84 protein-coding genes, 1 tRNA gene, 4 pseudogenes and 1 riboswitch (2 of these 90 only partly in view) are annotated in these 115,343 nt (G+C 61.0%); of the genes and pseudogenes, 51 read left to right on the top strand and 38 right to left on the bottom strand.

The annotated features are described in order from the left end of the window. The 9 genes from CX511_RS10540 to CX511_RS10500 form a co-directional block, all read left to right on the top strand. Positions 1 to 2,253: the 3' portion of a type VI secretion protein IcmF/TssM N-terminal domain-containing protein gene (locus CX511_RS10540; RefSeq protein WP_045183958.1), read on the top strand. The gene continues 1,563 nt to the left of window position 1, outside the view; only the last 2,253 of its 3,816 coding nucleotides appear in the window; its start codon lies off the left edge, out of view; its stop codon occupies positions 2,251 to 2,253. Then, complete coding sequence (gene tagF, locus CX511_RS10535) at positions 2,250 to 3,161, top strand: type VI secretion system-associated protein TagF (protein WP_045183960.1); 912 nt, start codon at positions 2,250 to 2,252, stop codon at positions 3,159 to 3,161. Before CX511_RS10540 ends, tagF begins: the two co-directional genes overlap by 4 nt. Next, entirely contained in the window at positions 3,158 to 5,653 is a 2,496-nt protein-coding gene (gene tssM / locus CX511_RS10530) for a type VI secretion system membrane subunit TssM (RefSeq protein WP_045183962.1), read from the top strand. The genes tagF and tssM overlap by 4 nt, the downstream gene beginning before the upstream one ends. 159 nt (positions 5,654 to 5,812) lie before the next feature. After that, positions 5,813 to 6,331, top strand: a complete 519-nt coding sequence (locus tag CX511_RS10525; RefSeq protein ID WP_045183963.1) for an Hcp family type VI secretion system effector — start codon at positions 5,813 to 5,815, stop codon at positions 6,329 to 6,331. Between the two features lie 93 nt (positions 6,332 to 6,424). Then, entirely contained in the window at positions 6,425 to 7,522 is a 1,098-nt protein-coding gene (gene tssA, locus CX511_RS10520; RefSeq protein ID WP_045183965.1) for a type VI secretion system protein TssA, read from the top strand. A 132-nt stretch (positions 7,523 to 7,654) separates the two neighbouring features. Next, positions 7,655 to 8,212 carry a GNAT family N-acetyltransferase gene (locus CX511_RS10515; protein WP_101292571.1) on the top strand — a complete coding sequence of 186 codons (558 nt, stop codon included), beginning with the start codon at positions 7,655 to 7,657 and terminating at the stop codon, positions 8,210 to 8,212. A gap of 40 nt (positions 8,213 to 8,252) precedes the next feature. After that, positions 8,253 to 8,459, top strand: a riboswitch (cobalamin riboswitch). A gap of 106 nt (positions 8,460 to 8,565) precedes the next feature. Next, positions 8,566 to 10,707 (top strand): TonB-dependent receptor, encoded by a 2,142-nt coding sequence (locus tag CX511_RS10510; protein ID WP_101292573.1) that lies wholly within the window; start codon positions 8,566 to 8,568, stop codon positions 10,705 to 10,707. 250 nt (positions 10,708 to 10,957) lie between these two features. After that, positions 10,958 to 12,634, top strand: a complete 1,677-nt coding sequence (locus tag CX511_RS10505) for an MFS transporter (RefSeq protein ID WP_045183969.1) — start codon at positions 10,958 to 10,960, stop codon at positions 12,632 to 12,634. A gap of 68 nt (positions 12,635 to 12,702) precedes the next feature. Beyond that, positions 12,703 to 13,134: an MAPEG family protein gene (locus tag CX511_RS10500; RefSeq protein WP_045183971.1), complete on the top strand. Its 432-nt coding sequence runs from the start codon at positions 12,703 to 12,705 to the stop codon at positions 13,132 to 13,134. 120 nt (positions 13,135 to 13,254) lie between these two features. Here the strand turns inward: CX511_RS10500 and CX511_RS10495 are convergent, their stop codons facing one another. The 6 genes from CX511_RS10495 to CX511_RS10470 all read right to left on the bottom strand — a co-directional run bounded on the left by CX511_RS10495 (position 13,255) and on the right by CX511_RS10470 (position 19,507). After that, positions 13,255 to 14,490, bottom strand: coding sequence for a saccharopine dehydrogenase family protein (locus CX511_RS10495; protein WP_045183974.1), 1,236 nt, complete (start codon positions 14,488 to 14,490; stop codon positions 13,255 to 13,257). 27 nt (positions 14,491 to 14,517) lie between these two features. Then, on the bottom strand, positions 14,518 to 15,615 hold the full coding sequence (locus CX511_RS10490) for a carboxynorspermidine decarboxylase (RefSeq protein WP_101292622.1): 1,098 nt from the start codon (positions 15,613 to 15,615) through the stop codon (positions 14,518 to 14,520). Positions 15,616 to 15,863: 248 nt separating this feature from the next. After that, positions 15,864 to 17,072 (bottom strand): sodium/glutamate symporter, encoded by a 1,209-nt coding sequence (gltS, locus tag CX511_RS10485; RefSeq protein WP_045183976.1) that lies wholly within the window; start codon positions 17,070 to 17,072, stop codon positions 15,864 to 15,866. 46 nt (positions 17,073 to 17,118) lie between these two features. Next, positions 17,119 to 18,057, bottom strand: a complete 939-nt coding sequence (hutG, locus tag CX511_RS10480) for a formimidoylglutamase (RefSeq protein ID WP_045183978.1) — start codon at positions 18,055 to 18,057, stop codon at positions 17,119 to 17,121. A gap of 20 nt (positions 18,058 to 18,077) precedes the next feature. Next, entirely contained in the window at positions 18,078 to 18,803 is a 726-nt protein-coding gene (locus CX511_RS10475) for an IclR family transcriptional regulator (protein ID WP_045183980.1), read from the bottom strand. Positions 18,804 to 18,943: 140 nt separating this feature from the next. Continuing rightward, positions 18,944 to 19,507, bottom strand: coding sequence for a hypothetical protein (locus CX511_RS10470; RefSeq protein ID WP_045183982.1), 564 nt, complete (start codon positions 19,505 to 19,507; stop codon positions 18,944 to 18,946). Between the two features lie 154 nt (positions 19,508 to 19,661). On the opposite strand from CX511_RS10470, the gene CX511_RS10465 reads away from it, so the two are divergent. Continuing rightward, positions 19,662 to 20,669 (top strand): GlxA family transcriptional regulator, encoded by a 1,008-nt coding sequence (locus CX511_RS10465; RefSeq protein ID WP_045183984.1) that lies wholly within the window; start codon positions 19,662 to 19,664, stop codon positions 20,667 to 20,669. A gap of 161 nt (positions 20,670 to 20,830) precedes the next feature. Here the strand turns inward: CX511_RS10465 and CX511_RS10460 are convergent, their stop codons facing one another. Continuing rightward, positions 20,831 to 21,307: a hypothetical protein gene (locus tag CX511_RS10460; protein ID WP_045183986.1), complete on the bottom strand. Its 477-nt coding sequence runs from the start codon at positions 21,305 to 21,307 to the stop codon at positions 20,831 to 20,833. Positions 21,308 to 21,514: 207 nt separating this feature from the next. On the opposite strand from CX511_RS10460, the gene CX511_RS10455 reads away from it, so the two are divergent. The 3 genes from CX511_RS10455 (at position 21,515) to CX511_RS10445 (ending at position 24,414) form a co-directional block, all read left to right on the top strand. After that, on the top strand, positions 21,515 to 22,495 hold the full coding sequence (locus tag CX511_RS10455; RefSeq protein ID WP_045183988.1) for an aliphatic sulfonate ABC transporter substrate-binding protein: 981 nt from the start codon (positions 21,515 to 21,517) through the stop codon (positions 22,493 to 22,495). A 184-nt stretch (positions 22,496 to 22,679) separates the two neighbouring features. Next, entirely contained in the window at positions 22,680 to 23,516 is an 837-nt protein-coding gene (locus tag CX511_RS10450) for a bifunctional allantoicase/(S)-ureidoglycine aminohydrolase (protein ID WP_028944847.1), read from the top strand. A 262-nt stretch (positions 23,517 to 23,778) separates the two neighbouring features. Further along, positions 23,779 to 24,414 carry an START domain-containing protein gene (locus tag CX511_RS10445; RefSeq protein ID WP_101292575.1) on the top strand — a complete coding sequence of 212 codons (636 nt, stop codon included), beginning with the start codon at positions 23,779 to 23,781 and terminating at the stop codon, positions 24,412 to 24,414. On the opposite strand, the gene CX511_RS10440 is transcribed toward CX511_RS10445, so the two are convergent. Continuing rightward, on the bottom strand, positions 24,415 to 25,296 hold the full coding sequence (locus tag CX511_RS10440; RefSeq protein ID WP_045183996.1) for a LysR substrate-binding domain-containing protein: 882 nt from the start codon (positions 25,294 to 25,296) through the stop codon (positions 24,415 to 24,417). 78 nt (positions 25,297 to 25,374) lie between these two features. Here CX511_RS10440 and CX511_RS10435 point away from each other — a divergent pair, with 78 nt between their 5' ends. Further along, positions 25,375 to 26,046, top strand: a complete 672-nt coding sequence (locus CX511_RS10435) for an ankyrin repeat domain-containing protein (protein ID WP_045183999.1) — start codon at positions 25,375 to 25,377, stop codon at positions 26,044 to 26,046. A 13-nt stretch (positions 26,047 to 26,059) separates the two neighbouring features. Here CX511_RS10435 and tatA read toward each other — a convergent pair whose 3' ends face one another. Continuing rightward, positions 26,060 to 26,257 (bottom strand): twin-arginine translocase TatA/TatE family subunit, encoded by a 198-nt coding sequence (gene tatA, locus CX511_RS10430; RefSeq protein ID WP_045184002.1) that lies wholly within the window; start codon positions 26,255 to 26,257, stop codon positions 26,060 to 26,062. Positions 26,258 to 26,273: 16 nt separating this feature from the next. Beyond that, positions 26,274 to 27,461, bottom strand: a complete 1,188-nt coding sequence (gene pobA, locus CX511_RS10425) for a 4-hydroxybenzoate 3-monooxygenase (RefSeq protein WP_045184004.1) — start codon at positions 27,459 to 27,461, stop codon at positions 26,274 to 26,276. A 183-nt stretch (positions 27,462 to 27,644) separates the two neighbouring features. Here pobA and CX511_RS10420 point away from each other — a divergent pair, with 183 nt between their 5' ends. The 5 genes and pseudogenes from CX511_RS10420 (at position 27,645) to CX511_RS10400 (ending at position 33,488) form a co-directional block, all read left to right on the top strand. Next, complete coding sequence (locus CX511_RS10420) at positions 27,645 to 28,556, top strand: helix-turn-helix domain-containing protein (protein WP_045184006.1); 912 nt, start codon at positions 27,645 to 27,647, stop codon at positions 28,554 to 28,556. A 323-nt stretch (positions 28,557 to 28,879) separates the two neighbouring features. Then, positions 28,880 to 29,200, top strand: a pseudogene (locus tag CX511_RS25480) (transporter); the annotation flags it as partial. Between the two features lie 55 nt (positions 29,201 to 29,255). Then, positions 29,256 to 29,531, top strand: coding sequence for a transporter (locus CX511_RS25410; protein ID WP_045184011.1), 276 nt, complete (start codon positions 29,256 to 29,258; stop codon positions 29,529 to 29,531). Between the two features lie 157 nt (positions 29,532 to 29,688). Beyond that, positions 29,689 to 31,401 (top strand): diguanylate cyclase, encoded by a 1,713-nt coding sequence (locus CX511_RS10405; RefSeq protein ID WP_158239997.1) that lies wholly within the window; start codon positions 29,689 to 29,691, stop codon positions 31,399 to 31,401. A gap of 104 nt (positions 31,402 to 31,505) precedes the next feature. Further along, positions 31,506 to 33,488: an alkyl/aryl-sulfatase gene (locus tag CX511_RS10400; RefSeq protein ID WP_101292579.1), complete on the top strand. Its 1,983-nt coding sequence runs from the start codon at positions 31,506 to 31,508 to the stop codon at positions 33,486 to 33,488. An 81-nt stretch (positions 33,489 to 33,569) separates the two neighbouring features. Here the strand turns inward: CX511_RS10400 and CX511_RS10395 are convergent, their stop codons facing one another. From CX511_RS10395 to CX511_RS10385, 3 genes are all read right to left on the bottom strand, one after another. Then, on the bottom strand, positions 33,570 to 34,907 hold the full coding sequence (locus CX511_RS10395; protein WP_101292581.1) for a DUF1329 domain-containing protein: 1,338 nt from the start codon (positions 34,905 to 34,907) through the stop codon (positions 33,570 to 33,572). A gap of 14 nt (positions 34,908 to 34,921) precedes the next feature. Then, positions 34,922 to 36,739 (bottom strand): DUF1302 domain-containing protein, encoded by a 1,818-nt coding sequence (locus CX511_RS10390; RefSeq protein ID WP_101292583.1) that lies wholly within the window; start codon positions 36,737 to 36,739, stop codon positions 34,922 to 34,924. Positions 36,740 to 36,849: 110 nt separating this feature from the next. Next, a complete protein-coding gene (locus CX511_RS10385; protein ID WP_045184027.1) occupies positions 36,850 to 37,698 on the bottom strand; it encodes an AraC family transcriptional regulator in 849 nt (282 codons plus the stop codon). A 97-nt stretch (positions 37,699 to 37,795) separates the two neighbouring features. Here CX511_RS10385 and CX511_RS10380 point away from each other — a divergent pair, with 97 nt between their 5' ends. Both CX511_RS10380 and CX511_RS10375 read left to right on the top strand, forming a co-directional pair. Beyond that, positions 37,796 to 38,713 (top strand): LysR family transcriptional regulator, encoded by a 918-nt coding sequence (locus CX511_RS10380; RefSeq protein WP_101292585.1) that lies wholly within the window; start codon positions 37,796 to 37,798, stop codon positions 38,711 to 38,713. Next, positions 38,713 to 39,732, top strand: coding sequence for an AraC family transcriptional regulator (locus CX511_RS10375; protein ID WP_045184033.1), 1,020 nt, complete (start codon positions 38,713 to 38,715; stop codon positions 39,730 to 39,732). The genes CX511_RS10380 and CX511_RS10375 overlap by 1 nt, the downstream gene beginning before the upstream one ends. Before the next feature lie 6 nt (positions 39,733 to 39,738). Here the strand turns inward: CX511_RS10375 and CX511_RS10370 are convergent. The 5 genes and pseudogenes from CX511_RS10370 to CX511_RS10350 form a co-directional block, all read right to left on the bottom strand. Continuing rightward, a pseudogene (locus tag CX511_RS10370) lies at positions 39,739 to 39,945 on the bottom strand (acetyl-CoA C-acyltransferase); the annotation flags it as partial. 10 nt (positions 39,946 to 39,955) lie between these two features. Further along, positions 39,956 to 40,384 carry an acyl-CoA thioesterase gene (locus CX511_RS10365; RefSeq protein WP_101292587.1) on the bottom strand — a complete coding sequence of 143 codons (429 nt, stop codon included), beginning with the start codon at positions 40,382 to 40,384 and terminating at the stop codon, positions 39,956 to 39,958. A 1-nt stretch (position 40,385) separates the two neighbouring features. After that, positions 40,386 to 41,549 (bottom strand): iron-containing alcohol dehydrogenase, encoded by a 1,164-nt coding sequence (locus CX511_RS10360; RefSeq protein ID WP_101292589.1) that lies wholly within the window; start codon positions 41,547 to 41,549, stop codon positions 40,386 to 40,388. Between the two features lie 40 nt (positions 41,550 to 41,589). After that, positions 41,590 to 43,353 carry an acyl-CoA dehydrogenase C-terminal domain-containing protein gene (locus tag CX511_RS10355; protein WP_045184041.1) on the bottom strand — a complete coding sequence of 588 codons (1,764 nt, stop codon included), beginning with the start codon at positions 43,351 to 43,353 and terminating at the stop codon, positions 41,590 to 41,592. Continuing rightward, the gene (locus tag CX511_RS10350; RefSeq protein WP_101292591.1) at positions 43,350 to 44,588 is read right to left on the bottom strand and encodes a 3-hydroxyacyl-CoA dehydrogenase; all 1,239 of its coding nucleotides are present in this window, start codon (positions 44,586 to 44,588) and stop codon (positions 43,350 to 43,352) included. The genes CX511_RS10355 and CX511_RS10350 overlap by 4 nt, the downstream gene beginning before the upstream one ends. 96 nt (positions 44,589 to 44,684) lie before the next feature. Between CX511_RS10350 and CX511_RS10345 the strand changes: the two genes are divergently transcribed. Continuing rightward, positions 44,685 to 45,584, top strand: coding sequence for a LysR family transcriptional regulator (locus tag CX511_RS10345; RefSeq protein ID WP_101292593.1), 900 nt, complete (start codon positions 44,685 to 44,687; stop codon positions 45,582 to 45,584). Positions 45,585 to 45,635: 51 nt separating this feature from the next. On the opposite strand, the gene CX511_RS10340 is transcribed toward CX511_RS10345, so the two are convergent. The 4 genes from CX511_RS10340 to CX511_RS10325 are packed head-to-tail and all read right to left on the bottom strand — an operon-like array spanning position 45,636 to position 53,936. After that, positions 45,636 to 50,237 (bottom strand): NEL-type E3 ubiquitin ligase domain-containing protein, encoded by a 4,602-nt coding sequence (locus CX511_RS10340; protein WP_158239998.1) that lies wholly within the window; start codon positions 50,235 to 50,237, stop codon positions 45,636 to 45,638. A gap of 59 nt (positions 50,238 to 50,296) precedes the next feature. Then, positions 50,297 to 51,364 carry a histone deacetylase family protein gene (locus CX511_RS10335; protein ID WP_045184047.1) on the bottom strand — a complete coding sequence of 356 codons (1,068 nt, stop codon included), beginning with the start codon at positions 51,362 to 51,364 and terminating at the stop codon, positions 50,297 to 50,299. A gap of 10 nt (positions 51,365 to 51,374) precedes the next feature. Then, positions 51,375 to 52,604, bottom strand: coding sequence for a Zn-dependent hydrolase (locus CX511_RS10330; protein WP_101292597.1), 1,230 nt, complete (start codon positions 52,602 to 52,604; stop codon positions 51,375 to 51,377). Positions 52,605 to 52,631: 27 nt separating this feature from the next. After that, positions 52,632 to 53,936, bottom strand: coding sequence for an MFS transporter (locus CX511_RS10325; protein WP_101292599.1), 1,305 nt, complete (start codon positions 53,934 to 53,936; stop codon positions 52,632 to 52,634). 169 nt (positions 53,937 to 54,105) lie between these two features. Between CX511_RS10325 and CX511_RS10320 the strand changes: the two genes are divergently transcribed. Then, positions 54,106 to 55,071 carry a LysR family transcriptional regulator gene (locus tag CX511_RS10320; protein ID WP_045184055.1) on the top strand — a complete coding sequence of 322 codons (966 nt, stop codon included), beginning with the start codon at positions 54,106 to 54,108 and terminating at the stop codon, positions 55,069 to 55,071. Between the two features lie 2 nt (positions 55,072 to 55,073). Here CX511_RS10320 and CX511_RS10315 read toward each other — a convergent pair whose 3' ends face one another. Both CX511_RS10315 and CX511_RS10310 read right to left on the bottom strand, forming a co-directional pair. Then, positions 55,074 to 56,564 carry a hypothetical protein gene (locus CX511_RS10315; protein WP_101292601.1) on the bottom strand — a complete coding sequence of 497 codons (1,491 nt, stop codon included), beginning with the start codon at positions 56,562 to 56,564 and terminating at the stop codon, positions 55,074 to 55,076. After that, entirely contained in the window at positions 56,561 to 58,243 is a 1,683-nt protein-coding gene (locus tag CX511_RS10310; RefSeq protein ID WP_045184056.1) for a hypothetical protein, read from the bottom strand. Before CX511_RS10310 ends, CX511_RS10315 begins: the two co-directional genes overlap by 4 nt. A 440-nt stretch (positions 58,244 to 58,683) precedes the next feature. Between CX511_RS10310 and CX511_RS10305 the strand changes: the two genes are divergently transcribed. The 3 genes and pseudogenes from CX511_RS10305 (at position 58,684) to CX511_RS25625 (ending at position 62,237) form a co-directional block, all read left to right on the top strand. Next, a complete protein-coding gene (locus tag CX511_RS10305; RefSeq protein ID WP_101292603.1) occupies positions 58,684 to 60,036 on the top strand; it encodes an APC family permease in 1,353 nt (450 codons plus the stop codon). Between the two features lie 74 nt (positions 60,037 to 60,110). Continuing rightward, positions 60,111 to 61,379: pseudogene (locus tag CX511_RS25630) on the top strand (methyl-accepting chemotaxis protein); the annotation flags it as partial. A 102-nt stretch (positions 61,380 to 61,481) separates the two neighbouring features. Beyond that, positions 61,482 to 62,237, top strand: a complete 756-nt coding sequence (locus CX511_RS25625) for a methyl-accepting chemotaxis protein (protein WP_373432766.1) — start codon at positions 61,482 to 61,484, stop codon at positions 62,235 to 62,237. A 3-nt stretch (positions 62,238 to 62,240) separates the two neighbouring features. Here CX511_RS25625 and CX511_RS10295 read toward each other — a convergent pair whose 3' ends face one another. The 3 genes from CX511_RS10295 to gnd all read right to left on the bottom strand — a co-directional run bounded on the left by CX511_RS10295 (position 62,241) and on the right by gnd (position 70,808). Continuing rightward, positions 62,241 to 68,042 (bottom strand): CHAT domain-containing protein, encoded by a 5,802-nt coding sequence (locus tag CX511_RS10295; protein WP_158239999.1) that lies wholly within the window; start codon positions 68,040 to 68,042, stop codon positions 62,241 to 62,243. 283 nt (positions 68,043 to 68,325) lie between these two features. After that, the gene (gene zwf / locus CX511_RS10290) at positions 68,326 to 69,828 is read right to left on the bottom strand and encodes a glucose-6-phosphate dehydrogenase (RefSeq protein ID WP_045184064.1); all 1,503 of its coding nucleotides are present in this window, start codon (positions 69,826 to 69,828) and stop codon (positions 68,326 to 68,328) included. Beyond that, entirely contained in the window at positions 69,825 to 70,808 is a 984-nt protein-coding gene (gene gnd, locus CX511_RS10285; RefSeq protein WP_045184066.1) for a phosphogluconate dehydrogenase (NAD(+)-dependent, decarboxylating), read from the bottom strand. Before gnd ends, zwf begins: the two co-directional genes overlap by 4 nt. Positions 70,809 to 71,006: 198 nt before the next feature. On the opposite strand from gnd, the gene CX511_RS10280 reads away from it, so the two are divergent. From CX511_RS10280 to CX511_RS10240, 9 genes are all read left to right on the top strand, one after another. Continuing rightward, positions 71,007 to 71,174: a DUF6026 family protein gene (locus CX511_RS10280; protein WP_177327780.1), complete on the top strand. Its 168-nt coding sequence runs from the start codon at positions 71,007 to 71,009 to the stop codon at positions 71,172 to 71,174. A 433-nt stretch (positions 71,175 to 71,607) separates the two neighbouring features. After that, on the top strand, positions 71,608 to 73,167 hold the full coding sequence (gene glgA, locus CX511_RS10275; protein WP_045184069.1) for a glycogen synthase GlgA: 1,560 nt from the start codon (positions 71,608 to 71,610) through the stop codon (positions 73,165 to 73,167). Between the two features lie 16 nt (positions 73,168 to 73,183). Then, positions 73,184 to 74,959, top strand: coding sequence for a malto-oligosyltrehalose trehalohydrolase (gene treZ / locus CX511_RS10270; RefSeq protein WP_231353400.1), 1,776 nt, complete (start codon positions 73,184 to 73,186; stop codon positions 74,957 to 74,959). Further along, positions 74,956 to 77,025, top strand: a complete 2,070-nt coding sequence (gene malQ, locus CX511_RS10265) for a 4-alpha-glucanotransferase (protein ID WP_101292610.1) — start codon at positions 74,956 to 74,958, stop codon at positions 77,023 to 77,025. The genes treZ and malQ overlap by 4 nt, the downstream gene beginning before the upstream one ends. Continuing rightward, complete coding sequence (locus CX511_RS10260; protein WP_101292612.1) at positions 77,022 to 79,790, top strand: malto-oligosyltrehalose synthase; 2,769 nt, start codon at positions 77,022 to 77,024, stop codon at positions 79,788 to 79,790. The genes malQ and CX511_RS10260 overlap by 4 nt, the downstream gene beginning before the upstream one ends. Positions 79,791 to 79,808: 18 nt before the next feature. Then, a complete protein-coding gene (locus CX511_RS10255) occupies positions 79,809 to 80,054 on the top strand; it encodes a DUF2934 domain-containing protein (protein ID WP_045184080.1) in 246 nt (81 codons plus the stop codon). 146 nt (positions 80,055 to 80,200) lie between these two features. Then, positions 80,201 to 82,351, top strand: a complete 2,151-nt coding sequence (gene glgX, locus CX511_RS10250) for a glycogen debranching protein GlgX (RefSeq protein WP_045184082.1) — start codon at positions 80,201 to 80,203, stop codon at positions 82,349 to 82,351. A gap of 64 nt (positions 82,352 to 82,415) precedes the next feature. Next, entirely contained in the window at positions 82,416 to 83,210 is a 795-nt protein-coding gene (locus tag CX511_RS10245; protein WP_045184085.1) for an endonuclease/exonuclease/phosphatase family protein, read from the top strand. Positions 83,211 to 83,514: 304 nt separating this feature from the next. Continuing rightward, entirely contained in the window at positions 83,515 to 84,597 is a 1,083-nt protein-coding gene (locus tag CX511_RS10240; protein ID WP_045184087.1) for an autotransporter outer membrane beta-barrel domain-containing protein, read from the top strand. A gap of 78 nt (positions 84,598 to 84,675) precedes the next feature. On the opposite strand, the gene CX511_RS10235 is transcribed toward CX511_RS10240, so the two are convergent. Next, positions 84,676 to 86,499, bottom strand: a complete 1,824-nt coding sequence (locus tag CX511_RS10235) for a S8 family peptidase (protein WP_231353398.1) — start codon at positions 86,497 to 86,499, stop codon at positions 84,676 to 84,678. A 155-nt stretch (positions 86,500 to 86,654) separates the two neighbouring features. On the opposite strand from CX511_RS10235, the gene CX511_RS10230 reads away from it, so the two are divergent. Together CX511_RS10230 and CX511_RS10225 are read left to right on the top strand one after the other, a co-directional pair. Then, positions 86,655 to 86,867: a hypothetical protein gene (locus CX511_RS10230; RefSeq protein ID WP_101292616.1), complete on the top strand. Its 213-nt coding sequence runs from the start codon at positions 86,655 to 86,657 to the stop codon at positions 86,865 to 86,867. A 135-nt stretch (positions 86,868 to 87,002) separates the two neighbouring features. After that, complete coding sequence (locus tag CX511_RS10225; RefSeq protein ID WP_101292618.1) at positions 87,003 to 87,236, top strand: hypothetical protein; 234 nt, start codon at positions 87,003 to 87,005, stop codon at positions 87,234 to 87,236. 127 nt (positions 87,237 to 87,363) lie between these two features. Here the strand turns inward: CX511_RS10225 and CX511_RS10220 are convergent, their stop codons facing one another. Together CX511_RS10220 and CX511_RS10215 are read right to left on the bottom strand one after the other, a co-directional pair. Continuing rightward, the gene (locus tag CX511_RS10220) at positions 87,364 to 87,894 is read right to left on the bottom strand and encodes an autotransporter domain-containing protein (RefSeq protein ID WP_422222398.1); all 531 of its coding nucleotides are present in this window, start codon (positions 87,892 to 87,894) and stop codon (positions 87,364 to 87,366) included. 121 nt (positions 87,895 to 88,015) lie between these two features. Then, a complete protein-coding gene (locus tag CX511_RS10215; RefSeq protein ID WP_101292620.1) occupies positions 88,016 to 92,512 on the bottom strand; it encodes an NEL-type E3 ubiquitin ligase domain-containing protein in 4,497 nt (1,498 codons plus the stop codon). Between the two features lie 218 nt (positions 92,513 to 92,730). Here CX511_RS10215 and CX511_RS10210 point away from each other — a divergent pair, with 218 nt between their 5' ends. Continuing rightward, positions 92,731 to 92,985: a hypothetical protein gene (locus CX511_RS10210; protein ID WP_177327775.1), complete on the top strand. Its 255-nt coding sequence runs from the start codon at positions 92,731 to 92,733 to the stop codon at positions 92,983 to 92,985. Beyond that, positions 92,951 to 93,069 (top strand): annotated as a pseudogene (locus CX511_RS10205) (IS3 family transposase); the annotation flags it as partial. The gene CX511_RS10210 and the pseudogene CX511_RS10205, both read left to right, overlap by 35 nt. Positions 93,070 to 93,318: 249 nt before the next feature. Here CX511_RS10205 and CX511_RS10200 read toward each other — a convergent pair. From CX511_RS10200 to CX511_RS10180, 5 genes are all read right to left on the bottom strand, one after another. Next, a tRNA-Gly gene (locus tag CX511_RS10200) sits at positions 93,319 to 93,394 on the bottom strand. 62 nt (positions 93,395 to 93,456) lie between these two features. Next, positions 93,457 to 94,017 carry a CDP-diacylglycerol--glycerol-3-phosphate 3-phosphatidyltransferase gene (pgsA, locus tag CX511_RS10195; RefSeq protein ID WP_045184097.1) on the bottom strand — a complete coding sequence of 187 codons (561 nt, stop codon included), beginning with the start codon at positions 94,015 to 94,017 and terminating at the stop codon, positions 93,457 to 93,459. 32 nt (positions 94,018 to 94,049) lie between these two features. Further along, a complete protein-coding gene (gene uvrC / locus CX511_RS10190) occupies positions 94,050 to 95,873 on the bottom strand; it encodes an excinuclease ABC subunit UvrC (protein ID WP_101292893.1) in 1,824 nt (607 codons plus the stop codon). A 4-nt stretch (positions 95,874 to 95,877) separates the two neighbouring features. Next, entirely contained in the window at positions 95,878 to 96,516 is a 639-nt protein-coding gene (gene gacA, locus CX511_RS10185; protein ID WP_010221877.1) for a response regulator transcription factor GacA, read from the bottom strand. 78 nt (positions 96,517 to 96,594) lie between these two features. After that, positions 96,595 to 97,002 carry a helix-turn-helix domain-containing protein gene (locus CX511_RS10180; protein ID WP_082071333.1) on the bottom strand — a complete coding sequence of 136 codons (408 nt, stop codon included), beginning with the start codon at positions 97,000 to 97,002 and terminating at the stop codon, positions 96,595 to 96,597. Positions 97,003 to 97,644: 642 nt separating this feature from the next. Here CX511_RS10180 and CX511_RS10175 point away from each other — a divergent pair. From CX511_RS10175 to CX511_RS10125, 11 genes are all read left to right on the top strand, one after another. Next, positions 97,645 to 98,952: a nucleotide sugar dehydrogenase gene (locus CX511_RS10175; protein ID WP_045184101.1), complete on the top strand. Its 1,308-nt coding sequence runs from the start codon at positions 97,645 to 97,647 to the stop codon at positions 98,950 to 98,952. 155 nt (positions 98,953 to 99,107) lie between these two features. Next, a complete protein-coding gene (locus CX511_RS10170; RefSeq protein WP_082071334.1) occupies positions 99,108 to 100,631 on the top strand; it encodes a glycosyltransferase in 1,524 nt (507 codons plus the stop codon). Positions 100,632 to 100,646: 15 nt separating this feature from the next. Further along, a complete protein-coding gene (locus CX511_RS10165; protein WP_101292892.1) occupies positions 100,647 to 101,810 on the top strand; it encodes a PilZ domain-containing protein in 1,164 nt (387 codons plus the stop codon). A gap of 20 nt (positions 101,811 to 101,830) precedes the next feature. Then, positions 101,831 to 103,282: a tetratricopeptide repeat protein gene (locus tag CX511_RS10160; protein WP_101292891.1), complete on the top strand. Its 1,452-nt coding sequence runs from the start codon at positions 101,831 to 101,833 to the stop codon at positions 103,280 to 103,282. Beyond that, entirely contained in the window at positions 103,279 to 104,736 is a 1,458-nt protein-coding gene (locus tag CX511_RS10155) for an alginate export family protein (protein ID WP_045184109.1), read from the top strand. The genes CX511_RS10160 and CX511_RS10155 overlap by 4 nt, the downstream gene beginning before the upstream one ends. Before the next feature lie 14 nt (positions 104,737 to 104,750). After that, positions 104,751 to 106,178: an MBOAT family O-acyltransferase gene (locus CX511_RS10150; RefSeq protein WP_045184112.1), complete on the top strand. Its 1,428-nt coding sequence runs from the start codon at positions 104,751 to 104,753 to the stop codon at positions 106,176 to 106,178. Positions 106,179 to 106,187: 9 nt separating this feature from the next. Then, the gene (locus CX511_RS10145) at positions 106,188 to 107,282 is read left to right on the top strand and encodes an alginate O-acetyltransferase (protein ID WP_101292890.1); all 1,095 of its coding nucleotides are present in this window, start codon (positions 106,188 to 106,190) and stop codon (positions 107,280 to 107,282) included. A gap of 19 nt (positions 107,283 to 107,301) precedes the next feature. Continuing rightward, positions 107,302 to 107,946, top strand: a complete 645-nt coding sequence (locus CX511_RS10140; RefSeq protein ID WP_045184118.1) for an alginate O-acetyltransferase AlgF — start codon at positions 107,302 to 107,304, stop codon at positions 107,944 to 107,946. 8 nt (positions 107,947 to 107,954) lie between these two features. Continuing rightward, on the top strand, positions 107,955 to 109,352 hold the full coding sequence (locus tag CX511_RS10135) for an alginate O-acetyltransferase AlgX-related protein (protein ID WP_101292889.1): 1,398 nt from the start codon (positions 107,955 to 107,957) through the stop codon (positions 109,350 to 109,352). Next, a complete protein-coding gene (locus CX511_RS10130) occupies positions 109,343 to 110,458 on the top strand; it encodes a polysaccharide lyase (protein ID WP_045184123.1) in 1,116 nt (371 codons plus the stop codon). The genes CX511_RS10135 and CX511_RS10130 overlap by 10 nt, the downstream gene beginning before the upstream one ends. A 17-nt stretch (positions 110,459 to 110,475) precedes the next feature. After that, positions 110,476 to 111,975 (top strand): right-handed parallel beta-helix repeat-containing protein, encoded by a 1,500-nt coding sequence (locus CX511_RS10125; RefSeq protein WP_101292888.1) that lies wholly within the window; start codon positions 110,476 to 110,478, stop codon positions 111,973 to 111,975. Here CX511_RS10125 and CX511_RS10120 read toward each other — a convergent pair. Both CX511_RS10120 and CX511_RS10115 read right to left on the bottom strand, forming a co-directional pair. Then, positions 111,965 to 112,396: a GNAT family N-acetyltransferase gene (locus CX511_RS10120; RefSeq protein ID WP_101292887.1), complete on the bottom strand. Its 432-nt coding sequence runs from the start codon at positions 112,394 to 112,396 to the stop codon at positions 111,965 to 111,967. The two genes, CX511_RS10125 and CX511_RS10120, sit on opposite strands and share 11 nt — an antisense overlap. A 140-nt stretch (positions 112,397 to 112,536) precedes the next feature. Continuing rightward, on the bottom strand, positions 112,537 to 112,920 hold the full coding sequence (locus CX511_RS10115; RefSeq protein ID WP_045184131.1) for a DUF488 domain-containing protein: 384 nt from the start codon (positions 112,918 to 112,920) through the stop codon (positions 112,537 to 112,539). Positions 112,921 to 113,033: 113 nt separating this feature from the next. Here CX511_RS10115 and CX511_RS10110 point away from each other — a divergent pair, with 113 nt between their 5' ends. Beyond that, the gene (locus CX511_RS10110; RefSeq protein ID WP_101292886.1) at positions 113,034 to 114,650 is read left to right on the top strand and encodes an inorganic phosphate transporter; all 1,617 of its coding nucleotides are present in this window, start codon (positions 113,034 to 113,036) and stop codon (positions 114,648 to 114,650) included. A 14-nt stretch (positions 114,651 to 114,664) separates the two neighbouring features. On the opposite strand, the gene CX511_RS10105 is transcribed toward CX511_RS10110, so the two are convergent. Further along, positions 114,665 to 115,343, bottom strand: the 3' portion of a protein-coding gene (locus tag CX511_RS10105; RefSeq protein WP_101292885.1) for an amidohydrolase. The gene runs 1,286 nt beyond the window's last position; 679 of the gene's 1,965 nt are visible here — the last part of the coding sequence; its start codon lies beyond the right edge, outside the window; it ends in the stop codon at positions 114,665 to 114,667.

The raw sequence follows: 115,343 nt of genomic DNA, 5'->3' as shown, positions 1-115,343 counted from the left end.
GGTGAGGCGGTTTACGCTGTCACGCAAAATGCCTACCTGCAGCACCTGCGCAGCCAGGCGCTGGAGCCGATCACCCTGCGCTTGCAGGTGCAGATGCGCGCCTTCAACAGCTTTGCCCAAAGCATGAACCAACCGTTGGATTTTGCGCCGACCGCGACGGGCAAAAGTACCGCCGCCAGCAAACTCAAAACCCAAGTGAACGCCAAGGCCAAGCAGGCCTTGGACAAGACGCGGGCTGCCGCCTACGTCGCCCCGTTGAACAAGGCAACCGCCAGCGATGCGGCGGAGCTGTCCGCTACCACCGGCGGCTTGTCACTGTCTGAGGAAATGCTCGGACGCCTGGATGAACAGCAAGTGGCGTCGATCATCGACGCTTACAACACCCTGAAGCTGTACCTGATGCTGACCGAACCGAAAACCCATCCGGAACCGGTATTCGTCGCCTCGACGCTGCCTCAGGCCTGGACCGCATCGACCCACGGCAGCGCAGCCGTCAGCAGCGACGTCATCGAACAGAACGCAGCGGTGTACGTGCACTTGCTCAAGCAAGGCCAGGCGCCGTCCCTGCCACGCAACGAGCAACTGATCAGTGAAACCCGCCAAAGCCTGAAGTCGTTCATGATTTCCAGCTCGCTGGTCGACCGTGAATACCTGCGCCTGCAACTGGAGTCGAGCCGCCAGTTCCCGGCCTTGACCCTCAACGACCTGGTGCCGATGCCTGGCCGCTCCTTGCTGTATGCCTCCGAAGCCGTACCGGCGATCTTCACCCGCCAGGGCTGGGAGTCGTTCGTCAAACCTGAGCTGATCAAGCTGGTGGCCGGCAACCTGCGTAACGAATCGGACTGGGTCCTCGATGGCGAAGGCGGTGACAGCATCGTGCAGAAGGCCAACTTCATTCGTGATTTCATGGCGCGCTACAAGCGCGACTACACCCAGGCCTGGTACACCCTGGTCGGCAGCGTCGGCGTGCGTCATTTCGCTGACCTGGCCAATGCCACCCAGCAACTGTCACTGCTCAGCGATGTACAGAACTCGCCCGTGAAGGTCCTGCTCAGCGCGGTCAACGACAACACCCAATGGGACCTCCCTGCCCCTCGGCAAACAACGCAAGCGGGCACCGAGAGCAAGGACGGGTCGTGGAGCAAGCTCACCGGCTTGTTCGGTGACAACACCCCCTTGCCCGAAACCCTCACTGCGGCGCTGCCTGCGGTGGACGACGGTAGCCTGGCCAAGCGCTTTGAGCCGGTGGCGCGGGTGTTCGCCGAGCACAATGCCGAAGGCGCCGACAGCACCATCATGGACCGCTACCTGGCCGCCCTGCGCAAGCTCAAGGTACGGATGAACAATATCCAGCGCTCGCAGGACGTCGGCAAGAGCAGCAAGCAGCTGATCAGCGAGACCCTCGAAGGCCAGCCGAGCGAAGTGACCAACGTGCGCAACTATGTCGAGACCAGCGTCGACACCAGCCAGGGTGGCTTGTCGCGCTCGCTGCAGGGGTTGTTCAGCCTGCCGATCCAGTTCGCCTGGGAAACCCTGCGTGACCCGGCAGGCGCGCAGATCGCCAAGGCCTGGGCGCAGCAGATCGCCAAGCCCTGGGAGCAGGTCATGGCCCACCGCTATCCGATCTCTACCGCCAGCCGCAATGAAGCCTCGATCAAAGACCTGCAGCGCTTCGTCGACCCCGAGTCGGGGCTGCTGCCAACCTTCAAGCGCAACGAAATCGGCAACCTGTCAGGCGGTGAAGGCCTGGGCATGAGCAGCGGCGCCAAAAGCAGTGCGCTGGTCAACCCGAACATGATCAACAGCATCGACAAAGCCAGCTCCGTGGGCCAGGTGATTGCCAGCCTGTCGGACCGCGACAACGGCTTCGAGATCATGCTTGAGCCTTCAGCGCAGTTCACCGACATTGTCTTTACCCTCGACGGCCAACAGCAGCACTACCGTAACGGCCGCAGCAGCTGGAGCCGCTTCTCCTGGCCAATGACCACCGCCACACCAGGCGCACGCCTGGACGTCGTCACCCTGACCGGCGCGCGCATCACCGTGTTCGACTTCCCCGGTCGCTGGGGCCTGTTGCGCATGAACGAAAGTGCCCGCGTCGCCGACCTCGATGGCATCCAGCAGCGCTTTAGCTGGAATACCGCCAGCGGCCCGGTGAGCCTGGTGGTACGTAACTTCGGCGGGGTGAAACTGACTGACCTGGGCGACGTCAAGGCACTCAGCGCGCTCAACGCTGGCAGGACGGCGCAGTGATCGGTTGCTTCGGCAAGCTCCCGGCGAGCGCGGACTTCGTCAGCCTGCATGGTGCGGCGGATGAGGTCTGCGAGTTCGACGCCTGGTTGCAGGCCGCGCTGGCGGCCATGCGTCATCGCGACGACTGGCCGACGCTGTTCGAGCACCTGCCGGTGTGTTTCTTCAGCTACCGTGCGCGTAACGGCAATTGCTTGCTGGGCGGTTTGATCAGTTCGAAAGATGCCAGCGAGCGGCGTTATCCGTTCTTCATCTTCCAACTGCTCAAGCCCCAGGATGGAGAGCCGCTGGTCAACCCCTTTACCCTCGGTGAGCTGTTCTGCGCGCAGATCAAACCGCTGCTGCACCTGGCTGTGCAAGGCAGCAGTAGCGCGGCGTTGTTCGAACGCATCAAGGCCCTGCGGCCGCTGCAAGGACAGGACGTCGACCTGTTCCGCCGGGTGCATGCCAAGTTTTTGCAGGACTTCAGCCTGCGTGACATCGCCACGGCACTGAGCGGCGCCTACCCGACCTTCGACAGCCACCAGGCACTGGCCCGAATACAGGCCCTGGCACCGTTGCTGCACGCCGACTGCGAGGCCGGCATCGGTTTGCCGTTGCCCGCCGAACGCGGCCTGAAAAACCCCACTGCCGACCTTTGGCTGACCTGGCTGACCCGCCTCAATGGCGGCCATTTGCCGCCCGTCAGTGTGCTTGCCGACGACTTTCTGCGCCCAAAGCTGTACTGCTTTCCTTCACGCCACAGCACCACCGCCTACCGCGTGTTGACCGGGACCTGTGAGGCCGCGCAGCACCATGACCTGTTGCCACCTGGCGAGCGGCACGCCAGCGCGCAGCTCGCCGATATAGACCGCCCCCTTGATCACGTTATCGACCGTTGTGTCGACGCGCTGGATGCCACGTTTGTATGAACAAGATCAAATACTACTGCTTGCGCTACCAACCCTACCTGCTGGGGGTATGCTTTTTCCTGGCGATCTTTGTCGTCTGGGCCATTGGCCGGGGCCTGGGCTTCGGCTCGCTGCACAGCCTGCTGGTGGGTATCGGTCTGTTCCTGCTGCTGTCGGCAGGCTATGTCCTGTTGCTGTACCGCGGCGTATCGCAGCACCACAACCTTGAAGGGCTGCTGCGTGACGACGCCGACCAGGCGGTGCTCAATGCCAACCCTGCCGACCGCGAAGAGGTCAGCCTGCTACGCGAACGCCTGCTGCAAAGCCTGGAGCGCCTGCACAGCAACAAGCCGCGCGCAACCCCGGCCAAAGACGCACTGTACGCCCTGCCCTGGTACCTGGTAATTGGGCAACCGGCCGCCGGCAAGAGCACGATGATCTACCAGTCGGGGCTCAACTTCCCGTATGCCGAGCGCGAAGGCGCACGGGTGGCCGGTTTGGGCGGGACGCGCAACTGTGATTGGTTCTTCAGCTCCGAAGCGGTGCTGCTGGACACCGCCGGACGCTACATGAACAACCCGGAAGAAGCCGGCAAGTGGCGTGCCTTCCTGCAACTGCTGCGTCAGCACCGTCAGCGGCGGCCGCTCAATGGCCTGATTGTCAGCGTCAGCATCGACGACATCCTCAAGGCCTCGCCAGAGGATCAGGAGCGCCTGGCCAAGCGCCTGCGCGAACGTATCCAGGAAAGCTGTGCGTTGCTCGAGGTACGCCTGCCGATCTACCTGGTGTTCACCAAGTGCGACCTGATTCCCGGTTTTGCGCCGTTCTATCGCCAGCTCGATGACAGCGCGCGCGGTGAAGTGATGGGCAAGACCTTTTCACACAAGGGCTATGAGCAGGCTGACTGGGGGCAACGCTTTGGCCAGGCGATGGACGAGCTGGTCGGTTACTGGCAACAGGTTGCCCGCCAGCAACTGACCTTGCAGGACATCCAGGTCACCCGTGAGAACAATGCGGCCTATCGCTTCCCCCTGGAACTGGCAGCACTCAAGCCACGCCTGCAGCAATTTGTCGACAGCCTGCTGCGCGCCAACCCTTACCAAAACGCCGAACTGCTGCGTGGTTTCTACTTCACCAGCGCGCTGGATGCCGACCAGGCGCAACTGGGCGGCCATAGCCAGTGGGTGACCGAGCGCTTCGCCCTGCAAAACGGCGCGCAGGCCGCCAGTGGCCAGAGCCGGCCGGGGCCGCTGTTCATCAATAGCCTGTTCCGCAAGGTGATCATTCCTGACCAGCACCTGGTGGCGCTGTACACCAGCAACCATCGTCAACGCCGGCGCACGGCCGCCTGGGTCGGCGGTGCCAGCCTGGCCGCGGTACTGCTGTGCAGCCTGTGGGGCTGGTCGTACTACAACAACAGCAGCACCCTCGCGCAGATCTCCGCCGAGCTCAGCGAGGCGGCAGCGCAAGACGCCAGCACCAGCGGCCAATACACCGCTTGGCACAGCCTGGATCGCCTGCGTTTCTGGAGCGCTCATTACTACCAGCAGCACCACGATCAGGGCGTGCCGCTGCGCCTTCGTCTGGGCCTGTACCAAGGGCATGACGTCGAACCACTGCTGCGCGGCCGGTACTTCAGCTGGCTGCAAAGCGTGATGCTCAAACCGACTGCCGACAACCTGACCCGCACGCTGTACCTGCTGACCACGCTCAAGGTCTATCAGCGCAACAGCCGCGACTTGATGCCGGTGACCGGTGTTGACAGCGTCGAGCCCGAAGCACTGCCTCACGATAATCGCGCGCAGTCCATCGCCGACTTTGGCAAGGCGACGCTGGACACCTACGTCATGCTGTCGCCCGGCCAACGGAAAAAAGCCGATCCGGTGTTCCTCAAGGCGAAAATTCCCGACTACTGGTACCCGGCAATAGCCCGTAAAACCGGCAAAACCATGACTGCTGTCGACAATCAGGCCAGTGCCAGCCAGGACTACTTGTTCGCCAGCCGTCAGATCGACTTCTACAGCGATCAGATCCGTGAACCGGATGTGCCTCGGATCCTCGACAACGCCTTCCTGACATCCAGCTCGCGTAATTACATCAACAGCCTGCTGACGCAGTCATTGCGCTCGATCGAGACCATTACCCTGGAGTCGGACACCTTGTTCGCCTTCGCCCGCGCCGATTTCCAGAGCCTCAAGAGCGAAGGCCAGCGTCAGTTGAGCGCTATCGCCAGCAAGCTGTTGAACACCCCCAACATCGGCAAAATCATCATTTCCGGGCACGCCGACCAACTCGGCGACCCACAAAGCAACCTGCAGGTGTCGCGGCAACGGGCGCAGACCATCCGCACCTACCTGGTCGGCAAGGGGGTACCTGGCGAGCTGGTGGACGCCCTCGGCGAAGGCAGCCGCAAGCCGCTGGTCAAGTGCGACATGCACATGTCCAGGGCGCAGCTGATCCAATGCCTGGAGCCCAATCGACGGGTCGAAATCGAAGTGCGCGGGCTCAACTGAGGCCGCGTCAGTAAAGAACCGGCTGCCCGGGCCTCACAGGAGGAGGCATGGGCGGCGGCAAGCTACCTCTGTTGAGCTGTCAACGAGGTTAAACGAAGGGCCGAGAGCGACGCACCCGTGCAGCGCGGCCCTTTAAATGTAGGAAAGGAGAGTTTAAAAATGGCATTTGACGCATATATCCAAATCGACGGCATCCCGGGTGAAGTACTGGACGACAAGCACAAGGACTGGATCGAAGTGCTGGGTTACGAGTACGGCGCTACCCAAGCCACCTCGGCCACTGCCAGCTCTTCGGGCGGTGCTTCCTCCGAGCGTGTTGCCCTGAGCGACTTCAGCATCCGCAAGGCCGTGGACAAGGCTTCAGCCAAGCTGTTCGAAGCCTGCTGCAAAGGCACCCACATCGCCAAGATCCAGTTGAACGTCAACCGCGCCGGCGGCGACAAGGTCACCTACCTGACCATCAACCTGGAAGAAGTCGTGGTGTCTTCGGTCAAAGCCGTTGCCGGCGGTAACCAGGGCGGTGAAGACAAGGCCGTCAGCGACCTGCCGATCGAAGAAATCAGCTTCAACTTCGCCCGCATCAAGACCACTTACACTCAGCAGAGCCGTGCCGACGGCCAGGGCGGCGGCAACGTCACCGGCGGTTGGGACCGCACTGCCAACAAAGTGTTCGCTTAAGGCTGTAGCGCTAGCGGGCCGCGCAAGCGGCCCGTGTTCGGCACCGCGCTCCCCCGTGGAGGCGGTGCTCCTTTACCCTGATCAGAGTGTTTTATGCCTGAATTTCTCAACGACTTTTCGCTGGCCGAACTGACAGCGCCCATCGCAGACGGGAGCGGCGAAGACTTGAGCTTTTCCACCTTGTTCGACCAGATCAAGGAGGCCCGCCGGGCAGACCCGGACTACCTGACCCTGGGCGACTGGCAAACCGACCTCAAATCCGCCGATTGGGACCTGACTATCAGCCTCTCGGCCCAAGGCCTGGCCCAACAGAGCAAGGACCTGATGCTGGTGGCCTGGCTCAACGAAGGGCTGGCGCAGCGCTATCATTTCGAAGGCATCACCTTCGGCCTGAACCTGGCCGAGCAGATCCTGCAATCCTACTGGGACACCCTCTACCCCTCCCTTGAAGAAGGCCTGGATGAACGCGGCGCGCGCCTGTCCTGGCTCAAGACCTCACTCACCGACATCGTCGGGGGGTTGCCCATTACCCAAGGGCAACATTTCGGTGTGCTTCGCTATGACGAATCACGCCACGTGGAAAACCTCGCCCTGCAGAATCCCAAGGCTATGCAGGTGGCGTTGGACGAAGGCAAGATCAACGCCGAAATCTTCCAGCGTTCCGTGGTACTGAGCGACTCCGATCACCTGCGCCAAAAGGCCCAGCAGATCGCCGACAGCCTCAATGCCTGTCGCCAGTTGCAAGCGACCATCGACCGTTTGTTCGGTGCCGAGGCGCCAAGCTTCGCCACCCTCGTCGACATCTTGTCGCGGGCCAGCCAATTGGCGGAGAAGTTGTTGAAAGACCGTGGAATCGAACTCAACCCACCCGCGCCGGCAACGCCAGAAGTGGCCGCCGAGTCCTCCCCTTCTCACGCGCCAGGTGCCTCGATGACCAACCTTGTCCAGGACGCGCCCGCAGCGCCGATGCGCACCACGCCGCTGACCCGCGACGAAGCCTTCACCATGCTCGCCGGCATTGCCCAGTTCTTCAAACAGAGCGAGCCGCAGAGCCCGGTACCGTACCTGATCGAACGCGCCATCAAGTGGGGCAACATGCCGCTCGAAGGGTGGTTGAGCGACGTGATCAAGGACAGCAACGTGGTCGACACCATTCGCGATGTACTTGGCACCCGCGAACCGCGTGGTTGATCCGACTACATTGGCCTGAGGGGGTACCGTGGGCAAGGTCGACAGCTAGACACGTGCGTGCCGGCCTGCACAAACAGTTGCATGCCGACAGCAACGCTTTCAGACTCGCGGTTCACCTTGCTAGGAATCGCCATGATCCACATCCGCCCCATGACCGCCGCCGACTTCGACCTCTTCTGGCCGACCTTCCAGGCCATTGTCGGCGCTCGCGAAACCTACGCCTTCGACCCGGCCATGAGCCAGGAACAGGCACGTCAGCTGTGGCTGGAATCTCCCCTGTACACCTGGGTGGTAGAGGAGGATGGGCAACTGCTGGGCTCCTACTACCTCAAGGCCAATGCCGCCGGCCCTGGCAATCATGTCAGCAACTGCGGCTATATGGTCAGCGAGGCTGCACGAGGGCGTGGCGTGGCCCGGCTGATGTGCGAGCACTCGCAACGGCTGGCCCGTGATCAAGGCTTTCTGGCCATGCAGTTCAACTCGGTGGTGTCGAGTAACGAGGCGGCGGTGGCGTTGTGGCAGAAACTGGGGTTCGAAAGCGTCGGGCGTTTGCCGCGGGCGTATCGACATGCTCAGCTGGGGCTGGTGGATTGCCTGGTGATGTACAAGTGGCTGGAGCAACCCCAGCAACCGATGCTGATCGGGCGCAAGAACATCGAAGCGGTGGTGTCGCGCAAGCGCGGGCGTTGATCTCACTGTAACGCATTGACTGCAAAGGCTTTCAATGGTCAGATGCGCACCAGTTTCAGGTGTCCTGCGCCGCCGTGCGCAGGGTGAAACGGGAAGCCGGTGCGTCACTCAAGGTGACTAGTCCGGCGCTGCCCCCGCAACGGTAAGCGAGCGAAGCCTTCGAAACACCACTGTGCTCCGGCATGGGAAGGTGAAGGCCTTCATGACCCTCGCAAGCCCGGAGACCGGCCTGAAACTTCGTTTGGCAACCCCGCGGTGGGCGGGCGCAGGCCGGTTTGCGGGCGCCTGCGCGCGCACTTCCTCCATGCGTTGTTCCCTCCGGGATTCATTCTTCCAGTAGATTGTGGAACGACATGTCCCGTTACTCCAAGCTTCACACCCTGGCGGCCAATGCCCTGGCCCCTTGCCTGGCATTCTCCTTGCCAGCCTTCGCCACTGAAACCGACAGTAAAGCCCTGGCCCTGCCCTCAACGGCGATCACCAGCAGCAGCGACAATGAGCCAATCAGCCTGGCCACCCCACTGCCAGCCGGATCACGCCTGAACCTCAGTGCCATGGACACCCCGGCCAGCACCAGCAGCCTCAGTGCCGAGGTTATTGGCGGGCGCAACAACCGCAGCGTGCAGGACGCCGTCACCCGCTCGCCGGGAATCACCTCTGTGGCGACCCCAGGCAATGGCAACACTGCCCTCTCGGCCCGTGGCTTTGAAGGCCACGGTTCAGTAATGACCCTGTTCGACGGTTCGCGGATGTACACCGGCGCCGGCACCCAGACCTTTCCGGTCGATCCATGGATGGTCGAGCGCATCGATATCATCCGTGGTCCGGCCTCGGTGCTTTATGGTGAAGGCGCGACCGGCGCGGTGATCAACGTGATTCCGAAAAAGCCCTTCGCCGGTGACATTCAGAACCACCTGCGCCTGGGCTATGGCTCGTATGACCGTCAACAGCTGGGCCTGGACAGCGGCGGCTCGTTGAGCGAGCGCCTGAGCTACCAGCTTACCCTCAACCAACAGGCAAGCAACGGCTGGGTCGATCGTGGCGACTCGAAAAACCTGGCCATGAGCGCCGCCCTGCGCTTCGATGCCAGCGACGACCTGAGTTTTACCCTGGCCCATGAACGTGGTGATGCCGAGCCGATGAACTACTTCGGCACACCGTTGATCGACGGCCACTACCGCGACAGCCTGCGCAAGAAGAACTACAACGTTGAGAATGATGTGCAGCGTTACCACGACGAGTGGACCCGTCTGAACACCGACTGGGCGATCAGCGATTCGATCAGCGCCAGCAACCAGCTCTACTACATCAAGAGCCGCCGCCACTGGCGCAACGCAGAGGACTACACCTGGGACAGCAGCCTGGGGCAGTTGCAGCGCGGCAGCTACCTGGAGATCAAGCATGATCAGGAACAGGTCGGCGACCGCCAGAGCTTTACCTTCGATCACAGCCTGTTCGGCCTGGCCAGCAAGACTGTGGTCGGTGCCGAGTACAACCGCATTCGTTTCGGCATCAACAGCAACTCGCCGTACAACGACATCGGCGGCGACTACATCGACCCCTGGCACCCGGCACCCGGCGACTTCCACAGCCTGGACCCGACCCGGCCACAGTCGCACAGCACCACCCGCACCTTTGCGTTGTTCGCCGAAAACCGCACCCAGCTGTCTGATCGCTGGTCGTTAGTGACCGGTATTCGCCGTGACCAGAACCACATCGACCGTGACAACCTGATCGACAACAGCCGCACCGACCGCAGCCTCAACGGCGGCAACTGGCGAGCAGGCCTGGTGTTTGCCGTGACCGATGAACTGTCGCTGTATGGCCAGTACTCCACCAGCGAAGATGGCGTCAGCGACCTGGTCACGCTCAGCCCCAGCCAGCAAAACTTCGACCTCACCGAAGCCAAGCAGACCGAATTCGGCCTCAAGCAACTGTTCTGGGACGGCCGTGGCGAATGGACCCTGGCGGCCTATCACATCGTCAAAAAGAAACTGCTGGTCGATGACCCGATCACTCACCAGAAACAGCAAGCCGGACAGCAGACCTCCGACGGCCTGGAGGCCACCCTGGAACTGGCTCTGGCCAACCAGTGGCATGTCTCGGCCAATGCGTCGGTGGTGCGCGCCCAATATGACGACTTTGACCAGACGGTTGGCGGCCAGTCCGTTTCGCGTGCCGGCAACCGCCCCAGCAATGTACCGCGACGCACTGCCAACCTGTGGGTGAACAAAGGATTTGGTTACGGCGTAGCGGCCGGCATGGGTCTGCGTTATGTCGATGAGCGTTACGCCAATACCGCCAACACGCAGACGGTGCCGGGGTTTACCGTGGTCGACGCCAACCTGGGCTGGCACGTGCTGCCCGATGTGCGTCTGGGCCTGCAGTTGAACAACCTGCTAGACCGACGCTACGCCGCAACCGCCCACAGTGGCGAGCAGTGGTTGATGGGTGAGCCGCGCTCGTATTTCGCTACGGTGGACTACAGCTTCTGAGGTGGTGGGAACTGGCCTTGCCAGCGATGCAGGCACCGCGCAACAACTGACAGCGTGCCGATCTCATCGCCAGCAAGGCTGGCCCACAATAAAGCAACATCTCCGTCGCCACAGGGTCCAAGTGGATATCCAGAAAAAGGTGATTATGCTTCAAGAAGTCTTGCACCAATGCGCAACCGCCACCCCCAGGGCCAGGGTGCGGTAACGACAGTGGCTACTCCGGCCTATAAGAACAAGACGGAGAACACTCATGGCAGCAATCGACAACACCTCCACCGGCACCACACCCAAACGCGGAATCACCAAGGAGGAGCGCAAGGTCATCTTCGCCTCGTCCTTGGGTACTGTTTTCGAGTGGTACGATTTCTACCTCTACGGCTCCCTGGCGGCGATCATCGCCAAGCACTTTTTCGCCGGGGTCAACGAGACAACCTCATTCATCTTCGCCCTCCTCGCCTTTGCCGCAGGCTTTGCCGTGCGGCCGTTCGGCGCCATTGTGTTCGGGCGCCTGGGCGATATGATCGGGCGCAAGTACACCTTCCTGATCACCATTGTGATCATGGGGGTCTCCACTGCCGTGGTTGGCTTTCTACCCGGTTACGCCACCATCGGCGTGGCCGCACCGATCATCCTGATTACCCTGCGCCTGCTACAAGGCCTGGCCTTGGGTGGCGAATACGGTGGTGCGGCAACCTATGTGGCCGAGCATGCCCCGAAAGGCAAACGCGGGTACTTCACCTCATGGATTCAGACCACCGCGACCCTGGGCTTGTTTCTGTCGCTGCTGGTGATCCTCGCCTGCCGCACGATCCTCGGCACCGAAGCCTTCGAGGCCTGGGGTTGGCGGATTCCGTTCCTGCTGTCGATTCTGTTGCTGATCGTCTCGGTGTACATCCGCCTGCAATTGAGCGAGTCGCCGGTATTTCAGAAAATGAAGGCCGAAGGCAAGGCGTCCAAGGCGCCGCTGACCGAATCCTTCGCCCGTTGGGACAACCTAAAGGTGGTGATCATGGCCCTGCTGGGCGGCACGGCCGGTCAGGCCGTGGTGTGGTACACCGGACAGTTCTACGCGCTGTTCTTCCTGTTGCAGACGCTGAAGATCGACCCGCAAACCGCCAACCTGCTGATTGCCGGTTCCTTGCTGATCGGTACGCCGTTCTTCATTCTGTTCGGCAGCCTTTCCGACCGTATCGGTCGCAAGGGCATCATCATGGCCGGCTGCATCATCGCGGCGTTGACCTACTTCCCGATCTTCCATGCCTTGACGCAGTACGGTAATCCCGACGTATTCATCGCCCAGGAGAAAAACCCGGTCACGGTAGTCGCCGACCCCAGCCAGTGCTCGTTCCAATTCGACCCGGTAGGCAAGGCCAAATTCACCAGTTCCTGTGACCTGGCCAAGAGCGTGTTGGCCAAACGCGCCATTCCTTACCAGAACGAGAAGGCCGTGCCAGGTGCGGTAGCGCAGATTCGCATCGGTGACAAAGTGCTGCAGAGCTTCGAGGGCACCGGCATGCCGGCTGCCGACTTCAAGGCCCAGAACGATGCCTTCGTCGCCACCCTCGGCGGTGCCCTCAAGGACGCGGGTTATCCGGAGAAGGCTGATCCGAACAAGACCAACTACCCGATGGTGTTGCTCCTGCTGACCATTCTGGTGATCTACGTGACCATGGTCTACGGACCGATTGCCGCCTGGCTCGTGGAGCTGTTCCCGGCGCGTATTCGCTACACCTCGATGTCGCTGCCCTACCACATCGGCAACGGCTGGTTCGGCGGTTTCCTGCCAACGGTGGCCTTTGCCATGGTCGCGGCCACTGGCGATATCTACTACGGGCTGTGGTACCCGATCGTCATCGCAGTGATGACGGCGATCCTGGGCATCCTGTTCCTGCCAGAAACCAAGGATCGCGACATCAGTCACACCTGAAACTGAGACTGTACGTAGCACAGCGGGTTGGGCGATGATCACGCCCCCCCGCTTTCAATGGAATGAATATGCCAGACTTAATGGCCATCTTTTCTTTGTGTGTTGTCGTACTGTTTTTGAAGATGCTGGCCATCTCCTGCTATCAGGGCTTCTATCGCATCAGCCGCCAGACCTTCAAGAATGCCGAAGACGCCGCGTTTGTCGGTCGCCCAGCAAGCCCACAGGAGTTACCGCAGGTCAGCCGCGCAGCTCAAGCCTGGACCAATGACCTTCAGAACATTCCGGTGTTTTTTTTCCTCGGCGCGCTGTGCCAGCTTTATTACCCGCCGGGGCAGCTCAGCGCCGGCTTGATGGTCGTGTTCACCGCCGCACGCCTGGTGCATACGGTGGCCTATCTGGCGCGCTGGCAGCCGTGGCGCACGATCGCCTATGTCGTTGGGATCATCTGCCTCTTGGGCTTGGCCGGCATCGTGGTGATGGGTGCCGTGCGCCATTTGTAAGAAGGCTGACTGTTGCCCGGGGTCAACACGTGCACCGTGTGACGGGCCAGTAAAACCAAAAGCGGGATTGACGCCGATGCGTCAATCCCGCTCTGTGACAGCCTGAGAACCTTAGTTCAATCAGTTCCAGGGACGGTCGCCGTTCTCGTCTTTGATGCGGGTCGGCAGGCCCATCTCGTCCAGCGCCTTGAGGAACGGCTCAGCCGGGAGCTCCTCGACGTTGGCCATGCGCTGCACATCCCACTGACCACGGGCAACCAGCAAGGCCGCAGCCACAGGTGGCACGCCGGCGGTGTAGGAAATGCCCTGGCTGTCGGTTTCGGCGTAAGCCTCTTCATGATCCGCCACGTTATAGATGAAGACCTCACGTGGCTGGCCATCCTTGGTACCTTTGACCAGGTCACCAATGCAGGTTTTACCGGTGTAACCCGGTGCCAGCGACGAGGGGTCAGGCAGCACGGCCTTAACCACTTTGAGCGGCACCACTTCCAGGCCTTCAGCGGTCTTGACCGGCTGCTCGGAGAGCAGGCCAAGGTTTTTGAGCACGGTGAAGACGTTGATGTAGTGCTCACCGAAACTCATCCAGAAACGCACGTTCGGCACGTCGAGGTTCTTCGACAGCGAGTGCACTTCATCGTGGCCGGTCAGGTACAGGTTCTGCGAACCTACCACGGGCAGGTCGTCGGTACGCTTGACCTCGAACATGGTGTTGCTGGTCCACTGGCTGTTCTGCCAGCTCCACACCTGTCCGGTGAATTCGCGGAAGTTGATTTCCGGGTCAAAATTGGTGGCAAAGTATTTGCCATGTGAGCCGGCATTGACATCGAGAATGTCGATCGAATCAATGCGGTCGAAATACTGTTGTTGCGCCAGCGCCGCATAAGCGTTGACCACACCTGGGTCGAAGCCTACGCCTAGAATGGCGGTAATGTTCTTCTGCTGGCATTCCTCGAGGTGTTTCCACTCGTAGTTGCCGTACCAGGGCGGTGTTTCGCAGATTTTGCCCGGTTCTTCGTGAATGGCGGTGTCCAGATAGGCCACGCCGGTATCGATGCAGGCACGCAGCACCGACATGTTGAGGAACGCGGAACCGACGTTGATGACGATTTGCGATTCGGTTTCGCGGATCAGCGCCTTGGTCGCTTCGACGTCCAGAGCGTTCAGCGCAAAAGCCTTGATTTCAGCGGGCTGCTTGAGGCTGCCCTTGGCCTTGACGCTGTCGATGATGGCCTGGCATTTGGAGATGTTGCGCGACGCGATAGCAATACGACCGAGTTCGTCGTTGTGCTGCGCGCACTTGTGGGCCACCACCTTGGCGACACCTCCTGCACCAATGATAAGAACGTTCTTCTTCAATTTCTCTTTCTCTCCTTTACTGCCAGCTTACGACAGGCTGGACAAGTAGTCTTCGAAACCAAACTCGCGAACCACCTCGACAGTACCGTCGAGTTGTTTCACTACGATGGACGGCATTTTCAGGCCGTTGAACCAGTTTTTCTTGACCATGGTGTAACCCGCTGCGTCAACAAACGACAGCCGATCGCCGATGGCCAGCGGACGATCAAATGAGTATTCGCCGAAAATGTCGCCAGCCAGGCAGGATTTGCCGCAGACCATGTAGGTGTGGTCGCCGGTGCTCGGCGCCAGCTTGGCGTTGAGGCGGTAGATCAGCAGGTCGAGCATGTGCGCTTCGATGGAGCTGTCGACCACGGCCAGGTGCTTGCCGTTGTAGAGGGTGTCGAGCACGGTGACTTCCAGCGAGGCGCTCTGGGTGATCGCCGCTTCGCCTGGCTCCAGGTAGACCTGCACGCCGTACTTCTCGGAGAACGCCTTCAGGCGTGCGCAGAACGCGTCCAGTGCATAGCCTTCACCAGTGAAGTGGATACCGCCGCCCAGGCTCACCCACTCGACCTTGTGCAGCAGGTGACCGAAGCGGTCTTCGATGGTGCACAGCATCTGGTCGAACAGGCCGAAGTCGCCGTTCTCGCAGTTGTTGTGGAACATGAAGCCGGAGATCTGCTCGATCACCGCTTCGACTTTGACCGGATCCCACTCGCCCAGGCGGCTGAACGGGCGCGCCGGATCGGCCAGCAGGTAGTCGGAGCTGCTCACTTGCGGGTTGACGCGCAGGCCACGGACCTTGCCGTCGGAGGCGTCAGCAAAGCGTTGCAGCTGGCCGATGGAGTTGAAGATGATCTTGTCGCAGTTATCGAGCATTTCCTCGATTTCATCGTCGGCCCAGGCCACGCTGTAGGCGTGGGTCTCGCCGGCGAACTTCTGGCGACCCAACTTGAGCTCGTAGAGCGACGACGAGGTGGTGCCGTCCATGTACTGCTGCATCAGGTCGAACACCGACCAGGTGGCGAAGCACTTGAGTGCCAGCAGGGCCTTGGCGCCGGAGTTTTCACGCACGTAGGCGATCTTCTCCATGTTGCGCAGCAGCTTGGTTTTGTCGATGAGGTAGTACGGCGTTTTGATCATTTCGAGGCCCCCGGCAAGGCCGGCCAAAAAAAGGACACGCATTGTGCCCTCCCTTGCCCCAAGTCGAAAGAGCGAAAAGCGCTTTTCCCTCAGTCAATGGTCAGTTTGCCAGCAAAACCCCCACATTTCTGTGAGAGCTGGCCTTGCCAGCGATGCAGACACCGCGCAATCGCTGACACTGCGCCGATTTCATCGCCGGCAAGGCCGGCTCTCACAAAAAAACCAGCAGGATAACTGTCCCTACAACGTCAGCTAAATGCGTTGATAAACCAGGTAATCAACGGCAAGGCGACGATATCGATCAGCACCGCACCACACAGCGGCACGATGATGAAAGCCTTGTAGGAAAACACTTTGTAGTGGTCACAAATGGCGCCCATGTTCGCCACCGCATTGGGCGTAGCGCCCAAGCCGTGGCCCATGTAGCCGGCGCAGAGCACGGCGGCATCGTAATTGCCGCCGAACAGGCGGAACAGCACGAAGATGCACAGCAATACCATGATCACCACCTGCACCACCAGGATGACCAACAACGGCAGGCCCAGGTGCTCCAGCTCCCAGAACTTCAGGCTCATCATGGCCATGGTCAGGAACATCCCCAGGCTGATATCGCCCACGGTGCTGACAGCATTGTCGGGCAGTTCGATCACACGCGCACGGTCATTGAAGTTGCGCAGAATGATGGCGACGAACATCGCACCGACGTACACCGGTAGCACGATACCCAGGTGTTCGTTCAGGGCGTTACCCATCCAGAAGCCCAGCACCATGATCACCAGGATGCAGGTCAACAGCCGCAGCAGCACCGCCGCGTCCAAGGGCACGCTCGGGGCTTCGTTGGCCTTTTCCAGCGCTTGCAGGGTGTCAACCCGGTCGGCCTTGACCGCGAGTTTTTTGCGGTCGATCAGGTAGCGGGCTACCGGGCTGCCGAGCAAGCCGCCAGCGACCATGCCGAAGGTTGCCGACGCCAGCGCCGCCGTCGTGGCACCGCTGGTACCCAGGCTTTCGGCAATCGGTCCGAACGCCGCCGCCGCACCAAAGCCACCTTCGAGTGACACCGCTCCGGCCATGATCCCCAATAACGGGTCAATGCCCAGCGCTTTAGCCATGCCGACACCCACCAGGTTCTGCAGCAAGGCCAGGCCCCAACAGGCGCCCAGGTAGACGAAGAGGATCTTGCCACCCTGACGCAGCAAGCCAAGGCTGCCGCCCAGGCCAACCGTGGTGAAGAACACCACCATCAACGGGGTTTGCATGGCGGTGTCGAGCTTGATGTCCAGCCATTGCTGGTTACGCAGCAGCCATACCACCAAGGCAAAGCCAAAGCCGCCGATCACAGGAGCCGGTACACAAAGCTGGCGCAGCCAGTAACTGTGCTTTTTCAGTTGCGCGCCCATCGCCAGCAGCACAAGCGCCAGGGCGACGGTGGTCAATGCATCGAGTTGCAGAGTCAGCATGGGTTAACACTCTTGTTTTTATACTTGGATTTATGGGGTCAAGGGCTCAGTCAACCAGGCTGGCCAGTAGCCTGGCGCCAATACGCGCGGTGCGCTGGTCCTGATCAAGTCCGGGGTTGAGTTCGGCGATGTCAGCCATGCGCAACTTGCCGCTGGCCTTGGCCTGGCGGACCAGGTGCTCGACCACCATCAGGTCGACGCCATGGGCCGATGGCGCACTCACACCGGGGGCCTGGCTGGCGGGCAGCACATCCAGGCACACGGTCATGTAGAGGTGATCGATGCCACTCAGAAATGCCTCGACATAGTCTTCGATGGCCGGGACATTCCATGGCTGCATCTGCCGGTCAAGGCGATAGCGCACGTTCAGGCGCTGGGCCTGCTCGAACAGGGCCTGGGTGTTGTTCAGCTCGCTCACGCCCAGGCAGCAGTAGTCAAAGGCCATGCCGGCTGCTTGGCAGTATTCGGCGATCTGCCGAAACGGCGTGCCGGAGCTGCTTTGTGCGGCGTGGCGCAGGTCAAAATGGGCATCGAAATTGAGAATGCCGATACGTGGGCACGGCTCGTGCTGGCGCAGGTGTTCGGCCAGCCCGAGGAAGCTGGCATAGGCAATTTCATGGCCGCCGCCCAGGCCCAAGGGCAAGTGGCCCTGGTCGAGCAATTGGCTGACCTGTTTGGCGTAAGCCTGTTGCGCACCTTCCAGGTCGCTGCCGACACATTCGATGTCACCGCTGTCGTAGAGCCCACGCTCGCCGCGCCAGGCCAGGTTGGCCAGTGCCTTGCGCAGCGCTGAAGGGCCTTGACGGGCGCCCGTGCGGCCCTGGTTACGGCTGACGCCTTCGTCGCAGGCCAGGCCCACCAGGGCGGTGCCAGGTGTTTGCTCACGGCTAAAGGGCTGCACCCATTGGTGCCAGCGCAGCGCCGACGCGCCTTCGCCAGCGTCGATACGGCCTTGCCACAGGGCCATGGTGAGATGTGCGGTCATGCGGGGTACTCCAGGTAGATTCAATCCAGCCGCGCACCTACGCGCAGGGCGACCTCACGGGTCCAGCGGGTCAGACGCTCGCTGTTCTGCTGTGCGCGAAAGGCCGGGGCCATCAGGCTGATAGCGCCGTGCAGGCGGTTGCGGCTGTCGAGCACCGGGGCGCTGACGCCCCAGATGCCGTCATCAATTTCGCCCAGGCTGACGGCGTAGCCCTGAGCGCGAATGGGGATGAAGCTTTGCTGATAAACCACGATGCCTTCGGCGTCCACGCCTTGCTCGTGAAGGATCGCCTCACTGCGTTCAGGCGCCATGTGGGCCAGCAGTACCCGCGCCGAGGCACCGACCAACAGCGGCTGGGCCAAGCCCTTCTGATAGCAGCAACGCAGTGGCTGCGGGCTGTCGATCAGCTCGATACAAATCGCCTGGCCATTGCTCGGCACCATCAGCGCGACGCTTTCACGGCTCAGTTCAGCCAGGCGTTTAAGCTCCGGCAAGGCTTGCGACACCAGCAGCGCTTCGCGGTCGAACTTGTTTGCCAGCTGCAGGCAAGCCGGTCCCGGCAGGTAGCGGCCATGACCATTGTCTTCGGCCAACCCCCAACGCAGCAGGGTTTTCAAATGCCGGTAAGTGCTGCTCAAAGGCTGTGCCAATTGAAGGCTCAGCTCCTTGGCCGACAGCGCTTCATCGGCTTGGCCTAAGGCGACGAGAATCTGCAACAAGCGATCAGTGGGCGTGGTGTAGTTCATGTGTGCTCCTTGCGAACATGGTGCACAGGGTTTTCCCAAAGGGTGAAACAGGATTCCCACTAAGTGGGAAATATCGCTATTAAAAGCGACGAGGGGCATGTAACGGGCAGATCAAAGGTGCCTCAGGCAGGGCTCAAGGGTCAGGCAGCAACGGATTTAGCGCAGCGTCCGAACACCACCACCTCTGCTGCAGTCGCAATCACCAGGCTCAAGCCGGTGTAGGAGAAGCCGAACGCCCTCACCTCCAGCTCTACTCCGAGCTTGTGGAACAGGGCCGGTCGGTTGTAGCGCGCGCCGTGCAGCCACGAACCCGGTTCAACCAGCAACAGATGCTGTTCGGGCCAGGCCAAGATGATGTCTTCGATCATCCAGCCATCAGCGGTAGCCAGCGGCAGGCCGCCGCCATTGATCCCGGCCATGCGAACCACCTGATCGTGCAATGGGCCAATGCCGCGGGTTTCCAGATGGCGGTCGCTGCCCAGGTTATCGGTGCGGTCGCGGGCGACTTTTGCCCCTGTTTGACAATCGATCACACTGCGCCCCGAGCTGGAGGCAACCAGCATCAGTTCGCCGTCGCGCTCAAAGCCGACTTCCAGCAGGCCGGCGATGGTCAATCGCGTCTTCAGTTGCCACGGCTCAGGCGCTGGCGCGACCGGAAGCTGTTCGATCACCCGGCGCAGCGGGTCAAGATGGGATGAGGGCATGTCACGACTCTGCGGTATGGGTCAGTGGCCAACTAGGCACCCTACAGGCAGGCGGGTACTTTTGCTATGCAGACGCTCTCAATCGGTGTTCACCACTGGCAATAAACTTCTGGGTACACTCGCCAGGTAAACCCCTTGCCCTGCGGAGCACACATTGCCCACCCCACGTCAGTTCAGCCGTAAATCCAGCACAACCAACATGCTGAACTTAAACCATCCGCAAACGGCTTCCACCCCTGCCTATAGGGTCGGTTTTGTGCTGCTGGAGAACTTCTCCATGGCCAGCTTCACCGTGGCCATGGATGTACTGGTTACCGCCAACTTGCTGCAGAACAACCTGTTCAGGATCACGCCTCTGTCATTGGGCAGTGATCGGGTGATGAGCGACTTGGGGTTGGAGATCTTTGCGGCAGGTCTGGAGCGAACCGCCCTGAACCAGTACGACATGCTGGTAGTGTGCGGCGGCTTGCGCACGCCGCTCAAGTACCCGGAGCTGGACCGGTTGCTGGCCGAGGCTGCCAACCATGGCCTGGCCCTCGGCGGCTTGTGGAACGGCGCGTACTTTCTCGGTCGTGCCGGGGTGCTTAGCGATTACCGCTGCACCATTCACCCCGAGCAACGGGCAAGCCTGGCCGAGCGCAGTGGGCAGAGCACAATTACCCCGGCAAGCTATGTTGTCGATCGCGACCGTTTGACGGCGGCCAGCCCCAATGGCGCACTGGAAATGATGCTGGCACTGCTGAAGTTACATCAGGGCGAAGCGCTGGCGGCTGGGGTCGAGGAGATCCTGGCGTTCTCCGGTGCGCGTTTTCGCCGGGTCGACAGCAGCTCGAAAAAATCGATGAGCGCACCGTTGCGCACCATCGTCGAATTGATGGAAAACAACCTGGAAGAAACGCTGAGCCTGGATCAACTGGCCACCTACAGCGGTCGTTCGCGACGCCAGATCGACCGCTTGTTCCAGGCGCAACTGGGCACCTCCCCCAGCCGCTATTACATGGAGCTACGCATTACCAAGAGCCGGCGCCTGCTGCAATACGCCGACCTGCCACTGATGGACGTGGCGATTGCCTGTGGCTTTGTCTCGGTTTCGCACTTCAGCAAGTGCTACAGCGCCTACTTCGGCTACCCGCCTTCACGCGAGCAGCGCTTGGGCGAGTGAGACAGCTAAAGGCGACCTGGCATGTGCCCATCGTCGTGGCTGAATAAACATCCAGCGCCCATGGCAAGCACATACTTACTGTGGGAGCCGGCCTTGCCGGCGATAGGGTCAGCGCGTAAACCCGCTGTTGCCCAAGGCCTGCTCCCACAAAAGCGAGCACCCTATTGGCCAGTGTGCGCTAGCGCTTCCAACGCCTCACGCAGCGCCTCGGCACTGGCGTATTCGTTCTGCGCCACCACACGGCCCTGCTCCAGTTGCAGCCACAGTACCTTGTCCTCAGCCCCCGGATAGCGCGCCACGACCTTGCCGTCGCGGTCGAGCATGACCCGGTAGCTGTAATCACGCATCGCCGGAACCGCAAACAGCTTGCTGATCAGCGCCGGCATACGCTGGATATCGGCAACGAACACCGCATTGCGCGCTTCGAGGTAGCCCTTGGGACGATCGGCCAGCGCCGCCTTGACCAGCTTGGCACCGTCCATGTTGCGCGCCACCAGCAAAGTGCGGGTCTGGTCGTTGAGGCTGTAGGCCTGATCATGCTGGTCAAGCAGGGTCCACGGCGCTAGACGCTCACCGACTTCAACGGCCTGGGCCAACAGCGGGGACAGACTCAGGAGCAGGGCAATTAGATACTTCACAAGGGACCTCGGCAGGTAGGGAGTGTGGTCGCAGTATTCATGGTTTTGCCCTGACGATCACCCCTCAGGCAGGCAAAACACAGAACAAACAAAAGGATATAAAAATAACAAAACAATCTAACAAAACGGAATAAACAAATTGAAGCGCTCATGGCGGCTCTTTATATTTTTGGACACCACCTACCCTTGCACCTCTGGAGTCCGCCCATGCCGCAACAGCCTCTTTCCCCGCTGCGTCGCCTGTTGACCGGCAGCTTGCTCGCCGTGTTCGCTGCACTCTTGCTCCCTGGCCAGAGCGCCGCTGCCGAGCCTGCCAAAACCTTGCGTATCGGCTACCAGAAATTCAACAGCATCAACATCCTCAAAGGCAGCGGCGCGCTGGAAAAAGCCCTGGCCCCCCAAGGGGTGACCGTCAGCTGGTACGAATTTGCTGCGGGCCCGCAACTGCTCGAAGCCTTGAGCACCGGCGCCATTGACCTGGGCCATGCGGCCGATGCGCCGTCGGTGTTTGCCCAGGCGGCCGGCAAACCCGTGGTTTATCTCGCGGCCGAACAACCCTACCCTCGGGGTATTGGTCTGGTCGTACGGAAGCAGGACAACATCGCCAACATCCAGGCGCTCAAAGGCCAACGTGTGGCCACCGGTCGTGGCTGGAACGCTCAATACCTGTTGGCCGTCGCCTTGGAGGATGCCGGCCTGAGCTACAAAGACATCACCCCGGCCTACGTCAACAACGCCGCCGACGCGGTGGCCGCGTTGCAGTCGGGCAGCGTGCAGGCCGTGACCCTGTGGGACCCGTTCCTGGCAGCGGCAGAAAAACAGCCGGGCCTGAAAAACCTGCGTGACGGCAGCGGGCTGTCCAACAACCGTACCTTTTACCTGTCATCGGCCAGCTTTGCTGACCACAACCGGGCGCTGCTCAAGACCTTCTTCAGCGAGCTGGCCAAGGTCAGTGACTGGGCCAACCACAAACCCGATGAAGTCGCCGCCCTGCTCGCCCCGCAACTGGGCATTGGCGCCGATGTGCTGCAAGTGGCCAGCGAACGGCGCAACTACAACGCCGTGCCGATCGACAGCACCATCACCGCCGAGCAACAAAAACTGGCCGACACCTTCCAGGGCCTGGGCCTGATTCCCAAGCCGCTACGAGTGGCTGATGCGGTGTACCCGGTGTCGGTGTTGCCCTGACCCGTTTGAGCGCGAATGCCGAGCCACGGGCTAGCCCTGCCCGGCATTCAGTAATCGAATACCGGGTATTTCAACATTTAATTTGTGGATAGCACGGCCTTGTCTATATCGTGTCAATGCCTCCCCACGCAGCGCCGGCCGGCGCTGCCAGGCACGGGGACACAACAACAAGTCGAGACTGTCCATGTCGAAATCTTCTTACTACGCCCCTCACGGTGGGCACCCGGCTCAGACCGAGCTGCTGACAGACCGTGCCATGTTTACCGAAGCTTATGCCGTGATCCCCAAGGGCGTGATGCGTGACATCGTCACCAGCCACCTGCCGTTCTGGGACAAGATGCGCATGTGGGTCATCGCCCGTCCGCTGACCGGTTTCTCGGAAACCTTCTCGCAGTACATCGTCGAGCTGGCCCCAGAAGGTGGTAGCGAGCGTCCTGAACTGGACAAGAACGCCGAAGCGGTGTTGTTCGTGGTGGAAGGCGAAGTCGACATCACCCTGCAGGGCAAGCCCTACACCCTCAAGGAAGGCGGCTACGCCTTCATTCCGCCGGCAGCTGACTGGAGCCTGCGTAACACCAGCGGCAAGAACGTCACCTTCCACTGGATCCGCAAGCACTATCAGGTCGTTGAAGGCCTGGCCCTGCCGGAAGCGTTCGTCACCAACGAAAAAGACATCGAGCCGATCCCGATGCCAGGCACCGACGGCGCCTGGGTCACCACCCGCTTCGTCGACATGGCCGACATGCGCCACGACATGCACGTCAATATCGTGACCTTCCAGCCAGGCGGTGTGATTCCGTTTGCTGAAACCCATGTGATGGAACACGGCCTGTATGTGCTGGAAGGTAAAGCGGTGTACCGCTTGAACCAGGACTGGGTCGAGGTTGAAGCCGGTGACTTCATGTGGCTGCGCGCGTTCTGCCCGCAAGCATGCTACTCCGGCGGCCCAGGTCCGTTCCGCTACCTGCTGTACAAGGATGTAAACCGTCATATGAATCTGGTGCTGAACCCTCAGCGTTAAGCCCAGGCTCGATGCACGAAAAGCCCGCCGTTACTGGCGGGCTTTTTTTTGGTGCTTCACAGATTGACGGGGGACGATGGTCTTGGCCTTGTTGCTGAGGTGCTTGGAGCGTGAGCTTATCCACTGTGGGAGCCGGTCTTGCCGGCGATGGCATCGACCGGGTGTCAGTTAGTGCGCAGAGTCTGCATCGCTGGCAAGACCAGCTCCCACAAACCCACACCTGACCTATGCTTTTCTCGACCAGCCCCGCGGTGGAGCCGACATGAATCCCAGACCCCTGTGCACTGCGCTGCTGGTCCTGCTGCTGGGTAACGGCGCCCACGCCGACACCTGGCAGTTAGCCAAGGACGAAGATGGCATACAGGTGTACCTGGATGAATCCGCCCACTCAACGTACCAGCGCTTTCGCGGCGTGGCGCTGATCAAGGCCAGTGTCAGCACCTTGAACGATTTGCTGGAAAACCTGCGGGTGGCCTGCAAATGGCTGTATGGCTGCGCGTCAATGCGCCTGGTAGGTGTCGAGGGCGACAGCACCTGGGTCTACCTCACCACCGACCTGCCCTGGCCCGCCAGCCCGCGCGACATGGTCATCAGGGTGAAGACCGAACGCACCGACGAGGGTGCCCTGATCCGTCACCTCAGCGCTGACGCGAGTAAACTGGAAACAGCGCCAGGGCTGATTCGCGTCACTGAGCTCAGTGGTCTGTGGAGCCTGGTGCCCAAAGGTGAACGCCTGACCGAAGTGACCTACCAACTGGAGGCCGAACCTGCCGGTGACATTCCGTCGTGGTTGGCCAACCAGTTCGTCATCGATGCCCCGATGGTGTCACTGCGCACCCTGCGTGCAGTGGCCGAGCGCCAAGGATTGCACTCCCCGCCCGAGACACCCGACGAATAACTAGACCTCATGGGCCTCAAGCAAACTGGCCAATACCCCGGCCAACTCCTTGACCATCGGGTCGGCCGTCGGTCGATGAACAATGACAATCTCGTAGCTGTCGATTACCGGCAGGCCATTGTCCTCGCCCAACACCGCATGGTCGCGGGTCGCCGCACGCGGCGGCAGCAAGCTGATGCCCATGCCATCGGCCACCGCCGCTTGAATACCGCTCAGGCTCGAACTGGTAAAGCTGATGCGCCAGCGCCGCCCCATGCCTTCGATGGCGTTGATCATGTCATCACGGTAAAGGCCCCGCGGAGGAAAGGTCACCAACGGGATCGGGTCCAGATCAATCGACGGCGTGCTGGCGCTGTCGATCCACTGCAGCTCTTCCGGCCAGCAGGCGACCCCTTCGCGGCTGTTGCGCCGCTGCTTGAGCAGCACCAGATCCAGTTCACCGTTGTCATAGCTCTGGCTCAGGTCGCGGCACAAGCCGCTGGTGACTTCCAGCTTGACCTGCTGGTATTTGCGATTGAACGCTGACAATGCATTGGTGGTGCGGCCGCCGACGAAATCTTCCGGCACCCCCAGGCGCACCGTCACACCAACGGTGGCGCCCGCCAGCGCTTCGAGCATCTGGTCATTGAGGGCCAGCATGTGCCGGGCGTAACCGAGCAGGGTCTGACCGGCATCGGTAGGCAGCACATCACGATTGCCGCGCACCAAAAGGCGATGGCCAACCATGTCTTCCAGGCGTCGCACCTTCTGGCTCACCGTTGACTGGGTGGAATGCAGGCGCGCCGCCGCGGTGGTAAAGCTGCCACAGTCAGCCACCACGACGATGGCCCGAAGCAGGTCCAGATCGAACAAGGACCTATTCGGTTTTACACTGATATCCATGTGAATATTTAACTTCTAAATGGGAAGCACGATTTCTATCATGCGCCCACTCACAGGACAACACACGGAGACAAGCGGATGCGCCTGGAACACTTGAACGTCTTTCTCGCCTTCCTATTGGCCATGATGACCTCAATCACCGCCAGCGCCGAAGGCGGCGTGCTGGAAAGCCAACTGCGCGAGGCTGCTGACAACGGTAACGCCGAGCGCGTACGGAGCTTGCTCGACCAAGGTGCCAACCGCGAGGCCCGTGACAAGCTCGGCCGCACCCCACTGCTGCTGGCCACCCATCGTAATCAGTTAGACGCCGCGCGGGTGCTGATCGAAGCCGGGGCTGACGTCAATGCCAAGGACAACATCGACGACAGCCCTTACCTGTATGCCGGCGCACGTGGTTTCAACCAGATCCTGCGCCTGACTCTGGCCCACGGCGCCGATCTCAAGAGCACCAACCGGTATGGCGGTACCGCATTGATTCCGGCAGCCGAGCGCGGGCATGTCGACACCGTGCGCACCTTGATTGACGCCGGGGTCGACGTAAACCACCTCAATCGCCTGCACTGGACCGCATTGATGGAAGCCATTGTCCTCAGCGACGGCGGACCGCGCCACGTCGAAATTGTCGAGTTGCTGGTGAACGCCGGCGCGGATGTGAACATTGCCGACAAGGACGGGGTAACGCCGCTAGCCCATGCCCGAGAGCGAGGCTATACGGCGATGGTGAAGATATTGGAGACGGCCAGCCGCTAGGCCCCCGGGGGCCTCAAGCCTTGTCCAGGGTACTCGGTTGACGCTCCACAGCCACTGCGGGCTTGACCTCTTCATCGGCGTTGACCGAGCGCCGAAAGCCCTTGATCGACTCCCCCAGGTCGCTGCCCAGGGTCTTGAGCCGCTTGCTGCCAAACACCAGGACCACCACAACCAGCAGCACCACCCAGTGTTTCCAGTCGAACACGCCCATGAATCACCCTCCTCGCTTACTCGATGTCTTCGAACGGCAAGCCGACGTAGTTCTCGGCGATGTTGACCAGCCCGGCGTGAGAGGTAAGAAAGTACTCACGGTCAGCCTGCTGCATCTTGTGATCCCAGGCATCCTGGTGTTCGCCAAAGTCATGCAGCAGGTTGGTCATGAACCAGCTGAAACGCTCGCCCTTCCACACCCGGCGCAGGGCTATTTCTGAGTACTTCTCGAGCAGGTCGGTGCGCCCTTCGCGGTAGACCTTGAGTAAGATCCGGTACAGGTAGCACACATCCGAGGCGGCCAGGTTCAGGCCCTTGGCACCCGTGGGTGGCACGATGTGCGCAGCGTCGCCGAGCAGGAACAGTTTGCCGTACTGCATCGGCTCAACCACGTAGCTGCGCAGTGGCGCGATACTTTTTTCCAGCGACGGCCCGGTGACCAGGCGCGCGCCAACCTCTTCGGGCAGACGGGCCTTGAGTTCATTCCAGAAGCGCTCATCAGACCAGTCATCGACGTGGTCGGTCAGCGGCACCTGCAGGTAGTAACGACTGCGGGTCAGCGAGCGCTGGCTGCATAACACGAAACCGCGATCATGGTGGGCGTAGATCAATTCGTGGTTGACCGGTGGTGTGTCGGACAACAGGCCCAGCCAGCCGAAGGGGTAGACGCGCTCGTAATGCTTGAGCACTGACTCGGGAATACTCTTGCGCGCCACACCATGGAAGCCATCGCAGCCAGCGATGTAGTCGCAGTCGATGCGATGGGTCTGGCCGTCTTTCTGGTAGGTGATGTAGGGCTGCTGCCCCTTCATCTCGTGGGGCTGAACGTTGTCGGCCGAATAAATGATCGTCGCACCGCAGGCTTCGCGGGCTTGCATCAGGTCGCGGGTTACTTCGGTCTGACCGTACACCATGACCGTCTTGCCACCGGTCAGGGTTTTAAGATCAACGCGGATGCGCTTGCCACCCACCAGCAGCTCGACGCCATCGTGCACCAGGCCTTCAGCGTCCATACGTTCGGACACACCGGCTTCACGCAGCAAGTCGACGGTGCCTTGTTCAAGCACACCGGCACGGATGCGGCCGAGTACATATTCGGGGGTCTGACGTTCGACGATCACGGTGTCGATACCGGCGTTGTGCAACAGCTGACCAAGTAACAGTCCGGAGGGACCAGCGCCAATAATGGCTACCTGAGTTTTCATTATTTTTGTCTCGCATCAGGGTTCCAGGCAGTTCAACGGCAGTACCCGGAAAATATTGTTGTTGTGTACCCCTGCATTTTTGCTGACAAAAACTGTAAAAAAAGGTGATATTCCTCCAGTAAATTGCACTTTTACATATTTCGTTCGATTATCGAACGCATTACCTCCGGCAGGTTGTCCACAATGACAAGATCCAACCTCCCCCGCATTCCGGTGTTCAAGCTGTACGGCGAGAATCAGGCCTGGCCGACGCCTGACCTGTTGCACTGCGAGTCCATCCCCAAGCGCAGCAGCCTGCACCACTGGGAGATCAAGGCGCACCGCCATGCTGACCTGTTTCAATTGCTGTATGTGCGCCGCGGCCGGGCGCTGATCGAGATTGAAGGCAAGCGCAGCGAAGTGCGCGATGCGGCGATCCAGGTCATCCCGCCCATGACCGTGCACGGCTTTCAGTTTTCTGAAGACATCGATGGCTACGTACTGACGCTCGGCGCGCCGTTGGTGGCGCAACTGGAAGCGCAATTACACGCGCCGCTGACGGTCCTGGCATCGGTGGGCTGCTATCACCTGGGGCGTGATCGCAGCGCACTTCACACCTTGATCCGGGTGCTGCACCAGGAGTACGAAGGCAGCGCACCGGCGCGTGATTTGTTGCTGCATTCTCTGGTCACCAGCCTGATGGTGTGGATCAGCCGCCACAGCCAGCAGAAGCCGGCACCGGGCAACCGCGACGAGCGCAATCAGCAACTGCTGGGACGCTACATCAAACTGGTGGAGCAACACTACCGTGAACACCTGTCGGTTGAGCAATTTGCGCATCGCCTCGGGGTCTCCAGCGTGCACCTGAACATCCTCTGCCGCGAGCTCGCCGAACAGACCGCGCTGCAGATCATTCACCAGCGCTTGCTGCTCGAAGCCAAGCGCAACCTGATTTACACCAACATGAGCATTAGCCAGCTGTCCGACGGCCTGGGGTTCAGCGACCCGACCTATTTCTCGCGGTTTTTCCGCCGGCTGTGCGGGCAGACGCCCAATGCGTTTCGTCAGGCCGGGGCGAACCCTGCAGGTGCCGCTAACTTGACGGGCTTCGTGTAGCCGCTGCCGGGAGGCTGCGATCGGTCGTGAAACGACCGCAAAACCTGACGACTGCGATTCGTCAGGCCCACTGAGATGGCCGAGTTGCGACTGCGCTGCAGTCGATCGCAGCCTCGTTCCTCGGCAGCGGCTACAGCAAATTACGCACCCTGCTGAAAAGTCTTAACAGATTCCAACGAAGCCTTCGGCAATTCAATCAGGCAATAAAAACTAACTTATTGATAAACAAGAAAATAAACACAAAAACAAACCTGGCACGGTAGTTGAGAGGGACCGAGTGAGCGTCGCGACGCATCACTCATAACAATAAGGTTAACCCTCTCATGTTCAAACGCACCTCGCAGCACCTGACTGCCGGCCTGCTGCTGGCCACTTCTGCCTTGCACGCCCACGCCACCGAAGGCGGCATCTCCTCCTGGCCCATGGGCATCGAACTTTACGGCATGGGCATCTTGCCGCCGGCGGGCACCTACGGCCAGTTGTTCGCCGGCAACTACCTGGCTGACAGCCTGCGCGACAACAGCGGCGCCAAGGCCGCCGATATCGACCTGCGCGTCACCACCCTGGCCCCACGCTTTGTCTGGGTCACCGAGCAGAAAGTATTCGGTGGCGACCTGGGCTTTCATGCCTTGCTGCCCCTCAACGACATGCGCCTGAATGTCAAAGGCGGGCCTCACGACCACAAGCGCGGCCTCGGCGATGCCCACCGCCAGCGAGTACTACTACACCGTGCAGGCGGTGCTGGCGATGACCTACCTGGACCCCAACGGCCTGAATGCCGACATTCGCCTGATGCACGACTACAACTTCGAAAACTCGGGCATGGGCTCCTACCATGGCCAGGAAGGCTTTCGCACCTTGTCGCATGGCAAGGCGGTGCTCAAGCGCCAGCGTTGGTTCCCCACCCAGTTGTTTTACCCGCCCTACGGCCGCTGGGTGCAGCGTCTGGCTATACACTTCTACCTAGGCAAGTAGCCGCTGCCGCCAGGCTGCGATCGGCTGCGAAGCAGTCGCCAATCAGTCACCGCGATGCGCCTGAATGGCGGCAGCGGTCACGGATCGCAAGCACCGATTAATGTGGGGTAGTGACTTGGATCTATACTCACAGCTTTCTTCGCAGTGGGTATGCTCGATGCCGCAACAGCCCCCGTCCGCGGCGCCATCGCGCCTGTTACTACCCTTTGCCTGCGCCCGCCCACGGCGCACCGTGGTGTTGTGTTTTCTCGCTGCCTTCGCCATTACCCTGGTGCTCGCCGGGCGCCAGTATTATCAACTGCAACAGCACGAACTGGAGGTCCGCGAGCACAACCTGCAGTTACAGGCGCTGGCGATCGAGACGCTGATTTTCAGCGGCAAGAGCCAACTGCAGTTTCTGCGCCATCTTGCCGAGCGGGTGCTGATCGAAGGCCATAGCCAGCCCTCGATGCGCCAAAATGACGCCATCGCCGCCGCCATGCGCAACAGCCAGCAACCGCTCTGGGGGCTGCCGGTGCCCAAGTCCGATGCCCCCGTTCGGGCACTTGGCGACGCGTTGGTTGCGAGTATCCCAGGCCTGAGTCGCGAGCCGCAGCAACTGGTGGAAGATCTGCACCTGTCTCGGGCCATGAGCCAGGTGTTGCCGGCGCAGTTTCAGGGTGAAACCAACCTGTCGCGCATCCTGTTCCTGACCACTTCCGGTATCGTCATCGCCTACCCGGCGGTGCGTGATGCGCAACTGGAGCCAATCCTGCGCAAGCTTGCCAGTTCGCCGTTGATGCAGCTCAACCGTGCCAATATCGAAGACCTCGACATCGTCTTCTTTCCGCTGCCCGGCAGTAACCTGGGCAGCATGCCGCACTTGCTGCTCAGCACCCCGGTGTACCTCAATGCCGTCATGCGTGGTGCGGTGATTTACGACGTGCCACAGACCAAACTGCAGAATTACCTGTACCAGACTACCGAAAGCGATGAGCTGCATACCCTGATAGACGAAGACGGCAGTCTGGTCGCCTCCAGTGACCAGTCCTTCAAGCCGTTCCAGGGCAACTGGCTGAACACCCTGCCAACTGCGCGCAAACGCTTGTCAGTGCCGATGTTGTTCCAGCGTGACCACGGCACGCTGAATCTCGAGCAGGGCTACCTGCAGTTTCGCGAGTTACAAGGGATCGACCTGATCCTGACCAATTACATCAGCGCCAGCGACCTGCGCGCGGCGGTCAATGCGCAGATCGACTTCCTGTTTCTCGGCGTCTGGGCATTGCTGGGGCTGCTGATGTTTCTCACCCTGTACATCGTCGACCGGCTATTCAAAGGTCAGCTGCGCCTGAACCGACAATTGCGCGAGATGGGCTTGGTCGACGGCCTCACCCAACTGGCTAACCGGCGGCGCCTGCAGTCCGACTTCGGCGGCTTGCTCCAGCGCCTGCGCGAAGATCAACCACTGGCCCTGTGGATGCTCGACATTGACCATTTCAAAAGCATCAACGACAACTGGGGGCACAGCGCTGGCGACGAGGTTATCAAACACCTGGCCACCCTGTGCCGGGCCCTGGTCAGGCCCCAGGACCTGGTGGTGCGCTATGGCGGTGAAGAGTTCTGCGTGCTGATGCCCGACACGTCACTTGCTGACGCCCTGCACATGGCTGAACAGGTGCGCGCGGCCACTGCGAAGTCGGTGTGCGTACCCGACGCCGGGACCCTGCTGGCCGGCGCACCGTCGCTGGAAATCCGCCTGACGGTATCGATCGGTGTGGCGGAATTGCGTGTTGATGGCTGCGAGGAGCTGGAAGACCTGGTGGCGACCGCCGACCGGCGCCTGTATGCCGCGAAGAAAAGTGGTCGCAACCAAGTGGTCAATCACGACTGAATGGGTCGGTTGCATGTTTTTTGTCGTCCGCGGCTTGCTGACGCGGCAAACCCGAGCCTTAAGCTCGGCCGGGTGTGCCATAACGACAATAAAACGGAGACACCATGCGCCTTCCCACCCTGCATCCACGGGCTCGTCTGGCAAGCCTGATCGCCCTCGCCTGCCTGAGCCAGAACCTGTATGCCGAACCGGCGAGCACCGCCTCAGCGGCCAGTGCCCAGACCCGCAGCAGCAATGCTGCAGTGCTCCAGCAACGTCCATTCAGCAACGATGCCGACTACGCCGCCGTCACCCGTGGGCTGATCGCGCCGTTCAAAGGCCAGGTGCTCGACGCCGCCGGCAAGCCGGTGTGGAACCTGGCCAGCTATGACTTTCTGAACAAGAAGGACAGCCCCGCCACCGTCAACCCGAGCCTGTGGCGCCTGGCCCAGCTCAACAACCATGCCGGATTGTTCGAGGTGGTGCCTGGCCTGTATCAGGTACGCGGCATGGACCTGGCCAACATGACCATCATCGAGGGCGACGACGGGCTGATCATCATCGACCCGCTGACCGCCGCCGAAACCGCCCGTGCGGCGCTCGACCTGTACTACCAGAATCGGCCGCACAAGCCGGTGGTAGCGGTGATCTACAGCCACACCCATACCGACCATTTCGGTGGTGTCCGCGGCGTGATCGACGAGGCCGACGTCAAGGCCGGCAAGGTCCAGGTGCTAGCACCGTCCGGGTTCATGGAACACGTCATGAGCGAGAACGTCTACGCCGGCAATGCCATGAGCCGCCGTGCCCAGTATCAGTTCGGCCTGTACCTGCCGCGTGGTGAGCAAGGGCAAGTCGACGCGGCCATCGGCAAGGCGGTGGCCATCAGCGGCACCATCACCCTGATCCCACCGACCGACCTGATCAGCCAGCCTTATGAAACCCGTCGTATTGCCGGTATCGATGTCGAATTCCAGCTCACCCCTGGCACTGAGGCGCCATCGGAAATGAACCTTTACCTGCCCAAGTTCAAGGCCCTGGGTATCGCCGAAAACGCCTCGCAAACCATGCACAACATTCTCACCCCGCGCGGTGCCCAGGTGCGCGATGCCAAGGCCTGGTCGCACTACCTGGACGCCAGCCTGAATCGTTATGGCGACAAGACCGAAGTATTGTTTGGCCAGCACAACTGGCCAACCTGGGGCCCGGAGCCCGTGCGTACGCTGCTGGCCGACCAGCGCGACATGTACGCTTTCCTCAACGACCGCACCCTGCACCTGCTCAACCAGGGCCTGACGCCGATGGAAATCGCCCAGAACATGGAAAAGCTGCCGGGCGAGCTGCAGAACAAGTGGTACACCCAGGGCTACTACGGTTCGCTCAGTCACAACTCACGCGCCGTGTACCAGCGCTACATGGGTTTCTACGATGGCAACCCGGCCAACCTCAACCCGCTGCCGCCGGTTGAAAGCGCGCGCATGACCGTCGAGGCCATGGGCGGCGGCGAGGCGGTGCTGGGTAAAGTGCAAGCCGCGTTGGACAAGGGTCAATACCGTTGGGCTGCGCAGCTGGGCAACCAACTGCTGTTCGCTGAACCCGACAATGCCAAGGCCCGCGCGGCCCAGGCCGAAGCACTGGAGCAGTTGGGTTACCAAAGTGAAAACGCCAACTGGCGCAACATCTACCTGACCGGTGCCATGGAACTGCGCGGTGGTATACCGAGCAACCCGGGCAGTTCGGTGTCTGCCGACATGGTGCGGGCGTTGACGCCACAGATGTTCTTCGACTTCATGGCTGTGCGCGTGGATGTCGACAAAGCGCTGGGCCATGACATGAACCTCAACTGGCGTTTCAGCGAGCCGGACCAGGCGTTCAACCTGACCTTGCGCAATGGCGTACTCACCCACCGAGAAGGCCTGAATCCCAAGGCTGATGCCGGGCTGACCATGAGCAAGGCGACCCTGGAGCAGATCAGCCTCAAGCAGCTGGATTTTCCTACGGCAATGCAAAAAGGCTTGATCAAGATCGAAGGCAACGGCAAGAAGTTCGCCGAATTGCTCGGCGCACTCGATACCTTCAGCCCGCAGTTCAATATCGTTACCCCGTGAACCGCAGTTAACCTGCACCGGCTCCCACAGGGTCCTTTGTGGGAGCTGGCCTTGCCGGCGATCGAGCCTGACGAGTTCGTGTTACTTGGCCCAGCGGCGCAACTCGGACGGTGTGTAATCATCCGTCTTGGCGCTGAAGCCTACACGCATCGGCGTCTTTTCTTCGTTACTCAAACCACCGGCGTAATAGCGACCCGAAATCAGGTCATACGATGTTTCCAGCACGTTATACGTGAAGTCATGATCGTAGTGCTGGATCGCATGCAACGCTGAGCTGCGCCACAACTCGCCACGGCTGTCGTACTGATCGACCTGGGCAATCTGCCAACTGTCCTCATCCACATAGAAACGTCGCTTGCTGTAAAGATGCCGCGCCCCCGGCTTTAGCGTCGCTTCAACCACCCACACCCGGTGCTTTTCATAGCGGGTATAGGCCGGGTTGATATGGTTGGGCTTGACCAGTTCGTCAAGCTTCAGCGCCCGGCTGCCCAGACGGTAACTGTTGTAGGGGATGTACAGTTCCTGCTTGCCGATCAGCATCCAGTCGAAACGGTCTGGCGCACCATTGAAGCCGTCGATGTTGTCGGCGGTGATCAAGCCGTTGCTGTAACGGGCACTGTTGTCATAGGCCAGCATCGGCGCGCGGCGCACCCGGCGCTGGGCCGGCAGGTACTGCCAGGCCGAACGCGGCTCGGCCACCTGATCGAGCGGTTCATGCACCAGTACGGTCTCGCCCGCCAGGCGTGCCGGTTCCAGCACCCGGCTCTTGAACATGAACAGCACGTTAGCGTTTGGCTCAAGACCGCTGACCGCCTCGGCAAAACTGACCAGTGACTGCGCGCGAATGTAGCTGACCGCGCCGTTCTCACGCACCAGGGCAATGCTGCTCAAGCGCTCATAGCTACCGCCGCGCCAACGGCTCATGTGGTTCCACATCACCTCCATGCCTTGCGTCGGCAACAGAAACGGGATGCCGCGACTGTAGTCATGCAGGCCATTGCCGCCATCGACCAAGGTCGTCTTGCTGGCGTTGTTGCGGCTGTCAGCCAGGATCGCCGCCGGCAAGCGCGCACTTCGATGGCTGGGGTAAACCGGCATCTGGTAGGTGGCGGGAAAGCGCTTGAACATCGCCACCTGACCCGGGCTCAGTGCGCCCTGGTACTGCGCAAAGTTCTGCGCAGTGATCGTGAACAGCGGCTTTTCGCTGGCAAACGGGTCGCTGTAACCGCCGTTGCCATCGACGCTACCGGCGCGCTTGTCGAGGCCGCCGGTCCAGGCCGGGATGCTGCCATCGGCATTGCCGGCGCGTTCCGAACCCATGGGGGTGAGTGTCGTGTCCAACGGACCAAGGTCATTGCTCTTGGCCATAACCGTTGCGCTGACACAGGTCAGGGCCAGCAACAGAGGATGAATACGCATTTTTATTGTTCTCCTTAGAAATCAACCTTGAAACTGACCGAGGCGAAGTCGCGGTCATCCAGGGTGCTGTAGTCGTTGGAGCCGAAGAAGGCGTTGTAGGCCAGCTCCACGCTGTAGTCATTGAGGTAGTTGGCAGTCAGGCTCAGGCCAAGCGCCTGCTGACCTTCCTGGAATGGCCCGGCCGGGTCGTAGGAATAGCCCTCGACGTCATGGCGCCAATTGACGGCCGGGATCAGGTTGATCCCCGGCAACACGTCGCTGTACTCGAGGCTGGCGCGCAGGCGGTAGCCCCAGGACCAGTCAGTGGCAAAGCCCTCATCGGTGCAGTAACGGTTGGTCACCCCGGAGGCCACGGTGTTGCAGGCCGTGCCGTTGCGCGGCGCACTGCGGCCAAAGGCTGCGTTGCGCCCCAGGCGCTCATCACCGAGGCTGTCGATGTGCACCACACCCACTTCGCCAAACAGGCTCAGGCGCGTGGCGCCAAGGACGTTGTCGATAGCCTGGGTCGCCGAGCCCGTCCATTGCCACACGCCCATACGTTGCCAGGCGTCGAAGCGGTCGCCATTGCGCGTATTGAACCCTTCAGGCAAGTCGACCCAAGAACTGCCGACAGCGCCGGACACCACCGCGGTGGTGGCATCAGGTGTGTTGTAGGCCAGCGGCATGTTGGGCCGGTAGCTCAACTCAGTGGCCAAAGAAATGCCGCTGTATGGCTCCACCCCGGTCAGGCTCATGCCATACAAGCGAATATCTTCGGGGAATGCCGCAGCATAGGACGGCCCCTGTATGCCGCCAGGGAAACTGCCCGGCAAGCGGGTGTTACGTGCATCCAGGGTCAGGTACGGCAGGCGCGAGTGGTAGTTGATGAAATACAACGCCGCCTCGGCGTCATTGAGCGCCGGCAGCATCTGACGCAACGCGAAGCCAAACTGACCGCTGTCCGACGGCGATTCGTTGCCCCGTGAACGGGCATACAGCCCGCTGGCTTGCATCTGTTGATCAGTCAGTACCTGGCTCAGGTACAACGGACCGCAACCCGGCTGAATCACATCACTGCTGGCAAAAAAGGTGCCGCAGCCATCAAGCACGCTGGGGCGCCAGTTATACTGGTAGAAGCCTTCCAGGTTAAGGGTGTCGGAGATACCGAAACTGAACGACACCATCTCCACCGGCAACTGGCCTTCCTTGATCTCGACCCCGGGGCGATTGAAGGCGGTGATGTCCAGCGGGTTGATGACGTTGATGCCGTTCTGAATCAGCAGCGCTTCGCCCCAGGACAACACCTGCTTGCCAAGCTTGACGTTGAGCGGATGGCCGGCCAGTTCCAGGTCCTTCCACAGGTAGGCGTCTAGCGCCTCGAAGCCTTGGAATTTGGCCAGGTCATCCCAGCCACTGTCGTCGAAATCCTTGAAGTGCCCATCACGAGTTTCATAGGCATGGTCGTACCAGTATTTGAACCGCAGGAACGCGCCCTGACCCTGGCCATCGAGGCTGAAGTCGGTCAGGCCCTTGAAGGTTTGCGAGATCGGATCGCCCTTCTTGAAATTGAGGCGGTTGTCATCGGCACTGACGCTGCTGCCATCGGCAGTAACGCCCTGCGCCTGCAAGGCGTTGGCGCGGGTCATCAGGTGCCGGTCGGGGCTCTGTGTCGACCAACTGCTGCCCAGGCTCAAGGTACTGCGCGTGGTGAAGCTCCAGTCCTCATTGATGTCGAAGGTGGTGGCCTGGGCAGGCGCGGCAACAGACGCCAGTAGCGCCAGCAGCCATGGCGATCGAGCACCGCCGTCAAAACGCAGGCGCAGGCACGCCGGGGTTGAGCTTGTTGTTGTCATTATCGAGCTCCAGTTGGATTACGCAGCTCGATAAAGATGCCCAAGCACCTGTCGCCACGCGCAAGCGGCGCACGACAAAAAACGATCATCAGCAAGCAACGGCATAAGCCTTACGCCGATTGCAAAGCGCTCAAGCGAAATTGCTTGGGTGTCACCCCAAATTGTTTGCGAAAGGCGCGGATGAAGTTGCTCGGTTGCCGATAACCCAGGCGCGTGGCGATGCGCTCGATCGGCTGGTCACCGGCGGCCAGCCAGTGCCGGGCCAATTGCAGGCTGCCCTGGCGGTCTGCATCACCGACAGCGCCCTGCCATTGGCGCAGCATGCTCTGGTGCAGGAAGGCATTGGCTCCTGGCAAAGCCAGTGCCAATGCCCCTGGGGCCAATTGCAGGCTGAGCCATTGCCCTTCAGCTGTCGGCACGCCCCACTCCTGCAACCAGGGCCACGCGGCCTGCTGCGCCAACAGAGTCACCTGGGTAAACACGCTGGCAGGCGGCTTGCCGGCACGCCGGGCAATGTTACGCACCAGGCTTAACACCGCAGCATCGAGCATGTAGTAATGCGGTTGATGTTGATAGCGGCGCACGTGCAACAGTGTTTGGCCTGCGTCTTCTTCCAGGCTGACCCGTACACAGTTGGTGACCAACGGCAGGTAGCGGATAAAGCATTCCAGGCTGGCTCGCACGGTAGCCGCCGAGTCGAGAAGAATATTCAGGCCCTGCAGCGAATGGGTGGCCATGCCCGGCACCAATTCACAGCCAAACTCACGCCCGGCACCGGCTGCCTCGCATTCGGCCAGTAGTTGCTCGACCCGCAACGCCGGGACTCTGTGATGCCCATCGAGCCACGCAGAATCAATACCGGCGTGCGCCAACAAGCGCTCGACTGGCAGGCCACAGCCCTGCGCATGCGCGACTAAGGTACGGGTGAAGGCACTGGAAACAAAGGCTTCAGCAAGCATGGCGAGTCACAAGAAAAGGACAGGACTCGTGTTATGCCAGTCGCTACACTATCGATCAAATGCATAAAAAGTATCGCTAACATGCAGGGAGCGCATAATGGACCTTCGACAACTTCGCCACTTCGTGGCCCTGGCCGATTGCCGCGGCTTCGTTCGTGCCGCTGACGCAGTGAACCTCAGCCAGCCTGCCTTCAGCCGCAGTATCCAGACCCTGGAGCGCGACCTCGATTGCGCCCTGGTCGAACGCGGCAGCCGAGAGTTTCGCCTCACCGGCCAAGGCCAACTGGTGCTGCAACACGCCCGGCGGTTGCTTGCCAGCAGCCAGACCCTGCACAACGAACTGCTGCAGTACAACGGCCTGGAAGGTGGCGAGCTGCACTTTGGCAGCGGGCCCTATCCAGCACAGCTACTGGTGCCGGAGGCCTTGGCGCGCTTCATCCATGACCATCCGTTAGTCCTGGCGCGTTTTCACCTGGCTGACTGGGAGCAACTGGGCGTCTGGCTCAAGGAACAGCAGATCGAATTTTTCGTCGCCGACTCGCGCTACTTCAAAGATGATCCGCGCTTTCACGTGCAAGTACTGCGTCCGCGCCGGGGCCGCTTCTTCTGTCGTGCCGGCCATCCGCTGCTCGGCCGTGGGCCGCTCAAGCTCGCCGACCTGCTCGACTACCCGATCAGCGGCACGCGAATCCCGCCGATGATCCGCAAGATCCTTGCCCGTATCCAGGGCGAGGAGGACTTCATCACCAGCGTCGAGTGCGCGCAGTTTGATGCCATCCGCCGGGTGGTCATGCGCTCTGACGCCGTGGGTCTGGCCACTGAGGAAGCCCTGAGCGAATGGGTTACGTGCGGCGAAATTGCGCTGCTGAGCTTTGTCGATATCGACACCGGCGACCCCGAGCTGCAACTGCGCTATGGCATTGTCAGTCGCGCTGGGGCTACCCTGACTCCGGCGGCGCAGGCGATGATCGAGACAATCCTGAGTGTTGATCAGCAGCTGCTGGAGAAGCCTTGATGAGCACGTTGCCCTGCCCACCTGCAAACGCCTTCTATGCCCCGACCCTGCTGCCCGCCATTGAAGAACTGCAGGCACGGGGTGTTGACCTGGCGCTGATCGAAGCGGTGTTTCGCCGCAGCCTGTTCGAGTTGCGCACGCCTTTTTTGCGCGTGCCGCTGATGCTCTCGCGGCGCTTCTGGACCCTGGCCCTGGCAGAAACCTGCGACCCGCTGATTGGCCTGGCCGCCGGCCGGCGTTTCGTGTCCACCGCCACTAACGGCCTGACCTACCTGTTTGATGTGGCCGCTTCGCTGGACAGCGCCTGCGCGTTTTTCGTCGAATACTTTCCGTTTTTCAACGGCCATTTTCGCGCCCGCATCGAGCGTAACGAACGGCAAGTCACCTTGCGCCTGGAGGATTGCGGCAGCCTTAAGGCCACGGCACCGATCACCGACTACATGCTCACCAGCATCAGTAGCCTGCTGCGCCGCAAGCTACTGGCCAGCGGCCTGGAGCAGGATCCGATCCTGGCCATCGAACTGGCCCATCCAGCGCCAGCCGATACCACTGCGCACCCCCAGGCCTGGCGCACCCCAGTCAGTTGGGGGCATGCCGAACACGGCATCCACCTTAACCCGCAGTTGTTCACCCAGCCACTCACACCCGGCAATCAGGCCTTGGAGCAGATGCTCGTGAGCCTGTTGCAACAGACCCAACGCAACAGCCAACCGACCCTGCTGGAGCTGGCCAGCGACCACCTGGCCGTGCACCTGGCCGATAGCGAACGCTGGCCGCTGTTTTACCAGGGGCAGCACCTGCTCGAACGCACGGCGGCACGGCGTTTGAGGGCCTTGGGCTGGAGTTTCTCGCAATTGCTCGACGAGTACCGCCGCTACCGCGCCGAAGACTTACTGCACGGCAGCGCACTGGAGCTGGTACAGATCGCCGACCAGCTCGGCTACAGCGACGTGCAAAGCTTCCATCGCGCCAGCTTGCGCTGGTTCGACTGCGCGCCCGGTGCCTACCGCGCGCGCTGAGCAACCTCAGAGCACCTTGAACAAACCCGCCGCGCCCATGCCGCCACCGACGCACATGCTCACTACCACGTACTTCACCCCACGGCGTTTACCTTCGAGCAAGGCATGGCCGACCCTGCGCGCGCCGCTCATGCCATAGGGGTGGCCAATGGCATGAGCACCGCCGTTGACGATGAGCCGTGTCGGGCCGATACCCAGGGGCTGCGCGCAGTAGGCCTCCAGGTCAGTCACAGAGCAAACGGCTCAATGCCGCTCGCAGGGGTTCAGGGATAGGCTGCGAGCGGTTGCTGGCGCGCTCGACGAAGACGTGGACAAAGCGTCCCGCCGCACACGCCTGCTGCTCGCCGGCCTTGAAAATACCCAGTGTGTAATGCACTGAGCTGTTACCCAGTTTGCTCACCGACAGGCCGACCTCAATGCGCTCGGGGAAGGCAATGGAGGCAAAATAGTCACAGCTGGAATTGACCACAAAAGCGACCACCTCACCCTGGTGAATATCCAGCCCGCCCTGCTCGATCAGGTAGGTGTTCACCGCACTGTCGAAAAAGCTGTAGTAGACGACGTTGTTGACGTGGCCATAGAGGTCGTTGTCGTGCCAGCGCGTGGTGATCGAATGGAAATGGCGAAAGGCGTCGCGTAACGGTTGTTCCATTTCAGTACGCCTGCCGATAGATCATCAGTGCATCAGCCTCGCTGACCTCACGCGGATTGTTCACCAGCAAGCGCTGCTGGAGCATGGCGTCACGGGCCAGTTGTGCAAGGCTGCTCTCTGGCACCCCGGCATCGCGCAAGCGCGTCGGCAAGCCGCAACGCGGGCTGAGCTCGGCCAGCTCGCTGACGAACTGTTCACTCAGGCTACGTGTATCACCAGGTCGCAAGCGCTCACCGAGCAACAGCGGTGCGAGCTGGGCATACAAAGGCGCCGCTACCTCGGCGTTGAAACGCAGTACATGGGGCAGCACCAGTGCATTGGACAGCCCATGGGGAATATGAAAGTGCCCGCCCAACGGATAGGCCAACGCATGCACCGCGGCGACTGGCGCATTGGCAAAGGCCTGACCGGCCAGGCACGCACCGAGCAACATGGCCTGACGTGCCTCGCGGTTACTGCCGATGTGCACCGCCTGATCGAGGTTGCTGGCGAGCATGTGCAAGGCTTCGCGGGCCAACAGGTTGGACAGCGGGTTACGCTTGAGCTTGCTGGTGTAGGCTTCGATGGCGTGGACCATGGCATCGATACCGGTGGCAGCGGTGACCGCTGGCGGCAAGCCAACGGTCAGGTCGGCATCAAGCAGCGCCAGGTCCGGCAACAACAGGGTTGAGACCACGCCCATCTTGGTGTGCTCGCCGGTAGTAACAATGGCGATTGGCGTCACCTCCGAGCCAGTGCCGGCGGTGGTCGGCACTTGAATCAGCGGCAGGCGCCGGCCCTTGGCCTGGTCGACACCGTAAAGATCGCTCAGCGCTTGCTGGCAGTGCGGGTGCGCCAGCAAGGCCACCAGCTTGGCAACATCCATGGAGCTGCCGCCGCCGAAGCCGACGATGGCATCGGCCTGCATCGCCCGCGCCAGTTGCACCCCTTCCAGCACACAGGCTTGTGGCGGATCCGCCAGCACCTGGTCAAACACCTGCACCGCCAGCCCCTGCTCGGCAAAGCCTGGCAGCGACGGTTCGAGCAAGCCCAGGCGAGCGAGGCCCGGATCGGTGACGATCAATACCGAGCGTGCCCCGCGCTCGCGGCACAGGCGGGCAAGGTGCACAGCGGCACCTGCTTCGCAGAGAATCTGCGCGGTGCTCGCAAAACTGAATGACTGCATGCGGCGTCCCTCATTGTTGTTGTGATGTCCGCAGAAATGATCAGAACGCGAAGTCGGCCTCCGACAAGCGCATCAGGCACCCGGCACCGGCCAGCAAAGCCTGGCGATGGGCAGCAGCCCGTGGCAATACCCGGCGCAGGTAAAAGTCGGCCGCGTGCAGTTTGGCCTGATAAAACGCCGCTTCGTCAGTGCCCGCCGCCAGGGCTTGGCTGGCGCATTCAGCCGCTTGCAACCAGAGTGCGGCCAACACCGTGTAGGCCGAGTAGGCGAGAAAATCCACCGACATGGCGCCAATCTCTTCAGGGTCATGCGCACAGGCCTGCAGCACCGACTCGGCCAATGCTCGCCACTGCTGCAACTGCTGGCCGACCTGCTCGGCCATTTGCATCTGCGCGGTTGCCTGCGCCGTTTCGGTGAGCAGCTCATCGATCAGTGCGTTGAGCTCAAGACCGCCGTCACCGAGCAGTTTGCGTCGAATCAAATCCAGCGCCTGGATGCCGTTGGTGCCCTCGTAGAGCTGGGTGATGCGGCTGTCGCGCATCAACTGTTCCATGCCCCACTCGCGAATGAAGCCGTGCCCGCCGTACAGCTGCACACCAAGGCTGGCGACCTCCTGACCGCAATCGGTAAAGAAGGCTTTGACGATCGGAATCAATAATGCCGCACGCCGTTTGGCAGCGCTGCAGCGGTGTTCGAGATCAAGCTGGCGGGCGGTATAGGCAGCCAGCATACGGCAGCCTTCGCTGAGGGTTTTCTGGGTCAGCAACATGCGTCGCACATCGGGGTGGACGATGATCGGATCGGCGGGCTTTTCCGGGGCCTGCGGGCCGCTGAGTGAGCGCGACTGCAAGCGCTCGCGGGCATATGCCAGCCCCCCCTGGAACGCCGCTTCAGCAATGCCCAGGCCCTGCAGCCCAACCTGAAAGCGCGCATCGTTCATCATGGTGAACATGCACGCCAGCCCTTGGTTCGCCTCCCCCACCAACCATCCCCTGGCGGCGTCGAAATTCATCACACAGGTAGAGGCCCCCTTGATGCCCATCTTGTGCTCCAGCGCACCGCAACTGAGCGTATTGCGCTCAGCCAGCGAACCGTCGACATTGACCAACCGCTTGGGTACCAGAAACAAGCTGATGCCCTTGACCCCCGGTGGCGCGTCGGGCAAACGTGCGAGCACCAGGTGGATGATGTTGTCGCTCAGGTCCTGCTCGCCACCGCTGATGAATATTTTGCTGCCGCTCAGCTGATAGCTGCCATCAGCGTGCGGCTGAGCGCGAGTGCGCAGCAGCGCCAGGTCAGTGCCGGCCTGAGGTTCGGTCAGGCACATGGTGCCGGTCCACTCGCCGCTGACCAACTGCGCCAGGTAGCGCTGCTTGAGCTCGGCACTGCCATGGCGATCCAGTGCCAACACCGTGCCTTCGGTGAGCCCTGAGTAAACGCGAAACGACAGCGAGGCGCCCATCAGCATCTCGTGGAAACTGGCCGCGAGCATCTGCGGCAAGCCCTGGCCGCCGAACGCTACAGGCCCGGTCATGCTCGCCCAGCCCTGTTCAACGTAACGCTTATAGGCCTGAGGGAAACCGTCCGGGGTGGTCACATGGCCGTCCTGCAAGCGACAGCCCTGTTCATCGCTGTTGCGGTTGAGCGGTGCCACCACTTCGGCGGCAAACCGCGCCGCCTCCTCCAGCACACCGTCGATGGTTTCGCGGTCCAGGCCGATGTCCAGTTGCTGACAATGCCCGCTCAGGTCGAACAGTTCATGCAAGACAAAACGCATATCACGCAGCGGCGCCCGATAGTTCATACCCGGCCCTCCTGCACAGCGGCGAAACCCTTGCCTGCGGCCACCAGACGGGCAATCAGTGGCGCCGGTTGCCAATGGGCACCGTGAGTGCCCTGCAAACGCTGCAGACGCGCCTGAATCGATGCCAGGCCCTGGCCATCGGCCCAGCTCAGTGGCCCGCCAACGGCAGCCGGGAAGCCATAGCCGTTGAGATAGACCCGATCGACGTCATGACTGTTGGCGGCGATGTTTTCCTCGAGGATCTTGGCCCCTTCGTTGACCAGTGCCAGCAGGCTGCGCTCAACAATTTCCTCATCGCTGAGGGTGCGCCGCTGATAGCCCAGGCCTTCAGCGATTTGCACGATGAGCCGATCGACGTCTGGGTCATGCACGGCTTCGCGGCTGCCCTCGGCATACTGGTAATAGCCACGCCCGGCCTTCTGGCCAAAACGGCCCAGTTCGCACAAGGCGTTGTCGACCTGCACCAGCGGGCTGTGCATACCCTGCCCGGCTAACTGACGGGCGCGCCATTCGAGGTCGACACCGACCACGTCGTACATGCGAAACGGGCCCATGGCAAAACCGAAGGCCTGCAAGGCAACGTCGACCTGCTGCGCCAGCGCGCCTTCGAGGAGCATCTTGCGTGCCTCATTGGCGTAGGTTTTGAGCATACGGTTGCCAATGAAACCACGGCAGTTACCGGCCACCACAGCCACCTTGCCCAGGCGCTCGCCCAGTTGCCTGGCAGTCTCCAGAACTGCGGGCGAAGTCTGTTTGGCCCGCACGATTTCCAGCAGTTTCATGATGTGCGCCGGGCTGAAGAAGTGCAGGCCTAACACCTGCTGCGGGCGACGGGTAACGGCGGCAATGGCGTCGACATCCAGCGCCGAGGTATTGCTGGCCAGAATCGCGCGGGGTTTGAGGGCGTTGTCCAGGGTGCGGAAAATCTCCTGCTTGAGCTCAAGGTTCTCATACACCGCCTCGATCACCAGGTCGACATCGGCAAGTTCCGCGTAGCTGTCCACCGCTCGGATCCGCGCCAGGTTCTGCTCGGCCTGCGCTTCGCTGATACGCCCCTTGACCACCTGGTGGGCCCAGGTGTCGGCGGCCATTTTCAGGCCCGCCGTGACCATCGGTGCGCTGGCATCAAGCCACAACACCGGAATGCCGGCACTGGCCAGACTGATGACAATCCCACGGCCCATGGTCCCTGCGCCTACCACCGCAGCCTGCTGCACATCGAATCCATTGCTCACAGCGACACTCCCCAAGCGAAAAGAAGGATTGCCGACACCCTAAGCAGCTGCCTACTATTTGAGAAATTTCATTTTCATATGCGTGATATTTGCAGAATGAATATAAGCAATTTTGACCTCAATCTACTGCGCGTCCTCGACGTGCTGCTGCGCGAACAAAACGTGTCGCGTGCTGCCGAACGCCTGGCCCTCAGTCAACCGACGGTGAGCAATGCCCTGGCGCGCCTGCGTGAGCTGCTCGACGACCCGTTGCTGGTACGCATCGGTCGGCGCATGCAACCTACGCCCAAGGCACTGGCGCTGGAGGGCCCGATCCGCTCGGCCTTGCAGCAGATCGAGCAGACCCTCAACGTCGGCGACAGTTTTGACCCGCACCACAGCCGCCAAACCTTTCGCATCGCCATGACCGACTTCGTCGAACAACTGTGCATGCCCACCTTGCTGCCCCGCCTGCAGGACAGCGCACCCCACCTGCGCCTGGACATTGCCCCACTGGCGCCAAGCTTGCCGGTCGACGCCCTGGACCGTGGCCAGCTCGATCTGGTTTTGGGCCGTTTCGACGAGATTCCTGCGCGTTTCACCCGACGCTTGTGGCGCCGCGAAACCTTGCACGTCGCCCTGCGCAACGACCATCCGCTACTCAGTGGGGCACTGGACCTGGACAGTTTTCTGCGCCTGCGTCACCTCTGGGTACACGGTGGCCAGACCCGCGGCATGGTCGATCAATGGCTAGGCGAACAAGGCCTGGCACGGCAGATCGTCTACACCACGCCCAATTACTTGCAGGCGGCCCATCTGGTGGCGGCTTCGGACCTGTGCGTGGTGCTGCCGACGCAACTGGCACGGCACTTCGCCTCCTTGCTACCGCTGCAACTGCATGAGTTACCGTTCGCCCTGGAGGCCTTCGAGCTGGAACTGGTGTACCTGGCTCAACGTGGGCAAGACCGGGCGCTGAACTGGTTGGTAGGGGAAATACTGGGCGTTACTCAGGGCTGACACACGCCTGCCATTGCAGCAGGCATGTGGTTCAAACAAGGCGCCAGGGCGTCATGAACGCGTCGACGGCCCGGGGCGCGGCCCCTCCTCACCAGGTGCCCGACTCTCGATGGGCAACTGCAATGTCTGGTAGGTCAATGTTCGAGTCAGGGCCGCTACCGCCCTGTCCCATTCCTCTTTGATCTGCTCCTGCGCAGCCTTGTATTCGTCATCGCGCATCGGCGCAGTGTCCGCCGCCTCCATTAGCTCAGTCGAGCGCATCTGGAAGGGTTCACTGACCGCGCTGAAGCGCGAGGCATAGGCACGCTTGAGGTGGGCCAGCCAGAAGTCCCGCGTCAGCAGTGATTCGGCCAGGCGTTCATTGTTCTCCCGGGCCAGAATCTGCTGACCCAAACGCTGGGTCTGCTGAGCATCCAGGCCGGCGATTGCGCGAAAGCCCATGTCACCGGGTTGGCCTGGCAGGTTGAGCAGTTGGCGTAACTCCAGGCGATAGGCCAAGCCTACTTCGATCTGATCCGGATCATGTCCTGCTGCCTGGCGCGCCTGAATATCCGCCAAGGCTGCCTGGTCCACCTGGTCCAGGCGCCACATCTGGCGCCCCAGTTCGACCAGTGCGCTTTGTTCACGGCCCGGCCCGGCCTCATAACAGGCACGCCAGACCAACAGGCGTAACTCCAGGGTGCTCAGGTGCAGGGCCGCACTGTCTTGGCAGGTCAACTCCAGATTATTCATCACGCCGAACAGTTCTTCACGCAGCCCGCTGTACTGACCCATGGCCTCAAGCAAGGTGAACACCCGATCAGCCAGCACAAACGGTCGGTGCTGAAAGTCGACGGTGCCCAGCAAGCGCTCCAGCAATTGAAAAAACGCTTGCGAACCCTCGGTGCCCTGCATTTGGTCCCAGGTGTAGGATCGCTGCGCAAGCGCATCAGCGCCCACCGCGTTCAACCAGCGGTCACGCACCACATGGGGGGCAGGTGCCGGTATGTCTAACCAACCTGGGGCGATGTGCCAACCATTGGCGAGCATATACTCGCGCAGGCGTTGCACCGTGCCCTGATTCAGAGGATTCCACTCCAGCAGAATGGCACTGCTCAACCGCTGCGGGAGCCGGTAAAACTGCTCAGGGACATCAGTGATTGCGTTATTGCGCAGGTCCGCCACATTCAACTCCTGACGACTGAGTAAGTCCGGCGGGAACTGTGAGATGCCGGTGCGCTGCACGTGCAGTCTGCGCAAGCGGATCATCCGGGCGAGCGAAAAGGTGCGGCCCAAGGGGTTGGACGACAGGTTGATGACTTCCAGGCTTTCGCAGTCGCTGAGCGTCTGCGCTTGCGTCTGATCAAGAACGATACTGTTGTCGCAGAGGTCCAGCTCGCGCAACAAGCGCAATAGCGGCAAGTTCGGCGGCAGCTGGGTCACACGATTGTTGGGTAATTCCAGATGGGTCACATTAGGGAAAGCCCTGAGAAAGTCGGCAGGAAGGTCTCGCAACCCCATATCCCGCAACGAGAGCTGTCGAACATGCTCAAAGCTGACACTCTCGGGTAAGGCTGGCAAGTTATCCAGGCGCAGCCCCCAGATCATCAAGCGATAGCCCTCAAACTCGCCGGTTGCCGAGTACATGTGGGTGCCTCGGGTATGCTGCCAACAACCGATCAGCGCCTGGCTCAAGCTTTGTCGCGGCGTACGCTGCGACGACGTCGCGGGAAGACTTTCACACCATCGCCCCAACTCAACCTGCAACCTGGACAGTTCGCGTTCCAAGCGCACGATCTCCCGATCGGGGTCTTGCCCTGAGCGTCTTACCGCCTCCAGCCAACGCTCGATCTGGGCATCGTCAAACGCGGGATACAACAACCGCAAGCGTCGAGGCAAAGCTGCCGGTCGGCGTAAATGACCAGGGCTGCGACCCGACAAGGGATACCCCAGGCGCCCATCCTCCAGACGTTGCGGTGGGCGAAACCACCCTATGCGCTCAGCCGGTCCAATAAACTGCCCGACCTCCTGGCGTTGGACTTTGGCCTGCGCAGCCAACAGCACCCGCAGGTTGTGCGCAAAGGGTTCGCTTACGTCCATGGCATCACGCTCGGCATCATCAAAGCCTGCGGCCATAACGCTAAAGAACTCACCCGGCCCGGCCAGCGAGCGGCCTTGATCATCAAACAGCTGGAAGTCGCCCGCGTGGTGCAGCATATCCAGGCACCGGTCACCTTCACCCTCGCCCACTGCCAGCAGCGCCGGGCCCTGCAAGGTTACGTCGAACAAGCGCCAACGCTGCCCGGCGGGGGCTCCCGGCAATTTGCCGCACAGCTTCAGGCACACACGGGCCAGATCAAGCGATTGCGGCGTGTGCAGGTACAGCGCCTCATACACCCGCGCCACGCGGATCTGCCTTACCGCCGTGCGCGCGGCCTCAGCCATCGGTAGCGGCACACGACCGCTCTCGAGCAAGCGCTCTCGCTGAGCGGTTCCTGCGGCCTCGAGCACAGCGATCGCCGCTCGCGCATGCAAACCAGGAAAGTCCCGACGCAACAAGGCCGTTTCATCGGAATGACCAGCAAGGTTGGCGTCGTAGAGCTGCTGGAACAATGATCGTCGTTGCCGCATGACCAGACTGACCAACAGCGGCTCAGACAACCCCTCAGCACCTGGCAGCACCCTGATCGCGTCGAGCACCTGTTGATCCTCTACCTCGTGCTCTTGACTCAGTTGAAGGATCGCAACACGGATACGCTGGTCGAGGGCAAATCGCTCGCAGGTGTCGACGAAACAAGCATCCGGCGCCCGCGCATAGGCATGCAGTGCCCGTAGCTGATCAGGTTTCAGGTTGGTGGCGGTGAGAATTTCATCTATCTGCTGGTCGTTGAACGTCTGGTAAAAGCGGCCCAGGCGACGAAACAGCCGGTAGGGATCCTCCCACTCGGCAGGCTGCTCGCTCCACAGTCGCCACGCCCCCGCACCATTGTGCACAAGCCCGGGCGCATGCCCATTACGCGAACTCAAGCACCATGTGCCATTGCGTTGGCGCACGGCGTAGTAGTAACCGTCCATTTCGATCCAGGCTTGGCTACCCAGGTGAAACAGCCCCTCAGGGTCTTGCACCGCCGCGGCCGGAGGGATTTCACTGCGGTAGGCACTCAGGTCCTGATTCCACAACCGCTGGCTGCCGTCATTCAGCTGCGCCGGAATCAGGCTATCGACCACCGTCGAGCGTTGCCAGGCGCCGCGCACCGCGTGAATGCCCGCCGCCGTTGCAGCAATGACGGCCAGATCAATGGCGACATTCAAGACGTGATCGAGGGCTTCATGGGTGTCACCCTCGCGCCAGGCCTGCACCCCGTGATAGACCCCACGCAGCAGGTCCCAGGCGGCCATGGCAAGCAGTAACGCACCCAGCACCGGCACAAACAGACCTGCCAGGTTGAGCAAGGTCCAGCCTTCAGCCGCCAGACGCTCATCGTGCTCACGCTGAACCTCACGATCGACGGCGGACGTTGGCACCGCAATCATCGCCGCATCATCTTTGATGCGCTGAATGCTCGCGTGGGCCAGGCTGTCAAACAGGCGCCCGTCAAAGGCCAGCATACGCTCGTGCAAATCGATGTTGGCAAGGTCCGAGACATCGGCATAGCCACTGACAACGCGGCTGAAAAAGCGCTGACTGTCGCGGCGTCGAACGAATCGACGAAAGAAGTTTTGATAGCTGCCGATGCGTAGGCGACGGCCCAGGTCATTGGCAAAATGACGCAACGAGGGGTAGGCACGCCACGGTGTCAAGGGGTCGCCGGGGATATAGACCAGCACCCGATTGCTGGAGGTGTAGAGCGGGCTGAAGGTTTCATCGCGCACATCGAGAACAACAATGCCTTCCAGCCAACAGCCAAGCAGACTCAACTGCTTGGGTATCACAGGGTCATCGTTGAGATTGATCGGACTCTGGAGGCCACACAGCTTGACCAGCAACTGATGTTCATCGGCGTGCAATTGCCCTTTGATCCAGGCGATATGGGCATCTACCAGCATACTGTAACGCTGCATACGGGCGATCAACGAGGCCACGCGCCTGCGCCCCTCACCGGGTTGCTCGTCTACACCCTCGGCAGGCGACAGCACCGAATCAAGGTGCTGCTGGTAGCGCTTGCCGAGGTCCAGTTGCCGGCACGCTCGGGCGAACACATCTGGCGTGGGTAGTTCGGTCTGCGCGTCATGCGGATCGAGCAACCGATTGCCCGCCAGATAGCCACCCGGTCGAGTCTCCTCTTCGTTAAAGTTTCGCAGCGCCGCTTCCAGCAGGGGGATGTTGGCATACACCGCGGCCGTCACCGGGGACCCAATGGGTTGCGAAGTGATCACCGGCTCTTTACGCCCCATCACGAACTGCAAACGCTGCGCGTCCAAGCGTGGACCGAGCGCTTGTTGCAGCAACGGCAGGGTGAAACTGTCGATACTCTGCAGCCCCGCCAGCGCACTGCGGGTGCGCTGATTGAAGTACAGGCTCAGGACCATTGCTTCCTTGAGCGCAGTGAGTTGCTCAACCCTGGCCGTGCGCAGCCAGGCCGGCAAGGCATGGCCAATGAAGCCGTCCTGGTAAGCCTCAAAGCTGATTTGCAGTGGCGTTTTTGTTGTGCCGTCGTCGTTGCTCGCAGGCATACCCTTCAACCTCCTGTTGAGAAACGCACAGGTTAGGTTGGCGGGTGCGGGGTAATGCGCTAGATATCTATGGCCACGCCTTGACCCCATTGAAGTGGACGCGGCAAGTGCCAATCTTGTGCATCGGCAAAAAATGCCCGGGCGTTGTCCTCCAGGCTTTCCAAGTGATACCCACCTTCCTGCACGATCAGGCACGGTACACCCAGGCTGCGGATCCGCTCGCCCAATATGGCAAAACCTTCACCCGTTACGGCGACTTTGCTCTGCGGGTCCAGTTCATAGATATCGAAACCAAGTGACAGTACCAGCACCTCAGCGCCGAAGTCGCGCACCGCCGCCAGGGCTATTTCCAGTTGCGCGAGGAAGTCTGCTTCACTGGCACCATGGGCCATCGGCAGGTTGAGGTTGTAGCCCTCGCCTACGCCGCTGCCACATTCGTCGGCAAAGCCAGCGACACCTGGGTAAAAGTTGGTGGGGTCACCGTGCACCGACACGTACAGGACGTCGTCACGTTCGTAGAAGATTTCCTGGATACCCTGACCATGGTGCATGTCGGTGTCGAGCACGGCTACACGGCTAAAGCGCTCGCGTAGCGCCTGGGCAGCAATCGCGGCGTTGTTGAGGTAACAGAAGCCGCCCGCGGCTTCGACGCGGGCGTGGTGCCCGGGTGGTCGGCACAGGGCATACGCGGCAGGTTCGCCATTGAGCAATGCCTTGGCAGCCGCCACCGCACTCTGTGCTGACCAGTAGGCCGAACGCCAGGTCAGCTCGCCCACCGGGCAACTGCCGTCCGCCAGATAGCGTGCGGCCTGGGCCAGGATACCGCGCAAGGCATTGGGCTCACGGACGAAGATGTTCGACATCACTTCATCGCCCCAGTCTTCGGGAATTTCCTTCCAACGCGGGTGCGCCTCCTCCAGAAAGGTCAGGTACGGCGCGCCATGCACCGCCAGCAGGGGCTGCAAGCCGGCATCCTCTGGCTGGGTGATGTCGAAGCCCAGCTGCTGCGCCGCCTGCAATAGATGGCGGGCGCGCTCGGGGACTTCCTGCGGGGTGCGCATCTGGCCGCGGGAGTAGTAGCTGCGTGGATGGTGCAGGAGTTGTTCGGGGTGGAAATAGCAACGCATTGGCTTCTCCTTATTCGCTGCGACCGGCACGAGCCAGCACGGCATTGAGCAATACATCGGCGCCCTGGCGTACGTCCTCGGGCAATACGTCTTCGGCCTCGTTGTGGCTCAAACCGCCCACGCAGGGGATGAACACCATGGCGGTCGGGCAGTAACGCGCCAACAGAATTGCATCGTGGCCGGCACCGCTGACAATCGATTGTTGCGCGTAGCCAAGTTCATCCACGGCAGCCTGCACAGCGGCCACGCACTCGGCATCGAATGGTGTTGCTGGGCTGACCCAGTGACGGCTGATGCTGACGTTAAGGCCGCGTTGAGCGGCAATGGCTTGTAGGCGCTTGGTGACCTGTTGTTCCATCTCATCAATGGCGCTGTCGAGGGGATGACGCAGGTCGACGGTGAAGCGCAGCAGCCCGGGAATCGTGTTGCGCGAGGACTTGGCGATACTCAGTTCACCCACCGTAGTCAGGCCCTGAGGGGCGAAGTCACAGGCCAGCTGTTCAATCTCCTGGATCATCGGCGCAGCGCCATAGAGGGCGTCCTTGCGCAGCGGCATCGGTGTGGTACCGGCATGCGCGGCCATGCCTTCGACCTGCACGTCGAGCCAGCGAATGGCCTGGCCACCGCTGACCACACCGATGCTCTTGGCGTTGTCCTCAAGGATCGGGCCTTGCTCGATATGCGCCTCAAAGTAGGCGTCCACCGCACCGCCCAAGGGCCGCGTGCCAGCGTAGCCGGTACGCTGCAATGCCTGCGCGACGCTGACGCCATCGGCATCGCGCACCGCCAGGGCATCCTCCAGTTTCATGCTGCCGGTGAACACCGCCGAGCCGAACATCGCCGGGGTGAAGCGTGCGCCTTCTTCATTGGTCCACACCGCGATGTCCAGCGGCTTGCGGGTGTGGATGTGCAGGTCGTTGAGCCTGCGCACCACCTCAAGCCCGGCCAGCACGCCGTACACACCGTCAAATCGGCCACCTTCGGGCTGAGTATCGAGGTGGCTGCCGATCATCACCGGTGCGGCATCGGGATCGCTACCTGGGCGACGGGCAAAGAGGTTGCCGATAGGGTCGACACTCAAGGTCATGCCCGCCTCTCGGCACCAATGGGCGAACAACTCGCGCCCGGCCTGATCGTCTTCACTCAAGGCCAAGCGGCAGCTGCCACCGCGGGTGGTCGCACCGATTTCAGCCATGGCCATCAGGCTCGCCCACAGGCGTTCACCGTTGGATTTCAACATTGCAGGTTCTCCAGAACGCTTCACTAATCAGGCCATTTCCAGGCGATGGGCGGCGGCATGGCGGCGCGCCAGGGCCAGTACGCAGAGCAACGAAACCGCTGCGATCACGCTGTAGAACAGCGCCATCGGCCACCACTGGCCAGCAAACGTGTGCGCCAGCCAAGTGCCCACCAGCGGTGTCAGACCACCGGCGATAGCGCCGCACACCTGGTAGGCCATGGAGATCGCGGTGTAGCGCACGCGGGTCTCGAACATGCCGCTGACGTAGCCGGCGATCACCGCATAGAACGACGCCATGCACACCACCGCCAGGGCAATACCGACAATGATCAGCGGCGCCTGGCCGGAGCTGACCAGGACGAACATCGGATACGGCGAGGCCATGGCCAGCAGCGACACCAGGCAAAGGAACCGCGTAGCGCCTATTTTTTCCGCCACCCAGGCGGCCATCGGCTGAATACAGAACTGAATGATCGCCACCACAAACAGGCACTCGAGAATCAACGAGCGCGGCAACCCCAGTTGCTGGGTGCTGTAGGCAATCATGAAGGTGTTGGTGAAGTACACCCCGGCGATGCCCAGGGTATTGGCACCGATGCACAGCAGTAGCGGTCGCCAGGCGGTGCGCAGCACCTCCATCACCGGTGCTTGCTCCTTGCCCTTGGTTTTACTGGCTTGCTCGCGGCTGGCGAGAAACGCCGGTGATTCATTGACCCCCAGACGAATCGCCAGGCCCACCAGCAGCAACAGCGCGCTGGCCAGGAACGGCAAGCGCCAGCCCCAGCTCATGAGGTCCTCTTCCGGCAAACGGGTCACGGCGCTAAAGGCCAACAACGACAGGATCAAACCGGCCGGGCTGCCCAGCTGGGCGAACGAGGCAAAGAAGTTCCGCCGCCCTTTGGGGGCGTGCTCCCCAGCCATTAACACCGCTCCGCCCCACTCCCCGCCCACGGCAATGCCCTGGACGATACGCAGCAGGATCAGCAACACCGGTGCGGCGGCACCGATCTGACTGTAGGTGGGCAACAAACCAATGCACACCGTGACCACGCCCATCATTACCAACGTGATCACCAACGACTTCTTGCGGCCGATGCGGTCACCGATATGACCAAACACCACACCGCCCAGCGGCCTGGCGAAAAAACCCACGGCGAAGGTGCCGAAGGCGGCCATGGTGCTGAACAGTGTGTCGTCTGAGGGGAAAAACAAGGCGCCGAACACCAACGCCGCAGCCGTGGCGTAGATGTAAAAGTCGTACCACTCGATCATGGTGCCGATAAAGGCGGCAGCCGCAGCCCGGCGGGGCTGGGGCGAAGCGGATGGCTGCATGGATCAGGCTCCTTTGATTATTTTTCTGGCAGGAGAGAACAAGCTGTTCGGGCGCTCTAGGTGGCGCCTGTGTCGGGCGATTTTTCGTCTCGGGGCTATGATTAGTCAATTTTCTATTTATTATCTGCACTATTAGCACCACTTATATTGATGCCATCGAGGCCTGCCCATGCCTGACCGCCTGCTTAACGACCGCCTGGACTGGAACCTGCTGCGCACCTTCCGGGTGATCGGCCAGGAGCTGAGCATCAGCCGCGCCGCCGCGCGCCTGCACCTGACCCAGCCCGCCGTCAGCCAGGCGCTCAAGCGCCTGGAAGAACAATTGGGCCGCCAGTTGATTGCCCGCCGCGGCCCGCGTTTTGCCCTGACCGAAGTGGGTGAACAGATCTTCCACCTGGCCGGGGAAATCTACGGGCAAATGTCGCAGGTCAGCGGCGTGCTGGAGCAACCCGCCGACGAAGTGATTGGCAAAGTGCGGCTGCTGATGATCAGCCGGATCGCCTCCGAGCGCTTTGACGAATTTCTGGCCGACTTCCATCGCCAGCACCCGCGAGTGGAGCTGGAAATCGACGTCATGCGCAGCTCCGACATCGTCAGTGCCCTGCAGGAGAAAACCGCGACCCTGGGCCTGAGCCTCAACCGCCGGCCGCAGCCGCGCCTGGAACAGCAATTGTTCTTGCGCCAGCGCTATGCCTTTTACTGTGGCAAGCACCACGCCTTGTTCGGCCAGCGCAACGTGGCCGAGGGCGACCTGCACAAAGAGAACTTCGTCAGCTTCACCAGCGACCAGATTGGCGGCATGCTCTCGCCGTTGACCATCTTCCGTGACCAGCAAGGCTTTAGCGGGCGCATCGTCGCCTCATCACCGAGCCTGGAGGAAGTGCGGCGGTTGGTGATCGCCGGGTTTGGCATTGGCTGCTTGCCGGCGCACGTGGTAGCGGAAGATGTCGACGCAGGGTTGTTATGGCCGCTGCCGCCCTATGCCGGGATTGCCGATGTCGACATTCACCTGCTGTGGAACCGCGAACAGCGCATGAGCCGGGCGGAGTCGGTGTTTCTCGAGGCCTGTAGAAGCGGGCTTGAGCCCAATAAGGCCTGGCCAGCACCCTCTACAGGCGTTCTGAAGGGGCTTTAAGCTCAGGCCGCCAGCATCCGTCGGTACTCGGCCTCCAGGTAACCGTCCACCGCCTCGATATCCAAGTCACCCTGGCGATACCAGACCTTGAGCTCTTTGAGCGCCAATGTGCCGAAGCGCGCCCAGGCCACCAGGTTGCTGCGCAGCATGAACTGGATCATGTCACCACCAGAGCGTAGCGCCGCATCGGTGCCGTCCACCAGGCACAAGGCACCGTGGCCGATCAGCAGCATGCGCCGCAGTTCCGGGTTGGCCGCCGAGGGGATGCACGCGGCCCAGGGTTGTTGATGGTAGAAACGTTGCTTGACCGTCCACATCAAGCGGGTCAGCAGTTCGGTCACCAGCACCGGGATCGCCAATGCCATGCCATGACGCAAATCGTAACCGCGTTCAAATACCTGGACAGCGACGGTGGCAAAGGTCTGGCGGTGTTGGCCGAATTCACCAACGTCAATGAACTGCAACAACGAGTAAAACGGCATCGGAATACCCGAGCCACGCCCCGTCGCCCCGGAGGAGCCGGCCATGTCGGAAAACAGGTGGCCAAGCCAGTTGGCAAAGGCGGCAAACAGCTTGGTCACCAGGTTCGAGCCCCTGAGCTCAAAGGTCTTGGTGTCGACGCTGATCAACTTGCCGCCGTCGACAAAATGCGCGGTGCTGGTGAACTGGTCAAGGATCGAGAAAAACAAGCCCACAAGGTCCGGCGAATGGGCCAGGCTTTTGATGTGGTGGTTCTTGGTACTCATCTTGAACAGATGATCGACGTCCCCGCCGTGGCGGTGGTCGTAGTTAACCTTGTAGCGTCGCTCCAGAAAGCCGATGGCACTGGCGGTAGGGTCTTTGCCTTCGTTGGGCCCGGTCCAGCCGTTCCAGGCGGCAAACTTCTGCACGGCCTTGTCGGTCATGTCGTCGCTGAACTGCGTCAGCGGCCCCTGCCCCGGCAAGCCAACGAAAAACACATCGATCAGACCACCGATCAAGCCACAGGTGGCTGCGATCATGTAGTCGTACTTATCGCAGTTTGCCCCTTTGAGGGAAAACTCGTCTTTGATGCGCTTTTCCAGGGCGATGCGCTGGCTGGTGCTCATCAGGTGCTGGAAAGGATCCTCAGCGACGGCAAGTTCATGCCGTGCGGCATAGGCCGTCACCTCATCGAGGTAATCCTGCCAGTCGCGTGCAGCGCCGCGGTCGACGCTGTCGAGCAAGGCAATCGGCTCATGCACCAGCGTCACCTCATCAACCTGCACGTAAAAGCTGCTGTCGATCAGCAACGCCTCGTCCGCGTCCATCTCAAAGACGATGTGGTTTTCACTGGCCATGGCTTGCGCCTGGGCCAGCATGCGCTCCAGCTGCAACTGATTCTGCCGTTGCCCGGCGAGCATCTGCTCCAAGGCGCCGTCAAGACGCCCGAGCTGGGCCTGGCCGGCATCGAGCTGGTGGTTCTGCACGAGCATCGCCAGGGCCTGATCGTGCAGCGGCTGCTTATTGCTCACGAGAACAGACCGGTGAGTTTGTCTTTGGCCTTGCCGGCCACATCGGCCGCCGTACTTTTGAGAACATCGCCGACGTTGAAATACCCGATCGCCTCAAAGGCCTTCGCCAGGTTTTCCAGTTCCTGCAGTGATGCGCCAGGTTTGACGGCAAGTTTGGTGACCTCGGTTTTCTGACCGTCTTTCTCCAAGGTAAAGGCACGTTCCTCGTAGAAGCCGCGAATGAAGGCAAAGAGTTCTGCCTTGGTCGGCTCGGCAGTCAGCACGCGCAACTTGCCTTCATCCAGGAACGGCGCGCACCGCAGTTTGGTGGCGCTGCTCTGGGTAGCGCTGGCCTTGTTGTTGAGAACGGTGCCGGCACTGGTCATCTGACTCAGGTGGCTCATCAGCTTTTTGATCTGCGCATCCTGATCGCCGTGCGCGGTAATCGCCTGGTTAAGGCGCACGGTGATGTAGTTGATGTCTTCGATGAGCAGGGAAATCGTCGCCTGGGTCTGCTTGATAACTTCGTTGAGCATCAGTTCGCGGCGCTTGGAGCGGGTCAGTTCGTTGGCCCCGGTGAGCTTGCGGATGCCGGTGTAGGCACCCACGCCGATCAGCACCGCGACACCGATGCCGGTGGCCATGCTCGACAGCCCGAGCATGCCGCCCATGCCCAGGGTGGCCAGCCCCGAGGTCAGGCCTGCGGCGGACATGCCCACCACCGAACCCGACAGGTACACCGCCGCCAATGGCGTGCCCACCGCTGCGGCCTTGGCTGAAAGCACCTTCATGGCCTTGGCGAACTGGTCGTCGGTGACATCGTCCTTGAGCATGTTGTGGTCATGCACAATGGCCGCGACCGCAAGATCAATCTCGCCATCGGTTACCTGCAACAGGCCACGGTACTTTTGCAGAAAAGCGAACTGTTCGATTGACGTGCCGCCGGTGCAGAAGAACAGGTTGATCAAGTCCTTGGTCAGGGAAATATGCACGGACTTGATCTGCCCGGCCGGGCATTGGCTATCGATCAGGCTCAGCAAGTCCTCAAGGGGTGTCACCTCGCCGCTTGCCGTCATGTAGGCACGCAGGCTCAAGCGTGACTCGCTACTCAGGTTCAGGCGCGTCATCAGCAAGAGGATTTCGGCGAACTCCTTCTCATCGATGACGGCATCGTTGTCATAGGCCATGTTGATGATCGCCTTGACGTAGGCGACCTTGACCGCTTCCTGCATCTCATCGATGGGGATCAGCTGCTTCTCTTCCTGAAAGTCGTCAAAGTCGCTGACAACCCCCTGCAACACTGTGGCCAGCACCTCATAGTTGCAGTCGAGCAGGTCCTTGATCACCACCTGACTGCCATCCTCGCGCACGACCAGGAGGGACTGCTCAAGTTTGTCCTTCTTGCTCCCCACCCAGGTTTCCACCCGTTGCACCGAGGCGATGGCGGCAAAACTGATGGCTACGGGGTCGGAGAAACTGGCCCGGTAGATCAGCTGCTCGCCGGTAAACAGCAGGCCATCCTTGCCGCTGCCGAACAGGGTGTTATCGAACAAGGCGACGACATTGGCGGGGTTGTCGCTGTAACCGAACGCCTTGACGGCGTTGTTGAGTTTCTTGTCGTCGATGCCCGGCGCGATCGCGATGTTCTTGGCGGAGACGGCTGCGAGCTGCTCACGCAGGTAGATGTTGACGCTGGCCATGAAAAATCCTTGTAGGGGAGCGCTGCTCAAATGTGTCGATCCTAACGACACTAAAGGCATATTGCCACCACTGAAGATTGAGCTTCTACAGAAGTGTTTATCGATAAAAATCGACTACCGGTCATCGATAACGGACACGACGTCGATTTTATTAGACATCGACCAAAACACACATATCGACCAGAAGCTGCGAAATAGAGCCGTCTAACTGAAAACGCTTGAAACACCGCTGAAACAATTTGTCAGAATTTAATTGACACACCTCAGGCGCCTTCTTATTTTTCCACGGCCTCACCTCTGCAAAGAAAAATAATTCCAAACAAAATACGGGCAAGTGCCATCCATGATGTCAGTCTCTTCACGCGCACCCTACCAGCAGAACAAAGGACCCGTTCTCACCGCTACACCCCGCTCCTTCGGACGCCAGGAGCGCAGCCAGCATGTCCGCTAACCACGCCGCAGTACCCGACGCACACTTCAAAAAGACCCTGAAACTCTGGCAAGTGGTGATCATCGGCCTGGCCTACATCGCGCCGATGACCGTGTTCGACACCTTTGGCATCGTCTCCGGGATCACCGACGGGCACGTGCCCAGCGCCTATGTGCTGGCCCTGCTTGGCATCCTCTTTACCGCCGTGAGCTACGGCGTACTGGTCCGTCGTTTCCCCGAGTCCGGCTCGGCTTACACCTACACCCGTCGGGCGATCAACCCGCATGTCGGCTTTCTGGTCGGCTGGTCGTCACTGCTCGACTACCTGCTGCTGCCGATGGTCAACGCCCTGCTGGCCAAACTCTACCTCTCGGTGATGTTCCCGGAAGTACCGGCCTGGGCCTGGGTGGTCGGCTTCGTGACGATCATGAGCCTGATCAACATCCGTAGCATCAACCTGGTGGCCAACTTCAACACCCTGTTCGTGGCCATCCAGGCGGTTATTATCGGCGTGTTCATCTACCTGACCGTACGCGGCCTGCACAGCGGCGAAGGCTTGGGCACGACCTGGAGCCTGCTGCCGTTTGCCGGTGCAGACACCCACTTCAACGCCCTGGTCGCTGGCGCCACCATTCTGTGCTTCTCGTTCCTGGGCTTCGACGCGGTCACCACTCTGTCGGAGGAAACCGAGAATGCCGAGAAGGTCATCCCGCGGGCGATCTTCCTCATCGCGCTGATCGGCGGCCTGGTGTTCATCATCGTGTCGTTCTACATCCAGTCGTTTTTCCCGACCATGGACCGCTTCCAGGATCACGAAGCCGCCCTGCCGGAAATTGCTCTGTATGTCGGTGGCAAGCTGTTCCAATCGATCTTTATCTGCTGCACCTTCATCAACACCCTGGCCTCGGGCCTGGCTTCGCAAGCCAGTGTCTCGCGCCTGCTGTACGTGATGGGCCGCGATAATGTCATCCCGCGCCGCTACTTCGGCCGCCTGCATGGCAAGTGGAAAACCCCAGCGATCAACATCGTCATCGTCGGTTTCATTTCGCTGTCGGCGATCTTCTTCGACCTGGTAACCGCCACCTCGGTGATCAACTTCGGCGCCTTGGTCGCGTTCAGCTTTGTGAACCTCTCGGTGATCGTGCACTGCTACCTGCGTGAAGGCCGGAGCAAGACCCTGGTGGACAAGATCAAGTACCTGGTGGTGCCCACCCTCGGCTTTTGCATCATCGCCATTCTGTGGCTGGACCTCGATGAACACTCGCTGCTGTTCGGCGGCGTGTGGGCCGCGCTGGGTGTGTTATATCTGGCGTATCTGACCAAAGCCTTCAAGGTTGCGCCACCGAGCTTCATTGCCGAGTAGTGCTTCAAAGCGAAACAGCCCGTCGATCATGACGGGCTTTTGCGTTCAATACCTCCAACAATAAGGACGTCCCCATGTTGCTGCGCCGCCTCCTCATTCAATGGAAGATCACCCTGCTGGCCGGCCTCTGCCTGCTGGCCATCGTGGTGCTGCTAATGGGGGCCGCGCTGTTTCAGTCCAGCCGCAGTGCCGCGCTGGTCAACAGCGCTAACACGCAAATGCTCGACCAAAATGCCCGCCTGCGCTTGCACACCTATGCCCAGTTGCAGGCCGTGCGCATCCAGCGCTATTTCAAGGATGCCTACTTGTATGGCAACGGCATTGCCCACCTGATGACAGTGCTCAAGGCCCAAGGTGCCGACAACCTGCGCCAGACACTGACCGCGCAGGCGAAAACGGCACTGGGTGATAACCCTGAGTTGCTGGGCCTGTACGTGGTGTTCCTGCCCGACGCGCTCGATGGCAAGGACAGCGCATTCGTCGATCACACGGACGTGGGCAGCAACGAAACCGGGCGTTTTTCCTTGTACTGGTCGCAACCGCAACCGGGTCAACTTGATTCAGAGGCGATGCCCGAATCGATGCTCGCCGACACCAGCCCCGGCGCTAACGGCTTTGCCTACAACCGTTGGCTGACCTGCCCGTTGGAGACCGGTGAAACCTGCGTGATCGATCCCTACTTCGACACCGTCGGCGACCGTACGCCGCTGATGACCAGCATCGCCATCCCGCTCAAACAGGACGGCAAGGTGATTGGCGTCATGGGCCTGGACATCAGCCTCGACAACCTGCAGCAACTGAGCCTCGAGGGACGTCAGGAACTGTTTGACGGCAACGGCCAGGTCAGCATCGTCAGCCCCGCTGGCCTGCTGGCCGGGCACAGCCGTGACGGTAGCCAGCTGAGCAAGACAATCGAAGCGGTTTTCGGTGCGCAAGGCACCGCCTTGAGTGCCCAGATGCGGGCCGGCAAGGCGGCGGAGTTCAATGACAACGGCATGCTGCAGGTCAGTCAGTCGTTCGCCCCGGTGCCCGGCGCACGGCCGTGGAGCGTGTTGCTGGAAGTGCCCGAGCAGGTCTTGCAAGCCCCGGCTGTCGAACTCAATGCACGCCTGGATGCCCACAACAACAGCGCCAACTTGACCAGCCTGCTCATGGCGCTGGGCGCTGCGGTACTGGGCCTGCTGGTGATCTGGATGACTGCCCGTGGCGTGACCCGACCGATCCTCAAGGTCGCTGCGATGCTCAAAGACATCGCCAGCGGTGAAGGCGACCTGACCCGCCGCCTGGACTACTCGCGCGAAGATGAACTGGGTGAGCTGACGGGCTGGTTCAACCGCTTCCTCGACAAGCTGCAACCGGTGATTGCCGACGTCAAAGCCTCGGTCCAGGATGCCCGTGGCACCGCCGACCAGTCGGCAGCCATCGCCAGCCAGACCAGCGCGGGCATGCAACAGCAGTACCGCGAAGTCGACCAGGTGGCCACGGCCTCGCAAGAAATGAGCGCCACTGCCCAGGATGTCGCGCGCAATGCCGCGCAGGCGGCCGAGGCTGCTCGCGGTGCAGACGTGGCCACTCGCGAAGGCCTGGAACTGATCCGCACCACCACCCGTGCCATTGAGCAACTGGCTTGTGAAATGACCGCGGGCATGGAAGAAGTGCAACAGCTGGCCAACCGTAGCGAACAGATCGGCTCGGTGCTTGAAGTGATTCGCTCGATCGCTGAGCAGACCAACCTGCTGGCCTTGAACGCCGCCATTGAAGCGGCGCGTGCCGGCGAGGCCGGTCGCGGTTTTGCCGTGGTCGCCGATGAAGTGCGTAACCTGGCCAAACGCACTCAAGACTCGGTCGATGAGATCCGCGTGGTCATTGAAGGCTTGCAACACGGTACGCGCGAGGTGGTGGGCTCGATGCACAGCAGCCACCGCCAGGCGCAGGGCAGTGTCGCCCAGGCCGAGCAGGCAGTGCCGGCCTTGCAGCGGATTGGCGATGCGGTGGCGGTGATCACCGACATGAACCTGCAGATCGCTTCAGCCGCTGAAGAGCAAAGTGCGGTGGCAGAAGAGGTGAATCGCAACGTCGCCAGCATTCGCGATGTGACCGAATCGCTGTCCGGGCAGGCGCAAGAGTCGGCGCAGATCAGCCAGGCACTGAACCGTCTGGCCAATCATCAACAGGGGCTGATGGCGACGTTCAAGGTCTAGTCGTCATCCTCGTCGTCTCAGTAGCACTCGGGCGATGTTCTCCGGCACATTGGCCTCAATGATTCTGCCAGTCCAGGTCAGCCAGCTTGCGATCATCTGCAGCTGGCGCACGACCGAGTCGAACTGGCGTGCCGAAATGCGCTGGCCGGCCAGCGCATCGTCGTAGCTGTCATTGAGCTCCCTCTCCGTGTAGAGCCTCGTCCCTGTAGTCCCTCCTGTGACCACGATCAGCCAACGGGTCAGCAACACATCGGCTTTCATGACCGCATCGAATACGCCAAACGACCGTTTGTAGCGGGCCTGCGCCTCCGCTTCGCAGCGATCCAGATCGCTGATCGATTGCTGACCTGACTGACACATCACTTCCAGCTGAATGCGATTGAGCATGGCATAGGGGTTCCAGTCCGCTGCCGTTGTACCTTGCCCCACGGCATAGGCCAGTCTGGCGTCATCAAGATGCTTTTGTATGCGCTTATCGAGCACCTTGGATTTCACTTGCGTGGCGCTGTACAGCAGCGTGATATGCGCTTTTCGCTTGAGGGCTCGACCACGCATGACCTGGCGACGGGCCAACACCCCTCCAGGGCTTGCTTCACAGGCATCGCTCAAGTGATTCGCGCGGGTTATGGCTGCCTCAATCAGCTGATTGGCTTTTTTGAAATTCGCACGGGCGGCACTGGCGGCAGGGACCGCCACCAGGTAGGCCTGACGCACCTCCACATCGATCAGTTTTTCCACCGCGGTCATCGGTACGCACCCTCGACCATTGAAGCAGGCTACGGCCCGCAGCAATGCCTCGCGGGCACGGGCCAACGCTTGGGCTTCACTCCACTCGCTGTACAACAGCCCTAAGCCATATTGGACCTCGGCTTGATTGATCCAGTTTTCCGGCAATGCCTTCAGCCTTTTATCGACGTGGTCCCTTAATTGCTCAAAACCGCCTCTGGCTGTTGAGGGATTCGGGTTTGCCGCCATCAGCCGCAGTTCCTCAAGCCAGTCGAGCAATTCCGGAGAGCCGCGCAGACAGCTACTATTTCCATCACCTGAAGGTAACAGCCGCAGTTGGAATAACGGATCACCATAAGCCTGGTAAGCCCCCCAGGTGTTACAGCTGGGGTATTGCTCCAGGGTCTCCAGGCGCGCGCAGGCAATGGCTTCGGCAAAAGGGTCGCCGTGAATGGCCAGGCGACTGAAGAAGCTTTCAGAGAAACAACAGGCCGCATTGTCCTCGACCTCCCAGCCTGCGGCCACGACACACCGCACGCCCATGTTGATCAGCTCTTGCGCCAAACCGGCTGCCAGGCGGTTGCCGCCTGGCTCAAAGCCCGACACCTTGCCAAGGTGGCAACAGCTCAAGAACACCAAATCCGGCACGATCTCCATCCGATCAATTTCAGCGGCCGTCAGCAGCAAACCATCAGACAGCACCACGCCGCTACGCGACTGCCCGTTGCTGTCTTTACTCTGGTACACACCATGGGCACAGATCACCAGCACCCGGTAAGGCCTGGCGAACAATTGGTCAAATACTTCAACGGCACTGGCATCGCTGAACAGGCTCCAGGTGGCGTACCCGGCACCGTCGAGCACGCGGCCGACCGCCTCACTTTCGCGTTGGGCGCCAGGCAGGTCCGCCAGCCAATCCGATGAGTGCTGCTGCCCCTTTATCCCGAACTGCGTGAAGTAGCCTCGCGTAGAGGGGTTGCCAATCACACAGGCATTCATGATGTCGGTGCGCACCACTTCGCGCCGGTACCGCTGGGTAATGAACTGACGCACCAGGCGAGTGCGTTTAATCAACGGAACACCATCGCTCTCAAGCATCTCCCACGGCAGATTGGCGCTGCTGTCATCCAGCACCAGGATCAGATTGTCCGATTTGCGCACCGCGCTTTTGAAGCCGAGCGGGAGCATCAACTGGAACAGACTGTTGCCGAAAAACGCCGAGGAATCGTAGCGGGTGCTGTTCTGCCCGCGCAGGGCACTGTCGACCATTTTCTCCAACAACCCAGGCTGACGTTGATCGACCAGCGCCTCGACCCTGGCACGCTGCCCCATGTACAGGTAATTGAAACGTTGCGCGGGCTTGCTGCCACTGTCGTTGCTAGTTTCAGGATCGCTGCTACCTCTCCCCCCGTCAGCATTACTGACCTGCAACCGCGGCCAGTAATCACTTGGCGACGTTACGCTCAAGCGCGGTCTGGCGCCTTCACCGAACTGCACGGCCTGAGCCAGCTCCAGTTGGCTGTTCAGCCGTGAAAGCTCGCCCGACAGTTCGTGATCGAGAGTCGCCACCGCGTAGCCGGCGCAGATTGCCGCATCAACAAACATCTCGACAATATCCAGTCGAGTCACCGATGCAGCACGCCCTGTGGCGCCCGTACAAACGGCGGCATATTGGCGATTTGCCTGCAACACCCCCAGGGTGATGGCACGGATCGACTCATCAACCGTCAATTGGGCACTGGAGTTGGTACCCAGAAGCAAACTGGCGATATGCAGATGCAACGGGGCGTCGGGCTTGCTGGGGTCGTCCAGGCGCTTTGCCTGTGCGTATTGGTCCACGGCGTTCAGTAGGTAACGCAACACACCGCTGCGCACCGCCTGGGTCACGACTTCAGCGGTCAGTTCGCTCATTTCGCCGAGGCCTACAATCAGCGCACCACGCCCTGTTTCACGGTGTACCTCCTCGGCCGTACGAGGCACCAGCACCACCGTGGCGTTACCCAGCTCGCCGGAGTGCAAGCCCAGACGCTGGCGCTGGGACAGCGCGCCGTTTACCAACGTCTGATCGATGGTGGCTTCGGCGCCGGAAATCGAATCACTCCGGTAGTGACCGCAGATAAGCGGTACCTGGATGCAGCTCAGGTTCATTGCCAGGACATTGATTTGCAGTGTTGTCAGCTCAGGCTTGGGCTCCAGGCGGTTGGCGCTGCCAAGCACCTGTCCGAACAATTGGGCATCGGTCGGATAGGCCACCGGCCCACCACGAAAACTCACCAAAACGCTGGAGCGCTCGCCTGCGCGACTCGTGGGCAGGCGCTGCAGACGCTTGGGTGTGCGTTTGAGCAACAAGCATTCAATCTCGGAAAAATAGTCTTTGCTCGACGCAAGCTCGCCGTGCTTCACCGGCATGTACCAATAGCGGTTGTCTGGCAAGTTGGCCAGTTGACCGGAGCGCCAGGTCACGGTGCCGTCGCCCTGCGCAGTGCCCCTCAGCATCAGCTGCTCGCCGCTGATATCCAGCCCACAGGGCGTATTCTTACCTTGACCATAGATATAGCTGACCCGCTCTGGCGCGAAATCGATCCATTGATTGTCTGCAAGTGCTCGCCAGTACGCCTTCACCTGCGTCAGTACGGTAGCGCCAGGACGTGCGCCCAGTTCGTCGCCGAACCAGAAGTCATTATTCTTCAGGGCCAATTGGCTCCAACTGGCCGCCGCGAAGAAATCCACCGGGCTATTCCCGCCGACGTCCTCGAATCCGGGGGCAGGCAACAAATGCAAGGCGCCCGGGAATGCCGCAACAATCTGCAGAATCGTCGGCAATTTGTTATTCACGTCGACCCGGGCCAGCATACGAATGGTGTCAGACTGACCGAGCAGGGTCTCAACCATGGAGTAGGCGCCATGATTCGGAGTCCCCAGCATCACCACCAGCCCATCGGCATGGGTTACCAGATCCGCCCATAACGTGGTGTCTTGCGCGAAGGCTGCGCGAACGACCAGCCCACCCATGCTGTGGGCCAATAAACGAATGCTCTTTTTCGGCTGCTGGGCAAGTTGCTCGCGCAACGCCAAGGCGAGTTCGCGGCCAAGTTGCTGCAATGGCTGTCGCCAGTCGTAGTCATAGTCGATGACGTCAGAATGGGTGGCACTGAGATAGTCGTGCAAATCCTTGTAGGCCAGCTCGATCAGCGCATGGCTTTCTACGTTCGGCGCGTCGAAGGCAATACCGCCCAACCCTTTGAGCGCAAGGTGGAGGGGATCAAGCCAGACCGTATCAGCCCCCACTTGCAAGCTGCTGCCCATGATGCCGGGCACTATGTACACCACCGTTTCGGTCACTTGCAGGCTCTTGACCAATATGACTTCGTCAGCGGAACGTTGCTCGTCTCGCGCAACGGCCGACTGACCTCTGTCCAACAGCCAGTCGCTCAGGCTACTGGGCAGCGGCCGATTACGGTAACTGACCGCATCGCGAAAATAATGGAAGTGGTTGACCTGCGGCCCTTCAACCGCCATGGCATGGGCCTCTTGAACATGATCGAACAGTCCGCCGTACATGGAGTCGGTGTTGACTACCAGATCATTACGGGCTCGATCGAATAGCGCCCAGTTGACGAACATGTAACCCACGCGTTCCAGAATCCCGCTGGCCGAGTCGTCGGTATCACCGGCCACAATGGCCATCTTCAGCTTCGCCAGTGGCACAGCCCGTGCCAGCAACATCGCCATCGGGGCCTCGGGCAACATGGCCTCGATGCCAGGTACCACTTGCGGTTGCAGGCGTTTATCGGCGATTTCCAAGACCACGCGTTCGAGCAGTTTCAGGCTGCGGGCAGCAGCCTGACCGGCCAGCCCTCCAGCCACTGGCGTAGCAACAGCGCCGACGGCTGCACCAATACCCCAGGTAGCAAACTTGCGCACCAGGTTCAGCAGGCAGGAAAGAAACACATCGAGGTTGTCAGACAGCAACGCCGTACCACGAGCGGGGGCTGCGACGCGTACATAATGGGTGACGTTGATTTGCTTGGCCTTGAGCAGGCTCACAAGGTGGTGGAGTTTGGCCTGTTCTGTCTCAGCAAAGGCCAAGCGCTGCTCGGCCAACGTCGGGTCGTGTTTTTCCCGCTCGACTTCATCGGGTCTGGGCTCACGACGATAGCGCTTGATCCACTCCGGCAAGTGCGGGGCATTGGGATCCATGCACAGTAAATCGGCAACCAAGCCACCGCGCGAATGGCTGATTATCTGCAACTGAGCCTTGTCTGGCAGTTGCAGGACAGCTTGCAGCGCGTTGTCGATTGGGCTTTGCGAGAACGTACGATGTTCAAGGCCGACAATCTGGTTGGCGAACTTCAGTTGCAGGTCCTTCCAGGCTGCAGTGCTGGGCAATTCACCGAAGCTGCCAAGGGTATGCGAGCCAGTCCCGTGAATGAACAACAAAATCGGCTTATCCGCCTGCAGCGCTTTCTCGTTGGCAATCATGTCCTGCGAAGTTAATGCCCCGCCGTTCCAGCGATACAGCCCAGGAGGACCGGCCAGTTGGCCTTCGATGGCCGTCATCAGCGCCGTGGCGCCCTTGAGCGCTGCCCAGTCGACGGCCACACCACCGACTTTATCGGTGATCAATGACTTGGCCACCTCCGTGATGGCGTCATCGTCGAGTACCAGTTGCCTGACCTGCCGCCAGATCCAATCCGCTGCGCCACGGTTCTTGCCTTGGATATCGGTGAAGCGGGCCAAATCAATCGCGCCATCGCTATCGACAACATCCGGCCGGGTGCGGCGCAATTGTTCGACCAGGGCATCGGTTCGAATGAACACCGTCGAGCCATCGCTAGCCTCCAGCGCCAGCAACGCACGAGGGTCGTGCAAGGTTTCGCTGCGAGGGGCGTCACCGGCTCGGGCGGCGCGCGCCAATTGCCAGGTGTGCAGAACGCGTACGTTCTCCAGGGTAGTGAACGCCCCGCCACTGGCGCTTCGACTTGCTCGCGCGCCACGCGACGGAGCTGCGATGGGCCCACCATCAGCGTGTTGTGAGAGGGGTAATTTGATCAGTGGAGGGGCGTCGGTCGGTTTCACAATCATTCCCTCTGCGCGAGGCAAATCATGGGGTGCTGATCTGAAACCTGTGTACTACGTCAACCAACACAGTGAAGTAAGGCTTAAACTTCGCATCGACAACGCCAAGTGTTTCAGGGCAAACAGTGGCTGAGCCATGGCAATTAGCTACTCCACCTATCCTTCACTAAAGTTCACGCCTTTCTATCTATCAAGCCCCGGTTGATCTTAATGCGTGCTGCGGCCGTTACCGATCAGTGCGTAGCCTTCGATCAAGCCAGGCATCCGCCCTCCTCATGTGTGTTCAGCCAATGCTGTGCCACACCCGCCGGTCACGCGCCAGCAACTCGTCGGCGGCGGCTGGGCCGTCTTCACCGGCGGCATAGGGCTGTACCTCCCCGGCCTCTTTCCAGGCATCGAGAAACGGTTGCACTGCACGCCAGCCGTTCTCGATATTGTCGGCACGCTGGAACAGGGTCTGGTCACCGGTCAGGCAGTCGTAGATCAAGGTCTCGTAGCCGGTGGACGGCTGCATCTTGAAGAAGTCTTTGTAGGCGAACCCCAGCTCGACGTTCTCCATGGCCAGCGCCGGCCCCGGACGTTTGGCTTGCAGGTCGAACCACATCCCTTCGTTAGGCTGGATCTGAATCTTCAGGTAGTTGGGTTTGAGCTTTTCGACCTCGGTGTCACGAAACTGCGCATAGGGCGCCGGCTTGAAGCAGATGGCGATTTCGGTGTCACGTACGCTCATGCGCTTGCCGGTACGCAGGTAGAACGGCACGCCCACCCAACGCCAATTGTCGATCATTACCTTCAGGGCCACATAGGTCTCGGTCTGGCTGGCCGGATCCACCCGTGGCTCTTGCCGGTACCCGGGCAATTTCTTGCGGCCCAGCTTGCCAGCGGTGTACTGCCCGCGTACGGAGTTCTTCAGGGCCATGGTCTTCGACCAGGGTCGGATGGCACCGATTACCTTGGCCTTTTCACTGCGCACGGCATCGGCGCCGAAGGCCGCTGGCGGCTCCATGGCGACCATCGCCAGGAGCTGGAACAGGTGGTTGGGCACCATGTCGCGCAAGGCACCGGTGTGGTCATAAAACGCGCCGCGACTCTCCACGCCGACCGTTTCAGCGGCGGTGATCTGTACATGATCGATGTAATGGTTGTTCCAGAAGGCTTCGAACAGGCCGTTGGAAAAACGGCTGACCAGGATGTTCTGCACCGTCTCCTTGCCCAGGTAATGGTCGATACGATAGATCTGTTTTTCGTTCATGACTTTGAGCAGGCAGGCATTGAGCGCCTCGGCGCTGGCCAGGTCCGAGCCAAAGGGTTTTTCCACTACCACGCGGCGAAAGCCGGTGCTTTCATCCAGTAATCCGGCAGCGCCCAGGCGCTGTACCACTTCGCTGAAAAAACGCGGTGAGGTGGCCAGGTAGAACACCGCATTGCTGCTGGGGTTCTTTTCGATGCGCCGGGCAATAGCCTGGTAGGTGGCGTCATCGAGAAAGTCGCCGGTCAGGTAACTGATGCGCTTGGCCAGTCGACTCCAGAGCTTTTCGTCGAGGCATTTTTCGGTGCCTTCCCTACCCTTGTCGCGCTCGTGCATGAACGCTTCCAGGCGATCAGCAAACTCGGCGTCGGTGGCGCTGTTATGGTCCACGCCAACGATGCGCAGGTTTTTATCCAGCAGCCCATCGCGGCTGAGGTTGTACAGGGCTGGCATCAACAGGCGCTTGACCAGATCGCCATTGGCGCCAAACAGAAACAGGGTGCAGGGTGGTGCGGCTTCGATCTGTGTATCGCTCATTCGGCTTTCTTCTCTACATGACCACCAAAACCGAAGCGCATGGCCGAGAGCATCCGGTCAGCGTAAGTGCCTTGCTGCTGGCGTGAACGAAAGCGCGCGAACAATGCACTGGACAGCACCGGCACCGGCACTGCCTGTTCCACCGCAGCGTCAATGGTCCAACGCCCTTCGCCACTGTCGGCCACTGAACCGCTGTACTCCTTGAGCTGCGGATCAGCCACCAGGGCATCGGCGGTCAGGTCCAGCAACCAGGAGGTGACCACACTGCCGCGTCGCCAGACTTCAGCGATTTCAGCCAGGTTGAGATCGAAGCGCTGCTCCACCGGCAAGGCATCACTGCCCTTGCTCTTGAGGATGTCGAAGCCTTCGGCATACGCCTGCATCAGGCCGTACTCGATGCCGTTGTGAATCATCTTCACATAATGCCCTGCACCCGCCGGCCCGGCATGGATATAACCTTGTTCGGCACGCTCGGGCGCACCCTGACGCCCTCGGGTACGCGGGATAACACCAACGCCGGGGGCGAGACTTGCGAACAAGGGGTCGAGACGATCAACCACGGCTTTTTCGCCGCCGATCATCATGCAGTAACCGCGCTCCAGGCCCCAGACGCCGCCGGAAGTGCCCACGTCGATATAGTGCAGCTGACGCTTGCCCAGATCGGCGGCGCGGCGCACATCATCTTTATAGAAGGTGTTGCCGCCGTCGATGATCACATCGTCAGCGTCGAGCAGGTCGGCCAGGTGTGCGATGGTCTGCTCGGTGGGCTCGCCGGCCGGCAACATCACCCAGACTGCCCGGGGCTTTTCCAGCTTGCCGACCAGCGCTCCTAGGTCATGGGCGCCTTGCGCGCCTTCAGCCACCAGGGTTTCCACGGCCTGGCGCTCACGGTCATGGACCACCGTACGGTGGCCGTCGCGCATTAAGCGCCTTGCGATATTGCCGCCCATGCGGCCCAGCCCGACGATTCCCAGTTGCATGTGCCGATGCTCCCCTTGAAATGAAAACTAAGCGTTCAAGCCTTCAAGGTTAGTCCAGCCTGCGCAGCCTTGGTTCATCGACGAACGGCAAGACAGCGAGAAACAAAAAAGTTCCCATGACAGAAAAAAGAATTCAGAATCCCCGCCCGATTGAGCAGCTACGCTTGTAACGACGACCAGCCCTTCACGAGGTGTGCAATGGCAACCCTTCTACCGAAAATGCCGCCCCAGACCCTCTACGTGACGGTTCACCGGGATGAACTGCGCCGCTTGCGCGAAGAACGCGACCAGCTCCAGCAGCAGGTGGCGAAGCTGAGCCTGCAATTGCAGCAAGCCCAGGCGGGTACTTCAGCTACTCCCGCTTGAGCCGGGATTCACCCTCTCACCCCCCGCGTCAGCAGCCCTGCTGACGCGCGATCTCCTCGACCTCATCGAACGGTGACTGCACCGTTATTGTGCAGCGCGCAACTAAAGTGACCGACGGGTCACACTTCTTTCGTATCTCTCCTACACTCAGTATTCGGCCACGAGATTGTCTGGAAAACACGACTAAAAAAAGTCGAACTTTCTGAAATCGCAGTAGGTCAGCAAGTAAGGAGGCCCACGCTTCTGGCTACCCAGGCGCGGCCTACTCACCCCAATCAGTTACCACGCCGTCGGTCGGAACGCCGATGTGCGTAGCGCTTGCGCGCAGGATTTCGGCGCATGGATTGCTATGCAGTTTCATCCACAGAGAGATGCCGTTAAGACACAAAACAAAATGGGTGGCCACACCCGCAACATAGGGACGGAGAGAAGTATGATCAGTGCCGCTGTCGAACCTCATGTAGAGCATTTCACCCCGGACAACCGTGTGCCGCTGGCCACGGACTTCAGTACGACAGCCAAGGCACCTGGTACCGATTCGCGGCACAATCCACACAAGCGCAGAGTCTTGTTCGTCACGTCGGAAATTGCTGACCTGGTCAAGACCGGCGGTCTGGGTGACGTTTCCGCCGCCCTGCCGCGGGCGATGCGGCATCTGCACGACGTACGCGTGTTGATTCCTGGTTACCCGCAAGTGCTGGAGAGCGAAAACCCCATTCACCTGGTCGGTGAACTGGGCGGCCATGCCGCCCTGCCGCCTTGCAAGATTGGGCGCATGGACCTGGCCGACGGCCTGGTCATTTATGTACTGATCTGCCCAGAACTGTACCAGCGCGAAGGCACGCCCTATGGCGCCAACAACGGCCGCGACTGGCCGGACAACCACATTCGTTTTGCCCGCCTGGGCCTGGCCGCCGCCGAGATCGCCGCGGGTGAAGGCATGGTTCACTGGAAACCTGACCTGGTCCATGCCCACGACTGGCCAGCAGGGTTGGCCCCTGCTTACATGCATTGGCGTGGCCTGAAAACGCCCACCTTGTTCACCATTCACAACCTGGCCTATCAGGGCGTCGTCAGTCGCGCCTGCTGCCCGGAGTTGGCCATTCCCGCGCATGCCCTGCAACAAGAAGGCATGGAGTTTTACGGCAAGCTGTCGTTCCTCAAAGCGGGCCTGGCCTATTCCAGTCATATCACCACGGTCAGCGCTACTTACGCCCGGGAAATCACCACACCGGCGTTTGGTTGCGGCCTGGATGGCTTTCTCGGCAGCAAAGCCCAACAAGGCTTGCTCAGCGGCATCCCCAACGGCATTGACGAAAGCTGGGACTCGGCCAGCGACCCGCACCTGGCCCACCCCTTCAGCCTCAATGACTGGGAAGGCAAAGCGGCCAATAGCCGCCAGGTCCGCGAACTGTTCCAACTTGAGCCCTCCAGCGGGCCATTGTTTGCCGTGGTTTCACGCCTGGTTTATCAGAAGGGCCTGGACCTGACTTTGGGCGTCGCCGACTACATCGTCAGCCAGGGCGGGCAGATCGCAATCATTGGCCGTGGTGAACCGGAAGAAGAGCACGCCATGCGTGAACTGGCGCTGCGCCACCCAGGGCAGGTCGGCGTACGCATCGGCTTCAATGAAACCGATGCCAGGCGCATGTTCGCCGGCAGCGATTTTTTGCTGATGCCTTCACGCTACGAGCCCTGCGGCCTGAGTCAGATGTATGCGCAGCGCTTCGGCTCGCTGCCGGTGGCGCGTAACACTGGCGGGCTGGCAGACACCATCGACAACGGCGTTACCGGGTTCCTGTTCGACGAGTCCAACGTCGACAGCTACCGCGAAGCCCTGAGCCGGGCGTTCTACGTCTATGGCAAAAAAAACCTGCTCAACGCCATGCGTTGCCTGGCCATGACCCAACCGTTCAACTGGTGCCAGGCGGTGGAACCTTATGCACGACTTTACGAGGAGCTGGTCGAGCGTTCCCAGGTAATGGCCCGCTGAGGTTGAGGTGTCAGGTATGCCCTTGAGGTCAGATCAACTCGCGACCCACGGGGCCGTGATGCTCGATAGCAACACCGTTCGCTTCGCGCTGTGGGCACCTGATGCCCACCGTGTCGAAGTGCTGTTTGAATCCGGGCAGCGCTTTGCATTGCCGCCGGATGGTGGCGGCTGGTTCAGCGCCACGCTGGCCGCTGTCGCCGGCAGCCGATACCGCTACTGCATCGACGGCCACCTTGAGGTCGCCGACCCGGCCTCACGGTTTCAGCCCGAAGGTGTGCAGGGCCCCAGCCAGATCGTCGACCCTGCGGCATTTAACTGGGAGCACAGCCACTGGCAAGGCCGCCCGTGGCATGAAGCAGTCATCTACGAGTTGCACGTGGGCCTGATGGGGGGCTTTGCCCCGCTGATATCGCAGCTACCACGCCTGGCGGCACTGGGAGTGACGGCCATCGAGTTGATGCCCTTGGGGCAATGCCCCGGCGAACGCAACTGGGGCTACGACGGCGTCATGCCTTTTGCCCCACAGCACAGCTATGGCACACCGGAACAACTGCGCCAACTGATCGATCAGGCCCATGGCCATGGCCTGATGGTGCTGGTGGATGTGGTCTACAACCACTTCGGCCCGGACGGCAACTACCTGGGCCAGTATGCCAGCGGTTTTTTCCGCCAGCACCAGCCTACCCCCTGGGGTGCCGCCATCGACTTTCGCCGCCACCAGGTGCGCGACTTCTTTATTGAAAATGCCCTGATGTGGCTACACGACTATCGTGTCGACGGCCTGCGCCTGGATGCCGTGCATGCCATCGATGATCCGGATTTCCTCACTGAACTCGGCCGGCGCGTGCGCCAGTCGGTCGCCCCGGGGCGTCAGGTGTGGCTGGTGCTGGAAAACGAGCACAACCAGGCCGACCTGCTGGCGGGTGAATTTGACGGGCAATGGAATGACGATGGCCACAACGCCCTGCATGTGCTGCTCACGGATGAAGAAGAAGGCTACTACGCCGACTTCCAGCCAAGGGCAATCGACAAACTGGCCCGTTGCCTGAGTCAGGGGTTTGTCTTCCAGGGCGAACCTGATCGGCACGGTCGCCTTCGGGGGACCCCCAGTGCGCACTTGCCGCCCAGCGCCTTCGTGCTGTTCCTGCAGAACCATGACCAGGTTGGCAACCGTGCCCTGGGCGAACGCCTTACCCAGCTGTGCCCACCGCTGGCGCTGCGGGCGGCCACCACACTGCTGCTGCTGTCGCCGATGATCCCGCTGCTGTTCATGGGCGAGGAATGGGGCAGCGAGCAGCCCTTTCTGTTTTTTACCGACCACCACGATGAACTGGCCGATGCCGTGCGTGAGGGTCGACGTGCCGAGTTTGCCGGATTCAAAGCCTTCGCCGACCCCGACCAAAGGGCCGCGATTCCTGACCCTAACGCGCTGGCCACCTACTGTGCTTCACGTCCACACGCCGCCGATGATCGACAGCAACACGGGCAGGCGTTCTACCGCCAGCTGTTGCAATTGCGCCACAAGCACATCAGCGCGCACCTGCCTGGTTGTCGCGCCCTGAGCGCCAGCACCCTGGCAGACAAGGCGCTGACGGCCCGCTGGCAACTGGGTGACGGGCGCGTACTGCGCATCGATGTGAACCTTGGTGCTACTGCCGTGCCGTGCACGCTCCCCCCGCCTTCGACGCAACTGTTCTGTAGCACAGACCAAACGCCAAGCGGCGATCAGTTGGCGCCTATGTGCACCGTGGTCAGCCTGCTACCCCCCTCCTACGCTGGAGCGTGCCCATGACTGATCCTCTGCTACAGCAACTTGCCGACCTGGCGGGCATCGCCGTGGACTGGACGGACGCCAACGGCCGGGCGCAACGCGTCAGTGAGGCGAACCTGCGCCGCGTATTGGCCGCTCTTGGCCACCCGGCAGATGATGCCCAACAGGTTGCCGCCAGCCTGCAAGCACTGAAGACCGCCCATGACGCTCGGCACTTGCCGCCCCTGTTCACGGTCGATGAGCAGCAGGCGCTGGATCTGTCCGCCTACTTTCCCGCCGCGAGCCCCTGCCGGGTACAACACGAAGAGGGCCCCCTACAGCAGCTGCAACTGGACGCCGACGCTGCGCTCCCGGCCGGCTTGCCGATCGGCTACCACCAGGTGGCAATCGGCGACCAGCACTTTACCCTGGCCGTGGCCCCGACACGCTGCTTCAGCCTCAACGATGCCCTCGATACGCCAACGCCACGCTGCTGGGGAATCAGTGCCCAACTCTACAGCCTGCGTCGCAACGGTGATGGCGGCTTCGGCGATTGCCTGGCCCTGGAGCAACTGGCCCGCAGCGCCGCGGAGCGTGGCGCCGATGCCCTGGCCATCAGCCCGTTACACGCGATGTTCGCTAATGATCCCCAGCGCTACAGCCCGTACTCCCCGTCCAGCCGTTTATGGCTCAACAGCTTGTACGCAAGCCCTGGCCTGTTGCTCGGCGAGCGCGCGGTGCGCGTGGCGATCGAGACCTTGGGCCTGGAGGACAAACTCCAGCACCTCGAACAGCAGGCGCTAATCGATTGGCCCGAGGCAGGGGCCGCACGCTACCAATTGCTGCACGTGCTGTATGAAGACTTCGTCGACGGCGACCACCCTTTGCGGGCCGACTTCGACAGCTACTGCGCTCAGGCCGGCGACCCACTGGAGCAACACTGCCGCTTCGAAGCCTTGCTCGGCGAAGCGCAAGCGCGCGGCCTGGGCCAGGACTGGCGACAATGGCCTGACGCCTGGCACGACCCGCACAGCCCGCAGGTGGCCGCCTTTACCGCGCAACATCCACAGCAGGTCCAGTTTCATGCCTTCTGCCAATGGTTGATCGAGCGCAGCTTGCAGCGTGCTCAAGACGCCGCCCGCAGCAACGGCATGGCCATCGGCTTGATCGCTGACCTGGCCGTCGGCGCCGACGGTGCCGGCAGTCAGGCCTGGTGCCGTCAGGATGAATTGCTCTCGGACCTCAACGTCGGCGCGCCGCCCGACATCCTGAACCGTGCAGGACAGAACTGGGGCATCTGCGCCTTTTCTCCCGAAGGCCTGCGTCGCAACGGCTACCGCGCCTTCATCGAAATGCTGCGGGCCAATTTCGCCCATGCCGGAGGCTTGCGCATCGATCACGTCATGGGCCTGCAACGCCTGTGGCTGATTCCACTGGGCGCACACGCCAGTGACGGCGCGTACCTGAACTACCCGCTGGACGATTTGTTGCGCCTGCTGTGTCTGGAGTCGGTACGTCATCGCGCCATCGTCCTCGGCGAAGACCTGGGCACCGTGCCCGACGGCCTGCGGGAAACACTCGCTCACCGGGCCGTGCTGGGCATGCGTGTATTGCAGTTCGAACAGGATCCGCCCGGACATTTCAAACCCATCCTCGATTGGCCGGACAATGCCCTGGCCACCACCAGCACCCACGACCTACCGCCCTTGGCCGGGTGGTTGCAGCACCGTGATATCGACTGCCACCAGCGCCTCTCGCTGATCGATACGGACACCGAACGACACTGGCACGACAGCCGCCAGCAGGAGCGTCAAGGCTTGCAGCACTGCCTTGAACACAACTACGGCATGCTGACCGACAGTGAACAGGTAATCGACGCCTGCGTCCGTTTCCTCGGGCATACCCGTGCGCCCTTGGTGCTGATACCCCTGGAAGACCTGTTGGGGATCGACGAACAGCCCAACCTGCCGGGCACCATAGACAGCCATCCCAACTGGCGCCGACGCTTCAGCCTGACCGCCACTGCACTGCTGGACGATGACGATGCGGCAAGGCGCCTTGAGCTGCTGGCACAAGCCCGCGAACAAGCCTGGGAGCGCGACCGATGAAGCCCTTGAACGCCACCTTGCGCTTGCAGTTTCATGCCGGCTTCACCCTGGACGATGCCCTGCCCCTGGTGCCCTACTTCGCCCGCCTGGGCATCAGCCACCTGTACGCCTCGCCACTGCTCAGTGCGCGCCCAGGTTCGGTGCATGGCTATGACGTCATCGACCCGTCGCAGATCAACCCGCACCTGGGCGGCGAAGCCGCACTGATCAGGCTGGTCGCAGCATTGCGCTTGCATGGCATGGGCCTGATCCTTGACATCGTCTCCAACCATATGGCCGTTGGCAGCGATAACCCCTGGTGGCAGGACCTGCTGACCTGGGGCCGACGTAGCCGTTATGCCAGCTTCTTCGATATCCAGTGGCACTCAACCGACCCCTTGCTGGAAGGCCAGTTGCTCCTGCCGTTTCTCGCCAGCGACTACGGGACGGTCCTGCAATCCGGGGACATGCCACTGCGCTTTCAGGCCCGCGATGGCAGCTTCTATGTTGCGCACCATGAACACCGTTTCCCCATCAGCCCGACGGACTACGGGCAGATTCTGTGCCTGTGTGAAGACACCGACGTTCAGGCCTTGGGCATGCGTTTCGCGGCCTTGCACAGCGCCAACCCGGCGGCGGACAAAGCGCGGCTTCTGCAGCAGGAACTGGTCGCACTGGCCCACCGCCTGCCCGTCGACGATTTGCTCCAGGCTTACGACGGGCGCAGCGCCGAAGGCTTCCAGCGCCTGCACAGCCTGCTCGAACGCCAGGCCTATCGCCTGGCCAGCTGGCGTACGGCGGCCGATGACATCAATTGGCGGCGTTTCTTCGACATCAACGAATTGGCGGGCCTACGTGTTGAGCGCAACGAAGTGTTCGAAGCCACCCACCAGAAGATCTTCGCGCTGATCCGTCATGGCTTGGTCGACGGCCTGCGCATCGACCATATTGATGGCCTGGCCGACCCGCGGGGCTACTGCCGGAAACTGCGTCGGCGCGTCGATGCCTTGTTGGCGGAGCGCCCGTTGGGTGCCGCACTGGAACACCTGCCGATCTACGTCGAGAAGATCCTCGCTGCCGACGAGCAGCTACATCGCGACTGGGGTGTGGATGGCACCACTGGCTATGAGTTCATGAACCAGGTCAGCCTGCTGCAACACGATCCGGCGGGCGAAGCGATACTGGCCGAGGCTTGGAGCAGCTTGAGCGAACGCCCGGCCTTTGCCGAAGAAGTACGCTTGGCCCGCCAGCAAGTGCTCAATGCCAGCCTGGCCGGTGATTTCGAATCGGTGGCCCACGCCCTGCTGCAAGTCGCCCGCGATGACTTGATGAGCCGCGACCTGACCCTCGGTGCCATTCGCCGGGCGTTGCAGGCACTGGTTGAACAGTATCCGGTGTATCGCACCTACCTCAATGCCGGTGGCCGACCTGAGCAAGATGAACCGTTCTTTCAACAGGCGTACAACGCTGCCCGGCAACGTCTGGGCGAAGGTGACTGGCCGGTGCTTGACTCGCTACAGCACTGGCTCGGCGGGCAACCCTGGCGCAGCCTGCCCCCTGGCCGCGCGCGCAAGCACCTGCGCCATGCCTGCATTCGCTTCCAGCAATTGACGGCGCCAACGGCCGCCAAGGCGGTTGAAGACACCGCCTTCTACCGCTCCGCCCTGCTGCTCTCACGCAATGACGTAGGTTTTGATGCTGAACGTTTCAGTGCACCGCTCGAGGCCTTCCACCAGGCATGCGAACAACGGCTGCAACAATTCCCGCGTAACCTGCTGTGCACCGCGACCCACGATCACAAACGTGGTGAAGACACGCGCGCACGCCTGGCGGTGTTGAGTGAACGCAGTCGCTGGTTCGTCAGCCGGGTCGAACACTGGCGTGAACTGGCCGCACCGCTGCGTACTGCACTGAGCGACGGCGTGGCGCCAGCACCGGGTGATGAATGGATGCTCTACCAAACCTTGTTGGGCAGTTGGCCACTGGCTCTTGAAGAGCATGATTGTGTGGCGATGCAGACCTACCTCGAACGCGTGCAGCAATGGCAGCGCAAGGCCCTGCGTGAAGCCAAACTGCACAGCAGCTGGAGCGCCACGAACGACGCCTATGAACAGGCATGCCAGGCCTTCATTCAAGGCCTGCTGCAAGACCCACAAAACCAACAACTGCGCCATTCGCTGACCCAGGCCGCGCAGTCCATTGCCTGTGCCGGCGCCCTGAACAGCCTGACCCAGTGCCTGCTGCGCATGACCGTGCCGGGCGTGCCCGACCTGTACCAGGGCAATGAGTTCTGGGACTTTAGCCTGGTCGACCCAGACAACCGCCGCGCCGTGGACTATGCCGCACGCCGCCACGGCCTGGACGACAGCACCAACACGGCGCAGCTGCTGCAGCAATGGCGCAACGGCAGGATCAAGCAAGCGCTGATTTGCCAGGTGCTGGAGCGTCGTCAAGCCTATCCCGAGCTGTTTAGCCAGGGCCGCTACCTGCCACTGCAAGTGCAAGGTAGGCACGCCGCTCAGGTGCTGGCCTTCGCCCGTGTTGCTGACAACGCGCGCGCGATTGTGGTTGTGCCGCGCCTGGCCTGTGGCTTGCTTGCTGATACTCCCATTCCGTTGATCCCGGCTCAGGCCTGGGACGACACCCGGCTGCAGTTGCCGTTTGCCCTGTCACCGGCCAATTGCTCGGGACTTTTTGCCAGTAGCGCAGTCACAGCCTCAAAGGAGCTGTTACTCAGCGCGGTACTCAAGGAGATCCCGGTCAACTTGTTGATTGATCATGCCTAAGCCCTAAGGAGCGTCGAGATGAGTGTCGAAGAAAAACGTATTCGCGAATTCGCCTACCAGATCTGGGAATCTGAGGGCAAACCCGAAGGCCAGGAAAGCCGGCATTGGGAAATGGCGCGCAAACTGGCCGAAGCCGAAGCCCTGGCGCCCAAAGCCGTTCCACGCAAGGCCAAGGCCAAGCCGGCAACGCCTGTGGAGATCGCTCCAAGCAAACCCGCTGCGGTGAAAAAGCCGAGAACGACAAAAAAACCACCGGTCACTTGAGTGATCACGTCACCGCTTACCCCTGTGGGAGCCGGCGTTGCCGGCGAGAGGCCGGTTCTGCCCTACGCAAACGGTAAACCCGTGCGGTGTCGGCTGCCGCCCAGCACCCACAGGGCAGACCATTCCTCACGTCGCCAAGGAGCCCCATGAGCAAGCCAAAAGCCGCCGCCCTCGTCGAACCCTCGCGTATCCGCGAAGGCCTGCCGTTTCCATTGGGGGCTACCTGGGACGGCCTGGGGGTCAACTTCGCCCTGTTCTCGGCCCACGCCACCAAGGTCGAACTGTGCCTGTTCGACGCCAGCGGCGAGGTGGAACTGGAACGCATCGAATTGCCCGAATACACCGACGAAATTTTTCACGGTTACCTCCCCGACGCTCATCCCGGGCAAATCTACGGCTACCGCGTCCATGGCCCCTACGAGCCGCAACATGGCCACCGCTTCAACCCCCACAAACTGCTGATCGACCCTTACGCCAAGCAACTGGTGGGCAGCCTGAAATGGTCCGAAGCGCTGTTTGGCTACACCATTGGCCACCCTGATGGCGACCTCAGCTTCGATGAGCGTGACAGCGCCCCCTACGTCCCCAAATGCAAGGTCATCGACCCGGCCTATACCTGGGGCCGCGACCAGCGCGTCGGCGTGCCTTGGGATCGCACCATCCTCTACGAAGCCCACGTGCGCGGCATCAGCATGTGCCACCCGGCAGTGCCCAAGGATAACCGCGGCACCTTCGCCGGCCTGATGTGTGACGAACTGCTTGGTCATATCAAACAGCTGGGGGTGTCGTCCATTGAGCTGCTGCCGATTCATGCCTTCGTCAACGACCAGCACCTGCTGCAAAAAGGTCTGAACAATTACTGGGGCTACAACAGCATTGCCTTTTTCGCGCCCCATCCACGCTATTTGGCCAACGGCAAAATCGCCGAATTCAAGGAGATGGTGGCGCACCTGCACGATGCCGGCCTGGAGGTGATCCTCGATGTAGTCTACAACCACACCGCCGAGGGCAACGAGTTGGGCCCTACCCTGTCCATGCGAGGCATCGACAATGCCTCCTACTACCGCTTGATGCCCGAGGACAAGCGCTTCTACATCAACGACTCCGGCACAGGCAACACCCTGGACCTGAGCCACCCGTGCGTGCTGCAACTGGTCACCGACTCACTGCGCTACTGGGCGGGCGAAATGCATGTGGACGGCTTTCGCTTTGACCTGGCGACCATCCTTGGCCGTTACCACGAAGGTTTCGACGAGCGCCACAGCTTCCTCGTGGCCTGCCGCCAGGACCCGTTGCTCAGCCAGGTCAAGTTGATTGCCGAGCCTTGGGATTGCGGCCCCGGCGGCTACCAGGTGGGTAACTTTGCCCCCGGTTGGGCCGAATGGAACGACCGTTTTCGCGACACTGTGCGCGCCTTCTGGAAAGGCGATGAAGGCCAGCTGGCCGACTTTGCCGCGCGCATGACCGCCTCAGGCGAACTGTTCAATCGCCGCGGCCGTCGACCCTACGCTTCGGTCAACTTCATCACCGCCCATGACGGCTTCACCCTACGTGACCTGGTCTCGTACAACGACAAGCACAACGAAGACAACGACGAAAACAACGAAGACGGCAGCAATAACAACCTGTCCTGGAACCATGGGGTCGAAGGCCCCACCGACGATGCCGAGATCAGCGCACTGCGCCTGCGCCAGATGCGCAACTTTTTCGCCACCCTGCTGCTGGCTCAGGGCACGCCGATGATCGTCGCCGGTGACGAATTCAGCCGCACCCAACATGGCAACAACAATGCCTATTGCCAAGACAGCGAGATTGGCTGGGTCAACTGGCAACTCGATGACGAAGGCGCCGCGCTGCTCAAGTTCGTCAAACGCTTGACCAAATTACGCCTGGCGTATCCGGTACTGCGCCGCTCGCGCTTTCTGGTCGGCGACTACAATGAGGCGATTGGGGTCAAGGATGTCACCTGGCTGGCGCCAGATGGCGGCGAGATGAGCGTCGAACAATGGCAAGACAGCCAAGGCCGATGCCTGGGCATGCTGATGGATGGCCGTGCTCAGGTCAGCGGCATCCAGCGCCCGGGGGCCGATGCCACCCTGCTGCTGATCGTCAATGCCCACCATGACGCCCTCATGTTCACCCTGCCCCAAGTGCCGGAAGGTGAATACTGGAACTGCCTGATCGACACTGATCGGCCCCAGTTGCGCAAAGGTGAACGGCATGAATTCGCCAGCCAATTCGAGCTGTCGGGGCGCTCGCTGGTGCTGTTGGAGTTGCATCGCGAAGACGACAATTGAAACACGGGAACTGAGCGGACGCAGGTCCGGTCCCATGCAGTAGGCTTGTAGACCAGGAGCAACCGTGAACGTAGAACCGGACCCTACACTGCTTTGCGCCACCCAACAGGCACCGGCGGTCCGGCGCCTGCAGGTACTGACCGTCAACACCCACAAGGGCTTTACCGCCTTCAATCGCCGTTTCATCCTGCCTGAGCTGCGCGAGGCGGTGCGCAGCACTCAAGCTGACATTGTCTTTCTCCAGGAAGTGCTTGGCAGCCACGACCGCCATGCCGCCCGCTACGCCGGTTGGCCACAAACCTCGCAATACGAGTTCCTTGCCGACAGCATGTGGACCGACTTCGCCTACGGTCGCAATGCGGTGTACCCCAATGGCCACCATGGCAATGCGTTGCTGTCCAAATACCCGATTATCGAACACCGTAACCTGGATGTGTCAATCACAGGCCCCGAACGGCGTGGCCTGCTCCATTGCGTGCTGGACGTGCCCGGTCAGCCGCATGTTCACGCCGTCTGTGTGCACTTGTCGTTGCTGGAAAGTCATCGGCAAAAGCAATTGCAACTGCTACGCCGGTTACTCGACTCGCTCCCTGCCGACGCCCCGGTAATCATCGCGGGTGACTTCAATGACTGGAAGCTGCATGGCAATCGCACGCTGGGTTTGCACCGGGGGCTGCACGAGGCCTTCGAGCGTCATCATGGCTTACTGGCGCGCACCTACCCGGCGCGCCTGCCATTATTGCGTCTGGACCGCATCTACCTGCGCAATGCCAACAGTCATGCACCGCGAATCCTGGGCAACAAACCCTGGAGTCACCTCTCCGATCATCTACCACTGGCGGTAGAAGTGCAGCTTTAGCAATGATTCGGCATAGCCGTGTGGGCTGAAAGAGCCGACACGACTATGAAATATGAATAATTGTTAATTTTCAGCCAATTGAAGCATCCAATAGCTTGACAACGGTTATTTCACGCCTTCTTGACGCCCACGCTGTCCTCTCCTTAGCTACAAGTAATGCCGCATCTCTATTCCGAGCGTCTAGCTCGCGCCTTTCAGCGCGCGGCAGGAATTTTTTTGCTGGTTTGAGTCGCCCTCTGGTTTTGTCTTACAGCCCGTGACATCAGGCCAGAACCTTGGCTGTAACAATCAGAGGAGATCCGCCATGAAAAAAACTTCGAATCCTACGGGCTTTGAGTATGTTTTCTACGCGGTTTCCACGTCGCTGCTACTGGCAACCCCGTTGGAAACCCATGCGTTGGGCCTGGAGGATAACGACCCGTTCAACACCCTGGTGCAAATGCAGGCGCAGACCGTGCCAGGGCTGACACTGACACCGGTCAGTGCTCATGGCCTGGGCCTGAGCACCCTGAGCGCATTTTCCGAGCGCATGGCCGAGCGCAACGCGCCGCGCGACATCGACAGCATCGCCAGTCAGTGGGCCCCGTTCTTTCCAGCCCCGGGAAAAATCGGGGCACCGGCTCCAGCACGTCTGGAAATGAACAACCAGAGCCTGCAAATCAGCCCGGACCTGTTCGTTCGAGAAACCAGCGCCGGCAATATTCACCGGGTGGGTTTCTTTGTCGGTCATAGCAACCTGCAAAGTGGCTTTGATGGCATGCGCAAACCCCAGGTGGGCGACAAGAAATCCAATGTCAGCCTGGAAGGTGAAAGCCTTGGCATGTACTGGAGCATGACCCACGAACAGGGTTGGCACGTGGATGCGGTGGCCATGGGCACGCGCTTTGACGTCAATGGACGCAGTGAGAACGGGCAGCGCCTGGATGGCGATGGTCATGCCCTGACCTTATCGGTCGAAGGTGGCTACCCCATTGCCCTGGGCGCCAACTGGACCATTGAACCGCAGGCGCAATTGATCAACCAACAGTACTTCCCCGGCAGCCAGACGCAGACCGACACCCGCCAAGCCTTCGAACAGCAGCCCAACTGGACCGGTCGGGTCGGGGCCAAATTGTCTGCGCGCTACAACCTGCGCGGCATGCCCATTGAACCCTTTCTGCGGACCAACGTCTGGCATGATTTCTCCAACGCCAACAGCGTCAACCTGGAAAACGTCGACAAGATCAACGCCGGCAACAACGCCACTACGGTAGAAGTGGGCTTGGGCCTGGTGGCGCGGGTTACCCCTAAAGTGGCGTTGTTTGTCAGTGCCGACTACAGCAGTGACGTCAGTGACAATGACTTGAACGGGGTGATTGGCAATCTGGGGGTCAGGGTCAGGTGGTGACTGTGAGCGCAGCGGGGTTGCTGTGAGCCCTATTGATGGGTAACCGCTGCCGCCGACCACAGACCAGGACCAGTGACCTCAGCGCGGCTCAAGCGTTACCCCTTGCCCCCGCACCGCGCTTGGGTTGTCTCGGCTCTTCACTGCCAGCTTGAGCGCCTGATACATATTCAGGCGCGCAAACTGACCGATGCCAGGATCAGTTTGATCCGAGCGCTCGCCAGGCTGAAGTGGCAACGTAAAGTCGATGGCAATGACGCCTGGCCATTGCTGACGCGCCAACGGCAACGCACTTTGGCGCAACAGTCGCCGAATCTGCTCAGGCTTCAAAACAGGATTAACCGATATCATGGCTGCTACCGCGCCGGTCACCAAAGCGGTGGCATAAGACGTTCCGCATAAGCCGGGCGGGTCATGACGCACGCTGGTCAACGGCACCCTGGCGCATGCGGCAGCGGTAATGTCGACGCGCCGGCCAACATTGGACGAACGACGCAACTGTGCATAGGCCGCATCACTGACCTTAACGCTGACGCCGCTACGTTGATGCGCCCCCACCACCAACAATTGACTGGAATGCAAGGATGAAGGCAGCCGAGTGCCTGGAATATCAATAGCGGAAAAACTGTTACCGGCCGAATTGATGACGATAACGTCAGGGTGGTGCTTTTGCAGCCAAGCAAAAAACCTCTGCAGCAGCGTTGCGTATCCATTGAAAGCCGCTGGCGAGCGCACGTTGGATATGACGGCATCACCGCCAATACTCATGGTGCCTAGACGATGGACGCCCCAACTCCAATTGAGTACGCGTACGCCATCTTCAACCATATTAACTGAAGCAGCGATTTTGGCCGGAATACCGCCATTGGAGTCGCGGTCAACGATGATATGAAAGCCATTGCCGGCCTGGTCCAACCCGCGCAGAAAACCTGCATTGCCGCCGTGATTCCAACGGGCAGCCAAAATCCCCGTAACAATGGAACCATGCAACTTGAGGTTGTTGGTGTCACGGGCATAGACACACGTGCGTTGTGGCTGGCACGGCCCAAGATAATCGATGAAATCTTCAGCGTCGAAGTCAACGCCGCGCTCCACCACGCCGATTCTAAGTGGTCGCGCCCCTGGCGCTGAGACGAGCATTGGTACATTTTGCCGATAGTAACGAATGGCCTCCCTGTCGTTATTCGCCTTCCCTCCGTCCACATCCGGAGGGGCAATCACGTTTGAATCAGGGTCACTCTGATCACGAACAAGATCGCCTTCCTCAACAACCACAGCCTCGACACCGGGTGCCTTGGCCAATTGACTTACCAGTGCGTCTCGTTCATCCAGACTGCGAGGGGAAATACGCATCTGATAGACGTTCAGTGGAGCAATAGCACCGACGATCCGCATGCCGAACTTATCGGCCAGGTGCTGCGCTTCGGGTAAGCCCTCGACGTGCTCACGAATAATTATGTTCAGAAGTTCCAGGGACGTTACCAACCCGTCGGTTTTGCTCACCTGTTGATTCGGGTCTGTTGCCAGTACATGGCTACCGCGTACTGTCAGCCAGACCGAGTTGCTGAATTGTTTGCCGTCGCTTAGCCATATTGGCCCGCTTTCATTCTGCCGAGTATCAATACCCACCTGTAGGGTCCGGCCTTGACGTGTGATCGAGGCAGCGGGAATAACCGTGCCGTTGAACATCAGCGTCGGCGTGGCCGCGCTCATCCCTCTCACCTGCAAGCACCATTGCTGTGACGCCCCGGCGTCCCACTCACCGCATCGATACAGGGTTTCGATGCGTAGGCCCACCTGTGCTTGAGCCTGGACGCCGGAAAAGGCCAAGCTCAAGAGGATCAGATACGCCATCTTCCTGCACATAGAGACAACTTCCTTGTCGAAACGGAACAACTCATCCATCCATCACCCAGAAGTGGCGCCTGCACATCTGTAGCGCTGCTGCTCGAACCGTAGCGCTTCAACACCGAGCTGCCTACTGGCAAAAATGTCAGTTTCCTGCAGTGGCGCCTTTTCCTACGATGAGTGCTTCAACGAAAACACAAGGATCTGTACCGATGAACAGACAGGCTGTCGTCTTCGCCTTCACTGGGGTCTCTTTATTCCTCCCTACCGTCCTCGCGAGCCCGCTCTCCGAACGCAGCAGCGCCATTGGCTCGCCCTACTACCAGATCGAAGGCATTACCATGGCACCGAGCCAAGCCGCCAAGCTCGACAGCACCGATGGTCAATTGATGCTGGGCATTCGTAATGCATGGCAAAAGCAGTAAGGAGGATTTCCGTTTCGATTTCCTGCTGTTGTCTGCCGATGTCACATTCACAGGTGGCACGTTGGTGCTGCAATCACCCTTCAAGAAAGTGCGTATCGACGTGCCGGAAGATTACGGGTCGGCGGTTTCCTCTGAGTGCTGCCGTTCGCCGATGGCAAACCAGGCAACCCCATACGTGTGACACGCCAGGACGGAACGGCACTGAAGTTCAGCAATAAGCCTGAGGGCGTAGAGGTGTTGGACAACAAGCAGATACTGGTCGTACACGACGATGACCGTGTCGAAGTGGAAACATCGGACACTGGCATCAAACGAGGTGACAGCGAGTTCGGCTATAGCGTGATTACCTTCCCTCAGTCGGGGCCTTGATAGCGTCCCTCCAGGGCTGAGGCGTTGTAGGGGGGGCGTCGTGCAGGGAGAACATCGGCTGTCAGCCAAGTGGCATCAGTTTAAAAATACAATGGCTTGACCCTCTCACGCTTCGATCGCCGTGTTTCTACACTCCGATCAATGCCACTTGCTTGCCTGGGCATCGCGCCCGAGCACGGAGAAAGAGCAGCAACTTAAGGTCGGTCCAAGGTGCGGTGAGTGCATGGCAATTATCTTCAGTGTGATGCGGGCGCTGTACGCGTTGATCTCGTTCAAGCCCAAGGTCGTTACCCGACGGCTCAGCCCGGAGGAAGTGAACCTGCTTGAACACTATCGATCCCTTTCGGAGGCTGACCGCACCGCCATGCGCTACCTGCCCCCCCAGCAGCGCAGTAACGTAGTAACGGTCAAACGCGAGCCCCGGCACCCGATACGGGCCAGCACCAGGTACAGTTTTCAGCCATGCGTTAGCCTGCTTGCTGCCTTCAAACTCCTGATCATAGGTGATCTGTGCATAAGGCTCAAAACGGCTGACTCGTAGACGGACCTGCCAACCAATTCGGCCCACGGTCGAGTCAACCTTTTGATCGTAATAGCCCATGGCGGTGAAGTTTCTGTTGCTCTCGACATAGTCATCTAACTCCACCCGCTGCCAGATGATTCCCGAAGCTGCCTGACGGTGTTACGGCCACACATCAGCACATCGATAGCCGAGTGCTACGAGAAAGCGCCTTTGCGTAGCTTGATCCGCCATAGCAGTTCAAGGCGCCAGCGCCTGCTCAGCACTCAACATCAAGCGCGCTGCGGGTGATACTCAACATGACTTCACGCTCGACTTGTACCCGTTGCGCCTGAAGCTGTACCACCTGGCGCAATCGCGCTGCTTCCTCTTCCTCATGATCGGCCAGCAACGCTTCGATCTGCGTACGGTAGGGCTCATCAAGTTCGTCGAAACGTGCCTGATTGGTGCGCCGAAGGTATTGCTGCCAAAAATCCCGCTCGACCAGCGAGCGAGCTACTTGCTCGCTGGTCTCGGCGGCAAGCACCCGTTGACGCGCTTGTTCAACGCGTGTCGTACCAACATCGGCCAGGTACTGGAAGCGCATGGTGGTGATCCGCACCGGCAAGTCGAGGTCTGCGCGCAGAGCCAGACGATAGGCCAGCACCACCTCGACTTCGTCCGGGTCCCCGCCAGCCGCCCGACGGGCGAGGAAATCTTCCAGGGCAATACGATCGACAGCATCGAGCCGCCACAGTTGCCGCCCCAAGTGCAATAGAGCAAGCTCCTGGTTGCCTGCCAGGGCATCACGCTGTGCTTCCCACACCTGCATGCGCACCTCAAGATCACTGAAACGCAACGCTACACTGTCCTGGCAGGTCACGTTCTGGGCATTGGCGAACAGTTCCGTGCACAGACCCTCGTCGTCCACCATGGCTCGCAACATGACCAGAACACGGGAGGCCAGATTGCGGGACCCGACCGGGCTGCGGAAGTCCGCAGTTTGGATCAGGCCTTTCAAAAGTTCGAAGAACGACTCCGAACCTTCGTTCGATTCCACCAATGCCCATGAAGAACCCAGGTCATCTCGGTCTTGCGGAGCGACCGCGTCGAGCCAGCGCATCCGCGGAAACAAATCGGGGCCCTGCGGCGATTCAAGCGGACGTTGTAGCCCCAACGCCGCCTGTAGCGCCTGCGCCTGTTCAGCGCTCAATTGGTTGCCATGTAACCAGACCTGCCCCTCGACCCAGGGTCGCGCCTGAAAGAAGCCTGGTGGCAGCGAAGTGATGCGATTGTTGCGCACGTCGAGAGTATGCAGCCGTAGGCACTCCAAAATGCCGTAGGGCAAGCAGTCAATCTGAGTGTCATTTAGCCGCAGCTCCGTCAGATGGGTCATGGCACGGACAGAGAAGGCGCGCCCGAGCGGATTGTCGGAAAGGTTGAGGTAACTTAGCTGTTCGCAGCCAGCGAGGATCGTGGACTGCCCGGGGTCCAGCCTGATCCTGTTGCTGGTAAGGTCCAGGCACTGCAGGCGACGCATGCGCTGCAGGCCCATCGGCAGGCGGGTCAGCGTATTGCCGGGAAGCTCCAGCACACGTAGGTTGTCGAAGGCCCGCAGGAAACCGTCTGGGAGCACGCTGATGTCCATCTGACGCAACGACATTACCGCTACAGAGCGAAACCTGATCTGCTCCGGCAGATCTGGTAACCCGCCCGTGCGCGCCCCCATCTGGCTCCACCACAGACAGATAGGTTCGGGTCGCTGACGGAACTCTTCACTGGTGCTGCGCTGCCAACACTTGATCAATGAATTGCTGAAGTATTGTCGCTGTTCGCGTTCCTCCTCAGGTAGCTCCGCCACCCAACCCTGCATATGCCGCTCCAGTATCAAAAATTGCTCACGCAGCCGTTCCAGCAAGGGCTCCACGCGCTGACCCGAAGCCTGGACCTCCCTCAACCACATATCAATCTGCTCTTGGTCCAGGTCCGGAAACAGCCCATGCACCCTGTCACTCAACGCCTGCGGCCTACCCTGACGCCTACCTCGAATGAACCATCGGCCGCTCAGCAGGTAGCCGAAGCGACCATCCTCCAGGCGTCTCGGCGCATTGAAACTGCCCGCGCGCGCAGGTGTAAGCAAGCGCTCCACTGCATGAGGCCGCGCATCCGCCTGACCCACCAACCACTGCCGCAGCCCCTCCCCTCCAGGCGAAAGCCCCATTGCGGCACGTTGATTGGCGCTATAGGCAGAGGCCATGACCCCGAACAGCTCCCCAGGCTCACCCCGAGCAACATGGTGCTGATCGAGCAGCAAGAACCGGCCATTGAAATGAATGAGATTGAAATCACTCATACCTTCTTCCCCCTCTGCCAGCACAGGCCCTCCAAGACCGCCGTCTAAAAGGTGCCATCGCACACCCAGCGAGGCACTCGGCAGATCGGCGAGCAAACCGATTGCCACGCGCCCCAGGTCGGCAGACTGCGGCATGTCAAACCGTAGCGCTTCCAGAACCCGTATGCGGCGGATCCGCGTAACGCTGGCCCTGGCCGATTCGCCGAGGCTCATCGATACCCGCTGCTCAGCCGTCAGGCGCCTGAAGTCGTGGGCATCGGCCGCGTCCACCAATGCCTGCGCGGCGCGGTGGTGCAAGGCAGGAAATACGTTACGCAGAACCGCAACCGGCTGAGTGTCACTGGGCTGGACGCTGTCATAGAACCCTTGCAGCAGTTGTCGACGCTGCAGCTGCAGCTGCTCTGCAAGGCCCGCTCCGGACAGGCCAGCGGTGCTCGGCAGCAGGCGAGCGTGCTGTAGAAGACTGCGCTCGCGGATGGGCTCGCCGGCATGCAGTTGCTCAATCAGCTGTAGCACTCTCCTTTGAAGGTGCACGCGCTGGACCGTGTCAACCAGGCAGGGGTCGGGCAACTGATTGGCCATGTGCAACGCCCGTAGGTTGTCTGCGCCGAGGCCGTGAATATTCATCACTGCGTCAATCTGGGCATCATCGAGATCGCCGAACATGCCGCCTAGGCGGCGGAACATGCTATGGACATCGGTCCACCGCGAAGGTTGGTCACTTGCCAATCGCCAGGCCCCACCTCCATTGCTACATAACAAGGGACCGAAACCTGCACGAGGTATAAGTTGCCATTGGCCGTCCGACACTCGCTGATGTGCCGGGTAGTGATACCCCGCCATTTCGATCCAGGCGTGCCCGCCCTCACGGCGGATGCCCTGGACGTCAGGCAAGGCCTGCGGTGCTGCGCTGCGAAACGCTGTCGTGTCCTGGCTCCACAATTTCGCTCCGCCCTGCTCCAGTGGTGCCGCCACCATGCTGTCCACCAGTGTCGAGCGAGCCCAAGCGCGCTGTCCCGCGGATATGCCAGCAACGGTCGCGCCAGCCACGGCAATATCCACTGCGACATTGGTTAGATGGTCCAATGCAGCTGCCGTGTCGCCGTCATGCCAGTCTTCGATGCCGTGGAACACATCACTGAGCATCTCCCAAACCATGGTTGCCAGTAAAACGGCACCGATCGCGGGGACGAACAGGCCAGCCACGCCGATCAACGCCCAGCCCTCCGCGGCCAGCCGCCGCTCATGGTCGCGCTGAACAGCCCGGTCGATCTGCGCAACCGGTGGCACAATCATCGCGGCATCGTCCTTGATCTGGCGGATGCGCGCAGAGGCCAGGTAGTCGAACAAGGGTTGAGGGTAAGCACGCATGTGTTCTTCCAGATCGCGGCTGGCCCAGATCGCCACGTCGTGATACAGCTCGACCACTTTCGAGAAGAAGCGCTGACTGTCGCGACGGCGCACGAAGCGGCTGAAGAACCCCAGGTAGCTGGTGTCGCGCAGGCGTTTACCGAGGTGTTTCCTGGTGAACTGCTCAAGGTCGGGAAAGGCGCTCCAGGGCCCATTTGGATCACCAGGGATGTAGACCAGCACCCGCTTGCTCGTGGTGCGCACCCACCCCTCGTCAAGCACATCGAAAACAATAATCTGCTCCAAGTCACAGTCGAGCACACGCAGCTGTTTGGCCACCACCCTGGCACCCTCCAGCTCCGGCAACCGACCGTCGCGGCACAGTTCGGATACCAGCTCAAGTTCGGCCTCGCTGAGCACGCCCTCTGCCCTCGCCCTGTAAGCGTCGACCAGCAATGTGGAGCGCTGCAGCTGCAGCAGCAGTGACCGGACACTCGACCCGGCGGCGGCTTGATCACTCGTCGAGAGCAGGATCGCATCGAGGTGCCGTTGATAACGTGCACCCATGTCCAGTTGTCGGCATAGCCGGGCGAATTGGATCGCCGTGGGCCGGCGCAGGTGCTCACCGACCTTAGTGACCAACCCGCTTCCCGGTAACTGTGTTTCAGCCTCATCGGCGACGAAGTTGTTCAGCGCGGCTTCAAGCAGAGGTATCTGAACATATTCGGGAACCATGACGGGCACACGGCCGGTGTAGATCTGCTCCCCTGACGGCACCAGATATCCCTGGCGAAAGTACAGTGTAGAGACATCTAGCCCCGCACCGAAGCGCTGGTCGAGGCCTTCCTGCAACGCCGCGCTGACATAATCGCCAATCCCCTGGATGCTCTGTATTCGGGTACTCAGTTGCTGTCGACAAACCAAGCTGGTCTTGAGCGCGGCGCATAATGGGTCAAGATGATCGTGGCTGAGCTCAAGCACCCACTTAGGCAAGCGCTTTGCCAACAAATCATCCTGAAAGGCCTGTTCCAAGGTCAGGGTATCGGTGCCTTGGATGTCCGGGTCATGGGGCATGGTGTGCTTCCGCTCTGGCTAAAAGCTTCAGCCTATGGCGAGTGGACAATCGCCTGAGGCTAGATAGCTACTACCTGCCCGGAGCAGCGAACTGGTGGCCGATGGACGACCGGCGCTTTTACATTGACTCGAAACCTACCGTAGTTATCCAGGTAGAAATGGACTGCCCCCGGCACCATAGACACCTCCAGCCTATGCTTGAGCATAGGAGGAAGTTTATGAGCACCCAACGATACACCCCGGAACTCAAGGCGCAAGCCGCAAGACAGGTTGTTGAGCACAAGCCCGTTTCGGCGTCCGACCAGGACAACGACCGCTTGCTAAAACTGATCCGCGGTTCCTTTGCGGCTAGCCAAGGGGTTTACGGTGCCCTGCACGTCTATGGCGTTCTGGCGCCTTCGACAAGGAGCGTCTGCTGGTGCATTCCGATCAAGGCCTTTTTTCAGCAGTTTGAAGAAAGAGCGTATCCGTAAGCGCATCTACAAAACCCGTGACTTGGCCAGGAAGCTGTGTTCGATTACATCGAAATGTATTACAACCGAACTCGCCGCGCTTCACTGAGGGTCGACGAACAGGGCAAGGCCGCCCGCGTCTTTGAGGGTGTAGTTCTTACCGGAAGGCTTCGCCTGGCGAACGGATCCGCCAACAATCCGCTACGCCGACTACCCCGATTCGCTGTACTTAAAAATGTACTTACAATTCGTGGCTGGTAGTGGACTCAGGCAGATCGCACGGGAACAAAAAAAGACGCCTAAGCGTCTTTTTTAGGACTTACAGAGCCCCGTGGAACTTTGTAAATCGATATTTGGAGCGGGAAACGAGACTCGAACTCGCGACCCCGACCTTGGCAAGGTCGTGCTCTACCAACTGAGCTATTCCCGCATTTGGTGACGGCCATTCTATAGGATCGCAGAACGCCGTCAAGCCCTTGATTCAAAAAAGCTTTATTTTTGCTCCGAACCTTCGCGCAGGTGTGGCCAGGCAGCGCGCAGGTAGTGCAGCATCGACCACAAGGTCAGACCGGCGGACAGCATCAGCAAGACATAGCCAAGGATCACCCAGAAGGTCAGCACGGGTGGGTTGGCCAGCAGGATCACCAGGGCGAGCATTTGCGCCGCCGTCTTCCACTTGCCCAGGTTCGAGACCGCCACATGCGCCCTCGCCCCCAATTCGGCCATCCACTCGCGCAGTGCCGAGACCACGATCTCGCGACCGATGATCACCGCCGCCGGCAAGGTCAGCCAGAAGTTCGCATGCACTTGCACCAGCAGCACCAGGGCCACCGCAACCATCAGCTTGTCAGCCACCGGGTCCAGGAAGGCACCGAATGGCGTGCTTTGTTGCAGGCGACGGGCCAGGTAACCGTCAAGCCAATCGGTGGCTGCGGCAATGGCAAAGACGCTGCTCGCTGCGATATAGCTCCAGTGATACGGAACATAAAACAGCAAAATGAAGAACGGGATGAGCAGGACGCGAAGAACTGTAAGTAGATTTGGGATATTCATCGGCACAACTGGCTGCAAAGTGAGCGTGCATTCTACTCGCTATGCAGGTTGGCATAAATCGACTCGGCAAGCTTTTTACTGATTCCTGGCGCTTTAGCGATTTCTTCGATGCTGGCGCGGCTCAATTCCTGCAGGCCGCCGAAGTGTTTGAGCAAGTCGCGACGACGCTTTGGCCCCACTCCAGCAACGTCTTCCAGGCTTGATGTACGCCGAGCCTTGCCGCGCCGGGCACGATGACCGGTAATGGCAAAACGGTGCGCTTCGTCACGGATCTGCTGGATCAGGTGCAGCGCCGGCGAATCGCCCTTGAGGGTAAACTCATGAGCGGCGTCATTGAGGTAGAGGGTTTCGAAACCGGCCTTGCGTGTGACGCCCTTGGCCACACCCAACAGGATCAGGTCGGGAACCGCCAGTTCCTGCAGCACCTCGCGGGCCATGTTCAACTGGCCTTTACCACCGTCCACCAACAGTACGTCCGGCAACTTGCCCTCACCGTCCTTGATCCGCCCGAAGCGTCGAGTCAGGGCCTGGTGCATGGCGGCATAGTCGTCGCCGGGCGTGACACCTTCGATGTTGAAGCGCCGGTAGTCGGACTTCAACGGCCCTTCGGGCCCAAACACCACGCAGGACGCCACCGTCGCCTCACCACTGGAATGGCTGATGTCGTAACACTCCAGACGCTGCGGGGTTTCATCCAGGGCCAACACCTGGGCCAGGGCTTCGAACCGCGATGCCATATGCAGGCGATTGGCCAGGCGCGCACTCAACGCCTGCTCGGCGTTGGTCACCGCCAGTTGCTGCCAGCGCGCGCGGGTACCGCGCACGCGGTGGCTGATCGTCAGCTCGCGCCCACGCAGGGCTTCGACGGCGGCACTGATGGCTGCGAAATCTTCGTGCACCACGTTGACGATCAGCTCGCCAGGCAGGTCGCGCTCGGCATTGCCGATGTAGTACTGGGAAAGAAACGCGGCCATCACTTCGGCCACTTCTTCTTCGATACCGACCTGAGGGAAGAAATTCTTGCTACCCAAGACCCGCCCGCCGCGCACGCTGATCAGGTGCACGCAGGCACCGCCGGGGTTGACGAACGCAGCGACCACATCAACGTCGCCGCTACCGCCTTCCATGCTCTGCTGGTCCTGGACCCGGCGCAGCAAGGCGATCTGGTCGCGCAACTCAGCGGCCTTCTCAAACTCCAGGGCCATCGCCGCCTGCTCCATCTCGGCATTGAGCTCGTTGGTCAACTGGTGACTGCGGCCTTCGAGGAACATCACCGAGTGACGCACATCGACGGCATATTCCTCAGGCTCGACCAGGCCGACACAAGGCGCCTTGCAGCGCTTGATCTGGTACTGCAGGCACGGTCGGGTGCGGTTGCTGTAGTAGCTGTCTTCGCACTGGCGGACGAAAAAGGTTTTCTGCAGCAGGCTCAGGCTTTCACGAATCGCGCCGGCACTGGGATAAGGCCCGAAGTACTTGCCCTTCTGCTTCTTCGCACCGCGATGAATCCCCAGCCGAGGGAACGGGCCGTCGGAGAGAAACACATAAGGGTAGGACTTATCGTCACGCAGCAGAATGTTGTAGGGCGGCCGCCACTCCTTGATCAGCGTCTGCTCAAGCAGCAGCGCTTCGGTCTCGTTGGCGGTGATGGTGGTTTCAACCTGGACAATGCGCGCCACCAGGGCAGCCGTCTTCGGCGCCAGGCCGGTTTTGCGAAAATAGCTGGCGAGACGCTTCTTGAGGTTTTTCGCCTTGCCGACATACAGCAGCCGGGCTTCACCGTCGAACATCCGGTAGACGCCCGGGCGACCGCTGCAGGTCGCCAGGAAAGCACTTGAATCGAACACAGAGGTCATGAGCTCAGAGACTGGCGTCAACCATGCCATGGCGGACCGCCAGCAGCGTCAGTTCGACGTCGCTGGTGACCGAAAGTTTTTCGAAGATCCGGTAACGGTAAGTATTGACCGTTTTCGGTGATAGGCACAGCTTGTCGGAGATGATCTGCACCTTCTGGCAACCCACGATCATCAGCGCAATCTGGATCTCGCGCTCCGACAGCGCATCGAACGGCGAGCCTTGGGGCTGGAACGACTTGAGCGCCAACTGCTGGGCGATCTGCGGGCTGATGTAACGCTGCCCGGCAAACACCAGACGAATGGCCTGGACCATTTCATCGAGCCCCGCACCTTTGGTCAGGTAACCGGCGGCCCCTGCCTGCAACAAGCGCGTGGGAAAGGGGTCTTCTTCACAAACGGTCACCGCCACCACTTTCACGTCCGGATGACTGCGCAGCAGTTTGCGGGTGGCTTCAAGGCCGCCGATCCCAGGCATCTTCACGTCCATCAGGACCACATCGGGCTTGAGCTCACGTGCAACCTTCAAGGATGCCTCGCCAGAGTCGGCCTCGCCCACCACCTGCAAGCCATCGATATCGGCCAGCATACGAGTGATGCCCGTACGTACCAGATCGTGATCATCGACCACCAGGACCCTAATCAAGCAGACACCTCGCACTGCGGCGGCAATTGGATCCCGCCACCTTAGCAAAAAACCAAGCGCTAGAGCTAACGGAACACGTCATCGCAGTGCGGCAATTTTGCCCTTGCCCAGCCCACGCCGGAATCCGGTGGATTCCGGCCTCGAATCCTGTGCACAGTCCACTGACAGGGCGGCGGCCAGACTGCCAAGCAATTGCCGGACCGCAGACTGATCGGCCGCAGGCAAGCTGCGAAAGGCGCCGAGCAAGCGCTCGTCCTCCGGGGTCAGGCTGCTTTGTGCTACGGGAGCACGCCGACCGCTCAACACATACAAGGCATCGACCCCTCGGGCGGCGACGGCCGCCAGGTAATCCGCCTTGGGCGTTCGCTCGCCACTTTCGTACTTGCCCTGAGCATTGGGCTCGACCCCACCAATATCACCGAACACGCGCTGGGTCAGGCCCAGACGCTCCCTTTCTTCCCGTAGCCGGGTTCCGATTCCGTTCATTGCCATTCCCTGTTGTTGCTGCATCGCCCTTACGGGCCACCCCCTAAACCTGCGGGATAGGGCCTCTGGAGCAGCACTATGCCGAACAAATCGCGCCGTGCACAAGCCAATCGGCGCACCGCCTGTCTGTAGTTGTCTGTACAGGGCCTTATCGGACATTGGAGTGAACGATAACGCCGAATTAATCGCGCAACTTTTAATGAAAAAAAACGCCAGCGAAAACTTAGTTATTGATGATTAAAGGCAGCAACTTATCACCCCAAAAAAGTTCAAGCACGGCGGCAAATCACAGAAAAAAACCGTCAGAAGCCCGTCAAAACAAACCACAAACACAGTTTATTGACGCCATAAACTCGACAATCGAGGGTTGATCGATTTTTTGACACACAACTTATTGACAACTTTAAGTCGTTGATTTTTAACAGTTTTTAAAACTTAACAAACAAATATCAAACTGTTTTTAATCACTAACAAGAGAGTGCTTGCCTAACTAAAAAAATCCCCCTTAGGATAGAAATAAGACAACGAACAACACGGCCATCGCCTGTTCAGCGCGCGATTGGATTATGCGTGCTCGCCCCGTCGCTATCTTCGATAAACCGAGTAACCGAGTCAGCTTGGCTGAGCGCGGAAGAGGGAACTATGAACATCAGTATTTTCGGATTGGGTTATGTGGGTGCTGTGTGTGCGGGCTGTTTGTCCGCCCGTGGCCATCAGGTGTTGGGGGTCGACATTTCCCAGGACAAGATCGACATGATCAACCAGGGCAAGTCGCCGATTGTTGAGCCTGGGCTGGAGCAACTGCTGCTCGATGGCGTCAATCATGGTCGCCTGCGCGGCACCACTGATGTTCAGGCCGCCGTGTTGGCGACCGAGATGTCGCTGCTGTGCGTTGGCACGCCCAGCAAGAAAAACGGCGATCTGGACCTGGTCTACATGGAAGCGGTCTGCCAGGAAATCGGCACGGCCCTGCGTGACAAAGCCAGCCGTCACACCGTCGTCGTCCGTAGCACGGTACTGCCAGGCACCGCGAAAAATGTCGTCATCCCGATTCTCGAGAAAGCTTCGGGCAAACGCGCCGGGATTGACTTCGGCGTTGCCGTGAACCCGGAGTTCCTGCGCGAAAGCACTGCCATCCAGGACTACGACTTCCCGGCCATGACCGTCATTGGCGAACTCGACCAACACTCTGGCGACCTGCTCGAGTCGCTGTACAAGGGTCTGGACGCGCCGGTGATCCGCAAATCGATCGAAGTCGCGGAGATGATCAAGTACACCTGCAACGTCTGGCACGCGACCAAGGTCAGCTTTGCCAACGAGATCGGCAACATCGCCAAGGCCTCCGGCGTCGATGGCCGCGAAGTAATGGACGTGGTCTGCCAGGACTACAAGCTCAACCTGTCGCGCTACTACCTGCGCCCAGGTTTTGCCTTCGGCGGCTCGTGCCTGCCCAAGGACGTGCGCGCCCTCACCTACCGCGCCGGGCAACTGGACGTTGAGCACCCGCTACTGGCGGCGATCATGGACAGCAACCGCAATCAGGTGCGCAACGCTTTCGAACTGATCGCCCGTCAGGACAAGCGTCGTATCGGCCTGCTCGGCCTGAGCTTCAAGTCCGGCACCGACGACCTGCGCGAAAGCCCGTTGGTGGAACTGGCGGAAATGCTCATCGGCAAGGGCTACGAGCTGAGCATCTATGACGCCAACGTCGAATATGCGCGAGTCTTCGGTGCCAACCGCGACTACATCGAGTCGAAGATCCCCCACGTTTCCTCACTGCTGTGCAATGACCTGCGCAAGGTCATCGACGGCGCTGACGTGATCGTGCTCGGCAACAACGACGACAGCTTTGCCCAAGCCCTGGATGTTGCCGAAGGCAAACAGGTCATCGACCTGGTCGGCTTTATGCCCCATGGCAGCAACGACAGCCAACAGGGTATCTGCTGGTAACGCCAAGCGCTCCGTAGAGAGCCCACGGCAAGCATCCCAGGCCTGCGCCTGATCGATTTGCAAACCTGCCTTTGACTGCCTGCCGCACCCGGTCGGGCTTGGCAAGTGCGCTTTTCGCTCAGGCCCAGGTGTCTGTACAACGGAGCAACGGTTAGATGGAACGACAGCAACAACCGCCTTCGGGCGCACGACGGGCCGCCACCAGCTTTTGCGCTTGGGCTTGCCTGTTCGGCCTGATCGCCCTGGCTTCGGAGATGATCGCCCCAACGTATCTGGACCCCAGCCACCACAGCTTCATCTTCATCATCGGCACCTTGGGGATGTGGCGCTATGGCAATGCCATCGTCCATTACCTGCGCGGCATGTACTTCCTGCATTGGAAGTTTCCGCGCATCCGCAAGGCCGTCGAGCGCATGGGTGATGCAGCGCTGCCCGCGCACATGTTCATGGTGGTGACCAGCTTTCGCATCCCCACCCACACCACCTTCAAGGTCTACCAGTCGGTGTTCCAGGAGGTGCAACGGCTGAAGGTGCCGTGCACGGTGATTGCCTCGATTGTCGAGAAAGGCGATGAGCAGTTCATCAAGCAAATCATGCGCAACGAGGTCAAGGACCGCGACGACATCAAGCTGGTGATCGTTCGCGCCCGTGGCACCGGCAAGCGCGATGGCCTGGCCCATGCCTTTCGCGCCCTGTCGCGGCAGATGCCCCTGGAAGATTCGGTGGTCGGTGTGGTCGACGGCGACACCATGATGCTGCCCGGCTGCGTCGAGCGCGCGGTCAAGCTGTTTGCCTACCTGCCTAAGGTCGGCGGCCTGACCACCAACGAGTTCTGTGAAGTCGAAGGCAGCAACCTGATGCGTCAGTGGCACTCGATGCGTTTCGTCCAGCGGCACATCAACATGTGCTCCATGGCTCTGTCGCACCGGGTGCTGACCCTGACCGGACGCCTGTCGTTCTTTCGCGCCAGCGTCATGACCGATCCGGACTTCATCCGCGATGTCGAAGCCGACTTTCTCGAGCACTGGCGCCTGGGGCGTTTCCAGTTTCTCACCGGTGACGACAAGTCCTCGTGGCTGAGCCTGATGCGTGCCGGCTGGGACACGTTCTACGTGCCCGACAGCAACACCCTGACCGTCGAGCATCCACCAGACAACAGCTTCTGGCGCGCCACCCGGCTACTGATGTTCCGCTGGTACGGCAACTCATTGCGCCAGAACTTTCGGGCCACCGCCCTGCTCGGCCGTGCGCGCCTTGGCCTGTTCACCCTCTACGTGCTGCTCGATCAGCGCGTGTCGATGTGGACCTGCCTGATGGGCCTGACCGCCTCGGTGGTGGCCGGCCTGGTGTTCGGCATTCAGTACCTGCTGGTGTACCTGTTCTGGGTGCTGCTGTCGCGCAGCATTGTCACCGTGCTGTTCCTGTTCGCCGGTCACCCGGTGAGCCCGGTGTACCCCTTCGTTCTTTATTACAACCAGATTGTCGGCTCGGTGATGAAGATCTACGCGCTGTTTCATATGGATCAACAGCGCTGGACCCGACAGAAAACCACATTAAGCAACGGCAACGTCGACTTCGATGCTGCCCTGAACCGCTGGTCCTCCAAGGCGATGCTGTTTTCATCGATCGCCATCTTCTTCGGGGTCATCTCGGTTCTTCTCGAACTCACGCAACGTTAAGGAAAGGCGCCTGCCATGAGTAGCTCAAGTACACCTACCGTTCCCGCCAAAGCTGCCGCCAACGTCGTTCATGAAGCGATCGACGAGCGCCAGTACGTACGCACCCGGATCAACGCCAAGGTCACCCTGGCAGCGGATGGCCAGCCGACGCTGGACACCACCTTGCAGGACATCTCGCTGGGCGGCATTGGCCTGCGCCACGACAAGCCGCTGACCATCGGCAGCCTGTACAACGCCTCGATCCGCCTGCGCCTTAACCAGGTCGACCTGAGCCTGGACAGCAAAGTACGCATCGTCTCCCAGCGTGGCGAAGAAGTCGGTGCCCAGTTCGTCGACCTCGATGCGCAGAAGCGCGACATCCTGCGCTACATCATCAGTGCCTACCTGTCGGGCGAAATTGCCGACATCAACGGCCTGTTCAATGTGATGCAGCGGGAAAACTACATCAAAGAGCGCAAGCAACAGCACGCCAGTGCGCGCAGTAGCGGCGATCGCCTTAAAGCGGTGGCCGGCACTCTGCTCTACACCGCCGCCGGCCTCGCCGCCCTGAGCTTCGTGGCTTACAAGAGCTACCTGCTGTTCTTCCGCATTCCTGCGGTGCAGGCCCAGGTGTCGGCCAATGCCCAGGTCATCAGCATGCCTGACAACGGCTATGTGAAGTTCCTTCTGCAGCCTGGCCAGACCGACGTGAAGGCCGGCCAGCCACTGGCCAACATCTCCACGCAACTGGCCACCAGCTTCACCAGCCCAGCCGACATGAAAGCTGTGGCCGACCTGTCGCCAGGCGACCTGCAAACCCTGCTCGGGCGCGCCACCATCGAGACGGTGATCAACAGCCCGTGCGATTGCGACGTTTACTTCCCCACCCAGCCGCTCGATGGCTATGGCTACAAGCAAGCGCCGCTGATGCATTTGCTGCCGCGCGACCAAGGCCTGTTCGTTACCGCCAACGTGCCGTTCGACAAGCTCGCCGACATTTCCCGGGTGACTTCGGTGGACCTGAAAGTGTTCGGCCTGGATGAGCACTTCAGCGGCAAGGTGGTCGATTCGCGCGTCGATGAAGCCAACAAGAACCTGGCCCTGACCATCGCGCCGGACACCCCGTTGCCGCGTCAGGCCTACCAGAAGCCAGTGGCGGTCGACCTGTTCCTGGGCTTGCCGTTCACGGCGTCGCGCTGAGCGCAAAGGAAGGATTGGCGATGAACGCGATGATGCCCTCCCGCCTGCTGTTGGCAGGCCTGTGCGTAGCTTGCGCCAGTGCCGTATCGGCCGGCCAGAGCCTGGAGCAGATCCGCTATACGCTGTACAAGGACCCCAGTGCCAATGTCAGCGGTGATCTGCGCCTGCTCTCCGAGCGTGGCGACCTGGCCTCCAAGCTGCTGCTTGGCGATGTCCTGGCCAACACCGACGGTGCCAGCCGCCAGGAAGTGATCCGCCTGTATAAGGAGGCGTTCGCCGATGGCCGCGGGCAGATTCCGGCGTTGGCCTCGTTGGCGCGCCTGCTCGACCGTACCCCCAGCCTGCAACCGGGCCAGCGTGATTGGGTAGCGCAGGCGCTGACGCACTACCCGGCGACCCTCGACCCGCGCAACGCCAGCACCACCCTCGAAGTGTTTCTGGTGTACCCGCAACTGGTCTCCACCGATCAGGCCCAACAGTTGCTCGCACTGTACCAGCAGTCGTGCCTGCTCAATTGCCGCCCTGAGCTGTACAGCGCCGTACTGGCTGAGCGTCAGGGTGACCGCCAGCAAGCCGAACACTGGTACCAGCAGGCCGTGCGCGTGGATGTGCGGGCGATCGACCGCTATTACCGCTTCCTCGGCGACGATCAGGACCGTGCCTTTCCAGCCTTTGCCCGCAGCCTCGAAGCCCAGCGGCCGACCCTGCCGGTGGAGATCGTGCACCGCATCGGTTCACTGCTCGACAGCATCAACAGCGTACAACGTGCCGAGCTTGAGGCCGACCGCTACGAGCGCCAGACCAGCGCCATGGGCCCGGCTCGGGCGCAGCCGGATGCGGCCCAACTGGCGGCGGAAAAAGCCCGCAGCGATACCCTCGACGTGGCCCGCGCCGAGGCCCATCGCTGGCGTGAGAACGCCGTCGAGCGTGGCTTCGTACCGGCCATGGTGTCCAAGGCCAACTTCATGATCTCCAACCCCACCGAGCACAACGCCGAGGAAACCCAGGCGCTGATCGACCAGGTCCAGGCCCGCGAAGCGACCCGCGCCAAGGCCTTGCAGGCGTCGTTCTACATGGTCAACAACTGGCTGACCCTCGACCCGCAAAAAGCCCGGGCGTTGATCGATGAACTGATCGCGAGCAATTACCCCGATGCCCAGCTGCTGCTGGCCGAGTACTACAGCAAGGGCGTCGAAGACGAACCGGACCAGGACAAGGCCCTGCAGATCTTTCAGGCCCAGGCCCAAGCCGGCTCTACCGCCGCCTGGTACCGCATGGCCACCCTGCACGCCTACGGCCGCGCCATCTGCCATGACCCGGTCAAGGCCTACACCTACGCCCAGGTCGCCGTGGAGCTGGGTGAAAACGGCGCACGCAGCCTGCTCAAGCGTCTGCAAAAGACTCTCAAAAAGGATGACATCGAGCGTGCCCTGGCGGCACGTGCCGATCTGTTGAAGGAGACAACCCTGTGAAAGCGCATCACTCCCTGTTCGGCGCCCTGCTGGCCCTGACGCCGCTGTACTCGGCCATGGCCGCAGAAGAAATCACCGGCCCCGAGGCCGACAGCACTGAACCGGTACGGGTGATGCCCAACGACGGCAGTGCGCCGATCATCACGTCGGAGTTCTTCAACAAGCTCACCGTGCAAACCGGTTACGGCCCGGAAAACTCCGAAGTCGGCCGCAGCCGCGAGATGTTCTACAGCCTGCGCTACGAGCCATCGTTTGCCTGGTACTCGCCAGAAAAGCGCTGGGCCAAATGGATGGTCTATGGCCGTCTGTGGCTGAACTATGACTCCAGCCAGTCGATCAGCACCCAGAACGAGAACAGCAACAGTTTCGACCGCGAACAGCCTGAAGGCTGGTACGCCGAACTGCGCGAGCTGTACGTCAAACGCAACCTGCTCGGCGATGACCCTCGCTTCTCGCTGTCGGTCGGCCGCCAACGCTATTTCGATGACTACGGCATCTGGTGGGACGACAGCCTGGAGTCGCTGCGCTTCAACTACAACGACACCTTCTCCCGGGGTTTTCTGGCCGTGGGGCAAAAGTTCTACAACTACAACAGCGACGTCAACAGCCTGGCCGACAGCGAAGAGCGCACCACCTACCTGATGGGTGAATACGCCTACCGCTGGAGCGAACGCAACTGGGCCGGCGTGCGCCTGATGCACGAAAACGACCACAGCGGTCACGACGCCGAAGACCGCTACGACTTCAAGGGCATGCGCTACGGGCTGTTCTTCAAGGCCGATGACCTGGACGTGACGCCGCTGTTCAGTGACTACCATGTAGAACTGGCCGGGCTCGATGGCAAGGTCGACAACACCGAAAACAACGGTGTCACCAGCACCGGCCACAACGCCAGTGGCTGGGCGGCGCTGGGTGAAATCGGCAAGCGCTTCCACGACCTGCCCTGGACGCCACGCGTTGCCTTGCGCGGCGGCTTGACCGACAAGCCGAGCAACGAAAACGATGGTTTCCGTCTCAACGCTATCCAGTCTGACCGCATCACCCGTCAGGGCAGCTACAGCACGCGCCTGACCAGCTCGTTCGTCAGCCTCGATCTGCGCAACCTGAGCTACTACGGCATCAGCCTGGAAACCAACCCGACCCCACGCAGTGCCCTCGACCTGCGCGTCACTGACCTGAAACTGCGCGATGCCGACGGCACCTTGCCGGTGCGCATCGACGGCGATCAGCGCAGCGAACGCAACCGCGCCATTGCCCAAGGCAACAATGGCAGTGGCAAGGACGTCGGACAGATGTACGACCTCAACTACTACTGGAAGATGTTTCCGGTGGCCATCGACGGCAAACACCTGGACGTCAACGCCCTGGTCAGCGCCAGCTACCTCAATGCTGGCAACGCCCTGGACAGTGGCGATGACTACCAGCTGAGTGTTGGCGTCGTGATCAGCTACTAAGGACGGACCCTTCGATGATCTTCGCCTCCAACGTCTTTTTGTTTTTGTACTTGCCGCTGTTCCTCGCCGTTTACTTTCTGGCGCGGCCACAGTGGCGCTCGACCGTAATCGTCGCCGCCAGCTACATTTTCTATGCCTGGTGGCGACCCGACTTTTTGCTGCTGTTTGTCGCCATCACCTACTGGAACTATTGGTTCGGCCTGCGCATCAAGGCGCGCCTGGACGCCGGTGACAAGCGCTGGGCGCTGCGCCTGCTGTGGATTGGCATTGTCGGCAACCTATCGACCCTGGGCTACTTCAAATACGCCAACTTCGGCGCCGAAGTGCTGGCCGCTCTGCTGGCGCCACTGGGTATCAACACCTGGAGCCTGGAGACCATCTTCCTGCCGCTGGGCATCTCCTTCTATGTGTTCCATGCCCTGAGCTACATCGTCGACATCTACCGCAAGGACGCGACGCCGACGAACAACTTCATCGACTTTGCCGCCTTCGTCGCGCTGTTCCCGCACCTGGTCGCCGGGCCGATCCTGCGCTACAGCCAGCTGGCCCCGCAGCTGCGCCAGCGCACCCACTCCCTGGAGCTGTTCTCCCTGGGGGTGTGTCGCTTCATGCTCGGTTTCATCATGAAAGTACTGATCGCCGACCAACTGGCGCCGATCAACGCGCTGTTCATCAGCGAAGGCACCCTGCAACTCAGCGATGCCTGGTTCGGCCTGGTGGTGTCGACCCTGCAGTTGTACTTCGACTTCGCCGGTTACAGCCACATGGCCCTGGGCCTGGCGTTGATGATGGGCTTCCGTTTCCCGGAGAACTTCAACCAGCCTTATGTCTCGCAGAGCATCACCGAGTTCTGGGCACGTTGGCACATGACCCTGGCGCATTTTCTGCGTGACTACGTGTACATGCCGCTGGTGCGCAAGCGGGTGGCCGGGGCGCTGCCGGCACTGGTCTACACCATGCTGCTGTCGGGCCTGTGGCACGGTGCAAGCTTCGCCTTCATTTTCTGGGGCTTGTTCTTTGGTGTGGGGATGGTTATCGAACGCAAGTTCAACCTGGCGACCAAGGTCACCACGCCCTACCACCTGGGCCGCAACCTGCGCACTTTCTTCCTGATCATCCTGAGCATGCCGCTGTTCTTCACCAACGACCTGCGCCATAGCCTGGATATCTACCAGGCGCTGTTCGGCCTCAACGGTTTGGGCTCGCTGGACCTGTATGTGCTCGGCGCCTCGAAGATGGCCATGTCGTTTGCCGCCGTCGCCCTGTGCTGGCTGGTGCTCGCCGGCAGCAACAACGTGCGCTACTACGCCGGCAACAAAGAACAGTACTTCATGCGTCATGTCGGTGGCCTCAAGGCCGTGCTGCTGTGGGCCGGTTTCGCCCTGGCCCTGAGCAGCCTGGCAGCGAACTCCTTTTCACCCTTTCTGTACTTTCAGTTCTAGGAGACGGCCATGTACCCGGTCATGAATTCGGCGAGCAAGGTCAACGGCATTCTCTTCGCGGGGGTATTGGCGGGGATGTTCGTCTACTCGCTGCCGCCGGTGTTCAGCTTCGCCAAAAGCCAGAGCGACGCCTGGAACCTGTTCGTCGACGGCAAATTGCTGCGCAAGTTCGAGCAGGTCTACGACAAGCGTTTCTTCCTGCGTGAGCCGTCGGTTGAGCTGTGGGCCAACGCCCAGTACCGGTTGTTCGATGAAGGCACCAAAGGTGTGGTGCTGGGCAAGGACGGCTGGCTGTTCACCAACCAGGAATACCGCGTACCGAACAACCTGCAAGCCAACCTTGAGGGCCAGTTGGCGCAGATTGCCGAGGTCGAACAGAAGCTCAAGGCGCACAACAAGCGCCTGATCCTGCTGCCGCTGCCGATGAAGGTGGATGTTTATGCTGCCCACGCTGAACGCGCGGTCGATCCACGGGCGATCAGCCTCTACGACCGCTTCGTTGCCGGCTTGCAGGCCAAGCAGATCGAGGTCACGCCACTGCGCTCGGCGTTCTTGAGCAACCTTGCCGGCCCCGAGCTGTTTCTCAAGTCCGATACCCACTGGAGCCCCGAAGGCGCGCGCCTGAGCGCCAATGAGCTGGCCCGCCAGCGCCCGGACCTGGTCGGTGATGAGCGCTATGTGTCGACCAAGGTCGCGGAGAAAAGCGTCAAGGGCGACCTGATGAACTACATCCAGTTCAACCACGCGCAACTGGCGCCGCAGTTTGGCCCGAGCCAGATCGCCGTGTACGAAACCCTCAAGGCCGAACAGAGCGCTGACGCGCTGTTCGCCGATGAGCAACAGAGCCTGGTGCTGGTCGGCACCAGCTACAGCAAGATCGACGACTGGAACTTCACCGGCTTTCTCAAAGAGGCCCTCAACCGCGACCTGCTCAGCGTCGCCGTGGAGGCCCGCGGCCCGTTCGAGGCCATGAGCCAGTTCCTGGCCAGCGACGACCTGAACAACCCGCAGATCGACACCGTGGTCTGGGAATTCCCCCTGCGCACCCTGCTCGCCCACCGCCTTGGTTCGCTGAGCCGACCTGGCCAGACCCAACATTTCTGAGACTTTCAAGGAGATCACCATGAACCGTTCGCTCAAGTGCCTGCTCACCGCCAGCGCCCTGCTGCTGATCAGCAACCCGGGCATCGCCGCCGAAGGCAATGCTGACCTGTACGACGCCGTGGCCCCGGCCGATTCGGCGTTCGTGCGGGTGCTCAACCTGTCCGACAGCAACATCGACGTGACCTTGAGCGGCAAGGTCAACCCGCAGCGGGTCGCCGCCGGGCAACTCAGCGGCTACCGCTTCACCCCGGCCGGCAGCCACAAGATCGCCGTCGGTAACAAGGCGATCGAACCTCAACTCAAGGCCAATGCCGCCAGCACCGTGGTGTATGACGGCAGCAGGCTGACCTTGATTGCCGACAAGTACGTCAACGAGCCGAAAAAAGCCCAGATTGCGTTCTATAACCTGACCCCGGCCAAGGTCGCGCTGAAAACCGTCGATGGTAAAAGTGTGGTGGTCGACACCCTCGGCCAGGACCAGACCGGCAGCCGCATGGTCAATGAAATCAAGATTGGCTTTGCCGCCTATGACGACCAGCAGAAAGTCGCCCAATTCGACGAACTGTTCCTCAAGAAAGGCCGCTCCTACAGCTACGTGTTGCTGCCGCAGGGCGCCGGCTATCGCAGCATGAGCCTGGCCAACAGCATCGACCCGAGCGAGTGAGTGGCACCATGAAGAGCCTATTCGCCCTTGGCCTCGCCGCCGCAGGTGCGCTGTTCAGCGTGCAAGGCGCGGCCGCCCAGACCCCTGACCAGGCCACCTGCAAGGGCCTGGAATGCCTGATCTGCCCTGGCTTGAGCAACCCCGAGCACTACGCCGAGGGGCGGATGAAACTGATGCGCGAGATCGTCCCGGGCAAGGACCGCTGGCTGTTTCGCTCGGCGGTCGACCTGACCAACGACTTCGGCATCCCAGCGCCCATGCGCCCGGAGTTTGCCCGGTTGATGGACACCTTCCATCGTCAGGGCATTCAGGTGGCCATGGCCATCCAGCCCACCCGTGGCCTGATGCACCGTGACAAGCTGTACGCCGACAAGCTGCACGGCTTCGACTACAGTCGGGCCAGCGGTAACCTGAGCAGCTACCTGCAACAGTTGCGCAATGGTGGTGCGATTGTCGCGCCGATGATGCAGCTAGTGCAGACGCCGCCCAAGGGCGAGTTCTTCTTTCGCCGCGATCACCACTGGACCCCGGTCGGTGCTGAAGCCACCGCCCGCCTGGTGGCCGAGGAAGTTCGCAAACAGCCCTTCTATGCCGCGCTGGATAAAAAGCAGTACCGCACCGAACCGGGGGTGATGGTGCCCAAGGACGGTACCCTGAACCTGGCGCTGAGCTACATCTGTGGCAACAACTACGGGTTCCAGTACGTGCGCGGCTTCCAGACCATCCCCGAGGACCAGGGTGCCGAAGCCTTGTTCGATGACGCGCCGGACCCGCAGGTGATTCTGGTCGGCGACAGTAACGCCGCCGCCCGTGAAGACGAGAGCAAGCAGTTCAACTTCGACGGCTACCTCAAGCAGTACCTGGACGTCGACATCCTCAACTATGCGCTGCCCGGCGTTGGCCAGGATGGCTCGTTGCTAGAGTACCTGCTGTCGGAGAACTACAAAGCCAAGGCACCACCCAAGCTGATTATCTGGGAGCTGCCGGCCAACTATCAGCTGGAGTCCGAGCTGATGTACCGCCAGTTGATTCCGGCGATCAAGGGAGGTTGCCCGGTGTCCACCGAAGTCATGGCCAATCGCTTGCAGCGGCCGGCGTTGAAGGTCAACGAGCGTATTGAACTGCTCAGTAACGCCGGTGAAGCACGCAAGGCGGTCAATGGTGGCTTCCTCGATATCCGTATCAGCGACAAGAACGTCAAGGATTTCTACGTGATCGTCTATTACGACAACGGTGCCCGCGACAAGGTCTGGTTCCGCCGCGAGGCGGTGGTCACCGGGGGGCAGTACTACCTGGAACTGAGCCGCGCCAAGGAATTCGCCGGGGCTAACCTGCTCTCGGTGTTCATGGAGCCGACCAAGCCCGGCAGCGCGGCGACCCAGGTGGAAACCCGACTATGCCTGTAAAGACCTGGAGCGCCCTGGCCCTGGGCCTGTGCGCCAGCCTGCAGTTGAGTCAGAGCCTGGCGGCCAGTTCGATCTGGCCGCCACGGGCCACCGCGCAGTCGGCGATGATCGCCGACTACCGCACCCTGCAATGCAGTAAAGCGCCACCGCCGCCGTATACCGGCAGCCTGCAGATGCAGAGCAAGTACGACCAGCGCGATGCGAGCAAATCGACCCTGCGCAGCAGCCCCGATGCCGACAGCGAAAAGATCGGCAAGCAGGTCAAGCAGTTCATTGGCGGCTTGATCTATGCCAGCAAGCGCTTTCAGCGGGCAAAAACGCCGCAGGAAGCGAACATGGCCCTGGCCTGCCAGGACCAGTGGCTGCAGCATTGGGCGCAGGCTCAAGCCCTGCTCAACCCGGACGCCAGCAGCACCGGCATGGCAGCGCGCAAGTGGGCGGTGGCGGCGATGGCCTCAACCGTGCTGATGACCCAGGCCGCCAGCGACGGCAAGCTGCAACTGACGCCGCAACAGCGCCAGTGGTTCAGCCAACTGGGCGAACGCATCATTGCCGAATACCAGCCGCGCCGTAACGCCGGATTTGCCTGGTTCAACAACCATGATTACTGGGCGGCCTGGGCCGTGGCCGCGACCGGTATGCTGATTCAGCGCGACGACTTCATCCAGTGGGCCGACGGCAACCTGCGCCGCGGCTTGCAACAAGCGGTCAAGGCCAGCGATGGCAGCTACGCCTACCTGCCGCTGGAAGTTGCCCGCGGCAAGCTGGCCGCCACTTACAGCCAGTACGCCCTGGTACCGCTGGTGTTGCTGGCCGAGTCGGCGCGGGTCAATGGCCTGCCCTGGAGCGCCGACGACCAGCAAACCCTGGACCTGCTGGCCAACTTTGCCGCACGCAGCATCCTCGACCCCGACGAGTTGCCCGAGCTCAAAGGCAAGTCGCAGACCTCGGTTGCCCCGTACAAGCTGGCTTGGCTGATCCCCTTCCTGCAGCGTGCGCCCGACAACCGCCTGGCGCGCCAGTTGTATGACAGTGAAGACGGCGACGTCGACAACTACAGCCAGATTGGCGGCCCGCTCAAGCCGCTGTACCCCACATTGCCGTAACCCAAGGACGAATCGCCATGGCCCTGCGCCCTCTTCCCCTTTGCCTTGCTGCCCTGCTGTACGTAGGCACCCTCCAGGCCGCCAGCCAAAGCCTGCCGCTGCAACAGTCGCTGAGCGTGATTAGCACCAGCGAGCACCAGGCGCAGCTGCAGCAGCTGCACCAACACGCCCTTGAGGCGGTGCAACTGCAGGTCAAGGAACGCCCGCGTCCGGCCGGGCACGCCCGTGTCAGCCTGCAACCGATGTTCTCGGCGCAGACCGGCAGCTGGCCATTCGAGCCGTTCGTCAACAATGGTCTGTTCCGCGCCATTGCTGGCTACCAGGCCCACCACCCGCAGGTGGTAGAAATTCGTGGCGGCAGCATCACCCTGGCGCAATTGCACACGGCCCTGAACAACCCACGGATCCTCAAGCCCTACAAGGACGGCTACCTGCTCAGCTATCCGCTGATGATCGGCAGCGATGGCGGCCTGGTGCTCGAAGGCACCAGCCTGTACCTGTACACCTTCTCCGGCACCGCGCTGATCAACCAGGGCTGGCTGGGCCTGAACCAGTCCCGCCTGGAAAGCGTCGCTGGCGACAAGCCGAGCAGCACTGACCGTGCCTGGCGCCCCTTCGTGGTGGCCTGGGCGGGTAGCCATACGCAGGTAATTGGCTCGACATTCGAACGCCTGGGCTACAACGCCAACCTCTCGCGCGGCCTGACCACCGCACTGAGCAGCCAACAGGCGGCGAGTACGGCCAAGGCCACGTTGATCGTGCGCAACAGCCAGTTCAACGCGCTGTCCAGCGCGGTGGAGCTGCAGCACAGCCAGGCGCAGATCAACGACAGCCGCTTCGAGCAGTCCCAGCAGTACGCCCTTGATGTGCGCGACAGCCAGGTCAACCTGGTCAACAACCAACTGCGCGGCATCGACAACAACAGCGGCATCCGCCTGCGCGGGCAAACCGTGGCGCGGGTCGAACGTAACCTGATCCTCGGCGCGCACAAGGCTGCCATCGAAATCAGTGACCAGCGTGGCGCCCTGCTGCTCAGCGCCAACCTGATTGGCGACAGCCGTGGCAACGGCCTGCAACTGCGCAACCTGGCGCCGACGGCTCAGGCACCGCTGCTGATCGAGGACAACCTGATCGGCAACAGCCAGGGCAGCGCCGTGGATGCCAGCGAAGTCAGTGGCGCGACGCTGGTCAACAACCGCATCGGCAATACCCCGGAATATGCCATCAGCCTGCGCAATGCCGCGCCGCTGGCAGGCCCCTTGACGCTCAGTGGCAACACCCTGGGCAAGGCTGGCAAAGCGGTGGTGCGGATCGAAGGTTTACAGCAGGTGGTGCTGGGGCCCAATCGCTTCGAAGGCAAGCCGCTGCTGCAAAACCTGCTGATTGGCGATTTGCTCAGCGTGCAGGGGCCGTTGCTTGACGCGACCCAGCGCCAAGGCTGCGTGGTACGCGTGCAGCAGGTGGCACAGGCGGTTGCGCCGGGTTCCCTGCTGTGCCTGCAAAGCGCTAGCCAATAACCCGCTGCATACGCACGAAGCACTCATCCTCACCCATTGCTTCGAATCCCCGGCGTCGGTACAAGGCCTGCGCCGGGTTGCTTTTGAACACCGTCAGGCGCAGCAACGGCAGACGCCGTTCGTCAGCCCAAGCGGCGAGCAGTTCCAGCACCTTACTACCTACCCCCCGCCCCCGTTCGCTCTCAAGCAAATGCAGCTCGCGGATGTACAGAGCCTGACGGTCCTGACTGAGGCTGCAAAAGCCCAGAACCTTGTCGTCTTCGACCACCAGCCATTGTTCGCGCCAGTGCCAGGCCTGGTCGAAGGCTTCTTCGATCCACAGCAGGTCGAACTCATGGTAATAACGCATCATCGCCCGGCGGGTCAGGTCGCGGGCGAAGGCGCAGTGTTGGTCGGTGGCGGGGGTAAGCTGTATGGGCATAGGTTTCTACATTGTGGCCTCAATGGATGCGTAGCCGCTGCCGCCAGGCTGCGATCGGGCGTGAAACGGCCGTCATTCAGGGCCAGCACGGTGGCTGGATGGCGACTGCTGCGCAGTCGATCGCAGCCTGACGGCAGCGGCTACAGGTAGCACACCGGCGAACTCATCGGCCCTTGGCGCTCCAGTTCATCTTCCAGCCACTGGGCCAGCACCAGGGCATTGTTGTGCACGGTGTCTTTGCCGGCATAGAGCAAGGTCAGGTCACCCTTGCCAGCCAACTCCAGCAACTTCCACCAATGCCCAGGCTGCGCGGTCAGTTCCTGTCGGTAGCGCTGAGCAAAACCGGCAAAGTCCACCTCGCCTTTATGAAAGGCCTGACGCAAGGCGGTCGACGGTGCCACTTCTGGCAACCACAACGCCTGCAGCTGGTCCTTGCGCGTGTTACGCGGCCACAGGCGGTCAACCAGCACGCGCTGACCATCCTCGGCCTCAAGGGGATCATAGACACGCTTGCAGCGAATCATCCGCACATCTCCGGCTTTTCTACTAGCCTAGTTCTTTCATTGACTAGGATCAGGTCGAAATTCGCGTGTTTTTTTTATCCTAACCGTCTGAGGTAACGTAACCCGGAGTCATCATGACTACCCCGACGCTGGCCAGCGATTCATCGCCGGCCGCATCTGATCCACGGCCGCGCCTGCACAACAAGCCCGGTCGCAGTACCCTGATCCTGTTCTTCGGCCTGCTCTTGGCCGGGCTGTTGTTTACGGCCTGGAGCCTGGTGCACGACATCGATGCCAGCGGCACGGTCGTCACCACCTGGACCCCCTTTCTGTTGCTCGGGTTGGCGCTGGTGATTGCCTTGGGCTTCGAGTTCGTCAACGGCTTTCACGATACCGCCAACGCCGTCGCGACGGTGATCTATACCCATTCGCTGCCGGCCTCGGTGGCCGTGGTCTGGTCCGGATTTTTCAATTTTCTCGGCGTACTGCTGTCCAGCGGCGCGGTCGCCTTCGGCATTATTGCCCTGCTACCCGTGGAGCTAATGCTCAAGGTCGGCTCTTCAGCCGGGTTTGCCATGGTTTTCGCCCTGCTGCTGTCGGCGATCATCTGGAACCTGGGTACCTGGTGGCTGGGCCTGCCGGCCTCCTCTTCACACACCCTGATCGGCTCGATCATCGGCGTCGGTGTGGCCAACGCCTTGATGCATGGCCGCGATGGCACCAGCGGCGTCGACTGGGCCCAGGCCAGTAAAGTGGGCTATTCGCTGCTGTTGTCACCGCTGGTGGGATTCGCCTGCGCTGCGCTGTTGCTGCTGGCTCTGCGCCATCTGGTCAAACGCCGAGAACTGTACCAAGCGCCGGTCGGCAATACGCCACCGCCGTGGTGGATTCGCGGTGTGCTGATCCTGACCTGCACTGGGGTGTCCTTCGCCCACGGCTCCAATGATGGCCAGAAAGGCATGGGCCTGATCATGTTGATCCTGGTGGGCACCTTGCCCATGGCCTATGCCCTGAACCGGACCATGCCCGCCGAGCAATCGCTGCAGTTTGCCGCCGTGGCCGAAGCGACCCAGCACGCCTTGCAACGCGGCGCCCCGCAATTGTTGAGCAAAGACCCTAGAACAACCCTGACCGAATTTATCCGCCAGCCCCAGGCCACGCCAGAACTGGTGCCGGCCCTGGCCGCCCTGACCGGCGCCATCGGTGCTGAAGTCGCAGGCTATGGCTCGTTGAACCGGGTGCCCGCCGAGGCCATGGCCAACGTGCGCAACGACATGTACCTGACCAGCGAAACCATTCGCTTGATCGACAAGCACCAATTGGTCGAATTCAATGCCGATGCCCGCGCCCATGTGCAACTGTTCAAGCACCAGCTAGACGACGCTACCCGCTACATTCCGCTGTGGGTCAAGATCTCCGTGGCCATCGCCCTTGGCCTGGGCACCATGGTGGGTTGGCGGCGCATCGTCGTCACCGTCGGTGAAAAGATCGGCAAGACCCACCTGACCTACGCCCAGGGTGCCTCAGCTGAGCTGGTGGCAATGTGCACCATCGGGGTCGCGGATATGTATGGCCTGCCGGTCTCGACTACCCACGTGCTCTCCTCGGGGGTAGCCGGGACCATGGTAGCCAATGGCTCTGGCTTGCAGATGAAGACCATTTTCAACCTGCTGATGGCCTGGGTGCTGACCTTGCCCGCGGCGATCATGCTGTCAGGTGGGTTGTACTGGGTGTTGCGCCACGTTTTCTAACGGCGCAGCGCCCCCTAGAAGGCGAAGCAGGAACAGCCCAAGGCGCCCCAGAAGCCTTGAAAATCACTGACCGGCACCGCCGACTGACGCGCCTGCTGATGCTCATGGGCATGCACCGCGCAGGCCCCCACGCATTGGTGGACCTGCGCCGCAAGTGGCGCGCCCTGACGCCAATGCCCAGGTACTTTGGCCACCGGTGACCAGTCGGGCAACACTGGCAACAGCGGCGGATCGAAACGGGAAAACTCGCTTGCAGCATAGACGATTTTGCCATCGACCACCGTCAGCACCGACTCCAGGGCCTTGATCGCCTCAACGTCGACGCTGAAATAGTCCGCGCTCAATGCAGTAAGGTCGGCCAACTGCCCCACCTTGATCTGGCCTTTCTTCCCCTGCTCGCTGGAGAACCAGGCGCTGCCATGGGTAAACAGTGACAACGCGGTGTCACGATCCAGCCCTTGCGGATACAACGCCAAGCCACCGACCGTACGGCCGCTGACCAGCCAGTACAGGGAGGTCCAGGGGTTGTAACTGGAGACCCGCGTTGCGTCGGTACCGGCACCTACCGGAATGCCTTCACCGAGCATGCGCTTGATCGGCGGTGTGTGCTGGGCGGCCTTGGCGCCGTAGCGCTCGACAAAGTACTCACCCTGAAACGCCATGCGGTCCTGAATGGCAATACCGCCGCCCAAC

Origin of the sequence: Pseudomonas sp. S06B 330 (assembly GCF_002845275.2) — a bacterium.
GTDB lineage: Bacteria > Pseudomonadota > Gammaproteobacteria > Pseudomonadales > Pseudomonadaceae > Aquipseudomonas.
Note: the sequence above shows the minus strand (reverse complement) of the source record. Positions and strands in the feature narration are given on the sequence as shown.

Coding starts and splice junctions, on each gene's coding strand:
- tssM (WP_045183962.1), top strand. CDS start 3,158: ATGAACAAGATCAAATACTACTGCTTGCGCTACCAACCCTACCTGCTG.
- CX511_RS10525 (WP_045183963.1), top strand. CDS start 5,813: ATGGCATTTGACGCATATATCCAAATCGACGGCATCCCGGGTGAAGTA.
- tssA (WP_045183965.1), top strand. CDS start 6,425: ATGCCTGAATTTCTCAACGACTTTTCGCTGGCCGAACTGACAGCGCCC.
- CX511_RS10515 (WP_101292571.1), top strand. CDS start 7,655: ATGATCCACATCCGCCCCATGACCGCCGCCGACTTCGACCTCTTCTGG.
- CX511_RS10510 (WP_101292573.1), top strand. CDS start 8,566: ATGTCCCGTTACTCCAAGCTTCACACCCTGGCGGCCAATGCCCTGGCC.
- CX511_RS10505 (WP_045183969.1), top strand. CDS start 10,958: ATGGCAGCAATCGACAACACCTCCACCGGCACCACACCCAAACGCGGA.
- CX511_RS10500 (WP_045183971.1), top strand. CDS start 12,703: ATGCCAGACTTAATGGCCATCTTTTCTTTGTGTGTTGTCGTACTGTTT.
- CX511_RS10490 (WP_101292622.1), bottom strand. CDS start 15,615: ATGATCAAAACGCCGTACTACCTCATCGACAAAACCAAGCTGCTGCGC.
- gltS (WP_045183976.1), bottom strand. CDS start 17,072: ATGCTGACTCTGCAACTCGATGCATTGACCACCGTCGCCCTGGCGCTT.
- hutG (WP_045183978.1), bottom strand. CDS start 18,057: ATGACCGCACATCTCACCATGGCCCTGTGGCAAGGCCGTATCGACGCT.
- CX511_RS10475 (WP_045183980.1), bottom strand. CDS start 18,803: ATGAACTACACCACGCCCACTGATCGCTTGTTGCAGATTCTCGTCGCC.
- CX511_RS10470 (WP_045183982.1), bottom strand. CDS start 19,507: ATGCCCTCATCCCATCTTGACCCGCTGCGCCGGGTGATCGAACAGCTT.
- CX511_RS10455 (WP_045183988.1), top strand. CDS start 21,515: ATGCCGCAACAGCCTCTTTCCCCGCTGCGTCGCCTGTTGACCGGCAGC.
- CX511_RS10450 (WP_028944847.1), top strand. CDS start 22,680: ATGTCGAAATCTTCTTACTACGCCCCTCACGGTGGGCACCCGGCTCAG.
- CX511_RS10445 (WP_101292575.1), top strand. CDS start 23,779: ATGAATCCCAGACCCCTGTGCACTGCGCTGCTGGTCCTGCTGCTGGGT.
- CX511_RS10440 (WP_045183996.1), bottom strand. CDS start 25,296: ATGGATATCAGTGTAAAACCGAATAGGTCCTTGTTCGATCTGGACCTG.
- CX511_RS10435 (WP_045183999.1), top strand. CDS start 25,375: ATGCGCCTGGAACACTTGAACGTCTTTCTCGCCTTCCTATTGGCCATG.
- tatA (WP_045184002.1), bottom strand. CDS start 26,257: ATGGGCGTGTTCGACTGGAAACACTGGGTGGTGCTGCTGGTTGTGGTG.
- pobA (WP_045184004.1), bottom strand. CDS start 27,461: ATGAAAACTCAGGTAGCCATTATTGGCGCTGGTCCCTCCGGACTGTTA.
- CX511_RS10420 (WP_045184006.1), top strand. CDS start 27,645: ATGACAAGATCCAACCTCCCCCGCATTCCGGTGTTCAAGCTGTACGGC.
- CX511_RS25410 (WP_045184011.1), top strand. CDS start 29,256: ATGCCCACCGCCAGCGAGTACTACTACACCGTGCAGGCGGTGCTGGCG.
- CX511_RS10405 (WP_158239997.1), top strand. CDS start 29,689: ATGCCGCAACAGCCCCCGTCCGCGGCGCCATCGCGCCTGTTACTACCC.
- CX511_RS10400 (WP_101292579.1), top strand. CDS start 31,506: ATGCGCCTTCCCACCCTGCATCCACGGGCTCGTCTGGCAAGCCTGATC.
- CX511_RS10395 (WP_101292581.1), bottom strand. CDS start 34,907: ATGCGTATTCATCCTCTGTTGCTGGCCCTGACCTGTGTCAGCGCAACG.
- CX511_RS10390 (WP_101292583.1), bottom strand. CDS start 36,739: ATGACAACAACAAGCTCAACCCCGGCGTGCCTGCGCCTGCGTTTTGAC.
- CX511_RS10385 (WP_045184027.1), bottom strand. CDS start 37,698: ATGCTTGCTGAAGCCTTTGTTTCCAGTGCCTTCACCCGTACCTTAGTC.
- CX511_RS10380 (WP_101292585.1), top strand. CDS start 37,796: ATGGACCTTCGACAACTTCGCCACTTCGTGGCCCTGGCCGATTGCCGC.
- CX511_RS10375 (WP_045184033.1), top strand. CDS start 38,713: ATGAGCACGTTGCCCTGCCCACCTGCAAACGCCTTCTATGCCCCGACC.
- CX511_RS10365 (WP_101292587.1), bottom strand. CDS start 40,384: ATGGAACAACCGTTACGCGACGCCTTTCGCCATTTCCATTCGATCACC.
- CX511_RS10360 (WP_101292589.1), bottom strand. CDS start 41,549: ATGCAGTCATTCAGTTTTGCGAGCACCGCGCAGATTCTCTGCGAAGCA.
- CX511_RS10355 (WP_045184041.1), bottom strand. CDS start 43,353: ATGAACTATCGGGCGCCGCTGCGTGATATGCGTTTTGTCTTGCATGAA.
- CX511_RS10345 (WP_101292593.1), top strand. CDS start 44,685: ATGAATATAAGCAATTTTGACCTCAATCTACTGCGCGTCCTCGACGTG.
- CX511_RS10340 (WP_158239998.1), bottom strand. CDS start 50,237: ATGCCTGCGAGCAACGACGACGGCACAACAAAAACGCCACTGCAAATC.
- CX511_RS10335 (WP_045184047.1), bottom strand. CDS start 51,364: ATGCGTTGCTATTTCCACCCCGAACAACTCCTGCACCATCCACGCAGC.
- CX511_RS10330 (WP_101292597.1), bottom strand. CDS start 52,604: ATGTTGAAATCCAACGGTGAACGCCTGTGGGCGAGCCTGATGGCCATG.
- CX511_RS10325 (WP_101292599.1), bottom strand. CDS start 53,936: ATGCAGCCATCCGCTTCGCCCCAGCCCCGCCGGGCTGCGGCTGCCGCC.
- CX511_RS10320 (WP_045184055.1), top strand. CDS start 54,106: ATGCCTGACCGCCTGCTTAACGACCGCCTGGACTGGAACCTGCTGCGC.
- CX511_RS10310 (WP_045184056.1), bottom strand. CDS start 58,243: ATGGCCAGCGTCAACATCTACCTGCGTGAGCAGCTCGCAGCCGTCTCC.
- CX511_RS10305 (WP_101292603.1), top strand. CDS start 58,684: ATGTCCGCTAACCACGCCGCAGTACCCGACGCACACTTCAAAAAGACC.
- CX511_RS25625 (WP_373432766.1), top strand. CDS start 61,482: ATGCAACAGCAGTACCGCGAAGTCGACCAGGTGGCCACGGCCTCGCAA.
- zwf (WP_045184064.1), bottom strand. CDS start 69,828: ATGAGCGATACACAGATCGAAGCCGCACCACCCTGCACCCTGTTTCTG.
- gnd (WP_045184066.1), bottom strand. CDS start 70,808: ATGCAACTGGGAATCGTCGGGCTGGGCCGCATGGGCGGCAATATCGCA.
- CX511_RS10280 (WP_177327780.1), top strand. CDS start 71,007: ATGGCAACCCTTCTACCGAAAATGCCGCCCCAGACCCTCTACGTGACG.
- glgA (WP_045184069.1), top strand. CDS start 71,608: ATGATCAGTGCCGCTGTCGAACCTCATGTAGAGCATTTCACCCCGGAC.
- treZ (WP_231353400.1), top strand. CDS start 73,184: ATGCCCTTGAGGTCAGATCAACTCGCGACCCACGGGGCCGTGATGCTC.
- malQ (WP_101292610.1), top strand. CDS start 74,956: ATGACTGATCCTCTGCTACAGCAACTTGCCGACCTGGCGGGCATCGCC.
- CX511_RS10260 (WP_101292612.1), top strand. CDS start 77,022: ATGAAGCCCTTGAACGCCACCTTGCGCTTGCAGTTTCATGCCGGCTTC.
- CX511_RS10255 (WP_045184080.1), top strand. CDS start 79,809: ATGAGTGTCGAAGAAAAACGTATTCGCGAATTCGCCTACCAGATCTGG.
- glgX (WP_045184082.1), top strand. CDS start 80,201: ATGAGCAAGCCAAAAGCCGCCGCCCTCGTCGAACCCTCGCGTATCCGC.
- CX511_RS10240 (WP_045184087.1), top strand. CDS start 83,515: ATGAAAAAAACTTCGAATCCTACGGGCTTTGAGTATGTTTTCTACGCG.
- CX511_RS10235 (WP_231353398.1), bottom strand. CDS start 86,499: ATGGATGAGTTGTTCCGTTTCGACAAGGAAGTTGTCTCTATGTGCAGG.
- CX511_RS10230 (WP_101292616.1), top strand. CDS start 86,655: ATGAACAGACAGGCTGTCGTCTTCGCCTTCACTGGGGTCTCTTTATTC.
- CX511_RS10215 (WP_101292620.1), bottom strand. CDS start 92,512: ATGCCCCATGACCCGGACATCCAAGGCACCGATACCCTGACCTTGGAA.
- CX511_RS10210 (WP_177327775.1), top strand. CDS start 92,731: ATGAGCACCCAACGATACACCCCGGAACTCAAGGCGCAAGCCGCAAGA.
- pgsA (WP_045184097.1), bottom strand. CDS start 94,017: ATGAATATCCCAAATCTACTTACAGTTCTTCGCGTCCTGCTCATCCCG.
- uvrC (WP_101292893.1), bottom strand. CDS start 95,873: ATGACCTCTGTGTTCGATTCAAGTGCTTTCCTGGCGACCTGCAGCGGT.
- CX511_RS10180 (WP_082071333.1), bottom strand. CDS start 97,002: ATGAACGGAATCGGAACCCGGCTACGGGAAGAAAGGGAGCGTCTGGGC.
- CX511_RS10175 (WP_045184101.1), top strand. CDS start 97,645: ATGAACATCAGTATTTTCGGATTGGGTTATGTGGGTGCTGTGTGTGCG.
- CX511_RS10170 (WP_082071334.1), top strand. CDS start 99,108: ATGGAACGACAGCAACAACCGCCTTCGGGCGCACGACGGGCCGCCACC.
- CX511_RS10165 (WP_101292892.1), top strand. CDS start 100,647: ATGAGTAGCTCAAGTACACCTACCGTTCCCGCCAAAGCTGCCGCCAAC.
- CX511_RS10160 (WP_101292891.1), top strand. CDS start 101,831: ATGAACGCGATGATGCCCTCCCGCCTGCTGTTGGCAGGCCTGTGCGTA.
- CX511_RS10150 (WP_045184112.1), top strand. CDS start 104,751: ATGATCTTCGCCTCCAACGTCTTTTTGTTTTTGTACTTGCCGCTGTTC.
- CX511_RS10145 (WP_101292890.1), top strand. CDS start 106,188: ATGTACCCGGTCATGAATTCGGCGAGCAAGGTCAACGGCATTCTCTTC.
- CX511_RS10140 (WP_045184118.1), top strand. CDS start 107,302: ATGAACCGTTCGCTCAAGTGCCTGCTCACCGCCAGCGCCCTGCTGCTG.
- CX511_RS10135 (WP_101292889.1), top strand. CDS start 107,955: ATGAAGAGCCTATTCGCCCTTGGCCTCGCCGCCGCAGGTGCGCTGTTC.
- CX511_RS10130 (WP_045184123.1), top strand. CDS start 109,343: ATGCCTGTAAAGACCTGGAGCGCCCTGGCCCTGGGCCTGTGCGCCAGC.
- CX511_RS10125 (WP_101292888.1), top strand. CDS start 110,476: ATGGCCCTGCGCCCTCTTCCCCTTTGCCTTGCTGCCCTGCTGTACGTA.
- CX511_RS10120 (WP_101292887.1), bottom strand. CDS start 112,396: ATGCCCATACAGCTTACCCCCGCCACCGACCAACACTGCGCCTTCGCC.
- CX511_RS10115 (WP_045184131.1), bottom strand. CDS start 112,920: ATGATTCGCTGCAAGCGTGTCTATGATCCCCTTGAGGCCGAGGATGGT.
- CX511_RS10110 (WP_101292886.1), top strand. CDS start 113,034: ATGACTACCCCGACGCTGGCCAGCGATTCATCGCCGGCCGCATCTGAT.